100 protein-coding genes, 1 pseudogene and 1 riboswitch (1 of these 102 cut by a window edge) are annotated in these 114,164 nt (G+C 65.5%); of the genes and pseudogenes, 52 read left to right on the top strand and 49 right to left on the bottom strand.

Features of this window, described 5'->3' with window-relative positions; translation table 11 throughout:
- Nucleotides 1–171 precede the first annotated feature (171 nt).
- Together PU724_RS08005 and PU724_RS08000 are read right to left on the bottom strand one after the other, a co-directional pair.
- On the bottom strand, nt 172–681 hold the full coding sequence (locus PU724_RS08005) for a flavin reductase (RefSeq protein ID WP_292351450.1): 510 nt from the start codon (nt 679–681) through the stop codon (nt 172–174).
- Between the two features lie 10 nt (nt 682–691).
- Nucleotides 692–2,236 carry a 4-hydroxyphenylacetate 3-hydroxylase N-terminal domain-containing protein gene (locus PU724_RS08000; RefSeq protein ID WP_354421272.1) on the bottom strand — a complete coding sequence of 515 codons (1,545 nt, stop codon included), beginning with the start codon at nt 2,234–2,236 and terminating at the stop codon, nt 692–694.
- Between the two features lie 94 nt (nt 2,237–2,330).
- Between PU724_RS08000 and PU724_RS07995 the strand changes: the two genes are divergently transcribed.
- Nucleotides 2,331–3,200, top strand: coding sequence for a helix-turn-helix domain-containing protein (locus tag PU724_RS07995; protein ID WP_354421224.1), 870 nt, complete (start codon nt 2,331–2,333; stop codon nt 3,198–3,200).
- Between the two features lie 75 nt (nt 3,201–3,275).
- Here the strand turns inward: PU724_RS07995 and PU724_RS07990 are convergent, their stop codons facing one another.
- The 4 genes from PU724_RS07990 to PU724_RS07975 are packed head-to-tail and all read right to left on the bottom strand — an operon-like array spanning nt 3,276 to nt 7,366.
- A complete protein-coding gene (locus PU724_RS07990) occupies nt 3,276–4,634 on the bottom strand; it encodes an aminotransferase class III-fold pyridoxal phosphate-dependent enzyme (protein ID WP_354421222.1) in 1,359 nt (452 codons plus the stop codon).
- Nucleotides 4,627–5,322: an HAD family hydrolase gene (locus PU724_RS07985; protein WP_354421221.1), complete on the bottom strand. Its 696-nt coding sequence runs from the start codon at nt 5,320–5,322 to the stop codon at nt 4,627–4,629. The genes PU724_RS07990 and PU724_RS07985 overlap by 8 nt, the downstream gene beginning before the upstream one ends.
- Entirely contained in the window at nt 5,319–6,605 is a 1,287-nt protein-coding gene (locus PU724_RS07980) for a Tm-1-like ATP-binding domain-containing protein (protein WP_127286347.1), read from the bottom strand. The genes PU724_RS07985 and PU724_RS07980 overlap by 4 nt, the downstream gene beginning before the upstream one ends.
- A complete protein-coding gene (locus PU724_RS07975; protein ID WP_127286348.1) occupies nt 6,602–7,366 on the bottom strand; it encodes an IclR family transcriptional regulator in 765 nt (254 codons plus the stop codon). The genes PU724_RS07980 and PU724_RS07975 overlap by 4 nt, the downstream gene beginning before the upstream one ends.
- Before the next feature lie 176 nt (nt 7,367–7,542).
- Here PU724_RS07975 and PU724_RS07970 point away from each other — a divergent pair, with 176 nt between their 5' ends.
- The 3 genes from PU724_RS07970 to PU724_RS07960 are packed head-to-tail and all read left to right on the top strand — an operon-like array spanning nt 7,543 to nt 11,726.
- A complete protein-coding gene (locus tag PU724_RS07970; RefSeq protein WP_127286349.1) occupies nt 7,543–8,988 on the top strand; it encodes an APC family permease in 1,446 nt (481 codons plus the stop codon).
- Between the two features lie 57 nt (nt 8,989–9,045).
- The gene (locus tag PU724_RS07965; RefSeq protein WP_127286350.1) at nt 9,046–10,239 is read left to right on the top strand and encodes a cytochrome P450; all 1,194 of its coding nucleotides are present in this window, start codon (nt 9,046–9,048) and stop codon (nt 10,237–10,239) included.
- Nucleotides 10,236–11,726: an aldehyde dehydrogenase gene (locus tag PU724_RS07960; protein ID WP_354421218.1), complete on the top strand. Its 1,491-nt coding sequence runs from the start codon at nt 10,236–10,238 to the stop codon at nt 11,724–11,726. The genes PU724_RS07965 and PU724_RS07960 overlap by 4 nt, the downstream gene beginning before the upstream one ends.
- 7 nt (nt 11,727–11,733) lie before the next feature.
- Here PU724_RS07960 and PU724_RS07955 read toward each other — a convergent pair whose 3' ends face one another.
- On the bottom strand, nt 11,734–12,300 hold the full coding sequence (locus tag PU724_RS07955; protein WP_127284981.1) for a TetR/AcrR family transcriptional regulator: 567 nt from the start codon (nt 12,298–12,300) through the stop codon (nt 11,734–11,736).
- Between the two features lie 103 nt (nt 12,301–12,403).
- Between PU724_RS07955 and PU724_RS07950 the strand changes: the two genes are divergently transcribed.
- Nucleotides 12,404–13,219 (top strand): oxidoreductase, encoded by an 816-nt coding sequence (locus tag PU724_RS07950; RefSeq protein WP_127284982.1) that lies wholly within the window; start codon nt 12,404–12,406, stop codon nt 13,217–13,219.
- A 66-nt stretch (nt 13,220–13,285) separates the two neighbouring features.
- Nucleotides 13,286–14,287 carry an NADP-dependent oxidoreductase gene (locus PU724_RS07945; RefSeq protein WP_354421215.1) on the top strand — a complete coding sequence of 334 codons (1,002 nt, stop codon included), beginning with the start codon at nt 13,286–13,288 and terminating at the stop codon, nt 14,285–14,287.
- Nucleotides 14,288–14,309: 22 nt separating this feature from the next.
- Here the strand turns inward: PU724_RS07945 and PU724_RS07940 are convergent, their stop codons facing one another.
- Nucleotides 14,310–15,200, bottom strand: coding sequence for a LysR family transcriptional regulator (locus tag PU724_RS07940; protein WP_354421213.1), 891 nt, complete (start codon nt 15,198–15,200; stop codon nt 14,310–14,312).
- A 207-nt stretch (nt 15,201–15,407) separates the two neighbouring features.
- On the opposite strand from PU724_RS07940, the gene PU724_RS07935 reads away from it, so the two are divergent.
- Together PU724_RS07935 and PU724_RS07930 are read left to right on the top strand one after the other, a co-directional pair.
- A complete protein-coding gene (locus PU724_RS07935) occupies nt 15,408–16,334 on the top strand; it encodes a DMT family transporter (RefSeq protein WP_128272702.1) in 927 nt (308 codons plus the stop codon).
- A gap of 68 nt (nt 16,335–16,402) precedes the next feature.
- Nucleotides 16,403–17,128 (top strand): haloacid dehalogenase type II, encoded by a 726-nt coding sequence (locus PU724_RS07930; RefSeq protein ID WP_354421211.1) that lies wholly within the window; start codon nt 16,403–16,405, stop codon nt 17,126–17,128.
- Between the two features lie 123 nt (nt 17,129–17,251).
- On the opposite strand, the gene PU724_RS07925 is transcribed toward PU724_RS07930, so the two are convergent.
- The 3 genes from PU724_RS07925 to PU724_RS07915 form a co-directional block, all read right to left on the bottom strand.
- Nucleotides 17,252–18,400, bottom strand: a complete 1,149-nt coding sequence (locus PU724_RS07925; RefSeq protein ID WP_354421209.1) for an amidohydrolase — start codon at nt 18,398–18,400, stop codon at nt 17,252–17,254.
- A gap of 96 nt (nt 18,401–18,496) precedes the next feature.
- Nucleotides 18,497–18,952, bottom strand: a complete 456-nt coding sequence (locus PU724_RS07920) for a hypothetical protein (protein WP_354421207.1) — start codon at nt 18,950–18,952, stop codon at nt 18,497–18,499.
- 66 nt (nt 18,953–19,018) lie between these two features.
- Entirely contained in the window at nt 19,019–19,171 is a 153-nt protein-coding gene (locus tag PU724_RS07915; protein ID WP_354421205.1) for a hypothetical protein, read from the bottom strand.
- Between the two features lie 55 nt (nt 19,172–19,226).
- On the opposite strand from PU724_RS07915, the gene PU724_RS07910 reads away from it, so the two are divergent.
- From PU724_RS07910 to PU724_RS07895, 4 genes are read left to right on the top strand one after another with little or no spacing between them, the layout of a single operon-like run.
- Nucleotides 19,227–20,087: an FAD binding domain-containing protein gene (locus tag PU724_RS07910; RefSeq protein WP_354421203.1), complete on the top strand. Its 861-nt coding sequence runs from the start codon at nt 19,227–19,229 to the stop codon at nt 20,085–20,087.
- Complete coding sequence (locus PU724_RS07905; RefSeq protein WP_127394218.1) at nt 20,087–20,563, top strand: (2Fe-2S)-binding protein; 477 nt, start codon at nt 20,087–20,089, stop codon at nt 20,561–20,563. The genes PU724_RS07910 and PU724_RS07905 overlap by 1 nt, the downstream gene beginning before the upstream one ends.
- A 1-nt stretch (nt 20,564) precedes the next feature.
- Nucleotides 20,565–22,829: a xanthine dehydrogenase family protein molybdopterin-binding subunit gene (locus tag PU724_RS07900; protein ID WP_354421201.1), complete on the top strand. Its 2,265-nt coding sequence runs from the start codon at nt 20,565–20,567 to the stop codon at nt 22,827–22,829.
- A 24-nt stretch (nt 22,830–22,853) separates the two neighbouring features.
- Entirely contained in the window at nt 22,854–23,099 is a 246-nt protein-coding gene (locus PU724_RS07895) for a MoaD/ThiS family protein (RefSeq protein WP_354421199.1), read from the top strand.
- Between the two features lie 199 nt (nt 23,100–23,298).
- Here PU724_RS07895 and PU724_RS07890 read toward each other — a convergent pair whose 3' ends face one another.
- On the bottom strand, nt 23,299–23,490 hold the full coding sequence (locus PU724_RS07890) for a LysE family translocator (RefSeq protein ID WP_354421197.1): 192 nt from the start codon (nt 23,488–23,490) through the stop codon (nt 23,299–23,301).
- Between the two features lie 137 nt (nt 23,491–23,627).
- Between PU724_RS07890 and PU724_RS07885 the strand changes: the two genes are divergently transcribed.
- Nucleotides 23,628–23,945 (top strand): hypothetical protein, encoded by a 318-nt coding sequence (locus tag PU724_RS07885; RefSeq protein ID WP_354421195.1) that lies wholly within the window; start codon nt 23,628–23,630, stop codon nt 23,943–23,945.
- A gap of 40 nt (nt 23,946–23,985) precedes the next feature.
- Here PU724_RS07885 and PU724_RS07880 read toward each other — a convergent pair whose 3' ends face one another.
- Nucleotides 23,986–24,141: a hypothetical protein gene (locus PU724_RS07880; RefSeq protein ID WP_354421193.1), complete on the bottom strand. Its 156-nt coding sequence runs from the start codon at nt 24,139–24,141 to the stop codon at nt 23,986–23,988.
- 463 nt (nt 24,142–24,604) lie between these two features.
- A complete protein-coding gene (locus PU724_RS07875) occupies nt 24,605–25,303 on the bottom strand; it encodes a type 1 glutamine amidotransferase domain-containing protein (RefSeq protein WP_354421192.1) in 699 nt (232 codons plus the stop codon).
- Between the two features lie 167 nt (nt 25,304–25,470).
- Between PU724_RS07875 and PU724_RS07870 the strand changes: the two genes are divergently transcribed.
- A complete protein-coding gene (locus PU724_RS07870) occupies nt 25,471–26,382 on the top strand; it encodes a LysR family transcriptional regulator (RefSeq protein ID WP_354421190.1) in 912 nt (303 codons plus the stop codon).
- A gap of 121 nt (nt 26,383–26,503) precedes the next feature.
- Here the strand turns inward: PU724_RS07870 and PU724_RS07865 are convergent, their stop codons facing one another.
- Nucleotides 26,504–26,920: a DOPA 4,5-dioxygenase family protein gene (locus tag PU724_RS07865; protein WP_127309681.1), complete on the bottom strand. Its 417-nt coding sequence runs from the start codon at nt 26,918–26,920 to the stop codon at nt 26,504–26,506.
- Nucleotides 26,921–27,184: 264 nt separating this feature from the next.
- On the opposite strand from PU724_RS07865, the gene PU724_RS07860 reads away from it, so the two are divergent.
- A complete protein-coding gene (locus tag PU724_RS07860; protein WP_354421270.1) occupies nt 27,185–28,240 on the top strand; it encodes an aminopeptidase in 1,056 nt (351 codons plus the stop codon).
- Here PU724_RS07860 and PU724_RS07855 read toward each other — a convergent pair.
- Both PU724_RS07855 and PU724_RS07850 read right to left on the bottom strand, forming a co-directional pair.
- Nucleotides 28,227–28,874, bottom strand: a complete 648-nt coding sequence (locus tag PU724_RS07855; RefSeq protein ID WP_354421188.1) for a class I SAM-dependent methyltransferase — start codon at nt 28,872–28,874, stop codon at nt 28,227–28,229. The genes PU724_RS07860 and PU724_RS07855 overlap by 14 nt on opposite strands.
- A gap of 94 nt (nt 28,875–28,968) precedes the next feature.
- Nucleotides 28,969–31,002 carry an ABC transporter ATP-binding protein/permease gene (locus tag PU724_RS07850; protein WP_426213072.1) on the bottom strand — a complete coding sequence of 678 codons (2,034 nt, stop codon included), beginning with the start codon at nt 31,000–31,002 and terminating at the stop codon, nt 28,969–28,971.
- Nucleotides 31,003–31,241: 239 nt separating this feature from the next.
- Between PU724_RS07850 and PU724_RS07845 the strand changes: the two genes are divergently transcribed.
- Entirely contained in the window at nt 31,242–32,096 is an 855-nt protein-coding gene (locus PU724_RS07845) for an alpha-1,2-fucosyltransferase (RefSeq protein WP_354421185.1), read from the top strand.
- 220 nt (nt 32,097–32,316) lie between these two features.
- Here the strand turns inward: PU724_RS07845 and PU724_RS07840 are convergent, their stop codons facing one another.
- Nucleotides 32,317–32,628, bottom strand: a complete 312-nt coding sequence (locus PU724_RS07840; protein WP_354421183.1) for a hypothetical protein — start codon at nt 32,626–32,628, stop codon at nt 32,317–32,319.
- A 2-nt stretch (nt 32,629–32,630) separates the two neighbouring features.
- On the opposite strand from PU724_RS07840, the gene PU724_RS07835 reads away from it, so the two are divergent.
- The gene (locus PU724_RS07835) at nt 32,631–33,020 is read left to right on the top strand and encodes a hypothetical protein (protein WP_426213071.1); all 390 of its coding nucleotides are present in this window, start codon (nt 32,631–32,633) and stop codon (nt 33,018–33,020) included.
- A 24-nt stretch (nt 33,021–33,044) separates the two neighbouring features.
- Here the strand turns inward: PU724_RS07835 and PU724_RS07830 are convergent, their stop codons facing one another.
- Complete coding sequence (locus PU724_RS07830; RefSeq protein WP_354421179.1) at nt 33,045–34,265, bottom strand: cytochrome P450; 1,221 nt, start codon at nt 34,263–34,265, stop codon at nt 33,045–33,047.
- Between the two features lies 1 nt (nt 34,266).
- Entirely contained in the window at nt 34,267–34,941 is a 675-nt protein-coding gene (locus PU724_RS07825; RefSeq protein WP_354421177.1) for a hypothetical protein, read from the bottom strand.
- Nucleotides 34,942–35,045: 104 nt separating this feature from the next.
- Between PU724_RS07825 and PU724_RS07820 the strand changes: the two genes are divergently transcribed.
- Nucleotides 35,046–36,044 carry a hypothetical protein gene (locus PU724_RS07820; RefSeq protein WP_354421175.1) on the top strand — a complete coding sequence of 333 codons (999 nt, stop codon included), beginning with the start codon at nt 35,046–35,048 and terminating at the stop codon, nt 36,042–36,044.
- 114 nt (nt 36,045–36,158) lie between these two features.
- Here PU724_RS07820 and PU724_RS07815 read toward each other — a convergent pair whose 3' ends face one another.
- Together PU724_RS07815 and PU724_RS07810 are read right to left on the bottom strand one after the other, a co-directional pair.
- The gene (locus PU724_RS07815) at nt 36,159–39,563 is read right to left on the bottom strand and encodes an acyl-[ACP]--phospholipid O-acyltransferase (RefSeq protein ID WP_354421173.1); all 3,405 of its coding nucleotides are present in this window, start codon (nt 39,561–39,563) and stop codon (nt 36,159–36,161) included.
- Nucleotides 39,564–40,093: 530 nt separating this feature from the next.
- A complete protein-coding gene (locus tag PU724_RS07810) occupies nt 40,094–40,840 on the bottom strand; it encodes an IclR family transcriptional regulator (protein ID WP_292246427.1) in 747 nt (248 codons plus the stop codon).
- Between the two features lie 177 nt (nt 40,841–41,017).
- Between PU724_RS07810 and PU724_RS07805 the strand changes: the two genes are divergently transcribed.
- The 8 genes from PU724_RS07805 to PU724_RS07770 all read left to right on the top strand — a co-directional run bounded on the left by PU724_RS07805 (nt 41,018) and on the right by PU724_RS07770 (nt 51,508).
- Nucleotides 41,018–42,388: a transaminase gene (locus tag PU724_RS07805; protein ID WP_426213070.1), complete on the top strand. Its 1,371-nt coding sequence runs from the start codon at nt 41,018–41,020 to the stop codon at nt 42,386–42,388.
- A 3-nt stretch (nt 42,389–42,391) separates the two neighbouring features.
- Nucleotides 42,392–43,186: an SDR family oxidoreductase gene (locus PU724_RS07800; RefSeq protein ID WP_292101962.1), complete on the top strand. Its 795-nt coding sequence runs from the start codon at nt 42,392–42,394 to the stop codon at nt 43,184–43,186.
- Nucleotides 43,183–43,956, top strand: a complete 774-nt coding sequence (locus PU724_RS07795; protein WP_292101961.1) for an SDR family NAD(P)-dependent oxidoreductase — start codon at nt 43,183–43,185, stop codon at nt 43,954–43,956. The genes PU724_RS07800 and PU724_RS07795 overlap by 4 nt, the downstream gene beginning before the upstream one ends.
- 132 nt (nt 43,957–44,088) lie before the next feature.
- A complete protein-coding gene (locus tag PU724_RS07790) occupies nt 44,089–45,486 on the top strand; it encodes an SWIM zinc finger family protein (protein ID WP_292101960.1) in 1,398 nt (465 codons plus the stop codon).
- Entirely contained in the window at nt 45,483–46,928 is a 1,446-nt protein-coding gene (locus PU724_RS07785) for a DUF5691 domain-containing protein (protein WP_354421170.1), read from the top strand. The genes PU724_RS07790 and PU724_RS07785 overlap by 4 nt, the downstream gene beginning before the upstream one ends.
- A 19-nt stretch (nt 46,929–46,947) precedes the next feature.
- Nucleotides 46,948–48,027 (top strand): ATP-binding protein, encoded by a 1,080-nt coding sequence (locus PU724_RS07780; protein ID WP_292168916.1) that lies wholly within the window; start codon nt 46,948–46,950, stop codon nt 48,025–48,027.
- A gap of 3 nt (nt 48,028–48,030) precedes the next feature.
- Nucleotides 48,031–50,286, top strand: a complete 2,256-nt coding sequence (locus tag PU724_RS07775; RefSeq protein WP_354421168.1) for a DUF5682 family protein — start codon at nt 48,031–48,033, stop codon at nt 50,284–50,286.
- Nucleotides 50,279–51,508, top strand: a complete 1,230-nt coding sequence (locus PU724_RS07770; protein WP_354421166.1) for a VWA domain-containing protein — start codon at nt 50,279–50,281, stop codon at nt 51,506–51,508. Before PU724_RS07775 ends, PU724_RS07770 begins: the two co-directional genes overlap by 8 nt.
- A 24-nt stretch (nt 51,509–51,532) precedes the next feature.
- Here the strand turns inward: PU724_RS07770 and PU724_RS07765 are convergent, their stop codons facing one another.
- Complete coding sequence (locus PU724_RS07765; protein WP_354421164.1) at nt 51,533–52,258, bottom strand: MgtC/SapB family protein; 726 nt, start codon at nt 52,256–52,258, stop codon at nt 51,533–51,535.
- A 203-nt stretch (nt 52,259–52,461) separates the two neighbouring features.
- Between PU724_RS07765 and PU724_RS07760 the strand changes: the two genes are divergently transcribed.
- From PU724_RS07760 to PU724_RS07710, 11 genes are all read left to right on the top strand, one after another.
- Complete coding sequence (locus PU724_RS07760) at nt 52,462–53,436, top strand: sugar-binding transcriptional regulator (RefSeq protein WP_127284683.1); 975 nt, start codon at nt 52,462–52,464, stop codon at nt 53,434–53,436.
- A 45-nt stretch (nt 53,437–53,481) separates the two neighbouring features.
- On the top strand, nt 53,482–54,927 hold the full coding sequence (locus PU724_RS07755; RefSeq protein WP_127284684.1) for an ABC transporter substrate-binding protein: 1,446 nt from the start codon (nt 53,482–53,484) through the stop codon (nt 54,925–54,927).
- A gap of 153 nt (nt 54,928–55,080) precedes the next feature.
- The gene (locus tag PU724_RS07750; protein ID WP_126056079.1) at nt 55,081–56,001 is read left to right on the top strand and encodes a carbohydrate ABC transporter permease; all 921 of its coding nucleotides are present in this window, start codon (nt 55,081–55,083) and stop codon (nt 55,999–56,001) included.
- 9 nt (nt 56,002–56,010) lie between these two features.
- Entirely contained in the window at nt 56,011–56,868 is an 858-nt protein-coding gene (locus tag PU724_RS07745) for a carbohydrate ABC transporter permease (RefSeq protein ID WP_127284685.1), read from the top strand.
- 5 nt (nt 56,869–56,873) lie between these two features.
- Entirely contained in the window at nt 56,874–57,992 is a 1,119-nt protein-coding gene (locus PU724_RS07740; RefSeq protein WP_354421161.1) for an ABC transporter ATP-binding protein, read from the top strand.
- Nucleotides 57,989–59,113 (top strand): ABC transporter ATP-binding protein, encoded by a 1,125-nt coding sequence (locus tag PU724_RS07735; protein ID WP_354421159.1) that lies wholly within the window; start codon nt 57,989–57,991, stop codon nt 59,111–59,113. The genes PU724_RS07740 and PU724_RS07735 overlap by 4 nt, the downstream gene beginning before the upstream one ends.
- Nucleotides 59,113–60,666: an FGGY-family carbohydrate kinase gene (locus PU724_RS07730; RefSeq protein ID WP_128273586.1), complete on the top strand. Its 1,554-nt coding sequence runs from the start codon at nt 59,113–59,115 to the stop codon at nt 60,664–60,666. The genes PU724_RS07735 and PU724_RS07730 overlap by 1 nt, the downstream gene beginning before the upstream one ends.
- A 10-nt stretch (nt 60,667–60,676) precedes the next feature.
- Nucleotides 60,677–61,717, top strand: a complete 1,041-nt coding sequence (locus PU724_RS07725) for a 2-hydroxyacid dehydrogenase (RefSeq protein WP_135909028.1) — start codon at nt 60,677–60,679, stop codon at nt 61,715–61,717.
- A gap of 31 nt (nt 61,718–61,748) precedes the next feature.
- Nucleotides 61,749–63,266, top strand: coding sequence for a glycerol-3-phosphate dehydrogenase (locus PU724_RS07720; RefSeq protein WP_354421156.1), 1,518 nt, complete (start codon nt 61,749–61,751; stop codon nt 63,264–63,266).
- Complete coding sequence (locus PU724_RS07715; RefSeq protein WP_354421154.1) at nt 63,266–64,339, top strand: class II aldolase/adducin family protein; 1,074 nt, start codon at nt 63,266–63,268, stop codon at nt 64,337–64,339. The genes PU724_RS07720 and PU724_RS07715 overlap by 1 nt, the downstream gene beginning before the upstream one ends.
- A gap of 80 nt (nt 64,340–64,419) precedes the next feature.
- Nucleotides 64,420–65,355, top strand: coding sequence for a sugar phosphate isomerase/epimerase family protein (locus tag PU724_RS07710; protein WP_354421152.1), 936 nt, complete (start codon nt 64,420–64,422; stop codon nt 65,353–65,355).
- 51 nt (nt 65,356–65,406) lie between these two features.
- Here the strand turns inward: PU724_RS07710 and fba are convergent, their stop codons facing one another.
- A complete protein-coding gene (fba, locus tag PU724_RS07705) occupies nt 65,407–66,471 on the bottom strand; it encodes a class II fructose-bisphosphate aldolase (protein WP_127310708.1) in 1,065 nt (354 codons plus the stop codon).
- 267 nt (nt 66,472–66,738) lie between these two features.
- On the opposite strand from fba, the gene PU724_RS07700 reads away from it, so the two are divergent.
- Genes PU724_RS07700 through derI form a run of 3 tightly spaced genes read left to right on the top strand, consistent with a single transcriptional unit; the run spans nt 66,739 to nt 68,750 of the window.
- A complete protein-coding gene (locus PU724_RS07700) occupies nt 66,739–67,509 on the top strand; it encodes a DeoR/GlpR family DNA-binding transcription regulator (RefSeq protein ID WP_354421150.1) in 771 nt (256 codons plus the stop codon).
- Nucleotides 67,510–67,522: 13 nt separating this feature from the next.
- Nucleotides 67,523–68,281, top strand: coding sequence for a triose-phosphate isomerase (locus tag PU724_RS07695; RefSeq protein ID WP_354421148.1), 759 nt, complete (start codon nt 67,523–67,525; stop codon nt 68,279–68,281).
- A gap of 28 nt (nt 68,282–68,309) precedes the next feature.
- On the top strand, nt 68,310–68,750 hold the full coding sequence (gene derI / locus PU724_RS07690; protein WP_127310711.1) for a D-erythrulose-4-phosphate isomerase: 441 nt from the start codon (nt 68,310–68,312) through the stop codon (nt 68,748–68,750).
- Here the strand turns inward: derI and dhaL are convergent.
- The 5 genes from dhaL to mtnK form a co-directional block, all read right to left on the bottom strand.
- Complete coding sequence (gene dhaL / locus PU724_RS07685) at nt 68,747–69,385, bottom strand: dihydroxyacetone kinase subunit DhaL (RefSeq protein ID WP_354421147.1); 639 nt, start codon at nt 69,383–69,385, stop codon at nt 68,747–68,749. The genes derI and dhaL overlap by 4 nt on opposite strands.
- A gap of 10 nt (nt 69,386–69,395) precedes the next feature.
- A complete protein-coding gene (locus PU724_RS07680) occupies nt 69,396–70,409 on the bottom strand; it encodes a dihydroxyacetone kinase subunit DhaK (protein WP_354421145.1) in 1,014 nt (337 codons plus the stop codon).
- A gap of 69 nt (nt 70,410–70,478) precedes the next feature.
- Nucleotides 70,479–70,952 (bottom strand): 6,7-dimethyl-8-ribityllumazine synthase, encoded by a 474-nt coding sequence (locus tag PU724_RS07675; protein WP_127310714.1) that lies wholly within the window; start codon nt 70,950–70,952, stop codon nt 70,479–70,481.
- 78 nt (nt 70,953–71,030) lie between these two features.
- Nucleotides 71,031–71,173, bottom strand: a riboswitch (FMN riboswitch).
- A 77-nt stretch (nt 71,174–71,250) separates the two neighbouring features.
- Nucleotides 71,251–72,345: an S-methyl-5-thioribose-1-phosphate isomerase gene (gene mtnA, locus PU724_RS07670; RefSeq protein WP_354421142.1), complete on the bottom strand. Its 1,095-nt coding sequence runs from the start codon at nt 72,343–72,345 to the stop codon at nt 71,251–71,253.
- Complete coding sequence (gene mtnK, locus PU724_RS07665; RefSeq protein ID WP_127310717.1) at nt 72,342–73,616, bottom strand: S-methyl-5-thioribose kinase; 1,275 nt, start codon at nt 73,614–73,616, stop codon at nt 72,342–72,344. Before mtnK ends, mtnA begins: the two co-directional genes overlap by 4 nt.
- Before the next feature lie 136 nt (nt 73,617–73,752).
- Here mtnK and PU724_RS07660 point away from each other — a divergent pair, with 136 nt between their 5' ends.
- From PU724_RS07660 to PU724_RS07650, 3 genes are all read left to right on the top strand, one after another.
- Nucleotides 73,753–75,264 carry a sugar ABC transporter ATP-binding protein gene (locus tag PU724_RS07660; RefSeq protein WP_354421141.1) on the top strand — a complete coding sequence of 504 codons (1,512 nt, stop codon included), beginning with the start codon at nt 73,753–73,755 and terminating at the stop codon, nt 75,262–75,264.
- Nucleotides 75,265–75,330: 66 nt separating this feature from the next.
- A complete protein-coding gene (locus PU724_RS07655) occupies nt 75,331–76,326 on the top strand; it encodes an ABC transporter permease (RefSeq protein ID WP_354421139.1) in 996 nt (331 codons plus the stop codon).
- A gap of 47 nt (nt 76,327–76,373) precedes the next feature.
- Entirely contained in the window at nt 76,374–77,426 is a 1,053-nt protein-coding gene (locus PU724_RS07650) for a substrate-binding domain-containing protein (protein WP_354421137.1), read from the top strand.
- A gap of 387 nt (nt 77,427–77,813) precedes the next feature.
- Here PU724_RS07650 and PU724_RS07645 read toward each other — a convergent pair.
- The 3 genes and pseudogenes from PU724_RS07645 to PU724_RS07635 form a co-directional block, all read right to left on the bottom strand.
- A pseudogene (locus PU724_RS07645) lies at nt 77,814–78,883 on the bottom strand (D-alanine--D-alanine ligase family protein).
- 173 nt (nt 78,884–79,056) lie between these two features.
- Entirely contained in the window at nt 79,057–81,111 is a 2,055-nt protein-coding gene (locus tag PU724_RS07640; protein ID WP_354421135.1) for a bifunctional aldolase/short-chain dehydrogenase, read from the bottom strand.
- A 91-nt stretch (nt 81,112–81,202) separates the two neighbouring features.
- On the bottom strand, nt 81,203–82,168 hold the full coding sequence (locus PU724_RS07635; RefSeq protein WP_354421134.1) for a sugar-binding transcriptional regulator: 966 nt from the start codon (nt 82,166–82,168) through the stop codon (nt 81,203–81,205).
- Between the two features lie 188 nt (nt 82,169–82,356).
- Between PU724_RS07635 and PU724_RS07630 the strand changes: the two genes are divergently transcribed.
- The 4 genes from PU724_RS07630 to PU724_RS07615 all read left to right on the top strand — a co-directional run bounded on the left by PU724_RS07630 (nt 82,357) and on the right by PU724_RS07615 (nt 89,561).
- Nucleotides 82,357–83,997 carry an acyl-CoA synthetase gene (locus tag PU724_RS07630; protein ID WP_354421132.1) on the top strand — a complete coding sequence of 547 codons (1,641 nt, stop codon included), beginning with the start codon at nt 82,357–82,359 and terminating at the stop codon, nt 83,995–83,997.
- A gap of 370 nt (nt 83,998–84,367) precedes the next feature.
- A complete protein-coding gene (locus PU724_RS07625; RefSeq protein ID WP_127311839.1) occupies nt 84,368–84,973 on the top strand; it encodes a TetR/AcrR family transcriptional regulator in 606 nt (201 codons plus the stop codon).
- Between the two features lie 58 nt (nt 84,974–85,031).
- The gene (locus PU724_RS07620) at nt 85,032–86,180 is read left to right on the top strand and encodes an efflux RND transporter periplasmic adaptor subunit (protein WP_354421130.1); all 1,149 of its coding nucleotides are present in this window, start codon (nt 85,032–85,034) and stop codon (nt 86,178–86,180) included.
- A gap of 234 nt (nt 86,181–86,414) precedes the next feature.
- On the top strand, nt 86,415–89,561 hold the full coding sequence (locus PU724_RS07615; RefSeq protein ID WP_354421128.1) for an efflux RND transporter permease subunit: 3,147 nt from the start codon (nt 86,415–86,417) through the stop codon (nt 89,559–89,561).
- Nucleotides 89,562–89,853: 292 nt separating this feature from the next.
- Here PU724_RS07615 and PU724_RS07610 read toward each other — a convergent pair whose 3' ends face one another.
- The 16 genes from PU724_RS07610 to PU724_RS07535 all read right to left on the bottom strand — a co-directional run bounded on the left by PU724_RS07610 (nt 89,854) and on the right by PU724_RS07535 (nt 107,438).
- Nucleotides 89,854–91,563, bottom strand: coding sequence for a trimethylamine N-oxide permease (locus PU724_RS07610; RefSeq protein WP_354421126.1), 1,710 nt, complete (start codon nt 91,561–91,563; stop codon nt 89,854–89,856).
- A gap of 249 nt (nt 91,564–91,812) precedes the next feature.
- Nucleotides 91,813–94,182 (bottom strand): trimethylamine N-oxide demethylase, encoded by a 2,370-nt coding sequence (locus PU724_RS07605; protein ID WP_354421124.1) that lies wholly within the window; start codon nt 94,180–94,182, stop codon nt 91,813–91,815.
- Nucleotides 94,183–94,451: 269 nt separating this feature from the next.
- Nucleotides 94,452–95,075 (bottom strand): sarcosine oxidase subunit gamma, encoded by a 624-nt coding sequence (locus PU724_RS07600; protein WP_354421123.1) that lies wholly within the window; start codon nt 95,073–95,075, stop codon nt 94,452–94,454.
- Nucleotides 95,068–98,052, bottom strand: coding sequence for a sarcosine oxidase subunit alpha (locus PU724_RS07595; RefSeq protein WP_354421267.1), 2,985 nt, complete (start codon nt 98,050–98,052; stop codon nt 95,068–95,070). The genes PU724_RS07600 and PU724_RS07595 overlap by 8 nt, the downstream gene beginning before the upstream one ends.
- A complete protein-coding gene (locus PU724_RS07590; protein WP_354421121.1) occupies nt 98,052–98,327 on the bottom strand; it encodes a sarcosine oxidase subunit delta in 276 nt (91 codons plus the stop codon). The genes PU724_RS07595 and PU724_RS07590 overlap by 1 nt, the downstream gene beginning before the upstream one ends.
- A gap of 16 nt (nt 98,328–98,343) precedes the next feature.
- Nucleotides 98,344–99,597, bottom strand: a complete 1,254-nt coding sequence (locus PU724_RS07585; protein ID WP_354421119.1) for a sarcosine oxidase subunit beta family protein — start codon at nt 99,595–99,597, stop codon at nt 98,344–98,346.
- A 94-nt stretch (nt 99,598–99,691) separates the two neighbouring features.
- On the bottom strand, nt 99,692–100,999 hold the full coding sequence (gene glnT, locus PU724_RS07580) for a type III glutamate--ammonia ligase (protein WP_354421117.1): 1,308 nt from the start codon (nt 100,997–100,999) through the stop codon (nt 99,692–99,694).
- Between the two features lie 62 nt (nt 101,000–101,061).
- Nucleotides 101,062–102,390, bottom strand: a complete 1,329-nt coding sequence (locus tag PU724_RS07575; RefSeq protein WP_126056046.1) for an FMN-binding glutamate synthase family protein — start codon at nt 102,388–102,390, stop codon at nt 101,062–101,064.
- A gap of 6 nt (nt 102,391–102,396) precedes the next feature.
- Nucleotides 102,397–103,128, bottom strand: coding sequence for a GltB/FmdC/FwdC-like GXGXG domain-containing protein (locus PU724_RS07570; RefSeq protein ID WP_126056045.1), 732 nt, complete (start codon nt 103,126–103,128; stop codon nt 102,397–102,399).
- Between the two features lie 4 nt (nt 103,129–103,132).
- On the bottom strand, nt 103,133–104,029 hold the full coding sequence (locus PU724_RS07565; protein WP_127393063.1) for a class II glutamine amidotransferase: 897 nt from the start codon (nt 104,027–104,029) through the stop codon (nt 103,133–103,135).
- Between the two features lie 84 nt (nt 104,030–104,113).
- Complete coding sequence (locus PU724_RS07560) at nt 104,114–104,443, bottom strand: hypothetical protein (RefSeq protein WP_127393062.1); 330 nt, start codon at nt 104,441–104,443, stop codon at nt 104,114–104,116.
- Nucleotides 104,440–105,129: a hypothetical protein gene (locus PU724_RS07555; RefSeq protein WP_127393061.1), complete on the bottom strand. Its 690-nt coding sequence runs from the start codon at nt 105,127–105,129 to the stop codon at nt 104,440–104,442. Before PU724_RS07555 ends, PU724_RS07560 begins: the two co-directional genes overlap by 4 nt.
- A 46-nt stretch (nt 105,130–105,175) precedes the next feature.
- Entirely contained in the window at nt 105,176–106,576 is a 1,401-nt protein-coding gene (locus PU724_RS07550) for an APC family permease (protein ID WP_127282579.1), read from the bottom strand.
- 14 nt (nt 106,577–106,590) lie between these two features.
- Nucleotides 106,591–106,752, bottom strand: a complete 162-nt coding sequence (locus PU724_RS07545) for a hypothetical protein (protein ID WP_127282580.1) — start codon at nt 106,750–106,752, stop codon at nt 106,591–106,593.
- Nucleotides 106,753–106,767: 15 nt separating this feature from the next.
- Complete coding sequence (locus PU724_RS07540; RefSeq protein WP_127282581.1) at nt 106,768–107,145, bottom strand: hypothetical protein; 378 nt, start codon at nt 107,143–107,145, stop codon at nt 106,768–106,770.
- A gap of 5 nt (nt 107,146–107,150) precedes the next feature.
- Nucleotides 107,151–107,438: a hypothetical protein gene (locus PU724_RS07535; protein WP_127282582.1), complete on the bottom strand. Its 288-nt coding sequence runs from the start codon at nt 107,436–107,438 to the stop codon at nt 107,151–107,153.
- Nucleotides 107,439–107,724: 286 nt separating this feature from the next.
- On the opposite strand from PU724_RS07535, the gene PU724_RS07530 reads away from it, so the two are divergent.
- The 4 genes from PU724_RS07530 (at nt 107,725) to PU724_RS07515 (ending at nt 111,568) form a co-directional block, all read left to right on the top strand.
- Nucleotides 107,725–108,858, top strand: a complete 1,134-nt coding sequence (locus PU724_RS07530) for an aminomethyl transferase family protein (RefSeq protein ID WP_127392722.1) — start codon at nt 107,725–107,727, stop codon at nt 108,856–108,858.
- 101 nt (nt 108,859–108,959) lie between these two features.
- Nucleotides 108,960–109,556, top strand: coding sequence for a dimethylamine monooxygenase subunit DmmA family protein (locus tag PU724_RS07525; RefSeq protein ID WP_354421112.1), 597 nt, complete (start codon nt 108,960–108,962; stop codon nt 109,554–109,556).
- The gene (locus PU724_RS07520; RefSeq protein WP_354421110.1) at nt 109,553–110,518 is read left to right on the top strand and encodes a PDR/VanB family oxidoreductase; all 966 of its coding nucleotides are present in this window, start codon (nt 109,553–109,555) and stop codon (nt 110,516–110,518) included. The genes PU724_RS07525 and PU724_RS07520 overlap by 4 nt, the downstream gene beginning before the upstream one ends.
- Before the next feature lie 9 nt (nt 110,519–110,527).
- Nucleotides 110,528–111,568 (top strand): heme-dependent oxidative N-demethylase family protein, encoded by a 1,041-nt coding sequence (locus PU724_RS07515; RefSeq protein WP_127311185.1) that lies wholly within the window; start codon nt 110,528–110,530, stop codon nt 111,566–111,568.
- A 358-nt stretch (nt 111,569–111,926) separates the two neighbouring features.
- Here the strand turns inward: PU724_RS07515 and PU724_RS07510 are convergent, their stop codons facing one another.
- The gene (locus tag PU724_RS07510; RefSeq protein WP_127282587.1) at nt 111,927–112,649 is read right to left on the bottom strand and encodes a helix-turn-helix domain-containing protein; all 723 of its coding nucleotides are present in this window, start codon (nt 112,647–112,649) and stop codon (nt 111,927–111,929) included.
- Between the two features lie 259 nt (nt 112,650–112,908).
- On the opposite strand from PU724_RS07510, the gene PU724_RS07505 reads away from it, so the two are divergent.
- Nucleotides 112,909–114,164, top strand: partial view of an NAD(P)-binding domain-containing protein gene (locus PU724_RS07505; protein WP_128273406.1) — the 5' portion only. 103 nt of this gene lie beyond the right edge of the window; only the first 1,256 of its 1,359 coding nucleotides appear in the window; its start codon is at nt 112,909–112,911; its stop codon lies beyond the right edge, outside the window.

The following is a 114,164-nucleotide window of genomic DNA, read 5'->3' as shown; positions in this document are numbered from 1 at the left end:
CCTTGTGGGAGAAGGTGGCCGAGCGAAGCTCGGACGGATGAGGGGTGTTCCAGCTTGGCGACACGTTCAAAATAGCCACGCCTCATTCCGTCGCGCATCCCTCATCCGTCTCGGCGCTGCGCGCCGATCCACCTTCTCCCACAAGGGGAGAAGGGAAGGCACCGCCGCTCCTCACCCTCCGAAACTGCCGACAGCGCTCGGCTGCATGTAGTTGCGGCCGACATAGAGCAGCGCCGCTTCGTCGCTGCCGTGGCGGATGTCGACGACGCGGCCGAACATCACATTGTGCGTGCCGACCTTGTTCACCGCGCCGATCTCGCAATCGAAGCTGACGATGGCGTCGAGCAGCGCCGGCATGCCGGACGGCATGGTCTGCCAGCGCGCGGCTTGATAGCGCTCGGCCATGCCGCGGATCGCGCCGGCGAACTTTCCCGCCAGATGCATGTGCGACTGGGTGAGAACGTTGACGCAAAAGCGCTGGTTGGCGAGGAACAGGCCGGTCTGCGCCGAGCGCTCGTTCATGCACACCAGCAGCGTTGGCGGATCGTCCGAAACGCTGCACATGGCCGTGGCGGTGAATCCGCCGCGCCCCGCCGGGCCATCCGTGGTGACGATGTTGACCGGCGCGCAGACCCGCGCCATGGCGTCACGGAATTCCAGCCTCGAGACCTGCGCCTCCATCGCCGGTCCCCTAGTTTACCGCGGCCGAAAGCGGCGGCAGCCAGGTATCGCCGGTCCAGCCCTTTTCGTCATAGTCGGCCATGCATTGGTCGACCAGTTCCTCCATCTGCTTCAGCCGGCCGCCGCGCTCGGCGCCCTTCAGCACCTGCAGCCGCACCTCTTCCGGCGCGCCGGCATAGTTGAGCTCGTAGAGCGCGTGGCGGCCGCCGAATTCGGTGCCGGTCGCGTCCCACAACAGCTTCATGATCTTGATGCGCTCGACATGGCCCATGTCGTTGGAGCCGCGCACATATTGCGCCAGGTAGCGGTCGATCTCCGGATTGTCGAAATCCCTGGCCGAGGACGGCAGGTAGATCAGCCCCGAGGCGATCACCCGGCGCACCGTGTCGATGACGCGAGGATAGGCCTCCGACATGAAGGTGCGGTAGGAAAGCGCCGCCTCCAGATTGGGCAGCACCGCGCCGCTGGCCCAGGGGATCGGGTTGTGCGCCATCGCGTTGGAAAAACTCCAGAACATGTGGCGCAGCGCGATCACCTCGCCGAGTGCTGCCTGGTTGCCGCGGAAGGCATCGCCGCCTGTAGCGCGCAGCGCCTTGGCGAGCAGGCCGCAGAGGAAGTCGAGCTTGACGGCGAAGCGCGTGCAGCCCTGGAAGCAGTAGCCGTGCATGAAGCCAGACGCCGGATGGAAGGATAGGATCTTCTGCGCGTCGCGCAGCACCAGCACGTCCTCCCAGGGGATGAAGACGTTGTCCAGCACCAGGATCGCGTCGTTCTCGTCGAAGCGCGACGACAAGGGATAGTCGAAGGGCTGGCCGACCGTATTGGCGGTCTGCTCGTAGGAGACGCGGCAGAACATCTTTATGCCCGGCGCGTTCATCGGCACGATGAACATCACCGACAGCGACGGGTCCTCGGTGACCGTCGCCGAGCTTTGCGCCAGGAAATTGTAGTGGGTCAGCGCCGACGACGTCGCCACCACCTTGGCGCCCGACACCCAGATGCCGGCATCGTTCTCCTTGGTGATGTGCACGAACACGTCCTTCACGGCCTCGGCCGGCTTGTGGCGGTCGATCGGCGGGTTGACGATGGCGTGGTTCATGAACAGGACCGCTTCCTGGGCGCGTTTGTGCCAGGCCAGCGCATTGTCCTTGAATGGGCCGTACCACTCGGCATTGGCGCCGAGCGTGTTCATCAGCGCCGCCTTGTAATCGGGCGTGCGCCCCATCCAGCCATAGGACATGCGTGACCAGTCGGCGATCGCGGTCTGCTGCTGGGCAAGGTCGGCGGCAGAGTGGGCGACGCGGAAATATTTGTGCGTATAGCCGCCCGAGCCGGTATCGGTCGGCGCGGTCAGCGCCGCCTGCCGGTTGGGGTCGTGCAAGGCGTCGTAAAGCCGGGCCAGCGAACGCGCCGAATTGCGCATCGCCGGATGGCTGGTGACATCGGCGACCCGCTCGCCATTGATATACACCTGGCGCCCGTCGCGCAGGCTCGCGAGATATTCGGCGCCTGTGAACGGCCGTTTCGTGTCGGCCCGGAAATCTTCCGATCGCATCATGATCCTCCCTTTGATTGGTGGAGAGTAGCCGCAAGCCGCGCGATGGTTTATGGACGAAAGCGATAAATCACTTGGACTTTTTCGGGCCGCCATGAGCCAGACCGCCATTCCCGAATTCTTCGTCTACGGCGAGCCGGCGCGGGCGCTCGACGTCGGTTTCCTGCATGTCGAGACGGTGCAGGCGCGCGCTTCCGTGCATCGCGGCCAGGTTCTGGCGCACAAACATCCGCAAATGGCGCAGATCACCTTCTGGACGGGTGGCAGCGGCACCTATCGGATCGAGGACAAGACCTGGAGTTTTTCCGCTCCCACCGTGAGCTTCATGCCGAGCGGCGTGGTGCATGGCTTCGACATCGAACCAGGCACCGATGCCATCGTCGTCTCGGTCGCCGATGCCGCACTTGCGGTGCTCGCCGAGCAGTCCGCCCTGCCGCTCGACCAGCCGGTTTTCGTCACAGGGCGCGGCGAGGGCGCGCTGTGGGAGAGGTTGGGTAATACGGTCAGGATGATCCAGGCGGAATATGCCGACAGGCTGCCCGGCGTGGAAAGAATCCTCCCGCCGCTGATCGCGGTGGCGCTGTCGGGCATCGCTCGCCTCGATGCGCAATCGCATGCCATCGCGGTGCCGGCGGCGGTGGCGCTCGGCGGGCGGCTCAGGCGGCTGATCGACCGGCACTTCCGCGAGGACTGGCCGGTGGAGCGCTATGTCGAGGAACTCGGCACCACCCGCCACCTGCTCGACAAGGCCGCGCGCCAGGTGCTGGGCGCGGGCGTGCGCCAGGCGATCGGCGACCGGCGCCTCGTCGAAGCCAAGCGCCTGCTGCTCTTCACCATCCGCACGGTCGAGGACATCGCCTATGAGACCGGCTTCAATGATCCGGCCTACTTTTCTCGCTTCTTTCGACAGGCGGTTGGCTTGTCGCCGGCGGCGTGGCGGAAGGAGAGGGTGGGCAGGCAGTAGGCAATAGGCAGTAGGCAGTAGGCAGTAGGCAGTAGGGGTTGGGCTCCCTAATCCCTAATCCCTACTGCCTGTTCCCTAGGCCGCGTCAGCGGCCGCCAGCGCCGCATCCAGCGCCTCGCCGATCTTCGCCACATCGGCGGCCGAGATGACCAGCGGCGGCGACAGGATGATGGTGTTGCCGGAGACGCGCAGCATGACGCCGGCCTGGTAGGCGGCTTCGGCCACCACGGCCAATGTCTTCTTGTCGGCCGGCTTCTTGGCGGCGCGGTCCGAGACCAGCTCCAGCGCCGCCATCAGGCCCTGGTAGCGGACGTCGCCGACCAGCTGATGCTTCGCCTTCAGCGCCTCCAGAACCTTGCCGAGCTCGACGCCGCGCACCGCCGCGTTCTCGTTGACGGCGAGCCGTTTTGTCTCGGCGAGCGCCGCCAGCCCGGCCGCGCAGCCAACCGGGTGGCCGGAATAGGTGTAGCCATGGCCAATGGCGCCGAAGCTCGTCTTGTCGGCCTCGAACACGTCGGCGACCTTGGCGCCGATCAGCGCAGCACCGAGCGGGAAGTAGCCGGACGTGATCGCCTTGGCGATGGTCATGAAGTCGGGTTTCGTGCCGGAGAGCCGCGAGCCGGACCACGCACCGGTGCGGCCCAACCCGGTCACCACCTCGTCGGCGATCAGAAGGATGTCGTGGCGGTCGCAGATCGCGCGCACCAGCGGCATGAAGCTTTCATGCGGAACGATGACGCCGCCGGCGCCGAGCACCGGCTCCATGATGAAGGCGGCGATGGTGTCGGCGCCCTGGAAGGCGATCTCGTCCTCGATCGCCCGCGCGCAGAGCTTCGCCAGCTTCGCCGGGTCGGTCTCGTCGAACGGGTTCCGGTAGGTCCACGGCGCCGGCGTGTGGAAGACGCCGGGCAAGAGCGGCTCGTAGTTGCGGCGGAAATTGGCGTTGCCGTTGACCGAGGCGCCACCGAAATGCGTGCCGTGATAGCCCTTCTTCAGCGCCAGGAATTTCGTCCGGTCGCCTTGGCCTCTTATCTTCCAGTATTGGCGCGCGAGCCGCAGCGCCGTCTCGACCGAGTCCGATCCGCCCGAGGTGAAGAAGGCGCGCACCATGCCCTCCGGCGCGAACCAGTCGGTGAGCTCGTAGGCGAGCTCGATCGACGGTCCGGTCGAGGTGCCGCGAAAGCCGGAATAGTAGGGGAGCGCATCGAGCTGTGCGGCCATCGCTTGCTTGATCGGGTCGCAGCTGTAGCCAAGGTTGACGTTCCACAGACCACCGACCGCATCGAGCACGGTGCGGCCGTCGGCATCGGTCACCGAGACGCCGTCCCCCTTCATGATGATCTTCGGCGGCGTCGCCCGCATCTCGGCCGGATGCGCCATCGGATGCCAGATCGGCTTGGCGTTGTTCTCGGTGAGGAAGTTGATGTCACGCATCGGTGGGAACTCCGGTTTCCGATTGGGGGAGGGCAAGGCCGAAATGGCCAAGCGCCTCGGCATAGCTCTGCGCCGGCCGGGCGACGTCGAAATGCACGGTCAGCATGCCGGCGGCGATGGCGCCGTCGATGTTGCGCTGCTGGTCGTCGACGAACACGCACGCGCCGAGTGGCAGCTCCAGCGCCTCGCCGACCATCGCATAGGCGCGGCGGTCTGGCTTGAGGACGTGCGTGTAGGTGGCGTCGACGATCGTCTCGAACAGCGACAGCAGCGGCAGCCGCTGGCGGAAGCTCGTGCCGTAGAACAGGTCGAGCTCGTTGGAGAGGATGGCCAGCCTGACGCCGGCCGCATGCGCCGTCCGGATCGCCTGTTCGGCCTCCGGCCGCACCACCGCTTGCGGGTCGGCGCCGCGCGCCCGCTGCACGAAGGTCGACATGTCGCGCCAGTCCTCGCCGACCAGCTGGCCGACCTCGCGCGTGCGCGTCCTCCAGTAGTCGCGCTCGCTGATCTCGTCCGCCTGCATGGCCCGCCACAAAGGATCGGAGGCCGGGTCGAACGGGCCGCGCCAGGCAAGCGTGCCCGCCGCCAGACCCAGCGCGCGCTCAGTCAGCGCATGCGTCTCGAACAGCGTGCGGGTGACGACGCCGCCGAAGTCGAGCACCAGCGCCTTTGGCGAAGGACGGCTCATGCGGCGTGCCCACGGCCGGGCGGAACGATGCCCTCGGCGACCCAGCGGTCGAAGATCTCCAGCGCCTTGGCGCAGAACGCGGCGTCATTGATGTGTTCGGCGATCTCGTGCAGCTCGGCATTGGCAGGGACGCTGGCACGCATCTCCTCGACAAAGGCCGACAGCGCCTCTGGCTCATGCAGCGGCTCGCCTTCCTGGTCCCATTGCTGGATGCCGCCGGCGGGCAGGATGAAGGCGGTCGGGCCGGTCGCCGCGGCGAGCTTCTCGCCGATGGCGCGCGCGATCTCCTTGCGGGTCGAGGCGTCCGAGGTCACCGAGGCGAGCAACCGGTTGTGCGCATGGTAGGGCCGCTCGATGAAACGCGACGGCACCGTTTGCCAGGTCGGGAAATCCACCATGTCGATGGCGCCGGGCGCGACGATCTGCGGGATACCTTGCCGGCCCGCATTCTCCAGCCGGTCGGTGCCGGAATTCACCACCGAGCCGGTGAGCTGGTTGGCGAGTTCCTGCAGGCTGAAATCCATCACCGCGACAAAACCCTTTTGCGCCGCGATTGCCTCCAGCGCCCGTCCGCCCATGCCGGTGGTGTGGAAGACGATCACCTCGTAGCCGCGCTTTTCCAGCTCCGGCTTCAGCCTCACCATATAGTGCAGGCAGCTTTTGCCGAGCGAACTCATGCCGATCCGCGGCTTTGCCGCGTCCGGCTTGACGACGGCCTGCGCGGCACCCACCACCGCGCCGCAGGCCTGCGACAGCACCGCCTTGCAGGCGCTGTTGAGGCCATAGAGCCCGCCGGCCCAAAGGATCATCATCAGGTCTGTGGCGATCCGCTCGGGCGGCAGGAGATGCGAATAGGCGATCGTCGAGACGACGAATTTCGGCACGCCGAGCGGCAGCGCCAGCGCCACGTCGAGCGCAAGGTCGGTGCCCATCGAGCCGCCGAGCGCGATGACGCCGTCGATCTCGCTTTTGTCGTGGAGCGCGCGCGCCAGCCGCGAGGCGCCGAGCGCCATCAGCGTCATCGCCGAGTTCTCGTCGCCGCTGGCGATGATCGCCTCGATCGTCGTGTCGGCGGCTCTGGCCACCGCTTGCCTGTCATAGGCCGGCCGGTAGGGCGGGTCGCCGAGCACGCTGACATCCATCATCACCGCGACACCGCCGACGGCCTCGATGCGCTCGCGCATGAACAGAAGCTCGTCGGCCTTGGTGTCGCCGGTGCCGATAACCAGGATACGGCGTGTCTCGTCCACAGTCGGTTCTCCCTGCAATGTCGTTGTTGTCATGCCCGCTTGCGGCCCGGCAGCCTGCCGAAAAGCCGCTCGCTGATCCCGCGCGCCGCCGCGGCGACGCTGGCGCCGTGGCGCTCGATGTCGCCTTTCTGGATCCGCACCCGGGGTGCCGCGACAGCGATGGCGCCGATGGCCAGGCCGTCGGCGCCGAGGATCGGTGCCGCGACGCTGAGCACGCCTTCCTCATAGCCTTGCGAGCCGGTCGAATGGCCGCGCGCGCGTGCGGCGGCGATATGTTCGGCGAGCGTTTCGGCGTCGCCGATCGTGTAGGGCGTGAAGGCCGGCAGCGGTCCCGCGAGGACGCCGGCGCGGACTTGCTCCTCGGTGAACGCCAGGAAGGCAATTCCCGACGCCGTCGCATGCAAAGGCAGCACCTCGCCAAGCTGCACGCTGACGCGGTTGGCCTTGGCCGATTCGATGACATGGACCGAGATCAAGCCGCGCTTCGAATATTCCGACAGATGCACGGTCTCGCCGGTCTCGGCCGCCAGCTGCTCGACCACCGGCATCGCCATGCGCAGGAACGGAAACTGCGCCTCGCGCAACAGCGCCAGCCGCGCGATGCCGGCCCCCAGGCGATAGAGCCGCGTGGTCTCGTCCTGCTCCACCAGCCCGTGCTCGATGAGCGAGACCAGCAGCCGGCGCGTCGTAGCCTTGTCGAAGCCGGCGCGCCTGGCGAGATCGGCAAGCGCCGCCTCGGGCGCGCCGCGACCGAGCTTTTCCAGCAGCGAAACGGCTTTGCCTACCGTGCCCATGCAGGTCTGATCCTCCATCAGATACTTAACGTGCGAATTAACTTGACAGCAAGTCGATTCCTTTGCAAGTCTATATTCGAAATGTCGTTGCAAATAGTGAAACGATCAAGGCCCGGCAGAAGGCCACGGCATTTCAGGGACACTTGGTTTCCGCGAGCGCGGATCTGGAGGGAAAGATGACGACAATTGAAGCCGGCGAAGCGAACCGGCTAAGGAAGAACAGCCTTGGCGTAGGAGCCATCACCTTCATGGTGATCTCGGCCGCGGCGCCGCTCACGGCTGTGGCGGGTGGAACGCCGCTCGGCATGCTGATGGGCAACGGCGCCGGCTTTGCCGGCACCTATCTCATCGTCACCGTCCTGCTGCTCCTGTTCGCTGTCGGTTACGTCGCCATGTCGCGCCATGTCGGCAATGCGGGCGCCTTCTATGCCTATGCGGCGCGCGGTCTCGGCGGCCTCGCAGGCGGTGCGACGGCGCTGATCGCCATCCTCTCCTACAACGCCATGCAGATCGGCGTCATGGGCCTGCTCGGTGCCGCGACCGCCGGCCTGTTCGCCGGCTGGGGCATCGCTCTGCCCTGGTGGGTGTGGAGCTTCATCGCCATCGCCATCGTCGCCGTGCTCGGCTACCGGCAGGTCGACCTGTCGGCCAAGATCCTGACCGTGCTGGTGCTTGCCGAATATGTCGTGGTGCTGATCCTCGACCTGACGATCCTCAAGACCGGCGGCGACAGCGGCCTGTCGGCCGCACCGTTCAGCTGGAGCCAGATCACCAGCGGCGCGCCGGCGATCGCCATCCTGTTCTGCTTTGCCGCCTTCATCGGCTTCGAGGCGACCACCATCTACGCCGAGGAGGCGCGCGACCCCAAGGTCACCATTCCGCGTGCCACCTATTTCTCCGTCATCCTGATCGGCCTCTTCTACATGGTCACCGCCTGGCTGATGGCGGTCGGCGCCGGCGTCGACAAGCTGCTGCCGGACTTGCAGGGCCTGCAGGATCCGACCACCTTCCTGTTCGGCCTCTCCGACCGCTATTCCGGGACGGCGCTCACCCACGCCATGAGCATCCTGTTCGTGTCGAGCCTGTTCGCCGGGGTGCTGGCGTTCCACAACGCGGTCGCCCGCTACATCTATGTCGCCGGCCGTGAGAAGCTGCTGCCGCAGACCATCGGAGTGACCCATTCGGCGCACCAGAGCCCGCATGTCGCCTCTGTCATCCAGACCGTGCTTGCCGCTGTTGTCGTCGGGCTCTTCGCGGTGCTCGGCCTTGACCCGGTGCTGGCGCTGTTTTCGTGGCTGACCAATGTCGCGACGCTCGGCGTCATCGTGATGATGGCGGTGGCCTCGCTGGCCGTGGTGATGTACTTCCGCGCCAATCCGTCCGCTCAGGAAAACACGCTGAAGACCACCGTGCTGCCGGGGCTGACCTTCATCGCCTTCGTCGTCATCATCTACCTGATCGTCATCAATTTCGGCAGCCTGTCGGGCGCTGGCGGCTTCCTCGGCGTGTTCCTGCCGCTGCTGGTGCTGATCGCCGCCGTCGTCGGCCTGTTGCTGGCGAGCGCATTGAAGGGCCGCGATCCGGTCGCCTTCGACAATCTCGGTGTGCCGCTGAAGGATTGAGAAAGTCAAGGGGCGGCGCCTGGCGCCGCCCTTTCCATCGCAAAGGGAGTGACGGCATTGAGCTTTGCCGACGAGATCACCGTCGAGGCGCTGGAAGCCGATCCTTACCCGATCTACGCCGAGCTCAGGCGCAGCGCCCCGGTCGCCTATGTGCCGGCGGTCAACCTCTGGTTCGTCACTCGCTGGAAGGATGTCGAGACAGTCACCAAGTCGCCCGACATCTTCTCGGCGGTGGTCGGCACGTCGCCGGTCGAACGCTCCTTCGGCAAGCCGACCATCCTGACCACCGACGGCGAGACGCACAAAGACCTTCGCCAGGGCGTCGATCCAAAATATCGGCCGCGCACCGTCGCCTCCTATGCCGGCGACCTCGTGCGCTCGATCGCCGGGCCCTTTCTCGACCAGATCGCCGAACAGGGCACGGCGGAACTGATGGCAGACTATTTCGAGCCGGTGTCAACGCTCAGCCTGGCGCGTTCGCTCGGCCTCGACGACATCGATATGCCGACCCTGCGGCGCTGGTTCTATGGCCTCGCCCAGGGCGCCATCAATTTCGAGAACGACCCGAAGCGGCAGGAGGTCGCCGATGCGATCAGCGCCGAGGTCGGCGCCGCCATCCTGCCGACGCTTGAGCGGCTCGCCCGCGAGCCCGACGACTCGGCGCTTTCGCACATGCTGCATGACGGCATGCCGGATGGGAAAACCCGTCCAATCGATTTCCTGATGCCGAGCATCAAGGTCATCCTGCTCGGCGGCATGCAGGAGCCCGGCCATGGCGCCGGCTCGATCCTTGCCGGCCTGCTCGCCCATCCCGAACAACTGCGGCAAGTGCTCGACGACCCCGACACCTTCGTGCCGAAGGCGGTCGACGAGGGCCTGCGCTGGGTGGCGCCGATCGGCACCCAGACGCGCCAGACGACACGCGCGGTGGAGATCGGCGGCGCCGTGGTCCCCGCCGGCGCGCCGGTCGCGGCGCTGGTCTCCTCGGCCAGCCGCGACGAAAGCCGCTTCACCGACCCCGATCGTTTCGACATCCATCGCGACGAAGGCAACCACGCCGCCTTCGGCTTCGGCCATCATTTCTGTTCCGGCCGCTTTTTCGCGCGCGAGCAGATGTGCCTGGCGCTACGGTTGTTGCTCGAGCGCTTCCCGGACCTGAAACTGGTGCCCGGGAAGGAACCGGTGTTCCGCGGCTGGGAGTTCCGCGCGCCTACCACCCTCAATGTCGCCTTCGGAGCCGCTGCCCAATGATCAGCCAGACCACCATCGACACGCTGCGCAAGGCCGAGGTCGGCGCGCGAAATCTGTTCATCGATGGCGTCCAGACGGCAGCCGCGACCGGCGCCACCTTGCCGGTGATCTCGCCGATCGACGGACGTCCCTTCGCCAGCATCGCCGACGGCAATGCCGCCGATGTCGATCGCGCGGTGCTCGCTGCCCGCAAGGCCTTCGAGAAGGGGTCCTGGTCGCGCGCGGCTCCCGCCTTTCGCAAGAAGGTGCTGACGAGGCTCGCCGAACTGGTCGAGAAGCACGCCGACGAACTCGCCGTGCTCGGCGTGCGCGACAACGGCACCGAGATCGGCATGGCCTACAAGGCCGAGCCGCTGTCGGCGGCCGGCACCATCCGCTACTACGCCGAGGCGATCGACAAGATCTATGGCGAGATCGCGCCGACTGCCGACAATGTGCTGGGCCTGATCCACAAGGAACCGCTCGGCGTCGTCGGCGTCATCGTGCCGTGGAATTTCCCGCTGATGATTGGCGCCTGGAAGATCGCGCCGGCGCTCGCCGCCGGCAACTCGATCGTCGTCAAGCCGCCGGAAATCGCCTCGCTGACGCTGCTGCGGCTGGCCGAGCTTGCTGCCGAGGCCGGGTTGCCGGAAGGCGTTTTCAATGTCGTCACCGGCCGCGGCGCGGTGGCCGGCGAGGCGCTCGGCCTGCACATGGATGTCGATGCCATCGCCTTCACCGGTTCCGGTCCGGTCGGCCGCCGCTTGCTCGACTATTCGGCGCGCTCCAACCTGAAGCGCGTCTTCCTCGAGCTCGGCGGCAAGTCGCCCAACATCGTCTTTGCCGACGCGCCGGACCTGAAGCAGGCAGCGACCGTGTCGGCCAACGGCATCTTCCGCAATTCCGGCCAGGTCTGCGTCGCCGGTTCCCGCCTGCTCGTCCAGGCGTCGATCTACGATCGCTTCATGGATGAGCTCCTCAAGGCAACCGCCAGGCTGAAGGTCGGCGATCCGCTCGATCTCGGCAGCGACATCGGCGCGGTGTCGAGCGCCGAGCAACTCGACAAGAACCTCGGTTTCGTCACCAAGGCGGCGGAGGAGGGCGCCCGCCTCATCACCGGCGGCGAGCGCATCCTGGCCGAGACCGGCGGCAGCTACATGGCGCCGACCATCTTCGAGAACGTGACGCGGGACATGCAAATCGCCCGCGAGGAAGTGTTCGGGCCCGTGCTCGGCGTCATGCGCTTCGACACCGAGGAGGAGGCGGTGAGCCTTGCCAACTCCACCGTCTACGGGCTGGCTTCCGCCGTGTGGACATCGAACCTGTCGACCGCGCACCGCATGGTGCGCGCCATCAATGCCGGCGTCGTCCATGTCAACACCTATGGCGGCGCCGACATCACCGTGCCGCTCGGCGGCGTCAAGCAGTCCGGCTTCGGCCGCGACAAGTCGCTGCACGCCGTCGAGAAATACACCGACCTGAAGACCGCCTGGATCGCGCTCGGCTGACGGCGGTCTAACTCTGCTGGATCAGTGTCCGCGCCGCATCCGCTCCCGCCGAAAGGATGCGATCCGACAACTCCGTGCCTTCGACCGCGCGGGCCAGTTGCAGCGCGCCGATGAGCGTCGCAAAGACGCCCAGCGCCACGCCTTCCGGATCCTTGCCCGGCGGCAAGGTGGCGGACACCTGGCTCACCAGTGACAGGAAGCGCTCGGTATAGACCTGGCGGGTTTCAGGCGGCTGGCGCGCGATCTCCGGCAGCAGCGCGGCGGACGCGCAGCCCTTGTCCGGATTGTCCCGATGCGCGGCCGACAGATATGCCCCTATGGCCATTTCGGGACCGCCCGAAGCCAACAACTCCTGCATTTGCTGCGACTGGGTATCGAGGGCCGCCGCCACGCTTTCGCGGACAAGTTCCGCCTTCGACTGAAAGTGCGGATAGAAGGCGCCGTTCGTCAGTCCGGCGTCGCTCATGATGGTCGCCAGTCCGGACGCGGCGATGCCGTCGCTTCGAAAGCGTTCGGCGGCGACTTCCATGATCCGGCCGCGTGAGGCGTCCTTCCGGCCCTTTTCATAGCGCATGGCTGCACGTCCTTTCGGCTATTGCATTATGATCATAATGTGATATTATACCCGTAATTTAATGGGCTGGAAAGAGCCGGCCTTGGTAATCTTGGAGTATGACATGAGCGCGAATTCCGGAAAGACCGCTATCGTGACCGGAGCCTCGTCGGGCATCGGCTGGGCCAGCGCCGAGGCCTTGGCCCAGGCGGGGTTCACCGTTTTCGGGACGAGCCGCCGCGCGGCCGGCAACGGCCCGGAAGGGGTGACCATGCTGGCCTGCGACGTGACCGACGGCGATGCCGTCGCGGCGCTCGTATCGACGGTGCTCTCGCGCACCGGCCGGATCGACGTGCTGGTCAACAATGCCGGCGTCGGCATGCTTGGCGGCGCCGAGGAATTCTCGATCGCGCAGGTACAGAGCTTGTTCGACGTCAATCTGTTTGGCGTCGTGCGTATGACCAACGCGGTATTGCCGTCGATGCGGCGGCATGGCGAAGGGCGCATCATCAACATCGGCTCGATATTGGGTCTCGTGCCGGCGCCGTATTCGGCCCACTATTCGGCGGCCAAGCACGCGATCGAGGGCTATTCGGAATCGCTCGATCACGAGGTTCGTGCCTTCAACATTCGCGTCTCCGTCATCGAGCCGGCATTCGTGCGCACCGTCTTCGACCAGAACGGGATCGAGCCGGATTCCCCGTTGCAGGAATATGATCGGGCGCGCGCCGGGGTCGACGCCCTGCTTCGCGATGTGATGCCGAAGGCCGACCGGCCGGAGGTGGTGGCGGATGTGATCGTCAAGGCCGCGACCGATGCCCGTCCGCGGCGGCGCTACACCGCCGGCAAGGCCGCGCGGCAGGTCAGCATGCTGCGCCGCTTTGTCCCCGCCGAGATGTTCGACAAGAGCTTGCGCAAGCAGTTCCGCTTGCCGGTCTGAACAGGCGCAGGGCAGGGGGATGCTCACCGTGCGGCACACCAAAACCACTTTCAGGAAGTTACTGCCATGAAGGCATTCGTTGTCGACAAATATAACAAGAAGGGCATCCTGCGGCTGGCCGAGATGCCGGAGCCGAAGCTCGGGGACAGCGATGTCCTGGTCGAGATCCATGCGGCGGCGGTGAACCTTCTCGATTCCAAGGTCAGGACCGGAGAGTTCAAGCTCATCCTGCCCTATAGCCGGCCCTTCATCCTCGGCCACGACGTGGCCGGCAAGGTCATCCGCGTGGGATCGAAAGTTCGCAGGTTCAAACCCGGCGACGAGGTCTATGCGCGGCCGCGCGATGGGCGGATCGGGGCATTCGCCGAGTTCATCGCCATCGATGAAGCCGACGTCGCCCTGAAGCCCAGCAATCTCAGCATGGAGGAGGCGGCCTCGATCCCCCTGGTCGGTCTGACCGCCTGGCAGGTGCTCGTTGAAAGGGCAAAGCTGAGCAAAGGACAGAAGGTCTTCATCCAGGCCGGCTCCGGCGGCGTCGGCATATTCGCGATCCAGCTGGCAAAGCATCTCGGCGCGACCGTTGCGACGACGGCGAGCGCAACAAGCGCTGCCCTGGTCAAGGGCCTCGGCGCCGATGTCGTCGTCGACTACCGGAAAGACGAATTCGAAAAAATCCTGTCGGGCTACGATATCGTCGTGAACAGCCAGGACGCCCAAACGCTCGAAAAGTCGCTCACTGTGCTCAAACCCGGCGGCAAGCTCATCTCGATCTCCGGCCCGCCGGATCCCGAATTCGCCAGGGAAAAGGGGTTGAACCTGGTGCTGAGGACGCTCCTGCGCCTTCTAAGCCGCGCCATTCGGTCCAAAGCCAGGCGCCGTGGCGTGAGCTTCTCGTTCCTGTTCATGTGGGCGCAGGGCCACCAGTTGGGCAAGATCACCGCCCTCATCGAATCCGGCGCGATCCGCCCGGTTGTCGATCGGGTATTTCCCTTCGAAGCGACCAACGAGGCCCTGGCCTACGTCGAAACGGGACGCGCCAAGGGCAAGGTCGTCATCAAGGTCAGATAGCGGCAGTTGGAGCGCGATGCGCTCAGACGGCGATTTGAAGCGTCCCGTAGCGCTTTACTTCGGCCTCGATCTCCCTGACCAGCGTCTCCAGCGCGGGGTTTCGGGGGCTGCGCGCGCGCCTGACAATATAAGCCAGGTCTGGAGGCTTGGGGAATTTGTGGTCGACTATCTCCATATCGGGCTGCAGGTGCCGCTGACTCAAGAGTGCGACGCCGAGCCCCGCGGTCACGCCTGCAATGATCCCGGCTGCGCTGGAGCATTCGAACACGGTCTCGAACACCGTGCCCTCGTCCTGCCCGACGTCCATGCCCCAGCGCCGGAAGAAGCAGGCTTCATCGAAGGACAGGAATGGGACCGGCTTCCCGTTCGACAGAACCAGGTCGCGCGATTTCACCCAATGCAGCGTCTCGCGAAACAGGAGGATATCGGCGGGCCGGACCTCGTGCTGGAACACCTGGATGATGGCGGCATCAAGAGCTCCTTGGCTGAGCTGCTCCTGCAGGACGAGGCTCATGCGCACATGCGTGCGGACGCTCACCTCCGGGTAGAGCCGGCGAAACCGGCCAAGAATGCGCGAAAGGTCCGTGCAGGTCGTATCCTCGGTCATTCCCAGCGCAATCTTGCCCTGCAACGTGCTTTTCGACAGGCTCAGGACCGCCTCGTCATGGATGCCCAGAATGCGCCGCGCATAACCAAGCAAATCCAGTCCGGCCGTGGTAAACATCGGCGCGTTTGCCTTCCGAGCGAGGATTTCGCAATCGAGGCTCGCTTCCAGTCTCCTGATCTTGTGGCTGACCGCCGACTGCGACAAGCCGAGGATCTCGGCAGCGCGCGTGACGCCGCCGTGCTTCTCGATCGCGACCAGTGCGCGCAAGGCGTCGACATCCAGGCGGCGGCTCATCACTCCAGCCATGACAATCCTCAATCGAAACCAATGCGATACGCCGATTTCTGATCCGCCGACGCTTTTCAGGCAAGCCAGTATGCGGATTTCGCGGCTATTTCATGATCGTATCGAAATTTGTCATGTGCAAACGTGCGTGCTTGTCGCCAATAGTCAGCGCCATAATTGGCCGTGATCCGCTTGTCGGAGCTACGGGCGCCTGACCAAAGAGATCCCATGACGCTCCTGCACAGCAAAGCCCATCGCCTCGTGTGGCCAATGATGGCGACGGCCCTGGTGGTAAGCTGGAGTTCTGGCTTCGTCGGCATCCGCTACGCCAGCGAGAATGCCGATGTCATGCTGGTCCTGTTCTGGCGGACCCTGATGTCGGGATTGATTCTTTTGCCATTTGCTCTGCTGATCGGGCCGCGCATAGGCGCACGTGCCCTGGTCGAGCAGATGGTTTTCGGCGTGGCGATGATGTTCCTCTATCTGGGCGGATTCGCGCTTGCCATCGGTCAGCGCGTGCCGACCGGCCTTGTCGCGCTGATTTCCGATCTTGTCCCTCTCGCCATCGCAGCCTTGTCGCAGCCGGTTCTGGGGCAGCGATTGACCGGGCGACAATGGATCGGAACGGCTCTCGGAGTGACAGGCGTGCTCGTCGTCTCGCTGGACAGCCTGAGCCTCGGGACGGCCCCGGCCTGGGCCTATGTGTTGACAGTCGCTTCCATGATGGTTCTGGCGCTGGCAACGGTGGTGCAGAAGCGGATGGGGACGATCAATATGCCCATCCATCAGAGCCTGTGCATTCAATGCCTGACGGCGGCGATCCTTTTCGCCGCCTGCGCCGAATGGAATGGCGGGCTGATGCCGCCCCTCGATGCCCGATTCGGGTTTGGCATCGCCTGGCTGGTGCTGTTTTCGACCTTCTTTTGCTACAGCACCTATTATGTGAGCCTGCGCCTCTACACGGCCTCGCAGGTCAGCAGTGTGATCTATCTCAGCCCACCGGTGACGATGCTCTGGGGCTGGTCGATGTTCGGCGAGCCGCTTTCGACGGCGATGTTCGTTGGCCTTGCGGTGACACTGTTTGGTGTCTGGTTCACGTCGTCGCGCAGCGCAGCGTGGAAGGACCTGGAGCTCGGTCAGCAGCATATCGGATGATCAGTCGATGACGGCTCGTGCGATCACGCCAGCGTCGATCCAATCATGGACATCAAGGAGGTGAACCTATGAAGCTCACGGATTTCAAAGCCCTGACCTTCGATTGCTACGGCACGCTTATAGACTGGGAATCCGGCATGATCGACGGCCTGAAGCCGTTGACCGAACGGGCTGGCCGCGGCTTGAGCCGGAACGAGATTCTGGAGGCGCACGCCCGGCACGAATCCAGTCAGCAGAAATGGACACCGGGGAAACGCTACCGCGACCTCCTGCCGATCGTTTACAAGCGACTTGCGGAGGAATGGGGTGTCATCGTCACCCGCGAGGAATGTGTGGCGTATGGCGAAAGCGTGAAGGATTGGCCGGCTTTTGCCGACTCCGCCGAAGCCCTGCGGTATCTCAAGAAGCACTACAAGCTGGTCATCCTCTCCAACGTCGACAACGAGAGCTTTTCGTTTAGCAACGAGAAGCTCGGCGTGGATTTCGATGCGATCTATACGGCGGAAGATATCGGCTCCTACAAGCCTTCCGACCGGAACTTCGACTATATGCTCGAAAAGCTCGGGAGAATCGGGCTTGAGAAGCGACAGATCCTGCACACGGCGGAAAGCATGTTCCACGATCACGCTCCCGCCAACCGCTTCGGCCTGACATCGTGCTGGATCTATCGCCGGCATGCGGATCAGGGCTTCGGTGCCACGATGAACCCGGGCGACGTACCGACGGTGGATTTCCGCTTCGACAGCATGGCCGATCTGGTGAAGGCGCATGCTGAAGAATTGCGGCGTGGCTGATAGCTGAGCCGCCGGGCCGCTATTGCGTGACACCGCGCCCGCAGAAGCGGTCGTTCGACAATGTCCAATTTTGACCAAGGCCGTCGTTCGTTATGACCCGCAAAGGCCACGCCGCCAGCCTCTTCACCCCAGCAAATTGCGCGCCGTGCGCATGAAGATCTTCGATCCGATCGGGATCAGGTCGTCCGGAAAATCATAGTCCGGATTGTGCAGGGCCGGGTAGCGCTCGCCGGCGCCGAGGAAAAACATCGCCGACTTGGCGCTGTGGCCGAACAGGCCGAAATCCTCCGAGGCGCGCATCGGCAGGGCTTCTTCGCCATGGACGACGCTCTCTTCGTCGAGGGCGCGGCGCAGATGCTCCACCGCGTCCGGTGCGTTGACGCTGGCGACGAAAATCTCGTGGTAGTCGGAGCTTACGGCAAGGCCATGCCGGCCGGCGATTTCCGCGGCCAGCGCTTCCGCCGCGGCGCAGAGATCAGCCATGCGCTCGTCGCGCCGGGTGCGCAGCGTCGCCCAGACCTGCGCATGGGCGGGCGCGATGCCGAACACGGCTTCGCCCATCGCGGCATGGGTGACGGTCACCATGGAGAAATCGTCGTCGGCGAAGCTGCCGCGCCCGAGCGCCGGCAGCGCCGGCATCAGCTCGCTGATCGCCAGCATCGGCGAGACGCCGGTCTCCGGCATCGAGGAATGCGCGGTCTTGCCCTCCAGCGCGATGCGCATGCCGCGCGAGGCGCAGTTGACCACGCCGGACTTGAGCCGCACCTCGCCGAACGGCACGCCGGGCAGATTGTGCAGCGAGAAGGCGAAGTCCGGCGCGATCTCGCCGAAGCGCGGGTCGGCGACGACGCCGGCAGCACCATTGCCGGTTTCTTCCGCCGGCTGGAACATCAGCACGACACGGCCGCTTGCCGGCCGCTCGCGCCCGAGCTGACGGCCGAGCGCGGCCAGGATCGCGGTGTGTCCGTCATGGCCGCACATATGCGACTTGCCCGGCACCTGCGAGGCATGCGGCACGCCGGAGAGTTCCTCGATCGGCAGCGCGTCGAGTTCGGAGCGGAACAGCACGGTCGGGCCGGCCCGGCCGCTGTCGTAGACCGCCGCGACGCCGTGCCCGCCCAGTCCGGTCAGCACCTTGTCCGGCCCCGTATCGGCGAGGAAGGAAACGACTTCCTTTGCCGTTTTCTCCTCCTCGTTCGAAATCTCCGGCTGCCGGTGCAGCTTGCGCCGCCACGCGGTCAGCTCGACAATATCCCGATTGGTCAGGGTCATGCTTCTTGGCCTCCGATGACGACTTGCTAGCGACAAATGGCCGTGCCTGCCACGGCCATGGTCCGGGCTTGGGCGGGCCAGGCCTGGCCACCGGCCTTACTTCACCCGGTTGGGGCACAGCGCCTTGAACTGCTCCAGCGTATAGTCGTAGCCGGAAGCGCCGGAGCCATCGAGCACCACATTGTCATCAATCGATGTGATCAGATAGTCCGTCGTCACATCGGTGCCCTCGTTGCGGCCCTGGAACAGCATGTTGGCGCCATAGAAGGTGGTGAACTTGCCGGTCTTGCAGTTGGCGGTGATCTCGAAGTGCAGGGGCGACTTCATTTCCGCGTCGATGCAATCCTTGGAGAAATCGTGGCCATATTCACGGCAGAAGACGCCCGCCTTCCGCCTGTTGTGTTTGGCCAGGATGCTGGCATGCGTGGAGCCGATGCCCGTCTTTTTCACGATGGTGAGTTCCATTCCCACCCTGGCGCCGTAGGCTATCGTACTCGCCTGCGCCGCTGTCGCCAGGATCAAGGCGGGCAGGGCAGCCAACAGATGTCGCATGCAAACTCCTCCCTTTGACCGAGAGGTTTCACGCCGGCGATCGTCGGGTCAAGCCCCTGCAGCGGGTCATCGTTTCGCGGCGACGCCGAGCCGCTCTATCTTGTCGTCTGGCGCAATTTCCGGGCCGCTGACGGCCCGTCCGGACTGGCTTAAGCCTGTTTGGGACTGCATTTTGCGCCGCCTGGCCCAATCGCCGCCAATGCGGAAGAGGATGGCCATTATGAGGAGACCCTTTATAACGGTCGCTGAGATTTGCCATATCCAAGGGGAGACGATGCGTTACATACGTCCGCTTTCAATCGAAGATGCCGTCGGCCAGTTGGCCGGATCGGCCGGCACCGCCGCCATCCTCGCCGGCGGCAGCGATCTGCTGGTGAGGATGAAGGGCGGCTTCGTCGAACCCGACCTGATCGTCGACATCAAGGCCATCGAGGGCCTGAGCGAGATCCGCGAAACCGCCGACGGCTTCAGCATCGGCGCCGCGGTGCCCTGCGCCGTGCTGGGCGAGAGCGCTTCGCTCAAGAAGGCATGGCCGGGCGTCGTCGAGGCGGCAAACCTCATCGGCTCCAAGCAGGTGCAGGGACGCTGCACCATCGTCGGCAACCTCTGCAACGCCTCGCCGGCCGCCGACAGCGTACCGGCGCTGGTGGCTGCCGGCGCCAAGGCATTGGTGGCCGGACCTTCGGGCAAGCGCACGATTGCCGTCGAGGCGGTGCCGACCGGGCCGGGTCGGACCTCGCTCGCCAAGGGCGAGATCATCGAGGCGATCCTGCTCGACAAGCGGGCGCCGCGCTCGGGCGATGCCTATCTGCGCTTCATTCCGCGCACCGAGATGGACATCGCCGTGGTCAGCGCCGGCGTCAACCTGACGCTCGACGAGCAGGGCGTCGTCAAATCGGCCCGCGTCGCGCTGGGCGCCGCCGCACCCACGGTGCTTTTGGTCGAGGAGGCCGCCGAGGCGCTCATCGGCAGGAAGCTTGACGAAGCGGCGCTCGAGCGGCTGGCCAAGGTCTGCGCGGGCGCCTGCCGGCCGATCGACGATAAGCGGGGCACCATCGAGTTCAGACGGAAAGTTGCGGGCGTGCTGGCCAGGAGAGCCGCCACGACCGCCTATGCGCGTGCGGGAGGCAAGTGATGGCTGGTGTAGCGGTTTCAACGACAATCAACGGCGATCACGTCGAGTATCTTTGCCAGCCGGACGAGACGCTGCTCGACGTGCTGCGCGACCGGCTCGGGCTGACCGGCGCCAAGGAAGGCTGCGGCACCGGTGACTGCGGCGCCTGCTCGATCATCCTCGACGACCGGCTGGTCTGCTCCTGCCTGGTGCTTGGCGCCGAGGCCGAAGGCCGGCGCATCGAGACCGTCGAGGGCATGGCGCATGGCGAAAAACTGCATCCGCTGCAGCAGAAATTCCTCGAGCACGCCGCACTGCAATGCGGCATCTGCACGCCGGGTTTCCTGATCGCGGCGAAAGACCTGTTGGCCAAGAATCCTGACCCGACCGAGGAGGAAATCCGCTTCGGCCTTGCGGGGAACCTCTGCCGCTGCACCGGCTATGACAAGATCGTGCGCGCCGTCCAGGACGCGGCAAACGTGATGAAGGGAGCCTGAGATGAATTTCGATCCGCGCTATTCCGGACGCAATTTCTCCTCCGTCGGCACGCGCCCCATCCGCCCCGACGGCGTCGACAAGGTGACCGGCCGCGCCCGCTACGGCGCCGACTTCAACATGGCCGGCCAGCTCGTCGGGCGTGTTCTGCGCAGCCCGCATGCCCACGCGGTCATTAGGAAGATCGACACCTCGAAGGCGGAGAAGCTCGCCGGCGTCAAGGCGGTGATCACCGCGAAAGACCTGCCCGACCTCACCGACGGCGATGCCGGCATGTACGACATCCTCGACAACTGCATGGCGCGCGCCAAGGCGCTCTATGACGGCCATGCGGTGGCCGCCGTCGCCGCGGTCGATGCCCGCACCGCCAGGCAGGCGCTGAAGCTGATCGCGGTCGACTACGAGGTGCTGCCGCATGTCACCGATGTCGACGAGGCGATGAAGCACACCGCGCCGCTGATCAACGACACGACCTTCACCGAGGGCCTCGAGGAAAAGCCGGTCAAGCCGTCCAACGTCACCAAGCGCAGCCAGTTTGGCCATGGCGACGTGCATCAGGGCTTTGGCCAGGCCGACTTCATCGTCGAGCGCTCCTTCAAGACGGAGCAGACGCACCAGGGCTATATCGAGCCGCATGCCTGCGTGGCGAGCGTGTCGTCCGACGGCACCGCCGACCTCTGGGTCTGCACGCAAGGCCATTTCGTCTATCGCCAGCACTGCGCGCAACTGCTTGGCATGGAAGCCTCGAAGCTGCGCGTCACCTCCTCCGAGATCGGCGGCGGCTTCGGCGGCAAGACCCATGTCTGGGCCGAGCCGGTGGCGCTTGCCTTGTCCAGAAAGGCCGGACGGCCGGTGAAGCTGGTGATGACCCGCGACGAGGTGTTCCGCGCCTCCGGCCCGACCAGCGCCACCTCGATCGACGTCAAGATCGGCGCCCGCAAGGACGGCACCATCACCGCCGCCGAAGCGACGCTGCGCTACACGAGCGGCCCCTATGCCGGCACGTGGGCCGAGATCGGCGCCATGACCGCCTTCGCCTGCTACAGGCTCGAGAACGTCAAGACCGTCGGCTACGAGGTGCTGGTCAACCGGCCGAAGACAGCGGCCTATCGCGCGCCTTCCGCTCCGATGGCGGCCTTCGCGGTGGAAAGCGCCGTCGACGAGCTCGCCAAGGAGGTCGGCATCGACCCGGTCGAGTTCCGCATCAGGAACGCCGCCCAGGAAGGCACGCGCTCGTCCTACGGCCCGGTCTACGGCCCGATCGGCATCGGGCCTACCCTTGAGGCAGCGAAGAACCATCCGCACATGAAGGCGCCGCTCAAGGAAAACCAGGGCAGGGGCATGGCCTGCGGCTTCTGGTTCAACTTCGGCGGCCAGACCTGCACCGACCTCAACATCGGCATGGACGGCTCGGTCTCGCTCGCCGTCGGCACGGTCGACGTCGGCGGCTCCCGCGCCTCGCTGTCGCTGGTGGCGGCGGAGGAGCTCGGCATCGACTATAGCCAGGTCAAGGCGATCGTCGCCGACACCTCCAGCCTCGGTTACAACGACATGACCGACGGCAGCCGCGGCACTTTCTCGTCGTCGATGGCGACCATCTCGGCCGCCCGCAATGCGATCAAAATCCTGCGCGAGCGCGCCGCGCAGATGTGGGACATCTCGGTCGACGACGTCGCCTGGGAACAGGGCCATGCGGTCGCCAAGGGCGACAAGCACGGCAATCTCGGAAAACTGTCGCTGAAGGAGATCGCGGCCAGGTCGGGCACGACCGGCGGGCCGATCGCCGGCCACAGCGAGCTCGTCGCCGACGGCGCCGGCGTCTCCTTCGCCACCCATATCTGCGACATCGAGGTCGACCCCGAGACCGGCTTCACCAAAGTCATCCGCTACACGGTGGTGCAGGATGCCGGCAAGGCGGTGCACCCGACCTATGTCGAGGGCCAGTACCAGGGGGGTGCCGCGCAAGGCATCGGCTGGGCGCTCAACGAGGAGTATATCTACGGCAAGGACGGGCGGCTGCAGAACGCCGGCTTCCTCGACTACCGCATCCCGGTCTGCTCCGACCTGCCGATGATCGACACGCAGATCCTCGAGATCCCCAACCCCAACCACCCCTATGGCGTGCGCGGCGTCGGCGAGACCTCGATCGTGCCGCCGCTGGCGGCGATCGCCAACGCGGTGTCGAACGCCGCCGGCGTGCGCATGACCCACATCCCGATGTCGCCGCCGCGCATCCTGGCGGCGATCGAGGCGGAACGGGAAGGCTAGAGCCGAGATGAGGACCTTGCTCTAATGGTCGAAGTCACCCTTTGGGGCGCGCTCGGCCAGCTCGCCGGGGGCAAGAGCAAGGTCGAGGTCGAGGCCAAGGACATCAGGGAGCTGTTCCGCAAGCTGGCGGAACAGTATCCCGGCATCGAGCCCTGGATCGACCGCGGGATTGCTGTGGCGATCGACGGGACGATCTATAGGGATACGTGGAGCAAGGAGCTGCCACCGGGGGCGGAGATTTTTCTGCTGCCGCGGCTGGCGGGGGGGTGAGTGGGGACAGGACGCGACGTATGTCGAATCGCAGCTTGTGCCCCGTTGTAGTCATTCGACTTTGTACCGCATCGGCCACCTAGGGCCGCAGTCCGTTTCGCGAGCACGCGGACGATCTGCGTGAGTGAGTGCATGCCGAGGCATCTGCAGCGTGGAGGCGCACGCCTTTCCCATCGATGAGTAGACTCCGACCGTCGACTTAAATACCGCGCCTACCCCTGGCGCGAAACGCCTTGTAGGCGAGATAGATCAGATAGGCCGCGCCGATGATTTTCAGCGCGTTGAAGGCACCTTGCGAGGTCTGGAAGATGGCGGCCATGCCGATGGCGACCGCGACGGTGTGGACGATCAGCCCGGTGCAGAGGCCAAGCGTGACGAACACGCCCACCATGCGGCCATAAGCGCCGACTGGATCAGCGCGATCAGATCGTCGGGACCGGGCACCCAGGCGAGCAGAGTGGCGGCCGCGGCAAAGGCAACGATCGCGTCGAGTGGCAGTATCGCTCGGCGCTTCCCGTTTCGGATGCGGTGTTTTGCACCATCCGCGCGGCTTCTGCAAAGGCCGAAGCGGTTCGGCGGGTGGCGATCCTATATTTGAAAAACCCGGATGACCGCCAATCAAGGCTCAGCTACAAACCGGCCATGACCGTTCAAATTTCCCATGTCGTAGGGGCGATCATTCTCGGTGTGATCGGCATCCTCGCCTACCGGTGGCTCGGCCTTGTCGCGATTGTCATTGTCGGTGGCGTCGGTTTCCCAGCTTTGATGGCGGTGGTCTATTACCAGGCCGATCTGGAAACCCGTAAGGGCCGGGGCTGGAATTGGCTGAAAGACATGGGCTTCTAGCTGCAGCGTCGCTTCAGCGGCGCGGCGTGCCAGGCGAATTCTAATCGCGGTGCCTGGCGAAGCGCCGTCTGCGGTTGCTGACGATCGCCGGCCTCCAGCCAAGGCCGCGGCAGGTGATCCAAAGCAGAACGGCCTGGCCGGAGAGGCCGACGACGATCGAAGCAACGGCAATGCCCGAGACGATATCGGAATCCATGTTTGCGAGCCCCCGCCCGGCATGATTTACCAGCGGGAAGTATTGGCCTCACTCGCACGTGAGTCACTTACCCAATAATATGGACTAGGCCGAAAGCGGTATGTTGCGACGGGCGAAGCAATTCCTGCCAGCGCAGCGGTCGCCGATGGCGACAGAGGGCGCGTTAAGGAGCGCCGTGCCTATCACCTTCGTCATCCTGGGGCGGAGCAAGGAGCGAAGCGACGCGCGCAGACCCTGGGATCCATGCCGTGACCTGCGAGCGTCGCGACGGCGCGGAATTCTGCCAGGGCGCATTCTTCGGCAGGCGGCACAGCATGGATCCTCGGGTCAAGCCCGAGGATGACGAAGCGTGGCGGAGCCGGAGCACCAGGCGCTGAGAGCGCCGGCGGACAGCGCACCCCTTCGGGTCAAGCCCGAGGATGACGAAGCGTGGCGTGAGCCTGCGGCAGATCACGATGCCCGCTCAGGCGGCCCTGGTCTTCACCAGGCTCACGGCAGCCATGAGCGCCTCCGCCGCCTCGACCGACGACCCCGGATTCTGACCGGTGACGAGCCGGCCGTCGACCACCGTGTGCACGCCCCAATCCTTGACCCTGGAGAAGACCGCGCCGAGCTGGATGAGCTCGTCCTCGACGAGGAAAGGCACGATGTTGGTGAGACCCACAGCCGCTTCCTCGGCATTGGTGAAGCCGGTGACATAGCGGCCCTGAACGAACGGGGTGCCGTCGGGATTGGTCACGTGACGCAGGACGCCCGGCGCATGGCAAACGAGGCCGACCGGCTTGCCGGCGGCAGCGAAGGATTCAATCAGCCTGATCGAATTCGGATCTTCGGCCAGATCCCACAGCGGCCCGTGTCCGCCCGGGTAGAAGACCGTGTCGAAATCCTTCTGGTCGATGCTGTCCAGGCGCACCGTTTCCCCAAGCTGCGCCTTGGCAAGCTCGTCGGCGCTGAAGCGCCGCGTGAGGTCGGTCTGGAACATCGGCTCGTCGCTCTTCGGGTCGAGAGGCGGCTGGCCGCCCTTCGGCGAGGCGAGCGTGATCTCGGCGCCGGCGTCCTTGAAGACGTAATACGGCCCTGCCAGCTCTTCGAGCCAGAAGCCGGTCTTCTTGCCGGTGTCGCCCAGAGCGTCGTGGGAGGTGAGTACGATGATGACTTTCATTGTCGCATGCTTTCGTCAGATGATGCCGCGCCGCGAGGCGTCGCCGCCGGTTGATGGGGAGCTCGATCAGCCGCATCGGCTTATCGACGAGCCGATAGTGGCACTTGCCCACATATTTCAGAAATTTACTTCTTCGATTTCAGATATTTATCTGAGATTATATCTCGATGAGATACGACCTGAACCTGCTCCCGGTTTTCCTGGCCCTGATGGAGGAGCGCAGCGTGACACGGGCGGCAGCGCGGCTGGGCATCACGCAGCCGGCGCTGTCCAATTCGTTGAACCGCCTGCGCGACACCTTGCGGGATCCGCTGTTCATCCGGGAACGCTACGGCATAAAGCCGACGCAGCTCGCCGAGGAGATCGCGCCGACGATCGAGGCGGCGCTGGCGCAACTGGACGATCTCATCCTGAACCAGCAGGAGTTCCAGCCGGCAAACACCGAACGGCTGTTCACCCTTGCCCCCAACAGCTACGTGGAGATCGTGCTGATGCCGGCGCTGGTGGCGAGGGCGCGCGAACGAGCGCCGGGGATCAAGCTGCGGATGACGGCATTCGGCAACGATCTGGCCGAGACCGGCGTCATTTCCGGCACCACGGCCATGGTGCTCGGCCGGATCGTCGATCCGCCGGACAACCTTGTCGTCCAGCACCTCATGGACGATGGGCTGGCCTGCGTGGTGCGCAAGGACCATCCCGGCGTCCGGGACCGGATTTCCCGAGAACAGTACGAAATGCTCAAGCATGTGAACGTGCTGCCGCCGGGCCGGCTGCGCGCGGGTGTCTTCCAGGCATTGGGGCAGCAAAACCTCAAGCGCGAGGTTGCGGTATCCGTCACGCATTTCCTTGCCGTGCCGGAGATGCTTGCCGTCACCGACTATTGCGCAACGCTGCCGAAGCTTATCTGCCGCAGTCTCGAGCGCGATCCGCGGCTGAAGGTGCTGCCGACGCCGGTCGACCTCGGCACCTTTCCGGTGGAGATGGCCTGGCACGTTCGCTACCGCCACGACCCCGCCCACAGGTGGTTGCGCTCGCTGATCGGCGAGCTGGCAAAGGAAATGACGGCGCAAGCCCCCTGAGAGCGCCTTCCTGGTCGGCGCGTGTTGCTCGGCCTGTCCCCCACAAGGTGGGGAGGTGGCCGCGTAGCGGTCGGAGAGGGCGCTGCCATGGGCGACTGCCCTGCTGCCGAGACCGCCGCCGCTACGCCTCCAGCGTCGGCTCCGTATTCACCTCCAGCGCCTCTTCCGCCTCGTCCTCTTCGCCAAGCACCTCTTCGTGTACCCCCAGCGCCTTCCCGATCCAGACCGGGTCGACCGTATGGTCGCGCTTGGGGTTGGTGGTGTTGGGGTGGATGAGGATGCTCAGGCCGCCGTGGTTCAGCATCAGCCACGGCACCAGCGTCGCGAAAACCTCGTTGGCGAACGAGACCTGGTACATGGCCTGCTGATGCGGGCCGACCGGCTCGTCGCGCCAGTTGCCCAGGCGCACGCGGAAGCGTTCTGCGATGCGCAGGCGCAGCCATTCGGCATGCTGCCGCTCAGGCTGGCCGGCGTAGTAGATATGGGCGTGATAGCTGGCGATCTCCGCAAGCTGCCTCGGACTGGTTTTCTCGTTCACCGCGATCCTCCGCTTCGATTGGTGACGCGCCCGGCAGGACTCTCCCAGGCCCTCCAGGCAGCCTCGCGCGCTTGGCGGACCTAAGTCAATTCACAGGCGGATGGCCGCCTTTGCCAATCCTGCCAAAGTCGAAAGTCCGGCCCGCCGACATCTTGACGAAAATCGGTGCGCCTGATGAGACATGGTGCAATCGGTTCCAGGGGGAGATGGGCAAGCGGTGGGCTGGCTGTGAAGCGCGTTTTTCGTTTGCTTGCCGCTGTTGTCATGGCGTCCGGGCTGACCGGCTGCACCAGCATTTCCTACTACGCGCAGTCGCTGCAGGGTCATGTCGAGATCATGGCGGCGCGGAAAGATGTCGGAACGCTCGTCCGCGACCCGTCGACGCCCGAGGCCTTGCGCGCCAGGCTGACGTCGGCGAGCGCCATCAGGCGGTTTGCGACGGATGAGCTGGCGCTGCCCGACAACAGCAGCTACCGCAGCTATGTCGACATCCATCGCGACGCCGTGACCTGGGCCGTTTTCGCCGCGCCGCAATTCTCGCTTGCGCCGCGCACATGGTGCTTTCCGGTTTTCGGCTGCGTTCCGTACCGGGGTTACTTTGCCCGCAAAGCCGCGACGGAAAGCGCGCTCGAACTGCACAGGCAGGGGCTGGACGTCTTCGTCACCGGCATCACCGCCTATTCCACGCTCGGCTGGTCGAGCGACCCGCTGCTCAGCACCATGCTCGGTCAGGACGACACCTATCTCGCCAGCCTGATCTTTCATGAACTGGCGCACCAGCGCCTCTATGTCGATGGCGACTCAGCCTTCAACGAGGCCTTCGCGGTCGCCGTCGAAACCAGCGGCGTCAGGAAATGGCTGCGCGCCGCTGGCGATCGCGCCGGATTGCGCCGCTACGAAGCCGATCGCAGGCGCAGGGCCGATTTTCTCGCACTGCTGGCGAAAACCCGCGACGAGCTGGGGCAGGTCTATGAAAGCTCCCGCAGCCCGGAGCAGATGGCGGCCGCCAAGGCTGCCGCGATCGACAGGCTGCGCATGCGCTATCGGCAGCTGCGCGACAGAAGCTGGGCGGGATATCGGGGCTACGACGCCTGGTTCTCGGCCCCGATCAACAACGCAAAGCTCGCCGCGACCGCCGTCTACGGCGAACAGGTTCCGGCCTTTCTTCGCCTGTTCGACCTGTGCGCCGGCGACTATCCGAGGTTCTACGCTTCCGTTCGACGCATCGCCGATCTGCCGCAAGCTTCCCGTGCCGAAGCGCTCAAGACTGCCGCTATCTGTGATCGACCAGGCACGAGGACCGCAACTACAGCTTTCTGAAGAAGCCGGACAGGATGTTCGGACCGGCTTCGCCGGGCCGCAGCCTGATCCCGTCCTCGAACGAGTTCAGCGTCACGCACTCGAAGCCGTGGTGCGCGAGCAGCGCCACCAGCGAGTCGCGGTCGAAATGGTGCAGGTGCTCGTCGGGCAGGCGCATGCGCCAGGTCTGGAACCACGCATCGCCCCCGGCGCCGAGCTCGCGCCAGCGGCAATAGGGCACGGCGATGGCCAGGTGGCGGGCCTCCAGGCGGCCGAGGAAACTGAGATCCGGGATATGCTCGAGCACGTCGAACATGGCGACGAGATCCCACGAGCCGGCGAGCGCCTCATCCCAGTCGACGAAGCGAACGCCCTGCGGCAGCGGAAACTGGGCGATGTCGCAGCCGGCGCAGTCGGCGACGCCGGTGATTTTGGCGGCTTCGACGAATGTGCCGGTGCCGTAGCCGATCTCCAGCACCGACCGGGGAATCTCACCGGTGACGCCCAGCACCCAGCCAAGCCGCTGATAGCCGAGCTTGATGGTCCGGTCGCTCAAATCCTCGTAATAGGAGATGTATTGCTTGTCGTACTCGATCGGGGTGAAGTCGATCTGGTGGATCACGCCGAACCCGTCCAGCTCGTAGTTGTCCAGCATTCGCGTGCGCCCTCCGGGAGTGCCAATTCCTTACATTGCGGAGCTAAACGCAAGGTAACCGGCCGCGCCGGCCAAGGAATCGAACCAGCGGGCCTCACTCCACCTCACGCCGCGCTCCGCCCTTCGTACCGCTCCCCCACAGGGCGCGCTGGAACACATTGCGCTTGCCCTTGCGCGGGACGAGCTCGATGTCGCTGACCAGCTTGGCGCCGCCCTTGCGCCGCTCCAGCGTGATCTTGCGGCTGTGGAAGGCCTCGAGCTCGGCGCGATGCGCCACGCTGATGATGGTCACCTTCGGCAGCTCGTGGACGATGGTCTCCATCATCTTCTCCTGGCTCTTCTCGTCGAGCGCCGAGGTCGCCTCGTCGAGCACGATGATGTCGGGGCTGTGCAGCAGGAGGCGCGCGAAGGCGAGGCGCTGCTTTTCGCCGCCCGACAGCGTCTGGTCCCACGGCGCCTCTTCCTCGAGCCTGGCCGCGAGATAGGCGAGGCCGACCTTGTCGAGGGCGTTGTTGATCTCCTCGGCCGTCCAGTTGTCGGCGGCGGCGGGATAGGCGACGGCGCGGCGCAGCGTGCCGGTGGGGATGTAGGGCCGCTGCGGCAGCATGAACAGCCGCCTGCCGGGGTGGAAATTGACGCTGCCGCCGCCCCATGGCCAGAGGCCGGCGACGGCGCGCACCAGCGTCGACTTGCCCGAACCGGATTCGCCGGCCACCAGCACACGCTCGCCGGGTTCGATCGCGACTCCGGTTTCCTTGACCACGGCGGTGCCGTCGTCGAGCGTCACCGAGAGATTGTCGAGGCTGAGCATGGCGCCGTCCTCGGTCTCGCCGCGGCTTATGCGTCCGAGCGCGTCGCTCTGCTCGGCGCGCTCCAGCCCGTCGAGCGACATCATCAGCGAGGCGATGCGCCGCGCCGAGGCGTTCCAGTCGGCAAGCCGCGGGTAGTTGTCGACCAGCCAGCCGAACGCGCCCTGCACGATGCCGAAGGCGGAGGCCGCCTGCATCACCTCGCCAAGCGACATGCCGCCGGCGAGGAATTTCGGCGCGCAGAGCAGGATCGGCACCACCGGCGCGAACAGCAACGACCCTTGCGAAACGAGTGCTGTGCGCATGTGCTGGCCGGTCAGCAGCGCCCATTGCCTCAGCACATGGCCGAAATTCCTGTCGATGCCGCTGCGCTCCTCGTCCTCGCCGCCGAGCAGCGCGATGCTCTCGCCGTTCTCGCGCACGCGCGTCAGCGTGTAGCGCAGCTCGGCCTCGGCCTGGTTCTTCGTCTCGGAAATGCGCACGAAGTTGCGGCCGATGACCACCATCGAGGTCGAGGTGATCGCGGCGTAGATCACCGCGGTGATCACCAGGAAGCCCGGAATGGTGACGCTCTCGCCGCCGATCGGCAGGGTCAGCGCTCCGCCGATAGTCCACAGCACGATGATGAAGGTCGAGGCCGACAGGAATGCGTTGAGGACGCCGGCGATGAAATCGACGGGCGATTCGGTGGCGATGCGCAAATCCTCGGTCATGCGCGCTTCGGGGTTCTGGTGGTCGCCGCCGACCAGGTTGAGCTGATAGTAGCGGCCGCTGGCCAGCCAGCGCGCGATGACCGCGGTGGTCAGCCAGGAACGCCAGCGGCGCTGGATCGTCATGCGCATATAGACCTGCGTGACGACCAGGCTGCCGCTGCACAGCACCAGCGGCACGAACACGGCGCTGAGGAAATAGACGCTGCGGGCGTTGCGCTGCTCGAGCGCGTCGAAGATCGAGCGGTTCCAGACATTGATGCCGTACTGGAAGCCGATATTGATGCAGATCAGCAAAAGCACGCCGATGGTGAACGGCCAAGCGAGCCTGTCGCCGCGCCGGCTCCAGTAGCCGCGCGCGCTGATCCAGAAACGCTTCAGCAGATATTTCCTGCGTGCCTGCTCGGCGGCTTCGGGCGCCAGCTGCGGATCGGGTTCGGCAGCCTCCGGCGGTGGCGCCGCCTCGCCATTGACCTCAGGCGCGGCTTCGACGACCAAAGCCTTGTCTTCATTCGATTTCTCCGGGCGCGATTTCGCTTTGCCCGGCGTTCGGGCAGTACGCGATTTGGCGCCGCGGACCGGTTTCGATTTGGATCTAGCTTCTGACATCAGGCCGACAACGGCCTAAAAATCAAAAGGTTTCATGACGTTCGCCACGCCATCCCGCCGCCGGCGCGCCTTGGTTCCGGTGCTGGCGGCACTCCGTCGTGATTGCCGGGGTAGCCGCGACAAGTGGAAACACGGAGCCGGAAGCTTGCCTATCGGACAAACCTCACGCGATTATTCCGGCCAACAATGCCGGCACCGGATCGACAGGCTCGATCCGGTGCCGGCCTGAAGGGGGTTCGATGCGGCGTGTACCGATCGTCATGCGACCGCTTGGCGGTATGGGCAACAGGATGTTCCAGTACATGTTCAGCCATGTGCTGGCCAGGCGCATTCCCGGCGGCTATGTCTGCAATGCCGACCTGCCGGAGTGGTCCGTCGCCACGGTGCGGCCGCCTCTCCTGTGGCGGTACCGGGCGCTTCGGCTCGAAGGCTCGCATCGCTACGATCTCGACGCGATCGCCGCCGCGTTCCGCCAGCAACGGGCGCGCAGCGTCCTGTTCAAGGGCTTCGCGCAGAGGTTGGGCTATTACGATCGCGCCGAGGTTTCCAGGATTTTCGACGGGCGCGCAGCCGAGGCGCCGACCTATGGCGACGACTTCCTCGTCATCCATGTGCGGGCCGGCGACATCCTCGACGGCTTCCACAAGAACTACTGCCCGATGCCGTTCGCCTTCTTCGAAACCTTGATCCGCGACAGCGGCCGCAAGCCGGTCTTCGTCGGCCAGACCCATGACGACAACGACTATTGCCGGCGCCTGCGCCAGCGCTTTACCGATGCCGTCTTCGCGCCGCAGGCATCGCCATTGACCGATTTCGAGACGCTGCGCCGGGCAAGCCATGTCGTCGCGTCGGTAGGCACCTTTTCCTGGCTGGCCTGCTGGCTGTCGTCGGCGCGCACGATCCATCTGCCGGTGGCCGGCATCCTGGATCCGGCGATCAGGCCGGATATCGACCTGCTTCCGCCGGGCGACGCGCGCTACCGCTTCCATCAACTGGACATCGGCGACTGGACGGCGTCCGCCGAGCAGCTCGCGGCCTTCTATGGCGATGCGATCGCGTTTCGGCAGGTCGAACTTGGGCACATTGCGCGATGAAAGAGTTGCGATGAGATTTCCGCTTTCCATCGACAGGCCTGTGATCTGCGCGATCATGAAGCTGGAGCAGCCCTATGTGATCGAGTGGATCGCGTGGCACAAGCTGCACGGTTTCGATCTGATGATCGCCGACAATTGTCTCGCCGGACCGCAGACGGCAGTGCTTTCGGCATTGCGCGACGCCGGCTGGATCGAGCTAGTGGACTGGCGGCACGATCGCTCACAGCCGCAGCGGCGCGCCTATTCGCACCTTTATTGGCGGGCGCTGCTGCAGGGCTATCGCTATCTCGGTTTCCTCGACGCCGACGAATTTCTCGAGCCGCTCGACGGACCGCCCTGGAGCGGCGCCGAGCTCGTCCGCTCGCTGCTCAGACGGCGCGGCGTGCGCAGCGTCGCCTTCCGCTGGGCGAATTTCGGCAGCGACGGCAAAGAGGCCTATGAGGACGAGCTGGTCACCGTCCGGTTTCCGAGACGGGCCGGCACGACGCCTCGACGGCGCGCTGGAAGAAGGCGTTTGCACGCGTGTCGTCATGCTTGCCGAAGGCCATGCGAAGCCCGACGCTGTTCATGGCGCACCCGCACGGCTTCCCGATCGGGCAGCGCAGGACGCTGGTCGACGGCATCACCCTCGACAGGCATCAAGCCGCCATGCCGATGGAATGGAAGCTCGGCTGGATCCGCCACTATGCGGTCAAGTCGCGGCAGGAATTGCTGAGCAAGCACGCCCGTGGCGGAGGCTTCACGCCGGCGAGCGAGGCGCCCTCCCTGGAAGAATATATCGCGTCGCGGGATCAAAATGACATTCTCGATCCGCTCGACGAGGCGGCGATCGAGGCCCTGCGGGCCAAGGTCGCGGAGATCGTCCGGTCGCTCGATCCGGCGATCCTCGAGCAGACGCGGCCGCTGTTCGAACAGCACAAATAGGCATCGGCGGCGCGTGGCGAGCCCCTAGGCAAGCACAAGCGGCGCGGTGCTCATCCCGTGGAACGACAGCGACGGGCGGCGCGTGGCGCCGGCGGCATCGAGCCGCCAGCCAGGGGCGCGGGTGAACAGCGCCTCGATCATCGCCGCGATCTCGATGCGGGCGACATGCTGGCCGAGGCAGACATGCAGGCCGGTGCCGAAGGTCAATGACAAGGTCGGCGAGCGCGTGAGGTCCAGTCGGTCACCGTCCGCGAACACCGCATCGTCGCGGTTGCCGCTGCCGAGCACCGCCACCACCGCCTCGCCGTTCGCGATCCCAACGTTGCCGAGGTCGATGTCTTCGGCCGCGATGCGCGCCACCGCGTATTGCACGGAGGCGCCGTAGCGCAGGAGCTCGGCGGCGGCGCTGCTCCAGTCGACAGCCCGGCGCTCGAGCAGGTCGCGCTGTTCTGGAAAACGGTGCAGCGCGACCACCGCGTTGCCGAAAGCGTCGACGACGGTCTCCTGTCCGGCAAACAGCATGAACACGACGTTGGCCACCATGTCCTCGCGCGACCAGCGGCCTTCGGTGACTTCCCGCGCCATGCGGGCGACCATTCCGTCCGGCCGGAAGGCCTGTTGCGCCAGCCGTTCCTCGACAAAGGCCCGGCACTCGCCATAGGCCGCGGCGCTGGCAGCCGGCGGCTGGTCTGTTCGCAGGTCGAACGCGCCGGCCATGCGGCTGGTCACCGATTTCAGCGCCCATGGATCCTCGATCTCGATGCCCATGATTTCCTGCAGGAGCCAGAAGGAGACCGGCACGGCGAGCCCGGCGACGGCATCGATGCGGCCGTCCGCCATCGCCCGGTCGACTAGCTCGCGGCTTAGCGCGCGCAGGCCCTGTGTCAGCGTCTCGACGGCGGATCTGGAGAGGCAGCCTGCAACCGGCCGGCGCAGCTCACCATGATGCGGCGGATCGGCGAGCATCACAGACCGGCTGAGCAGCGCCATCGGCGCCTGGTCGACAAGCTTGCGACGGACCTCCTCATACCTGCCGGGCGGCGCCTGCAGCAGGGCCGGATGCTTGAGGACGCGGGACACCAGTTCATGGCTGAAGACGTAATGCGCGTCGGCAAGTTCCGGATAGGGCGCGGCGCCGCGCGCGATGCCGCCCAGAGCGCGCATCTCCGCAAAATGCGCGAACGGATCTTCGCCGAGCGCGAACGGATCGAAGAACGGAGCCGTCATGCCGTGGCCGGCCCGCATGTCATTTCTTCAGGTCCTTGGCCGAGATGACCCGGAACCCACCGGACGCGGCGTCCTGCGGGAAGAAATCCGGCATGACGTAGAGGAACTCGCAGTCGTAGACGCGGTAGTGCAGCCGCAGCAGCGGATCGCGGATGATCTCCTCGAGCGGCGGCCTTATGCCGGTCTCGTTCCAGCGGTCTATGGTGGCGCGAAACCGCGGGTCGGACCTGACCTTGTCGTCGTCGTCCTCGTCGCCGGATGAGCCGGCATAGGCCGAGCAGCGGCCGTCGCCGATCAGCCAGCGCGCGCCGAGGCGGCGGCCGTGGTGCTCCATCTCCTTCAGCAGCCGGATTGCCGTGTTGCCGCCGCGGTGGCTGGGGCGGACGCAGAGATTGTAGGCATAAAGCGAGTGCACCGGCTCGCTGCGCGGCAGCGATGCAAAGGCATCGAAATTCGTGGGAAAATCGGCGCGCACCAGCGGGTCCTGGCTGGTTTCGGTGAAGCAGAGCGTGCCGGCCAGCGCGTCGCCGTCGATCGCGCCCAGCATGGTGTGGCCAAGCGCCAGCCGGCGGCGGATGGTCGCCTCGCTGGCTCGCAGCGGACCGGCCCAGGCGGCAGCCTCAAGCTCCATCAGCAGCGGCATGTCGTCCGCGTCCAGCTTCCGGATTGGAAGCGCATTGCTCTCGACGTTCATCTCTCGGCCACCCGACTTGCCCACGCGCTATAGGGCGTGCCGCAGCTTTTTGCTAGTCAGCAAGGCTGCCGTTTGCAATTGTGCAGGCCGGGGGACGCGATCACTTGATATTCTACGTCACGCATAGAAAGCACGCCTATACTCATGCGGTCGTGCTTCTCTATCACCGCCCAGACCTGCAAGCATCGTTCCGGCTGGTTCGCTATGAGGATGCCGGGTTGCTGCGCGGCGTTCGCGCGGGCGTGGTGGTCTGGTCGGACATGGACCGGCTGAGCGCCGAGGAGTTGCAGCGGGCAGCCGAGCTGAGCGCCGAGCTGGCGCAGCAAACGGGCTTGACGCAGCTCAACCATCCGACGGCCAGCCTGCAGCGCTTGGATCTGTTGCGCGTGCTGCGCGGCGACGACGGCAACTTTTTTCGCGCATTCAGGCCGGACGAGCTCGATGACACGATGCGCTATCCCGTCTTCATCCGCGACGAGGTGGGCGCGCTGTACGAGGAGCCGCCGCTTCTGCACGACCGGCCGGCGCTGGACGCGGCACTCGCAAGGCCGGACGGGCGCAAGCTGGTGCGGCCGATCGTGGTGGAGATGACCGGCACGCCAGGGCCTGACGGATACTACCGGAAATTCGCCGCCTACCGGGTCGGCGATACGATCTACGCCCAGCATATTGCGATGTCGAAATCGTGGTTCGTCAAGAATGCGGCCGATCGGCTCTTGCCGGCCCACATCGACGAGATCAGGGCCTACATTACCGAGAACCCGCATGCCGGGCGGGTGATGCAGGTCTTCGAAAAGGCCCGCATGCAGTACGGGCGCATCGACTACACGCTTGCCGAGGGCAAGCTCGTGGTGTTCGAGATCAACAGCAATCCGACCGTGCTGAGTGACCCGCCGACGCCGTTCGCCACCTACGACCCGCAGCCTTTCGCCGACCGCCACGCCGACGCGCTGCTCGCGCTGCCGCAGGCGGCAGCGCCGGACTCGCTGCCCGCGATCGACGCCGCCAACCGGGCGACGCTGGCCAAATTGCGGCGCCGCTACGAGTTCAAGCGGCTGAAGCTCGTGCTGCAGAAGATCTTTGGGCGAGGTGGGGCAAAATAGTCTGAAGCGCGACGCCTTGCCCAGCGACCCGCTCGAGCGAAACAACCGCAAAGCCGGGGCCGGCGGAAGTCTTGGCGGGCCGGCGCACTGCGCCGGCCCGTTCGCCTTTCGCCATCAGGCGGCCTTGACCTTCAGCTCTTCCTCGCCGCGCACCAGCTTGGTCACGCCGGCGAAGTCGAGCTTGCCGGAACCGAGCACCGGCACCTTCGGCACCACGCGCACCTCGGCCGGCACCATCAGGTCCATGGCGCCGTTGGCCTTGGCGAAGGCCAGGAATTCGGCCCGGGTGGCGTTCGCGGCCTCGGTGATGAGGATCAGCTTTTCGCCCTTGCGGGCATCCGGCACGCTGGCAACCGCCGACAGCGACCCTTTCCACAATTCGCCGGCCAGCGCCTCGACAGCGGCCAGCGAGATCATCTCGCCGCCGATCTTGGCGAAGCGCTTGGCGCGGCCGCGGATGGTGATGAAGCCGGCCTCGTCGACGGTGACGACGTCGCCGGTGTCATGCCAGCCGTCTGCCAGCGGCTCGAGCACGCCCGGCTTCTCGGCCCGCAGATAGCCCGACATGACATTGGGGCCGCGCACGTAGAGCCGCCCGCCGTCATCGACGCCGGGCACCGGATCCAGCCGATACTCCATGCCGGGCATGATTTTGCCGACGCTGCCGGACCGGTTGTACATCGGCGTGTTGATCGAGATCACCGGAGCCGCCTCGGTCACGCCGTAGCCTTCGAGGATACGCAGGCCGAACTTCTCCATATAGGTCATGCGCGTCGCCGCCTTGACCGGCTCGGCGCCGGCAAAGCAGTAGCGCACCGAGCGGAAGTCGTAAGGATGCGCCGTGCGCGCATAGCCGGAGAGGAACGTGTCGGTGCCGAAGATGATCGTCGCATTCGACGCGTAGACCAGTTCCGGCACGATGCGGTAGTGCAGCGGCGAGGGGTAGAAATAGACCGGCACGCCCGAGATCAGCGGCAGCACCGTGCCCGCCGTCATGCCGAAGGAATGGAAGATCGGCAGCACGTTGAACACCTTGTCGCCCGAGTGGAAATCGATCCGCGAGGCAGCCTGGGCGGCGTTGGCCAGGATGTTGCGGTGGGTGAGCACCACGCCCTTCGGCGTGCCTTCCGAACCCGAGGTGAACAGGATCACCGCGGCGTCGTCGGGCTTGCGGGCGACGCGCGGCGTGCTCTTGCGCAGCAAGCCGAGCAGCTTGTCCTTCAGGCCGATGCCGGCCCGCAGCTCGTCGAGCCAGACGATCTCCACCGAGCGGCCGATTTCCTCGACCACGGCGCCGAGCTTTGCCTGTTCGACAAACGCGCGCGAGGTCAGCACGGTTTTCACCTCGGCGGCCTTGCAGGCGGAGAGGATGTTCGCCGCACCGGCGGTGAAGTTGATCATCGCCGGCACCTTGCCGGCCGACATGACGCCGAGCAGCGTCGCGCATGCGCCGTTGGCGTTTGGCAGCATGATGCCGATCGTCTGCTGGCCGGCATAGAGGTGCTCGAACTTCTCGCCGAGCACGGCGGCGGCCGTCAGCAGCTTGCCATAGCTCAGCGAGCCGGTGACCGGGTCCTGCACGGCGAGCTCTTTCATGCCGCGCTCGTTCGCCGTCAGGATGATCTTCTCCAGCACGGTCTTGTCGATGTCCTCGGTGCGGAAGACGAGATCCGACATCACCTGATAGAGGGCGGCGCCCGCCGCGGTGCGGCGCTGGCGGCCCTTGAGTTCCTGCGGAACGTCGAGCTTCACCGGCTCCAGGATGGTCACCTTGACCTTCGGGAACAGCCGGCGGCGCACGTGCTGCGACGTTAGCCGCGAGAAGTAGCTCTTCTCCAGCCCGTCGATGCGCACCGGCACCACCATCGAGCCGGTCTTGTCGGCGACCATGGCGGCGCCGTCATAGACCTTCATCAGGCCTCCGGTGACGGTGATGCGGCCTTCCGGGAAGATGACCAGCGGATCGCCGCCCTGCACGATCTTGATCAGCGTGCGGGTCGACATCGGCTTCGCCGGATTGAGCGGCAGGGCGCGGGCGAGCTTCAGGAACGGCTTCATCCACCACGCCTGCGCGATGGTGTGGTCGATGGCGAAGACCGGCTCCTCGTCGGTCAGCGTCAGGGCCAGCGGACCGTCGAGGAAGCTGACATGGTTGAGCGCCAGGATCGGCGCCGGGCCGGCGGCCTTGAGGTTGTCCAGCCCCTCGACCTCCAGATGATGGAAGGCGCGGAACAGGATGGAGACGAAATCGCGGAAAGGATTCGTCGGCAGGTATTTCAGCATCAGCCAGGCGGCGACGGCATTGACCACGGCAAGGCCGGCCAGCACGCCGGCGATCGAGACGCCGGCGCCCTGGATGGCGGCGACGAGGCCGCCGCCAATGGTCATGAAGCCGGCGCTGACGACATTCACCGCGGCGACGATACGGGCACGCCGGTCCTCCGGCGCCCAGGCCTGCACGGCCGCGAAGGTCGGCACGACCAGGAAGGCGCCGGCGATCGCCAGGCCGGCGAGGTCGATGGCGACGCGAATGGTGTTCTGGCCGGCGAAGAAGGCGCCAAGCGTCTCGGCCTGGACCGGGCTGTGCAGGCCCCACACGCTCCAGGCGAGGTCCAGCCCGAACACGGCCATCAGCGCGGTGCCGACCGGTGCCGGCAGCAGCACCATGCGGCCCTGCGACATCCATGCCGCGATGGCCGAGCCGACGGCAACGGCGACCGCGAAGACGGCCAGATAGGCGGTCACCGCGATCTCGGTGCCGCCGAGCGAATTCTTGACCAGGGGGGGCAGGATGGAAAGGACGATGGCCCCGACCAGCCAGAACCACGACGCCATCAGCGCCGCCCGCCAGATGCGCTGGTTGGTGCGCAATTCACTGACCAGCCGCCAGGTGGAGCGCAGGATGTTCTTGTCGATCGCGAGATCGGGTGCGGCCGATCCGGTCGCCGGGATGTAGCGGCTGACGAGCCAGCAGCCGACGGCAAGCGCCATCATGATCGGGCCGAACACCGCAACGCCGATGCCGTCGGCCGAGACGATGCCGCCGGCGATGGTGCCGCCGAGGATGGCGGCGAAGGTGGCCGACTCGATCCAGGCGTTGGCGCGCGGCAGGTCCTTGCGCTCGAGGTGATCGGGCAGGATGCCGTATTTGATCGGGCCGAACAGCGCCGAGATGACGCCAAACAGGAACAGCGCCGTCAGCAGAACCGGAATGGAAGAGAGCGCGATGCCGATGACCGCGAGCAGTGCGGCGCCGATCTCGACGAACTTCAGCCTGCGCGCCACGAAAGCCTTGTCGAAGCGGTCGGCGATCTCGCCGCCAAGCGCGGACAAGAGCAGGAAGGGGGCCATGAAGATGGCGCCGGCCAAGGTCACCAGTGACGCCGCCTGGTCGGCGGCAAGGGTGAAGAGGATGAGGAACACCAGCGTGTTCTTCAGGAAATTGTCGTTGAAGGCGGACAGGAACTGCGTCCAGAAGAGAGGCGCGAAGCGCCGCGACATCATTAGATGGGTGTTCATGGCAAGTTCCAATGGGCAAGGCCATCGAGCAATCCGAGATGGATCGGTCAGCGGTTGCTTGCGCGGTTCGAGCCTCGTTTTAAGCGGGAAGCCGGTTAAACTTCGTTACTGCGGTTGATATCCATCATCAGCTTTTCGGTCTTGGCGCCTTGCAGCCTGTTGATGAACCGGCCCGTTCACTCGGCGTCACGCAGCGTCTTGGTGATGGCGATGGACGTCTTCCAGGCACTCGAATGGTTGGAAACATAGCTGTTGGTGGCCATCGATATGATCCTTTCGTTTCAGGGTTAAGCCGGGTCGGCGCTGGCTGGTTTCAGGGCCGGATACAATCAGCAGGCTTCGTCATCCTCTTCGCCGCTCATTTTTCATGAACGATGTTCATAAACGCAACATAGCACATTGTGAACGGCGTTCAAGAGAAAAGTGAACACCGTTCAAAGTTTCAAATGAAGGCGAGAAAAGGGGGGCTTCGCCTGGTTCGGCGATCGCACCCGCGAGTATGGCGACTTCAGCCTCGCCGACGCGGGATGTCACGCCTCGCCGGTCAGCCGTGCCGCAATCAGGCGCGCCGCCTTGACCGCCGCAGCACCCTGGTTGGCCGCGACCGCATCGTCGACGCGGGATACGGGGGACGCCACCGCCAGCGCGCCGATCGGTTGGCCGTCGGCGCCGAGGATCGCGGCGCCGATGCTGTGCACGCCTTCCTCATAGCCCTGCGAACTGCGCGAATAGCCGCTTGCGGCGGCAAAAGCGATGGCTTTGGCCAGCGTGTCCGGTCCTGTCACCGTATGCGCGGTGAAGGCCTGCAAGGGCTTCTCCAGATAGGCGCTGACCACTTGCAGCCGCGAGGCGGCGAGGAAGGCGATCCCGGAGGCCGTGCCGTGCAGTGGCAGGATCTGGCCGACGTCGACATTGACGCGGTTGGCCTTCGCCGACAGTTCGACATGCACGGTGAGCAGCACGCCGGCGCTGAACTCCGACAGATGCACGGTCTCGCCGGTTTCGAGCGACAGCTCCCGCGCCGCCGGCGCCGCCACGCGCACGAAAGGGAAATGCGCGTCGCGGATGCGGGCCAGCCGCGACAGGCCGGCGCCCAGCCGGTAGCGGCGGCTTTGCGGCTCCTGCTCGATCAGCCGATGGTTGGCGAGCGCCATCAGCAGGCGCCGGGCTGTCGCCTTATCGAGGCCGGCCTTGCGGGCGAGGTCGGACAGCCCGATCTCCGGCTCGTCGAGCGTGAACAGCTCCAGCAGCGAGACCGCCTTGCCCACCGTGCTCATGATGCATTCTCCAAGATAGTTCTCATGTGAATTAACTTGACAGCAGCCGACGTAGCCTGCAGTTTGTCTATAACATGCAAAACGATGGTTCAAATAGTGAACCGACAAGAAAATCATCTGTGCCCAACTGACGGCACACAAGGGAGGCTTCGCCCCGTGACGGCTGCCAAAAACGCTTTGCATTCAAAGACAACCGGCGACCTGCTCGACCGCGAGCAGCAGCGCTTCCTCGAAACCCATCCGCGCTCGGCGGCAGCGTGGGAAGAGGGCAAGAGGCACTTCCTCTATGGCGGTCCCTCGCACTGGATGCGACGCTGGGCCGGCGGCTTCCCGGTCTATGCGGCGTCGGCCAGCGGCGCCCATATCCGTGACATCGACGGTCACGAATATGTCGACTTCGCCCTGGGCGACACCGGCGGCATGTGCGGCCATGCGCCGGAAGCGGTCACCCGCGCCGCGCTTCGCCAGTTGCAGAACGGCACCACGATGATGCTGCCGACCGAGGACAGCCTCTGGGTCGGCGCAGAGCTTACGCGCCGCTTCGGCCTGCCTTACTGGACGCTGACCACCTCGGCCACCGACGCCAATCGCGGCGCCATCCGCATCGCCCGCATGATCACCGGCCGCGACAAGGTGCTGGTCTTCTCCGGCTGCTATCACGGCGGCGTCGAGGAGGCGCATGTCGAGATCCGCGACGGCCGCGTCGGTATGCGCAACATGATCCATCCCAATGGCGTCGACCATTCCGCCGTCTCAAGGGTGGTCGAGTTCAACGACATCGCGGCGCTGGAGGAGGCGCTCTCGGCCGGCGACGTCGCCTGCGTGCTGACCGAGCCGCTGATGACCAATTTCGGCATGATCCCGGTCGCCGACGGTTTTCACGCCGCTCTTCGCGAAATCACGCGCCGCACCGGCACGGTGCTGATCATCGACGAGACCCACACCATCTCCAGCGGGCCGGGCGGCTGCACCGCGCAGCATGGTTTGGAGCCGGACATGCTGGTCGCCGGCAAGGCAATCGCCGGCGGCATCCCGGCCGGCGTCTTCGGCGTCTCGCAGGCGATCGCCGAGCGCCTGTGGGCGATCGTGCCAATGGTCAATCCGCGCGTGCGCCAGTCGGCGCATCTCGGCATCGGTGGCACGCTGGCCGGCAACGCGCTGACCGTCGCCACCATGCGCGCGGTGCTGGAGGAGGTGCTGACGCCGGCCAATTTCGAAAAGATGATCGCCAACGCTTCGCGGCTGGCCGAGGCGGCGCGGGGCATCATCAGCGCCAACAAATTGCCCTGGCATGTGACGCAGATCGGCGCCCGCGCCGAGATCATGTTCATGCCCGCGCCGCCGCGCAACGGCGCCGACGTCATTGCCGGCCGGCGCGGCGATCTCGAGACGCTGCTGCATGCCTTCTACATGAACGAGGGCATATTGGTGACGCCGTTCCACACCATGTTCCTGATGTGCCCGGCGACGTCGGCTGCCGACGTCGACCGCCACACGGATGTCTTTACCCGCTTCGTCGATCTGGTTCGCAGCGCGGGCGTCGTCTAAGCGATGGCAAATCCATTCGACCTCAAGGGCCGGGTGGCGCTGGTGACCGGCGGCGGGCGCGGTATCGGTGCCGCCATCGTCACGCGCTTCGCCGAGGCTGGCGCTTCGGTGGTCATCGCCAACCGCACGCTCGACGTTGCCGAAACCCTCGCGGCCGATCTCTCGGCGCGTGGCCTCTCCGTCCGCGCCGTTACGCTTGCCGGCCTCGACCGCGCCGCCTTGCACGGGCTCGTCGGCGACGTCATCCGCGAAGCCGGCCGCCTCGACATCGTCGTCCACAATGCCGGCGGCTGCCCCTGGGCCTCGATCGAGGACCTCGACAAGGACAAGCTCGAAGAGGCATTGGCGCTCAACCTCAAACCCTGCTTCTGGCTGGCGCAGGCGGCGGCGCCGGCGATGCGCGCCAACGGTTTCGGCCGCATTCTCGTCACATCCTCGGTGTCGGCGCGCGTGGCCATGGCCGGCGGCGCGCACTATTCGGCGGCCAAGGCCGGCGTCAACGCCTTCATCCGGGGCGCCGCCTTCGAATTCGCGCGCGACGGCATCACCGTCAATGGCGTCGAGCCGGGCTTCATCGCCAAGGGCAGGGGCACGATGAGCGCGCCGGAAGTCGCCGACAGGCTCGGCCGGTTCATCCCCGCCGGCCGTCTCGGCGAGGCCGACGACATCGCCTACGCCATGCTCTACCTCGCCTCCGGGCAGGCGAAGTACTTGACCGGCCAGACCATCGTCGTCGACGGCGGCTCGACCTTGCCGGAGACCGGCTATGCCGTCGAGCGGCATTGGGGGTTGGCATGAGCCGGCGCCTCGAAGGCCGCAAGGCGCTGATCACCGGTGCCGCCACCGGCATGGGCCGCGCCACCGCCGAGCTGTTCGGCCGTCACGGCGCCGAGGTCATCGCCTTCGGCCATGGCGACAAGGTGCTGGACGAGGCCGCGAGGGCAAGCGGTGGCATCGCCGTGCGCGGCAACATCACGGTTGCTGGTGACATTGCCCGCGCCATCGACGCCTGCGAGGGTCGCCTCGACATCGTCATCAACGCCGCGGGCGTGATGATCCTCGACGAGCCGGAGACGCTGAGCGACGAGACCTGGGCCAAGAGTTTCGCTGTCAACGTCACCGGCTCGATGATGGTCTGCCGCGCGGCGCTGCCGCTGCTGAAGCAGCGCGGCGGCGCGATCGTCAACATCGCTTCCGTCGGCGCCTTCAACGCCAGCGGCCAGAACGCCGCCTATTCGGCAAGCAAGGCGGCGCTGGTCTCCTATACGCGCTCGCTCGCCTACGCGCATGGCCCCGACGGCATCCGCGCCAATGCCGTGGCGCCCGGCTGGGTTCGCACGCCGATGAGCGTCTACGAGATGGAAGTGGCGGCGGCGACCAACGGCTCGACGCCGGAAGAGGAGTTCGCCGCGCTGACCGGCCGCATCGCGCTGCGCCGCGTCGCCGAGCCCGAAGAGATCGCCTCCTGCTGCCTGTTCCTCGCTTCGGACGAAGCGTCCTTCGTCACCGGCGCGGTGCTGGTCGCCGACGGCGGCGGCCGCGCGCCGACGCACAACAGGGCGGTGTGACGTGATCTGAAATTTCCCGTTCACCACGTTGGTCGCGGGCAGAACTTTGCGGCAGTTGGAGCTACACCAGCGCGCCGCAAACGGCTATCTATCGTCGCGGTATCATGCTTCGGGGTCATGAGAGGCGCGGGCTTGCAACTGGACCTAAAAACCATTGAAGCGCTTGCCCCTGACCAGGCCTCGCTCAGCGCCGCCTCCAAGCTGACCAAGCGCTCGAACTGGCCGCGCCTGGAGACGAATGAGCAACTGGGGCTCATCTGGGGCGAATGCCAGGGCTCGGGATCGAATCCCTATCGTGTCGCATTCGACACCGGCGACCATGGCTACAAATGCACCTGTCCGTCGCGAAAATTCCCGTGCAAGCACATATTGGGGCTGATGTGGATCGGCGCCACCGCGCCCGCCAGCTTCGATCGCGTCGATCAGACACCGGAATGGGTGAATGACTGGCTCGGACGCCGCCGCAAGACCGGGCAGCAGCCAGCACAATCGGCGGCCAGCGCCGAAGGCAAAAGCATCGACGAGGCATCGCGGCCGGACGAGAGCGCCCCGGTCGAGGATGCCGCGGCCGCCGAACGCCGCGAGGCGGCACAGCGCAAGCGGGCAGAGGATACGCGAAGCGCGGTCTCGGCGGCGTTGGACGAGCTCGATCAATGGATAGCCGACCAGCTCCGGCTCGGCCTTGCCGGGTTCGTCGATGCCTGCAGCGAGCGCTGCCGCCGTATTGCAGCCAGGCTGGTCGACCTCAAGGCGACCGCGCTTGCCGGCCGCATCGACGAGTTGCCGGCGCGGCTGATGGCGCTGCGCGGCCAGGAGAAGCCGGATGCCGCGATCCGCGAGCTCGGCAAGCTGGTGCTGCTCGCCAAGGCCTGGCGCGCCACGCCCGATGATGCCGAGCTGAAACGACTTGTGTCGACATCTGAGACGCGCGAGCAGGTCCTCGGCAACCCCGATGCCGTCCAGCTCGAGAGCGACTGGGAGGTGCTGGGCGAAAAGATCGAGACCCGACGCGACGGCCTCGTCAGCCACGCAACCTGGCTGCTCGATCTGAAGAGCCCGGCGCCGCGCTTTGCCGTTCTGCTCGACTTCTTCCCGGCCTCGGCCGGGCGGCGCTCCGGCGCCTTCGCGCCGGGCGACCGCTTCAAGGCCAGGCTGGTATTCTATCCATCGCGCACTCCGCTGCGGGCGCTGGTCGCGGAGCGGCTCGGCGATGCGGCGCCCGGTGCTTGGCCAGCTTTCGCCTCGAACGCCGGCGATCCGCTTGCCGCCTATGCCACCTTCCAGGACGGTTCGCCATGGTTGTCGGATTACCCGGTCATCCTGCCGGCCGGAGCGATCGCGCTGGACGAAAAGGACGGCGCGTGGTGGCAGGCGGCGAACGATCCGCACGGCATTGCCCTGCCTGTCGAGGGCTCGGTCAACCAGACCTTGCTGGGCCTCGATCTCGCAGCCACGGCGGCGCTCTGGAACGGCGCCAGGCTGGAGCTGCTGGCGTCGCAGAGCAATATGGGGAGGCTCGATCTGTCGTGAACGAGCCCGAGCAGGCAGGGCTGGCGAGATTGCGCGACGGCTGGATTTCCGGCGGCGCCGCTTTCGAACTTGCCCCTGCAGAATGGAAGGAAGTGGCGGCAGCGGCCAACCCGGACGAGCAGGAGCGGCGGCTGTTGGCGATTGCCGCGCAGGCGCTCGATGTCGCGCTTCGCCCGGCAGCGCCGAAAACCTTGAAGCGGCGCCCGCCGTTGCCGGCGCTGGCCATGCCGATGATCCCGGAACGGCTGCGGCCGTTGCTGCGCGCCGCATTGAAATATGCGGCCGACGCGAGGCTCAAGGCCCGCGTGGCCACGCTCGTCGCCAGCCGAGGCTTCGTGCTGCATCCGATGGATTGGATGCCCCCCGCGCCGGATCAGGAAAGTCCCGAGGTATATGCCCCCTGGGTCGACTGGCAGGCAGGCGCGGATGGCGAGAAACAGTCCCGGCGCGAGCAGCTGACAGCGGAGACCTGGGATGACTTCTATCCAGCGGCGCGCCGTACCGCGCTGGTCGATTTGCGGCGCACCACGCCTGCTCTGGCGCGGACGCTGATCGAGACCAAGGGGGCAAGCGAGCCGGCGGAGGTCAGGCTTGCGCTGGTCGAACTCATGCGCTTCGGCCTGGGTGCCGACGACGTTCCGTTCCTGAAGAGCCTGTCCGCCGATCGCTCTGGCAAGGTGCGTGAAATGGCCGGCCGGCTGCTGGCAAGGCTGGGGGAGCATGGCAATCCGGCTGATGGCGGGTCGGAAGATCCGACAGCCGAGCTCGCCGCCTTCATCGAGGAAGGCAAATCCGGCTTCATTCGCCGCCGCACCACCTACGCACCGATGAAACTCAAATCGCCTGCGCAACAGGCCCGTCGCGCCGACTTGTTCGCTTCCTGCTACTTCGGCGATCTTGTTGCTCGCTTCGGCAAGACAGAGCCTGATTTCATCAGCGCATGGCAGTTCGGCGTCGATGACAATGCCGATCGTTTTCTCGTTCTAATGGTCTCGGTGTCCGGCAGCGATGCGGCGGTGGCCTGTTTGGCGGATAGGCTTGTCGCCGAAGGCGGCAAGCTTCCGCTTCTCGCCCTCCAGCTCATGTTGCGTTTGGACAGCGGCAGGAAGCGTCTCCTGATCAGTCAGATCCTGAATGACGCGCAAAATCTGCACGCGCTGAACTTGGTCGAAGGCGCTGAAGCAGGCTGGCTGGAATGGGGCGGCTTCGCCAAAGGCAAGACGCTTTCGGCGCTGCGCTCCGCCGTCTCGGGTGACAACGACGTCATGAAACGAAGCGCCGAGCAGTATCTCGAGGCCATAGGTTTTCTCGCCACGGCGGCGACGGCGGACAAACTGATCGGCGACGTCGTCGCCGCCGGCCTGCCGCCCGCATCCCCATCGCTCGGCCTGCTGCGGCTCAACGCGGCGCTGGCCGATAATCCTTCCCAATCCGACAGATGATCAACCCGGAGATGATCGTATGAACGCAGCCATCCGCCTTCCGGCCGAACAGGTCTATGCCGCCGAACTGCAGGCGCTCGCGCTGGGCGACGACCGCCAGAAGCCAGCCGGCTGGAGCCTGTCGCCCAAGGCTGTGCTGACCTACCTGATGGGCGGCAAGGCAAGCGACGGCACGCCGATCACGCCAAAATATGTCGGCCGCCGCCAATTGATGGAAACCGCGATCGCGACGCTTGCCACCGACAGGGCGCTGCTGCTGCTCGGCGTGCCGGGCACGGCGAAATCCTGGGTCTCGGAACATCTCGCCGGCGCCATCATGGGAAACTCGACGCTGATCGTGCAGTGCACTGCCGGCACCGACGAGAACCAGATCCGCTATGGCTGGAACTATGCCCAGCTGCTGGCCAAGGGCCCGAGCCAGGAGGCGCTGGTGCCGACGCCGCTCTACCGCGCCATGCAGGAGGGCAAGCTCTGCCGGCTGGAAGAGCTGACGCGCATGGGTTCCGACGTACAGGACACGCTGATCACCGTGCTGTCGGAAAAGATGATGCCGGTGCCGGAATTGAACACCTCGATCTACGCCCAGCGCGGCTTCAACATCATCGCCACCGCCAACAATCGCGACAAGGGCGTCAACGAGCTCTCATCGGCGCTGAAGCGTCGCTTCAACGTCGTGGTGCTGCCTCTGCCCGAGGACATGGCGGAAGAGGTCTCGATCGTCTCCCGGCGCGTCGGCGAGATGGCCGGCGGGCTGGACCTGCCGGTGCCGAAAAATGTCGGCGAGGAGATCGCGCGGGTGCTCACCATCTTCCGCGAGTTGCGCTCCGGCGCGACCGCCGACGGCAAGGTGACGCTGAAGACGCCGTCGGGCTCGCTCTCCACCGCCGAGGCGATCGCCACGATGGTCAGCGGCCTCAGCCAGGCGGCTTGGTTCGACGGCGGCAAGCTTCACGCCGAAGGCCTGGCGCCAAGCCTGGTCGGCGCGATCGTCAAGGATCCGGTGCAGGACAAGGTGGTGCTGGAGGAATATCTGGAGACGGTGCTGAAGAAGCGGCCGGACTATGCCGGTTACTACGCGGCGCTCAACGCGGCCATCTGAGCCATGACTGAGGACGGCATCAGCTATTTCGGCATACGCCACCACGGTCCGGGCTCCGCCGAGAGCCTGGTCAAGGCGTTGCAGGAATTGCAGCCGGCCGCGGTGCTGATCGAGGGGCCGGTCGATGCCTCGCCGCTGCTGCCGCTGCTCGCCAGTCCCGAAATGAAGCCGCCGGTGGCACTGCTCTGCTATCCCGAGGACGATCCGGCCGCGACCAGCTTCTGGCCCTTCGCCGAATTCTCGCCCGAATATCAGGCGGCGCTGTGGGCCGTCGCAAACAAGGCGGCGCTGCGCTTCATCGACCTGCCGTCCGCGGCGCGGTTGGCCGAGAGGGCGCCCGAAGGATCGACCGACGCCGAACCCGCTGAAGCGGAACCCGTCGAAGAGCAAGGCGAGGAAGCGACGCGCATCCAGGATCCGATCGGCACACTGGCGCGCGCCGCCGGCTACGAGGACGGCGAAAGCTGGTGGTCCGACATCATCGAGCAGAATCCCGCGCCGGGGCCGATCTTCGCGGCTATCGCCGACGCGATGACGACGCTGCGCGACGGCGAGGGGGCGATCGGCAAGTTCGAGGCGATGCGCGAGGCGCACATGCGGCTGGAAATCGCCGCCGCGCGAAAAGAGTTCGATGGGCCGCTGGCGGTCGTCTGTGGCGCCTGGCATGTGCCGGCCCTGCGGGCTGCCCATACGCAAAAGAGCGACCAGGGGCTGCTTAAGGGAATGGCCCGCCGCAAGACCATGATGACCTTCGCGCCATGGACGGGGCCGCGCCTGGCGCTCGGCTATGGCTACGGCGCCGGCGTCGTCGCGCCCGGCTGGTGCAAGCATCTGTGGCAGACGCGCGGGCAGGGCGACTCTTCCATCCTGTGGCTGGCGCGGATCGCATCGGTTCTCAGGGCGAAAGGCCACATGATTTCGACCGCATCGCTGATCGAGGCTGAGCGGCTGGCGCGGACGCTCGCCGCTATCCGCGAACGGCCGAAGCCGGGTTTCGAGGAACTGCGCGACGCTTCGATTTCGGCCCTGTTCAACGGCGAGGCCCTGCTGTGGAAGATGGTCGAGGCCGAACTGCTGCTCGGCGCCGATGTCGGCGAGATTCCGCCTGACACGCCGCTGGCACCGCTGATCGACGACCTGCAGCGCAACCAGAAAGCGGCGCGGCTCAAGCCCGAGGCCTTGGAGCGGGAGCTCTCCATCGACCTGCGCAGCGAGAGCGGGCTGTTTCGGTCAACGCTGCTGCACCGGCTGAACGTGCTTGGCGTGAGCTGGGGCAAGCTGACCGACACCGGGCGCAGCCGCGGCACCTTCCGCGAGCGGTGGGTGCTGGCCTGGCAGCCGGAATATGCCGTTCGCCTGGTCGAGAACCTGGTCTATGGCCCGACCATTGAAAAGGCCGCCAACGGCCGCCTGGTCCAGATGATCGGTGTCGCCGCGACGCTCGACACCCTTGCCACGCTGGTCCAGAGCGCCATCACGGCGGCACTGAGCGAAGCCTCCGCCGCTGGCCTCGTCGCGCTGGAGGAAAAGGCGGCGCACAGCAGCGAGTGCCTGGAACTGCTGGCCTCGGTGCCGCTCGCCGACATCATCCGCTATGGCGAGGCACGCAAGACCGAGACCGAACGTCTTGCTGGCCTCTTGGAACGGCTGATCGTCGAGGGCTCGATCGCGCTGCCCTACGCCGCGCGCGATCTTGATGCGCAGGCGGCCGCGGCGCTGATGGGCGCGCTGCGCAAGGCCGACGAGGCGATCAGGCTGGTGGAGCCGGGCGCGGATGTCGTGGATGCCTGGCGCAACGGCCTCGCGGCCGTGCTCGAGTCGTCGCGATCGACGGCGCTCGTCGCCGGTTCCGCGGCGCATCTGCTCTACGAGGCCGGGCGGCTTTCCGCCGAGGGCGCTGCCGACCTTTTGGCAAAGCGCCTGTCGCCGGGGACGCCGGTCATCGAAGCGGCCGCCTTCTTCGAGGGTTTCTTCAGCGGCGCTGGTCAAAGACTGATCTATGACGAGGGTCTGCGCGGCGCCGTCGATGCATGGCTTGCCTCACTCGACGAAGAGGCCTTCGTCGCCCATCTGCCCTTGCTGCGCCGGGTCTTCTCCAACCTCGACAGCATGGAGCGCCGGCGTTTGATCGAGGCCGTGCTCGGCCGCAGGGCCAGCCTGCCCACCGGGCTGACGCCAGCGCCCGATGGCGGCGAAGCCTGGCGCCGGCATTTTGGTCTCCTCGGCAGGCTGCTCGCGGGGGAGCCCAGCCATGGATGATGACGCGATCGTGCCGGACCCAAGCGAAGATCAGCGCGAGCGCCGCTGGCGGCTGGCGATCGGCGCCGACGATGAAACGTCGTCGGCACTGTCGGCGGAAGACCGGCGGCTTTCGGCGGCGCTCGATGCGCTTTATGGCGACGGCAGCGGCGAGACGGCCGGCGATCCGCGCAAGCGGCGCGGCGGGCTCGGCCGCTCGGCGCCGCGCGTCGCGCAATGGATGGGGGATATCCGCTCGTTCTTCCCCGAGCAGGTCGTCCAGGTCGTGCAGAAGGACGCCTTCGAGCGGCTGAACCTGAAACAAATGCTGATGGAGCCGGAGTTCCTGAAGGCGATCGAGGCGGACGTCAATCTCGTCGCCGACCTGGTTTCGCTGCGTTCGGCGATGCCGGACAAGACCAAGGACATCGCCCGCGCGATCATCTCCGACGTTGTCGCCAAGCTGATGCAGCGCCTCGAGCAGAAGACCGCCGAGGCGATACGCGGCGCGCTCGACCGGTCGCGGCGCACCAACCGGCCGCGGCAGCGCGACATCGACTGGCCGCGCACCATTGCGGCAAACCTCCGCCACTACCAGCCGGACCACAAGACCGTCGTGCCTGAAAGACTCGTCGGCTTCATGCGGCGCCAGCGCCGGCTGGTCGACCTCGACGAGGTGACGCTCTGCGTCGACCAGTCGGGCTCGATGGCAAGCTCGGTCATCTACGCCTCGATCTTCGCCGCGGTGATGGCCTCGTTGCCGGTGGTGCGCACCAAGCTCGTCTGCTTCGACACCGCGATCGTCGACCTGACGGAGGAACTCAGCGATCCGGTCGAAGTGCTGTTCGGCGTCCAGCTCGGCGGCGGCACCGACATCAACCAGGCCGTCGCCTATTGCGCCGAGCGGATCGAGCGGCCGACCAAGGCGCATTTCATCTTGATCACCGACCTCTACGAGGGCGGCAACGGTCAGGAGCTTCTGCAGCGGTTGGCTGCGCTGGTCCGGTCGGGCGTCAATGTCGTCGTGCTGCTGGCGCTGACCGATCAGGGCCGTCCCGGCTATGATCCCGCAATGGCGGGATCGGTCGCATCGCTGGGAATTCCGGTTTTCGCCTGCACGCCGGACCATTTCCCGGACATGATGGCGGCGGCGCTGCGTCGGGAAGACATCGGCGCCTGGGCGGCAGGGGCGGACATCAAGCTGATCCGGGCCGACACCGAAGCAGCCAAGACAGCCGAGTAAGCCTGCCGCCGCCTTCAACGATGATCAGCCTGCTTTCTCGCTGATCAGCTCGAAGCGCTCGACTTCGCAGTGCTGGCCGACCGCGGCCAGGATTTCCATCGACGGTTCGACCGCATCGGGCTGCTTCCATCCGAGATTGAAGGTGTGGACGAAGCGGTCACGGCTGGCGTCATGTTCCATGCCGACAAAGCGCGCGTCATAGCCGAATGGACGAACCATTTCGCGCAGATCCGGCGGCGAGCCTTTCGGCCACGAGACCGCCAGGATTGCATGGTGGTCGCGCGGGATCCTGAGATCGACCCATTTCAGCGCCTGCAGCGTCACCAGCGTCAGCACCGTCGCGATCGCGCCAAGGCCGAACTGGCCGCCGCCGAAGGCCAGCCCGATCATGGTCATGATCCACATCGTGGCGGCGGTGGTGACGCCGGTCACGAGATCGCCGCGCCGCAGGATGGCGCCGCCGCCGATGAAACCGACACCGGTGAGCACGCCCAGCGGAAAACGCAGCACGTCCATGCGCACGAAAGAGTCTGTGCCCTTGCCGGCGACGTCGAGCAGCATGTTGGCCTGGATCATGGCGATGGCGGCGGCAAGTCCGACCAGGATCGTCGTGCGAAGCCCGGCGGTATGGCCGCGTGCCTCCCTGTTCAGACCGATCAGGAACCCCGCCAGCAGCGTGAGCAGAAGCCTCGCCAGCAGGTCTGGCCAGCCCGGATGAAGCGGCATGTCGCAGCAAAGCGGCTCGAACATCGTTCCACGAGGCGCGGGCGAGCCGCGCTCCTTGTTCCCAACGACTTCAACCTCGCTGGCGGGCTGAAGGTTCCTTGGCGAGCCAGGAGCACTGGCGCCGTCTGTCGCACCCCGCGCACGATTTTGAGACACGCGCCGCTTGACTCCGGCGAAGCCTTGTGAAAAATTTTGCAGCAACTGATAAAAATATCAAAAGGGCGGAAATGGTTGGGTTCGGCAATGGCCTCCTGCGCGACGACGAGACCAGCATGGCCGCCCGCGCCGCCTGGCTTCACTATGCCGGCGGCCTGACCCAGGCCGAGGTCGCCAAGCGGCTCGGGCTCACCAGCCTCAAGGCGCATCGCCTCATCACCAAGGCCAACCAGGAAGGGCTGGTTAAGGTCTATATCGACGGCGAGATCTCCGAATGCGTGGCGCTCGAGGATGAGCTGTCCGGCCGCTACGGTCTCGACTATTGCGAGGTGGTGCCGGACTTCGATCCGGAAGACCTGCCGCTCAAGGCGCTTGGCATTGCCGGCGCGCAATTCCTCAAGCGCGAGATCGAGCGCGGCGAGGACAAGCTGATCGGCGTCGGCCACGGCCGCACGCTCGCCGCTTGCGTGGAGTACCTGCCGCGCATCTCGGCCGACGGCATCCGCTTCGTCTCGCTGCTCGGCGGCCTGACGCGCAAGTTCTCGGCCAACCCGCACGACGTGATCCATCGCCTCGCCGAGCGCACCGGCGCCGAAGCCTATGTCATGCCGGTGCCGATGTTCGCCAACACGGTCGAGGATCGTGCCGTGCTGCTCGGCCAGAAGGGCATCAGCGAGGTCTTCGATCTGGCGAAATCCGCCGACCTGCTGCTGGCCGGCATCGGCACCGCCGAGCAGGAGGCCTCGCTGGTCGCCACCGGCATGATCGACAAGGCCGAGATGGAGGAGACCCGCCGCAACGGCGCCGTCGGCGAACTGCTCGGCCATTTCTTCGACGAGGCCGGCAAGCCGGTGGCGACCACGGTTTCCAGCCGCGCCCTGGCGCTTGCCCGCGAGGACATCGCCAACCGCAGGATCGTCGCCGTCGCCGGCGGCAAGGTAAAGGTTCGCGCCATCAAGTCAGTGCTGGAGGGCCGTTATCTCAAGGGCCTGATAACCGACGAGCGTACGGCGCGATCGCTCGTGGAACAGACGCCGGTCGGGTAGCCGGCACCGCTTTGGTTGAAACTACCCTGTGGAGGAGAAGAGGACATGCATGAGAAAGAAAAAGACCTGATCGACGCGTTCCTGCGTGGACAAGTCGACCGCCGTGGACTGATCAGGGGGCTGGGCGCCATGGGCCTCGCCGCAAGCACCGCCGGTGTCCTGCTCAATATGGGCCAGACCCGCGCGCTCGCCGCCGATTTCGACTGGCAGGCGCACAAGGGCAAGACCATCAAGCTCTTGCTCAACAAGCACCCCTATGCCGACGCGATGATCGCCGACCTCGACAACTTCAAGCAGCTGACCGGCATGAACGTCGTCTATGACGTGTTCCCGGAGGACGTCTATTTCGACAAGGTCACCGCCGCGCTCTCGGCGAGCTCCTCCGAATACGACGCCTTCATGACCGGCGCCTACATGACCTGGACCTATGGCCCGGCCGGCTGGATCACCGACCTCAACGAATGGATCAAGGACCCGGCCAAGACCAATCCGAAATATGCCTGGGACGACTTCCTGCCCGGCGTCAAGAACTCCTGCGCCTGGAACGGCAAGCCGGGCGGCGCGCTGGGTTCGGAAGACGCCAAGCAGTGGTGCATTCCATGGGGCTTCGAGCAGAACAACATCACCTACAACAAGGCGATGTTCGACAAGGCCGGCGTCAAGGTTCCCGGCAGCATGGACGAGATGGTCGCCGCGGCCGCCAAGCTCACCAAGGATGTCGGTGGCGGCGTCTACGGCATCGGCGTGCGCGGCTCGCGCTCCTGGGCGACGATCCATCCGGGCTTCCTGTCGGCCTACGCCAATTTCGACCAGAAGGACCTCAACGTGTCGGCCGACGGCAAGCTGTCCGCCGCCATGAACACCGCCGAATCCAAGGCCTTCCACAAGCAATGGGTGCAGATGATCCAGGAGAGCGGCCCGAAGGACTGGTCGACCTACACCTGGTACCAGGTCGGCACCGATCTCGGCGCCGGCGCCTCGGCGATGATCTTCGACGCCGACATCCTCGGCTACTTCATGAATGGCGGCACCAACAAGATGGCCGGCCAGCTTGCCTTCGCCGGCTTCAAGGCCAATCCGGCCGCCAAGGCGCCGACACCCAACATCTGGATCTGGTCGCTGTCGATGTCCAACTTCTCCAAGGACAAGGACGCCACCTGGTACTTCATGCAGTGGGCTTCCGGGCTCGATCACTGCCTGTTCGGCGCCACCAAGATGGACTTCGTCAATCCGGTCCGGCAGTCGGTCTGGAAGGACGAGGTGTTCCGTGAGAAGCTGAACAAGAGCTATCCGGGCTATGTCGAGATGTTCGACGCCTCGGCACCCGGCGCCAGCATCAAGTTCACGGCGCAACCGCTGTTCTTCGACCTCACCACTGAATGGGCCGCGACGCTGCAGAAGATGGTGGCCAAGGAAGTGCCGATCGACGAGGGCCTCGACAAGCTGGCCGAGAGCATCAACGGCCAGCTCAAGGAGGCCGGCCTCGGCTGATATCGGGCAGCGGCTGGCGCGCAAGCCCGGGCCAGCCGCGACCCTCAACGACACTCGCGAGGCGAAGCGGTATGCTTCGCCAACGCCCGACCGGCCGCCTTGCTCCCTTGGGCGGCCGGCAGGGCGGAGCAACCGGGATAACGGAAGAGCGCGATGACCGCGGCGACGACAGTCCACAGACCCTCCGGCTTCAGGATCAGCAAGCGGGTTCTGCCCTATCTCCTCAGCCTGCCGGCGCTCCTGGTCTGCATCGGCATCCTGATCCCGTTCCTGACCTCGGTGGTCTATTCCTTCCAGCGCTACCGGCTGAGCCAGCCATGGGCCAGGCAGTTCAACTGGGGCGACAACTACATTTCCTTCTTCACCGACCCGAAGTTCTGGAACACGCTCGAGGTGTCGCTGCTCTATGCCGGCATCACCGTGGTGCTCGAACTGCTGCTCGGCCTCGGCATCGCCATGCTCCTGCAGAAGCGCTCGACGCTGAACAACTTCATCTCGATCATGCTGTTGATGCCGCTGATGACGGCGCCGGCGCTCGCCGCCTTGATGTGGAAGCTGATGACCAATCCCGGCTTCGGCGTGCTGAGCTATCTTGCCAGCCTCATCGGCCTGCAGGACTTCCGCTGGGCGTCCTCGCCGTCGACCGCGCTGCTCACCGTCGTGCTGGTCGACATCTGGGTCTACACGCCCTTCATCATGATCCTGCTGCTTGCCGGTCTGCGCAGCCTGCCGACGCAACCCTTCGAGGCGGCCGCGCTCGATGGCGTGCCGAGGAGCTTCGTCTTCTTCCGCATCACCTTACCGATGCTGACGCCCTATATCCTGACCGCGACGCTGTTTCGCCTGCTCGATTCCATCCAGCAGTTCGACATCATCTACGCGATGACCCAGGGAGGGCCCGGCGACACGCTGACCGTGTTCCAGGTCGAGGCCTATCTCAACTTCTTCCAGTCGACCAATGTCGGGCGCTCGGCGGCGCTGATGATCATCCTGTGGGCGATCACCTATTTCCTCTCCAACATCTTCATCAAGAACTGGCTCCGGCTGCGCGAACGCGCCCGCGGCCAGGCATAGGAGGCAGGGATGGAACACACCTCGCTTCTCGAACGCATCCTGCGCGGCGCAGCGCTCACGCTGGTGGTGATCTTCTTCATGTTCCCGATCGCCTGGATCTTCATGATGTCGTTCCAGACCAACGAGACCATCCTGCGCATCCCGCCGCAGCTGATCTTCGAGCCGACGCTCGCCAACTACACGGCGCTGATCACCGGCAAGCTGGTGACGGCGGCCGGCACGCTCGACATCGCCTTCATGCGCAACCTGTGGAACTCGGTGTTCCTGTCGGTGACCTCGGTTGCGGTTTCGCTGCTGCTCGGCGTGCCCGCCGCCTATGCCTTCGCTCGCCACAAGTTCCGCGGCTCGGAGGACATCGCCTTCACGCTCTTGTCGTTCCGCTTCGCGCCGGCGCTGCTGGTGCTGCTGCCGCTCACCCTCTATTTCCAGAAGCTTGGCCTCGCCAACACCTATATCGGCCTGATCTGGGTCTACCAGCTGATCTGCCTGCCGCTGATCCTGTGGATCGTGCGCGGCTATTTCGAGGACATCCCCGCCGACATCGAATACGCCTACCGCATCGGCGGCCATTCCTGGTTCGCCACCTTCCGCAAGATCGCGCTGCCGCTTGCCGGGCCGGGCATCGCCGCCGCCGGCCTGCTCGCCTTCATCTTCGCCTGGAACAATTTCGTCTTCGCGCTGGTGCTCGCCTCCGCCGACAAGCAGCCGGTGACGGTCGGCGCGCTCGCCTTCATCACCTCGTCCGGCATTCAGTATGGCCAGATCTCGGCCGCGATCGTGCTGTCGATCACGCCGACGCTGGCGCTGGCGCTGTACGCGCAGCGCTATCTCGTCGAAGGCCTGTCGCTCGGCGCCGTGAAAGGGTAGTTCCGATGGCCAGCCTCGAACTCAAAAATGTCGTCAAGCGCTACAAGAGCCAGACGGTCCTCGACAATCTGTCGCTGAGCGTCGCCGACGGCGAAACGCTGGTGCTGTTCGGCCCGTCCGGCGCCGGCAAGACGGTGCTGCTGCGCATGGTTGCCGGCGTCATCGATCCCGACGAGGGCAAGATCCTGATCGGCGGCGAGGACATGACCGATGTCGACGCCGAGTTCCGCGGCGTCGGCATGGCGTTCCAGAACTTCGCGCTGTTCCCGCATATGAGCGCCTTCGACAACATCGCGACGCCGCTGGAGGCCAGGCACTCCTCGCAAGGCGCGATCAAGGCCGGCGTCGAGAGCGTCGCCAAGCTGCTCAAGATCGACCATGTGCTGAGCCACAAGCCGCGCGCGCTCTCCAACGGCCAGAAGCAGCGCACCGCCCTTGCCCGCGCCCTGGTCGGTTCGCCGCCGATTCTCCTGCTCGACGATCCCTTGCGCAACGTCGATGCCAAACTGCGCTTCGAGATGCGGCTCGAACTGCCGCGCCTTCTGCACGATCGGGGTGCTACCGTCGTCTACGTCACCCAGGACTACAAGGAGGCGATGGCGCTCGGCAACCGCATCGCGGTGATGTCGCAAGGCGTCATCCGCCAGCTCGGCACGCCCGAGCAGATCTATCGCGAGCCGGCCAATGTCGAGATCGCCAGGCTGTTCGGCGACCCGACCATCAATTTGCTCGACGTCAAGCCGGCGCGCGACGCCAAGGGCATCTATGTCGGCCTGTCGAACGTGCAGGTCCATCTCGCAGGCGCCTATGAGGCGGCGGTCGGGCGCGACTGCGTCATCGGCCTGCGGCCCGAGGCGCTGAGTTTCGTCGGCGAGGCCACGCCCGGCGCCGTTCCTGTGACCGTCGAGGCCGAGACGCCGCTCAACGAAAAGATCGTCACCTTGGTGCGCACCGTGCGCGGCCGTGAAATCCTGGTTTCGCGCCCGGCTGGAACGCCGGGCCAGACCGAGGGCAAGGCGCATATCGCCGTCGACGGCAAAAGCGCGCTGCTGTTCGATCATGCGAGCGGCGAGCGCATCGGCGCCAACAAGGTCGTCACTTTGCGCAGCGGAGAAGCGGCATGAGCGCCAGCGCCCTTACCATTTCCGGCGTCGACAAGTTCTACGGCCCGATCGACCGCGGCGTGCATGCGGTGAAGCAGCTGACGATGGAGATCGCCAGGGGCGAGATCGTGGCGCTGCTCGGCTCGTCGGGCTGCGGCAAGACCTCGACGCTGCGCATGATCGCCGGCTTCGAGGAGGTTTCGCGTGGCGAGATCGCCGTCGCCGGCCGCAAGGTGCACACGCTGGCGCCGGTCAAGCGCAACGTGGCGATGGCCTTCGAGGGCTATTCGCTCTATCCGCCGCTCACGGTGCGCGAGAACATGGCCTTCGCGCTCAAGGCGGCGCGGCTCTCGAAGACCGACGTCGACGCCAAGGTCGCCAGCATCGCCAAGCTGCTCGAGATCGAGGACATCCTCGAGCGCTATCCGAGCTCGATCTCCGGCGGCCAGCAGCAGCGCGCCAGCCTCGGCCGCGCCTTGATCCGCGAGGCGGACCTGCATCTGCTCGACGAGCCGATGGGGCAGCTCGAGCCGCAATTGCGCGCCGTGCTGCGTGGCCGCATCAAGCACTTCATCAAGGAGCGCGGCCTGACCGCGATCCTCGTCACCCACGATCAGACCGAGGCCAACGCGCTCGCCGACCGCATCGCGGTGATGGAAGGCGGCGTGCTGCAGCAGTTCGACACGCCCGACATGATCAAGCGGCGGCCGGCGAACCTGTTCACCGGCACCTTCGTCGGCGAGCCGCCGATGAATGTCTTCGAAGCCTTTGTCGGCACGACTGCCGGCAAGATCAGCCTGAAGCTCCCCGACGGACTCTCGCTCGACTACGACAAGGATGCTTTCAGCGGCCCGGTGCGCGACCAGCTGCTCGCCCGCGAGCGTGTCGTCATCGGCGTCAGACCCTACGCGGTGCGCCGCTCGAAGGACGGCGTGCCGGCCACCGTCTCGGCCAATCAATGGCTCGGCGACCAGACCCACATCGCCGCCGATTTTGCCGGCGGATCGCTGGTGCTGGTCGAGCACGACCGCACCCGCCTCGAGCTCGGGGCGCCGATCAACGTCAGCATCGATCCGAAGAACCTGCACGTCTTCGACCAGGCCGACGGCAAGGCGATTTCGCACGGGATGGAGCTTGCCTGATGCGGGATGTGCTGATCGGCATCGACGCCGGCACGTCTGTCATCAAGTCCGTCGCCTTCGACAGGGCGGGCCGGCAGATCGCGGCCACTGCGCTGGTGAACCGCTACGAGACGCTGCCGGGCGGTGGCGCCGAGCAGGACCTGGCGCGCACCTGGGCCGATACGGCGACCACCTTGCGCCAGTTGGCCGACAAGGTGCCGGACCTCGCCAACAGGGTGATCGCCATCGCCGTGACCGGACAGGGCGACGGCACCTGGCTGATCGACAAGGCCGGCGAGCCGGTGGCCAAGGGCTGGTTGTGGCTCGACGCGCGCGCCGCCAACATCGTCGAGGAGATCCGCGCCCGGCCGGAGGATCGGCTGCGCTTCGAAAAGACCGGCAGCGGGCTTGCCGCCTGCCAGCAGGGATCGCAGTTCGTCTTCATGAAGCGAAACATGCCGGCAATGCTCGAGAGAGCCGCAACGGCGTTCCACTGCAAGGATTGGCTCTATTTCAAGCTGACCGGCGCGCGCGCCACCGACCCTTCGGAAGGGACCTTCACCTTCGGCGATTTCCGCACCCGCGACTACAGCGACGAGGTGCTCGACGTGCTCGGCGTCGCCGACCTCAGGCACCTTCTGCCGCCGATCGTCGACGGCACCAGGCACAGCGCCGGCCTGTCAAAGGCCGCGGCCGACGCGACCGGGCTCACCGCCGGCACGCCGGTCGTGCTGACCTATGTCGACGTGGTCTGTACGGCGCTCGGCGCCGGCCTGTTCGACCGCAAGCACAAGCCCGGCTGCACCATCATCGGCTCCACCGGCATGCATATGCGACTTGCCGAGACACCGGACGAGGTGCAGCTCAACGAGGCGAAGACCGGCTACACCATGACCATGCCGGCGCCAGGCGTCTTCGCCCAACTGCAGTCGAACATGGCGGCGACGCTCAACATCGACTGGGTGCTCGGCCTCGCTTCCGGCATCCTCGCCTCGCAAGGCATTTCGCGCTCGAACGGCGAGATGATCGCGCTGGTTGACGGTTGGATTTCGTCGTCCAAGCCGGCCTCGCTGATCTACCAGCCCTATGTGTCCGAGGCCGGCGAGCGCGGCCCGTTCGTCGATGCCAATGCGAGGGCCGGCTTCGTCGGCATCTCCTCCCGCCACGGCTATGCCGACATGGTGCGCGCCGTCTTCGAAGGGCTCGCCTTCGCTTCGCGCGATTGCTACGCCGCTATGGGCCCGCTGCCGCGGGAAATCCGCCTTACCGGCGGCGCGGCGCGCAGCCCGGCGCTGCGCAAGATCCTTGGCGCCGCCGTCGGCGCCTCCACCCGCACCAGCGAACGCGAGGAGGCGGGTGCCGCCGGTGCCGCCATGATCGCAGCGGTCTGCGTCGGCCTCTACCGGTCAATGGACGATTGCGTCGCCGAATGGGTCACCCCCCTGCTTGGCGAGGCCGAGCCGAGCGACCCGGAACTCGCCGCCATCTACGACAGGATGGCGCCATCCTACACATTGGCGCACGAGGCGCTGCGTCCGGTCTGGCGGTCGATGGCCGCGACTAAGGCAGATTGAGAAGTCGAGCATGCACAGGAAAATTGCGATCATCGGCGACCGTTTCATGCTTCCGGAGGTCTTTCGGACTGAGATCGAGAAGGCCTGCGGCAACAGCCTCGACATCCGCACGCTGGAAACCGCGTGGCCCGACGAGCCGATGGAGTTCGGCAACACCGCGCTCGGCCTCGACAAGGTCAAGGAGTATTTCGGCCATCCGGACGAGGTGGTCGATTTTGTCGGCGATGCCGAGATCCTGGTCACCCAGCTCGCTCCGCTCTCGGATGGAATGATGCGGCGCCTTCCGGCGCTGAAACTGGTCGCTGTGTCGCGCGGCGGACCGATCAACATCGACATGGCCGCCGCCAAGGCTCACGACATCCGCGTCGTCAACGTTCCAGGCCGCAATGCGAGCGCGGTGGCCGAATTCACCATCGGCGCCATCCTCGCCGAGACGCGGCTGATCCGCGTCGGCCACGAGGCCTTGCGCAAGGGCGAATGGCGCGGCGATCTCTATCGCGCCGACCGCACCGGCCGCGAGCTCAGCGAGATGACCGTCGGTGTCGTCGGCTACGGCAATATCGGCACCAAAGTGGTGCGCCTGCTGCGTGCCTTCGGCTGCCGCGTCCTGGTCTGCGATCCCTACGTGCAGCTGAGCGCGGACGACCGCAATGCCGGCGTCGAGCTGGTCGCGCTCGACGAACTCCTGTCGCGCTCCGACGTGGTCACCCTGCATTCCCGGGTCACAGCGGAAACCCGCGGCCTGATCAACAAGGACACCATCGCCGGCATGAAGCCCGGCGTGATCTTCATCAACACCGCGCGCGGGCCGCTGGTCGACTATGACGCGCTTTACGAGGCGCTGGTCTCCAGCCATATCGCCAGCGCCATGCTGGAAACCTTCGCGATCGAGCCTGTGCCTTCGGACTGGCCGCTGCTGCAGTTGCCGAATGTGACGCTGACCCCGCACATCGCCGGCGCGTCGGTGCGCACCGTCACTTACGCAGCAGAGCAGGCGGCCGAGGAAGTGCGCCGCTACATCGCCGGCCTGCCGCCGGTCAATCCGTGCTGACCGCCATGAAGCGTTGTGAGGGTTCGGCGAGATGAGCGGCGACGGCGACATTGTCGACCTTTTCGTCATCGGCGGCGGCGTCAACGGCGCCGGCATCGCGCGCGACGCCGCCGGCCGTGGCCTGTCCGTCATCCTGTGCGAGAAGGACGATCTCGCCGAAGGCACCAGCTCGCGTTCGGGCAAGCTGGTTCATGGCGGCCTGCGCTATCTCGAATATTACGAGTTCCGCCTGGTGCGCGAGGCGTTGATCGAGCGCGAGGTGCTCCTGGAATCCGCGCCCCACATCATCTGGCCGATGCGCTTCGTGCTGCCGCACAGCCCCGATGATCGCCCGGCCTGGCTGGTGCGCATCGGCCTCTTCCTCTACGATCATCTCGGCGGCCGCAAGCGGTTGCCGCCCACCCGTACGCTGAACTTGCGCACGGCGCCGGAGGGCGCGCCGATCAAGGACGCTTTCAGACGCGGCTTCGAATATTCCGACTGCTGGGTCGACGATGCCCGCCTCGTCGTCATCAACGCGCTGGACGCGGCGGAGCGCGGGGCGAAGGTTTTCACCCGCACCGCTTGCACCGCCGCCCGCCGCGACAAAGGCCTTTGGTCGGTCGAGATGCGCGACGGCAGGACCGGCGTGAGGACCGCGGTGCGGGCGCGCGCGCTGATCAACGCCGCCGGTCCCTGGGTCAACGATGTCGTCAACCGCGTCGCCGGGCAGAACTCCAAGCGCAATGTCCGCCTGGTCAAGGGCAGCCACATCGTCGTGCCGAAATTCTGGGAAGGGCGGCAGGCTTATCTCGTCCAGAACAACGACAAGCGCGTCATCTTCATCAATCCCTATCAGAACGACCTGGCGCTGATCGGCACCACCGACATTCCCTATGAAGGGCGGCCGGAAGACGTGGCGGCGGAGGAGAGCGAGATCGACTACCTGATCAAGGTCGTCAATCGCTACTTCAAGCGCGGGCTGACGCGCGGCGACGTCGTCTATTCCTTCTCCGGCGTCAGGCCGCTCTACGACGACAATGCCGACAATCCGAGCGCGGTGACCCGCGACTACATCTTCGAGCTCGATGCGCCGGCAGATCAAGCGCCGCTGCTCTCCGTCTTCGGAGGCAAGATCACCACCTTCCGCAAGCTCGCCGAGCACGCGCTCGATCGCATCCAGCCGTTCTTTCCGAAGATGGGCAAGGCGTGGACGTCCGGTGCGCATCTGCCGGGCGGCGACATCGCAAATGCCGATTTCGAGCAGTTCCTCGGCGATCTCGGCCGCGACTACCCCTGGATGCCGGCGTCGCTGCTCAAGCACTATGGCCGGCTCTACGGCACGCGCACGCGTTCACTCGTCGGCAATGCCGGATCGCTCGACCAGCTCGGGCGGCGCTTCGGCAAGGATTTCTTCGAGCGCGAGGCGAGCTACCTGTTCGAGCATGAATGGGCGTCGACCGCTGCCGACATACTTGACCGTCGCACCAAGCACGGCCTGCATCTCTCGGCCGCCGAGAGAGGGGCCTTCGAGGACTGGTGCGCCAACCGATTGGCAAAGGCCGGCTGATGGCAGCTCGCATTGATCACGATGCCGCCGAATTGCAGGCGTTGCGTGTCCTGTCGGCCAGTGTTGGCGCCGATCCTCTGCTGGTCCAGGGCGCCGGTGGCAACACCTCGCTCAAGCAAGCCGGTGTGCTGTGGATCAAGGCGTCCGGCACCTGGCTGATGAATGCGGCGACAGCCGACATCATGGTGCCGGTGGCGCTGGCGCCCTTGCTCGATGCCGTCGCGCGCAAGGACCCGGCGGCCGAGAAGGCCGCCGCGTTCACGCTTGCCGAGCTCAACCCGCACCAGTTGCGGCCGTCCATCGAGACGACGGTGCATGCATTGCTGCCGCAAAAGGTCGTCGTCCATGTCCACTGCGTCGAGACCATCGCCATCGCCGTGCAGACCAATGCCGAGGCCGTGCTGGAGGAGCGCCTGCGCGGCCTCGACTGGGCCTACGTGCCCTATCGCCGCCCGGGCCTGCCGCTGGCGCAGGGCATTGCCGAACGGCTGAAGCCGCGCACCGACGTCCTCGTCCTCGGCAATCATGGGCTGGTCGTGGCCGCCGACACCGTCGCCGAAGCAAACCTGCTGCTGCGGCGCGTTACCGGCCTGCTTGCCCGCGCGCCGCGCAAAGCGCCGGCGCCCGACCTCGACGCGCTGCTCAGGCTCGCCATGGGCAGCGATTACCGCCTTCCGGTCGCGGTCGAGGCCCATGCCGCCGCCACCGATCTCGCCAGTTGCCGGATCGCCGCATCGGGCAGCCTTTACCCGGACCACGTCATCTTCCTCGGCATCGGCTCGGTGATCGCCGGTCCGAACGAGAATGCCGCTGCCGTGGTGGCGCGGATAACGGCCGCCGGGCAGCCGGCGCCGGCCTCCATCCTCTTCCCCGGCAAGGGCATATTGATGCGCCGGGATGCCAATGCCGGCGCCGAGGCGATGGCACGCAGCCTCGCCGATGTCGCCATCCGCGTCGATCCGACGGCGCGCGTCAACTATCTCAGCATCGAGGAGAATGCCGAGCTCCTGAACTGGGACGCCGAGAAATACCGCCAGGAGCTCAACCGGCGCGCCGGTAGCGTGCTGCAATGATTGCGCTTCATGCCGGCAGTTCGGGTGCGTGCGCCATCGGTCGTCACGCTGTCGGGCAGGCCTGAACAGGAGACTGGAATTTGGCCTTCACACTCTCCCTCAACACCAATCCGCTGGTCAACCGCTTTGCCGATCCGGACGACCTGATCGACGCCATCGCCTATGACATCGGCATAAGGGACGTCCAGCTCACACATGAATTCGTCAATCCCGGCTGGCCGGCGGCGACGATCGCCAAGTTCGTCCGGCTGTTCAAGGCAGCACTTGGCCGCACCGGCGTGCGCATCACGTCCGGCATGACCGGCCCCTATGGTCGGCTCAACCATTTCGGCCATCCCGATGCCGACGTGCGCCGCTACTATGTCGACTGGTTCAAGACCTTCGCCGCCATCTCGGCCGAGCTCGGCGCCAGCGGCATCGGCACGCAATTCGCGATCTTCACCCACAGGGACTACGACGATCCCGAGCGCCGCGCCCGGCTGCTCGACATCGCGATGGAATGCTGGCGCGAGGTCGCCGATCATGCCAAGGCGGCTGGCCTCACCTACCTGTTCTGGGAGCCGATGTCGGTCGGCCGTGAATTCGGCCATACCATCGACAGTTGCCGCGCGCTGCACCGGGAGATCGAGGCTGCCGGCCTGGCCATCCCGCTGCAGATGATGGTCGACATCGACCATGGCGATGTCACCTCCAGCAACCCCGCCGACATCGACCCCTACGCCTGGGCAGAGGCCTTCCCGAAAGAGTCGCCGATCATCCACATCAAGCAGTCGTCGATGAACAAGGGTGGCCACTGGCCCTTCACCGCCGCCTACAACAGGGATGGCCGCATTACTCCGGAGAAATTCCTGGAGACGGTGCGGCGCGGCGGCGGCACCGACAACGAGATCTGCCTGGAGCTGTCATTCCGCGAGCGCGAGCCGGTCGATCACCAAGTCGTCGCCATGATCCGTGAATCGGTCGACTACTGGGCGCCGTTCATCGACGCCGGCAGGGCTCATCTGCGGGCAAAATAAAGGGCGGGGCCGCTGCGGCTCCCGCCCTTTGAACTTTCGGTCAGATAGACCTCAGCCGAACTTCGGATCGAGGCTGCCCGCCTTGTAGCGCTTGGCCATGTCCGACAGCGGGATCGGCTTGATCTTCGGCGCGTTGCCGGCGGTGCCGAACTGCTCGAAGCGTTCCTTGCAGAGCTTCTTCATCGCGGCCATTGCCGGCGTCAGGTACTTGCGCGGGTCGAACTCGCTCGGGTTCTCGGTCAGCACCTTGCGGATGGCGCCGGTCAGCGCCATGCGGTTGTCGGTGTCGATGTTGATCTTGCGCACGCCGTGCTTGATGCCGCGCTGGATCTCCTCGACCGGAACGCCCCAGGTTGGCTTCATCTGGCCACCGTACTTGTTGATGATCTCCTGCAGATCCTCTGGCACCGACGACGAGCCGTGCATGACCAGGTGCATGTTCGGCAGGCGACGGTGGATCTCCTCGATCACGTTCATCGCCAGCACCGCGCCGTCCGGCTTGCGCGAGAATTTGTAGGCGCCGTGGCTGGTGCCCATGGCAACCGCCAGCGCGTCGACATGCGTGTCCTTGACGAACTCCACCGCCTGTTCCGGATCGGTCAGAAGCTGGTCGTGGCTGATCGCGCCCTCGACGCCGTGGCCGTCTTCCTGCTCGCCGCCGCCGCTTTCCAGCGAGCCGAGCACGCCGATCTCGCCTTCGACCGAGACGCCACCCCAATGCGCCATGTCGACGACGCGGCGCGTGATGCCTGAATTGTAGGCGTAGTCGGCCGGCGACTTGCCGTCTTCCTTCAGCGAGCCGTCCATCATCACCGAGGTGAAGCCGTACTGGATCGCGGTGACGCAGGTGGCTTCGTTGTTGCCGTGGTCGAGATGCATGCAGACCGGGATGTCGGGGTGGATTTCGACCAGCGCGTCGATCAGCTTGGCAAGCACCACGTCATTGGCGTAGGCGCGCGCGCCGCGGCTGGCCTGCAGGATGACCGGCGACTTGGTCTCCTCGGCCGCCTCCATGATGGCGAGGCCCTGTTCCATGTTGTTCATGTTGAAGGCCGGCACGCCATAGCCGTGTTCGGCGGCATGGTCGAGCAATTGTCTCAGTGTGATGCGAGCCACCCAATAGTCTCCCGTAACTGGTTTCGAATTCGGTTGCTGGCTGTTCGACCGTCGTCCAGCCCGCCGATGCTTCTGGCCGGAATCCCGGCGGACCGCAACCGTCCGGCGCGTCGCAGGGAGCAATTCTTGTTACAGGTCGGCAATCTCCGGCAAAGGAAAATCCCACGTCATTGTCACATTATCACAGATATTGTGATATAAATGCGACGTCCGTTGTTATATATGGAAGAGCGAGCAAAGCGCCCGGACGCTCGGAGGAACCGCGGAATGAAGACCGACAGCCGCCGGCAAGGCGTCATGGATTTCCTGATGGAGGCGGGCACCGCCTCCGTCGAGGATCTCGCCGCGCGCTTCGGCGTCTCGAAGATGACCGTTCATCGCGACCTCGACGAGCTGGAGGAGAGCGGCTTCCTGCGCAAGGTGCGAGGCGGCGCCTCGATCCAGCCGAGCGGCCTGTTCGAGAGCGATTTCCGCTACCGGCAAAAGCAGGCGGTCGGTGAGAAGCAGCGCCTTGCCGCCGTCGCCGTCGCCATGATCGAGCCGGGGCAGACGGTGATCATCGACGACGGCTCGACGGCGGGCGGCATTGCCGGGCACCTCGCCGATCTTCGCCCGCTGACCGTGATCTCCAACAATCTGGCCGTCATCCAGGATCTCGCCGGTGTTGGCGGCATCACGCTGATCGCGCTTGGCGGCCAGTACAGCAAGAAGTTCCACGGCTTCTTCGGCCTGCTCGCCGAGGAGAGGCTGAAATCGCTGCGCGCCGACGTCGCCTTCCTCTCGTCCTCGGCCATCCACGGCAGCTCGGCCTTCCACCAGGACCAAGAGGTGGTGCAGACCAAGCGCCTGATGATGGCGGCGGCGGGGCGCAAATATCTGCTGGTCGATCACGGCAAGTTCGGCCGCACGGCGCTGCATTTTCTCACCGACCTCAAGGCGTTCGACGCGGTCTTCACCGGCAGTGAACTCGGCCAGCCCGTGCGTGACGAGCTGGAAGCCACAGGGGTTTCACTGACGGTTGTCGACGGCAAGGAATAGGGGAGCGGTACGCGTGGTCTACTGGGTCGGTACAAGCTGGAAGATGAACAAGACGCTCGCCGAGGCGCTCGCTTTCGCCAGAGCGCTGGCCGGCTTCGCGCCGGGGTTCGACCAGCGCATCCAGCCCTTCGTCATTCCGCCCTTCACGGCGGTGCGCGAGGTCAAGCAGGCGCTAGCCCCGACGCGCATCAAGGTTGGCGCCCAGAACATGCACTGGGCCGATGCCGGCGCCTGGACCGGTGAGATCTCGCCGCTGATGCTTGGGGATTGCGGCCTCGACCTGGTCGAGCTCGGCCACAGCGAACGGCGCGAGCATTTCGGCGAGACCGACCACACGGTCGGCCTCAAGACGGCGGCGGCGGCCAAGCACGGCCTGATCCCGCTGATCTGCGTCGGCGAAACGCTGGCCGAGCGCGAGAGCGGCAAGGCCGATGCGGTGCTGACCGCGCAGGTCGAGGGCGCGTTGCAATTCCTCGATGGCGAGGCGAGGGGCGCAAAGATCCTGTTCGCCTATGAGCCGGTCTGGGCGATCGGCGACAAGGGCATTCCGGCCAGCTCCGACTATGCCGACAGGCAGCAGGCGCTGATCAAGACGGTTGCCGGCGGCCTGCTGCCTGCCGTGCCGCCGGTGCTCTATGGCGGCAGCGTCAACCCCGGCAATGCCGCCGAGCTGATGGGCCAGCCAAACATCGACGGCCTCTTCATCGGCCGCTCCGCCTGGCAGGCGGAGGGCTACATCGACATCCTCCAGCGCGCCTCAGCCGCGATCTGACATCATCCGACCAGGAAAGGACACGACCATGAGAATAGCCATCGGAGCCGACAGCGCCGGCAAGCCGTTGCTCGACGTCATCGCCGCCCACCTCGCCACCAAATCCGGCCTCACCGTCAGCGACCTCAGCCAGGCCGGCTTCTATGCCGACCTGTCGCAGAAACTCGCCCAGACCATCGTCGACGGCGAGAACGATCGCGGCATCCTGTTCTGCGGCACCGGCATCGGCGTCTCGATCTCGGCCAACAAGGTGCCGGGCATCCGCGCCGCACTCACCCACGACACCTATTCGGCCGAGCGCGCGGCGAAATCCAACAACGCCCAGATCATCACCATGGGCGCCCGCGTCATCGGTCCGGAACTAGCCAAGGCGATCGTCGACACCTGGCTCGCCTCCGAATTCGACGAACAGGGCCCGTCGGCCGGCAATGTTCAGGCGATCAACCGTTTGGATGCAGCAAAGGCCTAATTGAGACTGCTTCGCATCGCGCCGATGACGGTGACGGCCGAGGCAGCACCCGGGTCGATATGGCCGAGCGAACGCTCGCCAAGCCGCGAGGATCGGCCCTTGGCCGCGATCATGTCCTTGGTCGCTTCGGCGCCGCGTTCGGCGGCGGTCAGCGCGGCCTGCAGGCTCTCGGCCAGGCTCTTGCCGGCGGCATGCGCGGCGGCGGCCGCCTCGGCCGCCGGCTGCCAGGCGTCGATCATCGTCTTTTCGCCGATTTCGGCCTTGCCGCGATCCTTGATGCCTTGCGCCATCGCCTGGACCATGGCGATCACATCGTCTGCCGCCAGCGTCGCCTTGCCTTTGACGGCGGCGGCGGCGCGCATCAAGGCGGTCGCGTAAAGAGGTCCCGACGAGGCGCCGACGGCGTTGAGAAAGGATCTCGCCGCAGTGTTGAGCAGCGCCGTCGGCTCGATCGCCACAAGGTCGAGCGCGGCGAGCGCATCGCGCGCGGCATTGAAGCCGAGCGCCATGGCGATGCCGTGGTCGGCGTCGCCGATGACGCCGTCGAGCTGGCAAAGCCTGTCCTTGTCGGCCTCGATCGCCGCGGCGATGGCGTCGAACATTCTCTTCAGCTCTGCCGTTCCGATGGCGGTCATGGACAGTCCCTCAGCCGGCGCGGAACATGGCGCAGTCGCAAGGATGGTCGAGCAGGGTCTGCAACTCGCCGTCGAGATGCTCCAGTGTCAGCGAGGCGCCAGCCATTTCGAGCGAGGTGCAGTAATTGCCGACCCAGGTCGCATGCACCGAGACGCCGATGTCGTCGAGCCGCTGCTTGACGCGCCGGTTCATGATGTAGAGCTCCATCAACGGCGTCGAGCCGAGCGAGTTGACCAGCACCGCGACCTTGTCGCCGCGCGACGGCGCCATCTCGGCAATGATCCTGTCCAGCATCTCGTCGGTGATCTCGTCGGCGGTCCTGAGCTTGCCGCGCGCGATGCCGGGCTCGCCATGGATGCCCATGCCGATCTCCATCTCATCGGCGCCGATCTCGAAGTTCGGCCGCCGCGTCTGCGGCAGCGAGCAGGGCGATAGCGCCACGCCCATGGTGAAGGTGTGGTCGTTGGCCTTCCTGGCGATGCGCTCGACCTCGTCGAAGGAGAGCATGCGCTCGCAGGCTGCGCCCGCCGCCTTGAAGATGAAGAAATTGCCGGCGACGCCGCGCCGCTTCTGCCGCTGGTCGCGCGGCGCCGAGGCGACGTCGTCGGTGGTCAGCACCGTGCGCACCTCGATGTCGTCCATCGCCGCCATCTCGGCCGCCATGTCGAAATTCATCACGTCGCCGGCATAGTTGCCGTACATGAACAGGACGCCCGCGCCGCCGCTCACCGCCTTGGCGCATTCGAGGATCGGGTCCGGCGGCGGCGAGGCAAAGACATTGCCGATCGCCGCGGCATCCGCCAGCCCCTTGCCGACGAAGCCGAGAAAGGTCGGCTCGTGGCCCGAGCCGCCGCCGATGACCAGCCCGACCTTGCCTGGCCGTGGCCCGTCGCGGGCGATGATCGAGCGCGGGCTGCCGTCCACGCTCTTGAGGTGGCGAGGATGCGCGGCCAGTATTCCTTCCAGCATCTCGTCGACGGAACGGTTGCCGTCGTTGATGATCTTCTTGGTCTGCACCGGCATCCTCCCGATCTCGGTTTTTTCGCGATATTAGAGGCTGTTACCGGGATTGCCACCCCCGGCAACCGCGCCTCACGCCGCGATCTTTTCCCGCGCCGCACTTATCTCAACGCAGGCCTTGGCCGCTTCCTTGCCCTTGACCTGGAAGTGCTCGAAGAAGAAGCGGTGATGCTCGGCGCTGTCGTGATAATTGTGCGGCGTCAGCACCGCCGAAAGCACCGGCACGCCGGTCGCGAGCTGCACGGTCATCATCCCGTCGAGGACGGCGCCGGCGACGAAATCGTGCCGGTAGATGCCGCCATTGACGACGAAGGCTGTGCCGAGGATCGCGGCATAGCGGCCGGTCTCGGCGAGGGTCTTGGCATGCAATGGGATCTCGTAGGCGCCGGGCACGTCGAAGACGTCGACGGTGAAGCGGCCGCCGCCGAGAACGGCGAGCTCCGCCTCGAACGCGGTCACGCACTGGTCGACGATGTCGGCGTGCCAGCGCGCCCGTATGACGGCAACGCGGCGGATTTCATAGTCTTTTGGGGAATGCTGATTCATGGGTCCATCCTTCCGTTTCGAACCAGAATCAGGACGCACGATACGAAAACCCGGCCCGCGCGAGCGGCCCGTCCTTCCGTTCGTTCTCTTTCATCCGGACTGTGACCGTCGGCTCCGGAATCACACCGGATCTGCTGACCTTCCCTTCCGGGAAGCGCTCGCGGGCTTGAGCCGAGGCTCTTACCGCCGGTGGGGACTTTCACCCCGCCCTGAGAACTTTAACGGTGAAGCTATGGAGGGGGAGGGCGGCGCTGTCAATTAGCGCCGTCGCCGCAACTGCCAATCTCCCTCCTTGTGGCTAACCACGCTCCGGGAACATCGCCTTCAGACCTTCGCGCGAGGCCTTGGCGACGCCGCGCTCGGTGATCAGACCGGTGACAAGCCGCGCCGGGGTCACGTCGAAGGCCGGGTTTGCCGCCGGCGTCGCTTCCGGGGAGACGCGCACCTGGGCGATCTCGCCCTTGGCGTTCTTGCCCCACACCAGCGACACCTCGTCGCCGGAGCGCTCCTCGATCGGGATTTCGGCGAGCCCGTCGCCCACCGTCCAGTCGATGGTCGGCGAGGGCAGCGCGACATAGAAGGGCACATCATTGTCGGAGGCGGCCAGCGCCTTGAGATAGGTACCGATCTTGTTGCAGACGTCGCCGTCGGCGGTTGTGCGGTCGGTGCCGACGATGACCATGTCGATCCGGCCACGCTGCATCAGATGGCCGCCGGCATTGTCGACGATCAGCGTGTGCGGCACCCCGTGCCCGGCCATTTCCCAGGCGGTCAGCTGGGCGCCCTGGTTGCGCGGCCTGGTCTCGTCGACATAGACGTGGACCGGAATGCCGGCTTCGGTCGCCAGATAGATCGGCGCGGTGGCGGTGCCGTAGTCGACGGTCGCCAGCCAGCCGGCATTGCAGTGGGTCAGGATGTTGACTGTCTCGCCCGGAGCTTTTCGCGCCGCGATTTGCTTGATGATGGCAAGCCCGTTCTCGCCGATGGCGCGGTTCAGCCCGACATCCTCGTCGGCGATCTCCGCTGCGCGCTTGTAAGCGGCCTCGGCGCGCTCGGGCGGCGGCAGCGGCTTGAGAAAGCGCCGCATCTCGTCCAGCGCCCAGCGCAAATTGATCGCCGTCGGCCGCGTCGCGTGCAATGTCTCCCAGACGGCGTCGAGCGCCGCATCCGACGGGTCGCCTTCCATCTGGATGGCTACGCCATAGGCGGCAGTGACGCCGATCAGCGGCGCGCCGCGCACCCACATGTCTCGGATCGCAGTGGCGATGCCGGCAACGGTGCCGATCTTCTCGATGCGGAACTCATGCGGCAGCCAGCGCTGGTCGATGATCTCGACCGAGCGGCCGTCGCCGCTCAGCCAGATGGTGCGGTAGTGGCGCTCGCCGACGTTCAAAGGCTGCTCTCCTGTTCGATCCGCGCGGCCAGATTGTTGACCTCGTCGATGCCATGGATCTGGCGCCGGTTGACGGCGATGTGGCGGCCGAACTTCAGCGCCTTCGCCTCGCATGTGGCGCGCAGATTCTCATCGGCAATGGCCTCGAAGTCGGCATTGTGGGCGAGGCCGAGGATACGCCGGTGCACCTCGATGCCGGCAAAGCCGAGCAGGTCGGTCCAGATCGAATGGAGCATATGGTCGAGCGCCTGCTCGGCGCCGAGCCGATCGCCCTGATCCTCGAACAGGCTTCTGTGGTAGAGCATGCCGGTGCGCTCGGTCCGCCACAGATGCGAGAACTCGGCGCGGAACACAGCCCAGGTCTCGGCGGTGACCCCAAGCAGATAGGCGCGCATGGCGTCGCGTTTTTCCGTCTGCTCATGGCCGCGCTGCGAGAAGAACGACATCCAGAAATTGGCGAGCAGCATGCCGACGTCGAAGGCGATCGGTCCGTAGAAGGCGAACTCCGGATCGATCATCCGGGTTTCGGTATCGGTCACCATGATCGAGCCGGAATGCAGGTCGCCATGCAAGAGCGTCTCGGCATTGGCGGCGAAAAGATGCTTCAGCCGCTGCGCCTCGACCTTGAGATCGCGGTCGGCGCGCAGCTCGGCGACCAGGCCGTCTAGCTGCGGCGACGTATGCCGGTTCAGCTTGGCGTCGAAATAGGGATCGGTGAACACCAGGTCCTCGGTGATGCCGCAGAGCTCGACATTGTCGGCGAACAGCGCCAGATCGGCTTTGCGGTCCCTGGTCGGCATATGCAGGTCGGAGCCGCGGAACAGGGTGCGGGCCATGAACAGGCCGATGTCGCGGGCGATGTTCGGCAGTTGCCGGCCTTCGATCAGCGCACGCCGCAGGATGATGTGCGGCGGCGCCAGGTATTCCATGACGATCAGCGCCTGGGCCTCGTCGAAATGGTGGATTGCGGGCACCGAGCCGGGCGCTCGGCGCTCCTGCCTGGTCAGCGCGTGATACTCGAAGAAGGAGCGCTTCAGCGGCAGCGGCCAGCTGTCGCCGACCAGCCGCACATAGGGCAGGGCCTGCTTGACGACGACCGCGCCTTCGGCGCCCTCGACGATGAACACCAGGTTGAGATTGCCGTCGCCGACCTCACGCACCTTCCAGCGCCGGGCATCCTTGCCGATCTGCGCGGTGACGGCCTCGTTGGCGCCGAGGCGCGCCGGCAGCGTTTCGACCGATAGTGCTTCGAACGGCAGTTTCTGCGTCATCATCATCCTCTCGCTTATGCGCTCCGAACATAACGGAGGCATGGCGGCGGGGCCAAGCTAGGAAGCAAGCTGGCAATTGTCAATCGTGTTGACAATTGCCGATATAGCCCATAGCGTCTGTGTCAGGGAGGAATGAATGGGCACTGGTGCCGTGTTCCGCGTGGACGGCCTGAGGAAGTCCTTTGGCCATATCGAGGTGCTTGGCGGCATCTCGCTCGACTTGCATGCGGGCGAAGTCACCGTGCTGATGGGCGCCAACGGCGCCGGCAAATCCACCCTGGTCAAGATCGTCAGCGGCGTTTACGAGCGCGGCGGCGGCATGATGCATCTCGCCGGCGAGGACTTCGCGCCGAACACGCCGGCCGAGGCGATCCGCGCCGGCGTCGTCACCCTGCATCAGAACATCAATGACGGTGTCGTCGCCGACCTCGACGTCGCCACCAACCTGACACTCGACAGGCTGACCGGCAGCGGCGCGCCGACTTTCTTCAATCCGGGCCGGGTGCGCCGCGAGGCCAGGGCCGTCGCCGATCGCATGGGGCTCGCCATCGACCTCAAGGCCCGCGTCAGCGACCTGTCGCTGGCAGACCGCCAGATGGTGGCGATCGCGCGGGCCATGGCGCACCGGCCGAAGGTGCTGATCCTCGACGAGCCGACCTCGTCGCTGTCCAGCGCCGAAGCCGACCGGCTGTTCCAGCTGATCGACCGGCTGCGCGAGCAGAGCGTGGCGATCCTCTACATCTCGCACCGCATGTCCGACATCCGCCGCCTTGCCGACCGCATCGTCTCGATGCGCGACGGCGTGGTGAGCGGCGTGTTCGACAACAAGCCGCTCGACTATGAGGGCGCCGTCAACGCCATGCTCGGCCGCAAGATCCATCTCGACCGGGTGGTCGCGAGAAGCTCGGCGCGTGCCGTCTTCACCGCGGAAGGCCTGCGGATCGCGCAAGGGTCGAAGCCGATCTCGATGACGCTCGGCGCCGGCGAGGTGGTGGCGATCACCGGCTTGGTCGGCGTCGGCAAGACGGCCTTGGCCGAAACGCTGTTCGGCGTGCGCAGGCCGCTCGCCGGCGTCATGATCATGGACGGCAAACCCTATGCGCCGGCCTCGGCCGGCGAGGCGATCGCCGCCGGCGTCTTCCTCGTCGCCAAGGACCGCGCCACCAGCGGCATCGTCGGTGGCTTCAACATCGAGCGCAACATCAGCCTGCCCTTCCTCAAGCGCCTGTCAGGCTTCGGCATCATGAAGCGCCGCGCCGAACGCGGCATCGCACGCCGGCAGATCGACGAGCTCGCCATCGTCTGCCGTTCGGAGAAGGACGAGCTTTCCGCACTTTCGGGCGGCAACCAGCAGAAGGTGATGGTCGGCCGCTGGATGTCGCAGGATGCAAGACTGTTCATCCTCGACGAGCCGTTTCAGGGCGTCGACATCTCGGCCAGGCGCGACATCGCCGCCAAGCTGCGAGCCAGCGCCGACGGCCGCGCCACGCTGCTCTTCGTCACCGAGCTCGACGAGGCGCTGGAGACGGCCGACCGCATCCTGGTCATGTCGGAGCAGACGATCGTCGGCGAACACAGGAACGAAGACATCGATCTCGAGCGGCTGCTTGCCGAAGTGGCGGGCGGCCCGCTGCACAGCGCGGCGTGAGATCATGGACAGGAATGGAGCAGGCATGCGTTGGACTGACACGGCAACGGCGCCGGAGAGCGCTGCATGACGGCGCGTGACCACGCCATCCGCTACGGCTTCATCGTCCTTCTGTTCGGCCTGATCGCCTATTTCGCGGTCGCCGCCGACGGCTTCGTCTCGCCGCAAAGCGCAGTCTTCATCTTCCAATCCGTCGCCATCACAGGCGTGCTGGCGCTCGGCGTCACCGCCACCTTGGTGGTCGGCGGCTTCGACCTGTCGATCGGCTCGGTCGCCACCAGCGCCATGATGGCGGCCGCCTATGTCATGGTGGTGCTGGAACAGAACGCCGTCGTCGCGGTCGTCGTCTGCCTGCTGATCGGCGCTGTCGTCGGCCTGATCAATGGCTGGCTGATCGTCTATATGCGGGTGCCCGACCTGCTCGCCACGCTCGGCATGATGTTCCTGCTCGTCGGCCTGCAGCGCATCCCGACCGAAGGCCGCTCGATCGCCACCGGCATGACCATGCCCGACGGCTCGGTCGCCAACGGCAAGTTCGGCGAAGCCTTCCTGGCGCTCGGCCGCCATCGCTTCGATTTCTTCGTGCCAAACCTCGTTCCGGTGTCGGTCGTGGTGCTGATCCTGCTGGCGCTGCTGATCTGGTTCTTCCTCGAATACACCCGCTTCGGCCGCATGATGTATGCCGTCGGCAGCAATGAGCGCGCCGCCGAACTCGCCGGTGCGCCGGTCAAGGCCTACAAGATCTGGGCCTACGTCATTTCGGGCGTCTTTGCCTCGATCGGCGGCATCCTGCTCGCCGCCCGGCTCGGTCGCGGCGACATCGCCTCCGGCAACAATCTGCTGCTCGATGCGGTCGCGGCCGCGCTCATCGGCTACGCGGTGCTCGGCGCGGCCAAGCCCAACGCCTTCGGCACCGCCGTCGGCGCGGTCTTCGTCGGCGTGCTGCTGCAGGGCCTGACGATGATGAACGCGCCTTACTACACCCAGGATTTCGTCAAGGGCGGGGTTCTCGTCGTCGCCCTTGTCTTCACCTTCGCCCTTTCCGGCAGGGGCGGGAGATAGGTTCGACCGGGGCATATTTTCGAGTTCAACAAAGTGGAGGAAACAAAGTGAGCATCACAAGAAGATTTTTGGGGAAGGCGGCGCTCGGGTTCGCTGGCGCCGCGCTGCTGATGCAGGGGACCGCGATGGCCGCGGACAAGCCTGCGCCCTTCGACAAGCCGGGCGTCAAGATCGCGCTGGTGCGCTATCTCTCGACCGGCGACTTCTTCCAGGCCTATCTCTCCGGCGTCGAGGCGCAGGCCAAGGCGCTCGGCGTCGACCTGCGCGTGCTCGACAGCCGCCAGGACGCCGCCCTCCAGGCCGACATGGTCGACCAGGCCATCGCGCTCGGCGTGCAGGGCATCATCATCCAGCACGGACTGACGGAATCGATGAAGGATGCCGCCCAGCGCGCGGTCGACGCCGGCATCAAGGTCGTCGCCTTCGACGTCAATGTCGAGAACCCGAAGATCCCGCAGATCGAGCAGTCCGACCGCGACCTTGCCCGCCTCGCGCTGGAGCAGGCGGTCACCGACAATGGCGACAGCTGGAAGGCCGGCTATGTCTACGTCGCCGGCATCGCGCCGCTCGACCGCCGCAACGAGACCTGGGTCGACGTCAAGAAGAAGCATGCCGGCATCGACGAGGTCGCCATGTTCGGCACGCTCGACAACCCGATTGCCAACTCGGTCGCCAACCAGGCGCGTTCGGTGCTGTCGGCGCATCCCGACATCAAGGTGATGTTCGCCCCCTATGACGAATTCGCCAAGGGCGTGAAGATCGCCGTCGACGAGGCCGGCATGAACAAGGCCATCAAGATCTATTCGGCCGACATCTCGACCTCGGATATTTCGGCGATGCGCGAGCCTGACAGCGCCTGGGCCGCCACCGCCGCCACCAACCCGGCCGTCGTCGGCCAGGTCTCGGTGCGGGCGCTGGCGCAGCTGCTTGCCGGCGAGGATCCCGGCCACAACGTCATCGTGCCGCCGACGCTGATCACCCAGAAGGAGCTCATCGACAAGGACATCAAGAACATGGAGGACCTGTCGGCCAAGCTGCCGCAGTTCGCCCATGCCGATGTCGCGATGCCCGCCTGGATGCCCAACCCGAACGCCAAGTAGTTCTGGTCTAGGCGCGTCGCCTCTGATGGTATTGATGCGATGCGCTTCCGACCCCCAACTGCTGCACGCTCTTGGCGACATTAGCAACGTTGGCGCTGCCCCTCATCCGCCTGCCGGCACCTTCTCCCCGTATAGTGACGGGGAGAAGAGGCTGGCCGCGACGCTGGCGCATATTCTGCAACGCTGGAGGTTGGCGAAACCATCCGCGACAGCTGTCTTTCTCCCCGTCACTATACGGGGAGAAATGCCCGGCAGGGCAATGAGGGGCAGCGCCAACCGACGAAATAACGCCGACCGTCTCGCTTGAGACCGTTCTAGCCAACGTGACGTCTTTCGTGCTCGGAAGTGAGTGGCATCCAGGGCCGCTCTCCTGCTTGCAGCCCGCTCTCAGCCCACTCTTCCGGCCCGCGCCAGCCCGTGCGCCACCAGCCGGTCGATGACCTCCGGGTAGCTGACGCCGCTAGCCGCCATCGCCTTGGCGTACATGCTGATATCGGTGAAGCCGGGTATGGTGTTGAGCTCGTTGATCAGGAACGTCATGTCCGGCATCAGGAAGAAGTCGACACGCGCCATGCCGTCGCAACCGACGGCCCTGAAGGCCCTTGCCGCCATGTCGCGCATCGCCTGCTCGACTTCCCGCGGCAGTTCGGCCGGCACGATCAATGCCGCGCCGTTCTCGTCGATATACTTGGCATTGTAGTTGTAGAAGCCGTGGCTTTCCGCCGGCACGATCTCGCCCGGCCGCGAGACGAAGAGCTTGCCCGCGGAGTCTTCCAGCACGCTGAATTCGATCTCGCGGCCACGGACGAATTCCTCCGCCAAGAGCTTGCGATCGTGCTGGAAGGCTTCCGCAAGCGCTCGATCGAATTCCTGGCTGGCATTGACCTTTGCGACGCCGACAGACGAGCCCTGCCGCGCCGGTTTGACGAAGAGCGGCAGGCCGAGCTGGTCTACCAGCACGGCAGCGATGGCACCGAACCTTCCTCAATGGTCACCGACCGCGCAACCGGCAGGCCGGCCGCCTTCAGCAGCCGCTTGGCGATATCCTTGTCGAGCGCCGTGGCCGAACCCAGTATGCCGCAGCCGGCGAGCGGCACCTGCGCCACTTCCGCCAGCCCCTGCACCGCGCCGTCCTCGCCATGCAGCCCGTGCAGGACGGGAAACAGGATGTCGATATCTGGCAGCGCGTAGGGCGCGCCCTCGGCCGGGAGCGCCAGCATGCGCCCGTGTCCGCCCGGCACCAGGCAAACCTCCGTGCCGCCCGAAGGCGTCGCCAGCGCGCCACCCTCGAAACGGCTGAGCAGCCATTTTCCTTCGCGGGTGACGAAGATGGGAAGGGCATCGTACTTCGCCGGCTCCAGCGCCCGCATGACATTGGTCGCCGAGAGCACCGAAACTTCATGCTCGGCCGAACGCCCGCCAAAGAGGACGGCAATACGCAGTCTGTTCGCGGTCACGGCTGTCTCCACCTTGCGAAGCCGTTCAAGGCATAGATTGAAGCGGAATTTCGGCAACCGCTTCAGACCGGCGACAGTTTCCAGCTCGTGGCGGCGAGGTCGCTGATTGTCGAAGTCGCCGCCGGCCCTCTGAACCCCTGCATGACGGCAGGGGTTCATGGCAGGGGTTGTCGCTAGCGCAGCGCCGCCGCGATGTTGCCGCCGTCGACGGTCGTCACGTCGGCGGTGGTGCGGTCGGCCAGCGCCTGGTGCAGGAAGGCCTGCGCCACGTCCTCGGCCGTTACTTCCTGGCCGAGCAGATTGCCGGACATGTATTCCTTTTCCGACACGCCGCGCGCGCCCGAGCGGCTGGCGATCATGGCGTCGGTCAGAAGACCCGAGCGGATGCGGTCGGCGTTGACCGCGTTCGAGCGGATGCCCTGCGCGCCGTAGTCCAGCGCATATTGCCTGGACAAGAACAGCGTCGCCGCCTTCGGGATGCCATAGGCGCCGAACTTCGGCCCCGGGTTGATCGCCTGCTTGGACGTGTTGAACAGGAGCACGCCGCCGGTGCCCTGTTCCAGCATGATGCGCACGGCATTCTGCGCCGCCGACTGGTGGGCGAAGAAATTGAGCTCGAAGCTCTTGCGCAGCGTGGTGTCATCGAGCTCGCCGATGCGGCCTTCCCAGGCCGCGCCCGCATTGGAGACCAGGATGTCGAGGCCGCCATAGACCGCGACCGCCCGGTCGAATGCGGCGCGCAGTTCGACGGGATTGGTGATGTCGGCGCCGACGCCGATCGAGCCGTTTCCGGCCTTCTTCGCCGCTTCCGCGGCCTTGGCCGCATCGAGGTCGACGATGACGGCATGCGCGCCATTGTCGGCGAACAGCTTCGCCGTCGCCGCGCCGATCGCGCCAGCGCCGCCGGTCACCAGCACCACCTGGCCGGTCAGCGGCTTCGGCTTGTTGGAGGCGAGCTTGGCCTGTTCCAGCGACCAGTATTCGAGCGGGAAGAGATCGGCCTTGGACAGCGGGTGGAAATGGCCGACGGCCTCGGCCCCGCGCACCGCCTCGATCCACATCTCGCCGACATCGGAGGCGATTTTTGCGTCCTTCAGCGTGCGGCCGTGGCCAAACATGCCGAGGCCCGGCACCAGCGTCAGGCGCGGCATCGGATCGAGCATGGTGCGCTTGACGTCGTCCAGTGCGTCATTGGTCTCGAAATAGGCGCGGTAATCCTTGGCGAAGGTCTCGACATGGTTGCGGATGACGGCTTTGTAGTCGCCGATCTTGTCGGCGTCCGGCGCCGGCACGGCCATCGGCCCGGTCTTGATGCGGATCGAGAGATCCGGCGTCGAGACACCGCGCCCGGCATAGTCGGCGATGCTGGCCGAGTTGATGAAATCGACGATCGCATCCGAAGCGCGGAAGTCGCTGATCATGCGATCGAAGCGGCCCTCGCCGCGCGCCACCGCGACGGCGCCGCGCAGCGCGGGCGCGATATCGGCCGGTCTGGCGAGCTTCGCCGGCAGCGCCGCCTTGGCCGTCTTCGGCTTGCCGTTTTTGGCGACATAGTCCTCGGCGACCGTCACATGGTGGATCATCCGGTCGTAGGCCTGCCTGGCGTCGTCGCCGAAGGTGAAGATGCCGTGCTTGTCGAGGATCAGGCCCTCGACGCTTGGATCGGCATCGAAGACGTCGCCCGCCGCCTTCGCCAGGTCGAAGCCTGGCATGATGTAGGGCACATAGCCCATCTTCTCGCCGAACACTTTCCTAACCAGCGCCTTGCTGTCTTCCTGGTCGACAATGGCGAGGACGGCGGTCGAATGCGTGTGGTCGACGAATTTGTGCGGCAGGAACGCGTGCAACAGCGTTTCGACCGACGGATTGGGCGAGGCGGGATCGATGAGGTTGGCGCGCTGCAGCGCCACCATGTCTTCGTCGGAGAGCCTCTCCAGCGCGCGCGCCTTGAGCAACGCGCCCATCTTCACCGCCGGCAGGCCTTGCGGCTCGATGACGGCCATGTCCCAGCCGCTGCCCTTGACGCAGAGCACGTCCCACTCGTCGCCGACAAGATCGGTGGCCTTGATCTTGCACGACGTGTTGCCGCCGCCATGCAGCACCAGCCGCGGCTCGCCGCCGAGCAGCCGGGTCGTGTAGACGCGCAGCGCGAGGTCGCGGCCGACGCCCTTCTTGGCATAGTCGGCAACCATCTTTTCCGCGTCGCCGTCATTCCACAGGTTCTTCATTTCGCTTCGTCCGCTTTCATGTCTTTGATTGCTGTGAACAGGAATGCCGCGACGCTTTGATGACAAGACGCCGGCGGCGAGGGTTGTTTGTCTAGGAGGCCTTCTTGGTCACCGCTCCGGCATGGTCCAGCAGCCGCTGCGCGACGCGCGCGCCGACAACCAGATGCGTGCAGAGCCCGCCGGCGAGCGCGGCAAGCAGCGGCTCGAACTTGCTGTCCTCCTGCACCACCATCAGCCGCTTTTCGATGGCGCCGAGCGAGCCGAGTTCGGCCGAGATGACCCGGCGGTTGTAGCTGCAATCGAGCGCCTCGCCGGCGGTATCGATGATCTGTCCCGCGATCACGCCGGCGGCGCCGGCGTTGCGAAGCACTTCCATTTCGCTCACCGTCAGCGCGCCGCATTTGACGACATGGCTGTCGGCGTCGACGGTGCCGACGGAAAACAGCGCGAGGTTGCAATCGCTGATGCCTGCCAGTTGCTCGCGGATCACCGGCTCGGCGCGCAGGGCCCGCGCCAGCTCTTCCGTCGACAGCACCAGCGGCGCGTAGAAGTTCAGCCCCTTGGCGTTGAGCCGCCGGGCGATTTCCATCGTGCACTGATCGGGCCGGTAGGAATAGGGCGCGCCGAGATTGCCGCAGAGCTGTACCACCGTCACGTCCTGCAGGTCTGCGAAGGACATGATGTCGGCGATGGTGTAGACGGTGCGGCCCCAGGCGACGCCGATGCGGTCGCCCTTCTTGACCAGCTCGAGAAAGACGCTGGCCGCGAGCACCGCGATGTCGGTCGACGGATCGACGACATAGGCGTTTTCGGGCGCGATCCAGACGGCGTCGAGCTTCAGCGCGTCTTCCAGTCGGCGCGCCAAGACGTCGTCGGTGAAAAGCTGGGTCGAGGTCGAGATGTTGACGATGCCGGTCTCGCGCGCCTTGCGCAGATACATGGCGACCGAAGCGCGCGAAATCTTGAGCTGGTTCGCCACTTCGTCCTGGCGCAGGCCATGGGCGTAGTAGAGCCAGGCGGCCTTGTGGATAAGCTGTTCTGCCGGTCGGATCGCCATGCCATCTCCTCGGCTGACATTATTCACGGCTCTCGACAAAAGTCAAACCGAGCGGAGGTATGCATTTCCGTTTCACCGGCTGAATCTGGATCACCATTGTGCCAAATGCCCCCTGTCGTGGCATCGTTGGTGGTGACGCGGAGCGGAGCCTGTGATTAGAAGTCGATAAACATATTGGGGAGGATGGGATGGGCAATCCCTACGAACAGGATCTCGACAGGAATGCCGCCAACCACCAGCCGCTGACGCCGCTGACCTATCTGGAGCGGGCGGCAAAAACCTATCCCGACCATGTCGCCATCATCCATGGCAACCAGCGCATCACCTATCGCGATTTCTGGCGTCGCTCGCTGCGGCTCGCCTCGGCGCTGGCCAAGCGCGGCATCGGCAAGGGCGATACGGTGACGGTGATGCTGTCGAACACGCCGCCGATGCTGGAGGCGCATTTCGGCGTGCCGATGACCAAGGCGGTGCTGCATTCGCTGAACACAAGGCTCGACGCCGCCGTCATCGCTTTCCAGCTCGACCACGCCGATACAAAGGTGCTGATCGTCGACCGTGAATTCTCCGGCGCGGTCAGGGAGGCGTTGGCATTGGCCAAGGCCAAGCCCTTGGTCATCGACTATGACGATCCCGACTATGCCGCCGATGCCCCCTATCCGAAGGGCGAGCGGATCGGCACATCAGACTATGAGGAGTTCGTCGCAGGCGGCGATGAGGCTTTCGCCTGGTCGATGCCTGACGACGAGTGGGACGCCATCTCGCTCAACTACACCTCCGGCACCACCGGCAACCCCAAAGGCGTCGTCTATCACCATCGCGGCGCGGCGCTGATGGCCTATACCAACACCATTCATGCCGGCATGGCCAAGCACGCGGTCTATCTGTGGACGCTGCCGATGTTCCACTGCAACGGCTGGTGCTTTCCCTGGACGCTGGCCGTGCAGGCCGGCACCCATGTCTGCCTGCGCTGGGTGCGGGCAAAGCCGATGTATGACGCGATCGCCGATCATGGCGTCACCCATCTCTGCGGTGCGCCGATCGTCATGTCGGTCCTGATCAACGCCAAGGCCGAGGACAAGCGTGAGCTCGCGCAAACCGTCACCTTCAACACGGCGGCCGCGCCGCCGCCGGAGGCAGTGCTGTCAGGCATGGCCGATGCCGGCTTTGCGGTCACCCATCTCTACGGCCTGACCGAGACATACGGGCCGGCGGTCGTCAACGAATGGCACAATGAGTGGGACGAGCTGGAGAAGGGACCGCGCACGGCGAAGAAGGCGCGCCAGGGCGTGCGCTATGCTTCGCTCGAGGGCCTGACCGTGATGGATCCCGAGACGATGACGGAAACGCCGGCGGACGGCGAGACCATCGGCGAGGTCATGTTCCGCGGCAACATCGTCATGAAGGGCTATCTGAAGAACAGGAAGGCGACTGACGAGGCCTTCGCCGGCGGCTGGTTCCACTCAGGCGATCTCGGCGTCATGCATCCGGACGGCTACATCCAGCTCAAGGATCGCTCCAAGGACATCATCATTTCCGGCGGTGAGAACATCTCCTCGATCGAGGTCGAGGATGCTCTCTACAAGCATGCAGCCGTCGCCTCCTGCGGCGTCGTTGCGAAGTCCGATGACAAATGGGGCGAGGTGCCTGTCGCCTATGTAGAGCTGAAGCCAGGCAAGAGCGCGACCGAGGCCGAGATCATCGACCACTGCCGCACTTTGCTCGCCCGCTTCAAGGTGCCGAAGGCAGTGGTGTTTGCGGAAATCCCGAAGACCTCGACCGGGAAGATCCAGAAATTCCGGCTGAGGGAAATGGCGAAGGGCCTCTGACTTCGTCATCCTAGGGTGGAGCAGTCGCGGAGCGACGTCGGGGAAACCCTGGGATCCATGCCGTGACCTTGCGGCCGTGCTCCGGCGGACGAGAATAGCCTGCACGAATCGCTGCGCTGGCAAGCTAACTGCTTGATCCGACTTTATTCTTTGGTCGACGTCACAGCATGGATCCTAGGGTCTGCGCTGCGTCGCTTCGCTCCTTCCTTCACCCTAGGATGACGAACTCATTCGTCGGTTTCACGCTTCCTCGCTGTCACCATCTGTCACCAATTGTACGCGTACGTCGATTCCGCGTTGACATGCCGCTCGTTTCGATTTACGACTGACGAAAATTGAAATTCGTCACTCGTTATTTGACAGAGAGCTAATGTCCGAAGCCGCCCACATCGTGGCCGACCCCGCCCGCCAGGAAAACGTGACGCGCATCCTCGATTGCGCCGAGCGTCTGTTCCGGCATTACGGTTACGGCAAGACCAACGTCGCCGACATCGCCCGCGAGCTCGGCATGTCGCCGGCCAATATCTATCGCTTCTTCGCCTCCAAGGTCGAAATCCACCAGGCCGTCTGCGGCCGCATGCTCGGCGCCAGCTACAAGATGGCCTACGAGATTTCGCGTCTGCCGCTCAGCGCCGAGGAGCGGCTGCGCCGCTACGTGCATGCCCAGTACAAGATGACCATGGAAGTCATGCTCGACGACCAGAAGGTGCATGAGATGGTCATCGTCGCGCTCGAGCGCGACTGGGCCGTCATCGACAAGCATGTCGACAGCATCCACGATCTGTTCGCCGAGGTGATCCGCCAGGGCATCGAAGCCGGCGAGTTCAGGGACCAGGATCCGGTGATCGCGTCGCGCTGCTTCGGCGCCGCCACCGTCATACTGTGCCACCCGCAGATGGTGGCGCAGTGCCTTGCCAAGACCAACCGGGCGATGCCCGACGATCTCATCGATTACGCGATCAAAGCCTTGAAATAGCCGCCGCCCGCCGGGCGCGCCGGTGTCGAAAAGTTGATCTCCAGTCAGGAGTGCTAAGGTGTCTTTGTCCAATTCCATCATCCGCAGGCTGCCGGTCGCCGGCCTGATCGTCGCCGCTCTCGGGCTTGCCGGCTGCAGCCAGGAGAAGGCCGAAATCAAGGAAATCATCCGGCCGGTCAAGGTGGTCGAGATCGGTGAGGCCCAGACCACCCGCGAGCTCGACTATTCCGGCTCGGTGCGCGCCCGCACCGAGATGAACCTCGGCTTCCGCGTCGCCGGCAAGGTTACCGAGCGCCTCGTCGATATCGGCCAGCATGTGAATTCGGGCGATGTGCTCGCCCGTATCGATGCCTCCGACTACGATTTGTCGGTCAGGAGCGCGGCGGCGAGCCTCGACGCCGCCGAGCGGCAGGTCGAAACGGTGGATCTGGCAAAGAAGCGCGCCGAGCAGCTCTACGCCAAGAGCTTCGCGTCGAAGTCGCAGCTCGATCAGGCGACGCTGACCTATGCTCAGGCCGTGGCGACGCGCGACGCTGCCCGCTCGACGCTTGCCCAGGCGAAGAACCAGGTCGGCTATACCGATCTCAAGGCGAGCGAGGACGGTATCGTTACCGCCATCAGCGCCGATATCGGCCAGGTGGTCGGCGCCGGAACGCCGGTGATGACCGTTGCCGTCGACGGCGAGAAGGAAGTGCTGATCGCCGTTCCCGAGATGGACATCGCCGAGTTTCGGCCGGGTAAGGAGGTCAAGGCCGGCTTCTGGTCCGACGATGCGCTGACGCTGGCCGGCAAGGTGCGTGAGGTTTCCGGCAGCGCCGATCCGCAGTCGCGCACCTTCGCTGTCCGCGTCTCGCTGCCCAACGATCCGCGCGTGCTGCTCGGCATGACCGCCAACATCGAAGCCTCGGTGGCGAGCCGGAAGCAGATGGTGTCGATCCCGCTCAGCGCGCTCGCCGAGAAGGACGGCCGGAAGATTGTCTGGACCGTCGACCGCACCAGCGAGACGGTTCATCCGCGCCCGGTCAAGGTCGGCGACTTCACGGTCGACGGCGTCAATGTCGCCGACGGGTTGAAGCAGGGCGACGTCGTGGTTGCCGCCGGCACGCAGTTCATGACCGAGAACCTCAAGGTCAAGCTCTCCGGCGACGCGGCGCAGCAGTCGGCGTCGGCCGAAGGCAAAGCCGACATCACCAGCAGCCTGCGCTGAAGCCGGGCGAATGAAAATGCCGCTCGCTGGAGCGAGCGGACCATGGTTTCCGGGCGGCGAGCGCCCGGCTGTCGAGACGTCAGGTTGATGTAACCCCCACATCGATCCTCGCGTCCCACCGCGACGAGTGTCTCTCCGCCTCGGAAAGCCTCGCCGCCCGGAAGCCAGCATCGGAAATATCGTGAGCACGCGCAGATGCGTGCCTTGCCGATCAATCGGAATGGACTGACGCCGATGACCACCGACAGCACTGAGAAGCGGCCCTTCAATCTTTCGCGCTGGGCGATCGGCCACCCCAGCATCGCGCGCTTCCTGTTCGGCCTGATCATCCTTGCCGGCGCGCTCGGCCTGATGCGCATGGGCCAGAAGGAAGATCCTGACTTCACCTTCCGCGTCATGGTCGTCCAGGCCGTCTGGCCGGGCGCCTCGATCCAGGAGATGGAGGACCAGGTCGTCAACAAGATCGAGCGCAAGCTGCAGGAAACGCCGCATCTCGATTTCGTGCGCTCCTATACGCGAGCCGGCAGCGCCATCATCACCCTGCAGGTGAAAGGCGACACCAATGCCGAGCAGGTGAAGGACGCGTTCTACCAGGTGCGCAAGAAGGTCGGCGACATCGCCAGCGACCTGCCGCAGGGGCTGCTCGGTCCGTATTTCAACGACGAGTTCGGCGACACCTTCATCACGCTGCATTCGATCAGCGGCAACGGCTACAGCTATCCGGAGCTGAAGAAGTTCGCCATCCAGGCGCGCGATATGCTGTTGACGACGCCGGGCGTCGAGAAGGCCGTCATCATCGGCGACCAGCCGGAGAAGATCTATATCGACGTCTCTTCGAAGGCGCTGGCCGAGCGCGGACTGACGCTGACCGACCTGCAGAACGCGATCAAGGGCCAGAACAATGTCGACCCGGCGGGCTCGGTCGACACCGGACAGCGCTCGGTGCGCATCTCGGTCGAGGGCGACGTCACCAGGGCCGCCGACATCAGGGAACTGCGCCTGCGCGCCGGCGGCCAGGTGACGCGGCTCGGCGACATCGCCACAGTCTCTTCGGGGCTGGAGGATCCGTTCCAGCGCAAGTACCGCTTCAACGGCCATGAGAGCGTCCAGCTCGGCGTCGTCATGGCCAAGGGCTTCAACGTCACCGACGTCGGCAAGGATGTCGAAGCGACCTACCAGCGCTTCGAGGAAGGCCTGCCCTACGGCGTCGCCGTCGACCAGATCTCCGACCAGCCGGAGGTCGTCCGCGATGCCGTCAAGGAGTTCATGGAGGCGCTCGGCGAGGCGCTGCTGATCGTGCTGGCCGTCTCGCTGCTGTCGATCGGCTGGCGTTCCGGCCTGGTCATCGCCATCGCCATTCCGCTGGTGCTCGCCGCCACCTTCGCCATCATGTACGAGCTCGGCATCGACCTGCAGCGCATTTCGCTCGGCGCGCTGATCATCGCGCTCGGCCTGCTCGTCGACGATGCGATGATCGTCGTCGAGATGATGGAACGCAAGCTGGAGGAGGGGCTGGTCAAGATCGAGGCGGCGAGCTTCGCCTATTCCTCGACCGCCTTCCCGATGCTGACCGGGACGCTGATCACCACCGCGGGCTTCATCCCCGTCGGCTTCGCCGCCTCGACCGCCGGCGAATATGTGCGCACCCTGTTCTATGTCGTCGGCATCGCGCTGGTCGTGTCCTGGTTCGTCGCGGTCTATTTCACGCCGTGGCTCGGCCACATGATCCTGAAGCAGCGCAAGCATGCCGGCAGCCATCACGATGTCTTCGACACGCGCTTCTACCGCCGCCTGCGCGTCACCGTCGGCTGGGCCGTGCGCCATCGCATCATCGTGCTGGTGATGACGCTGGTCACCTTCGCCACCAGCCTGTGGGCGTTCCAGTTCATTCCGCAGAACTTCTTCCCGCAGTCCTCCCGGCCCGAAATCCTCGTCGACCTCTGGCTGCCGGAAGGCACCTCGATCAAGGAGGTCGAGACGCAGGCCAAGGCGCTCGAAGGCAAGATGATGGACGATCCGGACAAGCGCTTCATCGCCACCTATATCGGCGAGGGCGCGCCGCGCTTCTTCCTGCCGCTCGACCAGCAGCTCAGGAATCCGAACTTCGCCCAGCTCCTGGTGATGGCCAAGGACGAACCGGCGCGCGAGCGGCTGATCGTCAAGCTGCGCACCATCCTGGCCGAGGATTTCCCATCCATCCGGTCCAAGGTCGACCGCCTGTTCCTCGGTCCGCCGACCGGCTGGCCGGTGCAGATGCGCGTCATGGGCCCGGACCGCCAGGAGGTGCGCCGCATCGCCGACGAGGTGAAGGCGAAGTTCCACGCCAACCCGCTGCTCGGCGCCGTGCATGACGACTGGCTGGAGCCGGTGCCGGCGATGAAGCTGGTCATCGACCAGGATCGCGCCCGCGCGCTCGGCGTCACCTCGCAGCGCATCCGCCAGATGCTGCAGGCCACCATGTCCGGCGCGCCGCTCGACGACTTCCGCGACGGCGAGGAGACGGTCTCGATCGTCGCCCGCGAGCCGGAGGCGAGCCGCAAGCTGCTGTCCTCGGTCGATTCCGTCTACATCCCGACCGATTTCGGCGGTTTCGTGCCGCTGTCGCAGGTGGCCAAGGTCGTTCCGGTGCTGGAGCAAGGCATCGAGTGGCGGCGCGACCGCCTGCCGACCATCACGGTGCGCGGCACCCTGCCGGACGGCGTGCAGTCGAACGACGTCGTCACCAAGATGTACAACGACATGAAAGACCTGCGTGCCGGCCTGGCGCCCGGCTACAAGGTCGAGATCCAGGGCGGCGCCGAGGATTCGGCCGAAAGCCAGGCCTCGATCGCCGCCAAGGCGCCGATCATGCTGGCCATCATCGTCGTGCTGCTGATGATCCAGCTGCAGCATTTCGGCAAGGCGATGCTGGTGCTGGCCACCGGCCCGCTCGGCATCATCGGCGCCGCCGCAGCCCTGCTGATCAGCGGCGCGCCCTTCGGCTTCGTCGCCATCCTCGGCGTGATCGCGCTGCTTGGCATCATCATGCGCAACTCGATCATCCTGGTCGACCAGATCGATCAGGACATCGCCGCCGGCATAGAGCGATCCGAGGCGATCATCGGCGCCGCCGTGCGCCGCTTCCGGCCGATCATGCTGACGGCGCTCACCGCCGTGCTGGCGCTGATCCCGATCTCGCGCGCCGTGTTCTGGGGGCCGCTGGCCTACGCCATGATGGGCGGCATCCTCGTCGCCACCGTGCTCACCATCCTGGTGCTGCCGGCAGGCTACGCGCTGTTCTTCGGCCGCGAGCGCAGGAAGGCCGGGGTCGAGGACAAGGGGCCCGAGTCCGAACTGACGCAGAACAACGAAAAGCCGGAGCTGGCGCTGGCCGCGGAATAAGGTGGTGGCAACCTCGGATCGTCCGCCATTGCCACGGGTCGATGGCGGACGATCTGCATCGCGGCTCGGCGCGCTAGAGCAATTCCAGGAAAAGTGTGAAGCGAATTGCAGCGGCGCGGCATCTTCAGGCGCGAGTATGAGAGGATCGACGCTGCGCGAGAATCACGGCCTGAAGCGGCCGCCGAACCGGTTCTTCGAGGAGACGATCCGCAAGGCCGGCTGACGAGAGGCCGTTGGACAAAAGAGATCGGGCGCGCCGAGGCGCGCCCGATCCTGTTCTCAGTTCGCTGCGTCAGATGACGAACAGCCAGTTGGCGATCAGCATCACCGCCACGCCGGCGATCAGCGTCAGATAGGGCAGGGCGCCCGCCTTCTTGACCTTGAGGTCGGCCGACGTCATGCCGAGATCGGCCAGCATTTGGTCGGGGAACTTGCCGCCGTCCTGGATGTAGTGACGGAAGCAGAACACCGGGATGATCAGCGCCGCAGTGATCAGGCCAGCCCACAGCGCCATCGGGTTCCACACCTTGGCGCCGGCGCCCATGAAGACGGCGTTGACATAGGCGAAGATCGCCCCGATGCCGAGCAGCCAGGTCGGCGCCCGCCACGGCCTCGCGATATGGCCGTTGTCGATGCGGTGGATCCAGCCGGCATTGAGGTTGAGGAAGTTGAAGATGATGTAGCCGCAGTTCGACACGGCGAGGATGAAGAAGAAGCTCGTCGCGTCGGCCGAGGCGATGGCCAGCACGATCAGGTTGAAGACGAGGTCGGTCCACATCGCCCGGGTCGGCGCGCCATGCTCGTTGACATGGCTGAGATAGCGCGGCAGCCAGCCGTCGACCGAGCCCTGGTAGAGCGTGCGCGAGGAGCCGGCCATCGCCGTCATGATGCAGAGCACCAGCGCCAGGATCATCAGCATGACCAGCAGGCTGTGGATGATCTTGCCGCCGCCGACCATGCCGGCCAGCGCATCGGCGACGCCGGAGCCGTCCACGATCGGCGTCGCCAGCATGCCGTTGAGGCCGAGCACGCCCTGGAAGGTGAACGGCACCAGGATGAACAGCAGCATGCAGAGCAGGCCGGAATAGAAGATCGCCTTGAACGTGTCGGTGCCGGGGTTCTTGAACTCGGACGTGTAGCAGACGGCGGTCTCGAAGCCGTAGGTCGACCAGGCGGCGATGAACATGCCGCCCAGCACCAGTGTCCAGCCGGCGATGTTCCAGGCCCCCGGTTCGGGCGCGTAGGCGGCCGCCAGCGGCACCAGCGGCGAGAAGTTCGCCCAGTTGATCTGGCCGGTGAAGATCGGCACCACGCCGACGATCAGCATCGGGATGATGACCAAAAGGCCGATATATTTCTGCACACTGGCCGTGCCGAGGATGCCGCGATGCTGGATCGAGAAGATCATCAGCATCAGCACCGCGCCGATGAAGAAGGTGGCGTTGAAGGTGAAGGACACCGGACCCAGCGTATGGCCCCACAGCGACCAGGTGCGGATCGCCGGCGTCGCGGCGGCGGCCACCGCCGCGATGGCATCGGCGGGCGCCGTGCCGGCATGGGCGGCGATATAGGCGACCACTTCCGGCGAGGTCTCGCTGAAGACCGGGATCGGCGCCAGCGCGTTGAGGATATAGGCGGCGGCGATCGAGCAGCCGAGCGACAGCACCGGCGACCAGGCGAACCAGTTGCACCACACCGACAGCGGCGCGATGAATTTCGAGTAACGCAGCCAGGCGGTGGCGCCGTAGATCGAGGCGCCGCCGGACTTGTTCGGGAACAGACCGGCGATTTCGGCATAGGTGAACGACTGCAGGAAGCCCATGATCATGGACACCGTCCAGATCACGAAAGCCAGGGTTCCGGTCGTGCCGGCAATCCCGCCGATGGAGAACAGGACGAGGGCGGGAACGCCGCTTGCCACCCAGAAGGCGCCACGCCAGTCGATATGCCTGAGCAGCTTGCCTTCTGCAGGCTGCTCAAGGACCGTGCTCATTGTGCTCATATGTATGAATTCCCCTTTTTGCTGTTCCCCGCCGGTGTGCCTCGGCTGCGCGAAGCTTCCCCCCGGCCTCATTTCGAACGGCTGTAGTGTTTCCACTCAGTCGCATTTTTTTCTTAACAGTGAAGATTGATCCGACGCGCTTTCACGTCAAGCGTTTTGTGGCGCCGTGCACATCACGCTTGCGAAACATGGCACGGACGCCACTGCGGCCGCCATCAAGACGGTCGGATGAGGCCTTGGAGGCCGCCGTCAGGAGCGCGGTTTCGTCTTTTGCGGGTCGTAATGCGCGAAGGCCACGACTCGCGCCGGCAGCCGCTTGGCATGGCCGTCGAGCTTGCCGACCTCGACCTCCGTGCCGATGTCGGCATGGGTGACGTCGAGCCGCGCCAGGGCGATGGTCTTGCCGAGCAGCGGAGAGCGCATGCCGGAGGTGACGACGCCGATCTGGGCGCGGCCGACATGGACGCAGTCGCCGTGGCCGACAGGGATGTTCGCATCGATGTCGAGGCCGACCAGTTTCGTCTGCGGATGTTCCTTGCGCCTTATCAGCGCGTCGCGGCCGATGAAGTCGTCGGTCTTGGTCTTCAGCGGCACGGTGAAGCCGATGCCGGCCTCGAACGGATCGGTCTGGTCGGAGAACTCGTAGCCGGCGAAGATCAGCCCGGCCTCGATGCGCACCATGTCGAGCGCCTGCAGGCCCATCGGCTTCAGCCCATGCGGCTGGCCGGCCTCCCAGATGGCGTCGAACACCTTTTCGGCGTCGCGCGGATGGCACCAGATCTCGTAGCCGAGCTCGCCCGTATAGCCGGTGCGCGAGACGACCACCGGAACGCCGTTGCCGCCGCCGATGCGGGCGACCGCGAAGCGGAACCATTCGAGCTCGCCGATCGAGGGCTGCAGCGGCGAGGTCCAGACGACCTCCTTCAAGATGTCGCGGCTCTTCGGGCCCTGCACGGCGATGTTGTGCATCTGGTCGGTGGACGAGCGCACCAGCACGTTGAGGCCGAGTTCCCTGGCCGTCTCGCGCAGCCATTCGCCGGACAGGTCGTCGCCGCCGACCCAGCGGAAATTGTCCTTGCCGAGCCTCAGCAGCGTGCCGTCGTCGATCATGCCGCCATGCTCGTAGCACATCGCCGAATAGACGACCTGGCCGACGCCGAGCTTCTTGACGTCGCGGGTCAGCGTGTATTGCAGCAGCGCTTCGGAATCCGGTCCTGTCACCTCGAACTTGCGCAGCGGCGACAGGTCCATGATCACCGCCGCCTGCCGGCAGGCCCAGTATTCGGCGATGGCGCCCTCTTTGGCGAAGGAGTTGGCCAGCCAGTAGCCCCTGTACTCGGCGAAGTCGCGCGTGTGCTTGGCAAAGCTCGAATGAAAAGCTGTCTCTCGGGTCATCTTCGGTTCCGAATCGGGCGTCATGCGTCTGGCGATCGCACGCGAGAATTTGTGCTGGCGGGAATAGGTGCGCACATGGATGTCGGTGAGATTCCAGCCATTGGCGGGCGTGGTGTCGTCGGGGCAGGCGGAGGAGACGCAGACGATGTCGGTCAGTGCGCGCAACAGCACATAGTCGCCCGGCCGCGACCATGGCTCGTCCGACACCATCACGCCATGCGCGTCGATTGCCGTGTTGAAGAAGAAGTTGATCGCCATCCAGCCGGCGCGGGGCGTGACGCCCTTGTCCCAAAGCGCCTTGTTGAAATTCTCCGAGCAGTTGGTGTGCCCGGGATAACCGATGTCGTCGTAATATTTGGCGGCACAGGCGAGCGCGAAGGCGTCGTGCCGCCCGCAAGTGTCCTGCACCACCTCGACCAGCGGCTCCATGTCCTGGTCGTAATATTTCGAATGCAGGCCGGGCATCGGATAGGCGGCGCCCATCAGCGTGCGCGTCGTCGTCACGTCGAGCGGCAGGTCGCGGCCCTTGTCCAGCTTGCGCGCCGAAAAACACTGGAAGTCGGTGCACTGGCGGCCGTCGACATCGATGATCTGCAGATAGTCGCCGGCCTTGACGAAATAGGCTTCGGCAGTCGCCGAATGGACCCTGAGATCGAGCACCGGATCGGCGAGCGGATCGGCAAGCCCGGACTTCGCCTTCAGCCGGATCGTCGCGCGGCGCACGATGACGGTGAGCGGCGTCGCGGTGTCGTGGCCGTCGACGAGCATCGGTCCGCCGGGCGCAGCGATCAGCAGCGAGCCATCGCGCTGCACGGCAAAACTTTGCTCGGTGCCGGCGGGCGTCGCGCCGCCGAAGACGCGCACGGCCTTCGGTTGCTCAAGCTGAACTTGGCGGCGTTGCAGGCCGAGACGCAGCGCCGACAAGCTGTCCTCGCCATCCGCCAGCAGCGCCTTGATGCCGGCGGCGTTGCTGTTCGCGGCCTCGCCGAAAATGCCGGGATCGGTGACACTGTCCTTGCCCCAGGCCAACAGCTCGCAGGCCTGTCCGCCTTCGATATTGCGCACGCTGACCGTATCGCCGGCCTCGACGTCGATCAGCACCGCGCCATTGCCCTGCACGGTGTAGCGCTCCATGCCGGGCGGCAGCGCGATCTGGCCTGGCCTGAGGATCAGGCTCGGTCGGGGCGGCCCGGAGACGACGGCGGGGTAGGGCGACTGGCTCATCTCGACCCTATGTTTCGAGCAACAAGTTTGCCTGTGTGTGAAATTAGTTTAGCAGCAAGAATAGCAGCGGGGTTGGATTTGGCAAGGTGGAGATGGCGCCGGCTCCTCCTTCTCCCCTTGTGGGAGAAGGTGTCGCCGAAGGCGACGGATGAGGGGTGCGCGAAGGAACGCCAGCGTCTCACTTCGTCGCGCACCCCTCATCCGTCTCGGCGCTAACGCGCCGATCCACCTTCTCTCACAGGGGGAGAAGGAGAGGGCGCGCACATGCGCTACGCCAGTTCCTCGGAATGGCCGATCGTAACGCCATACTCCGCGGCCGAATCGAGAATCGTGTGCCAGAGACTTTCGGCGAAGGTCGAAAACACCAGCAGGTTGAACACCGCCTGTCCGCCGCGATCACCGCCCCGCCACAGCGTGACGCTCGTGTGATCCATCGAGGTCGCAGCCGCCATGCCCACCGCAAACACATCGGGATGCAGATCGATCGACGACAGCTTGGCGAGCATCGCGCGCGCTCTCTGCCCGGATACGCTGATCAACGCCCGCGCATGCGACTGGTCCGAAAGCGATGCCGATCCGGCAAAGACCGAGGCAAGCGCCTCAATCCCGTGCCTGCCGCCTTTCGACAGCACGAAAAACTGATCCGGTCCGGACCAGATCAGCGTCGCGTCGGCGGTGCCGACCGCCTTCGGCGTTTCCGGCGGGGCGACACCGAAGCGGGCCTTCGCGGCCGCGGCCATCTCGGCCGCCTTGCCGCGGCGCGCCATCACCTGGACGAGGTCGAAATTGCGGATCTCGGTCAGCGACACGCCGGCTTCACCCCGCGCGCCATACGGCCCGGTGACGAGGGTGCGGTCGAGCGGGCTGCGGATATCCCAGGAAAACTCAGCCACGCTGGCGCCCTCCTTCCGGATCGTAGAAGACGGGATTGCAGAGCTCGACATCGTACTCCTCGCCACGCAGCGGGTCGTGCGCGCGCACGATCTCGCCGATGCGCTCGCGGCCGCGTTCGACCAGCCCGAGCCCGATCCACTGGTCGAGTGTCGGCGAGAAGCAGACCGAGGTGACATAGCCCTGGTCGTTGCCGGGGCCGGGGATCTCGCCCTTCGGAATGACATGCGCGCCGGAGCGCAGCCGCCGCGCCTTGTCGGTGGGCTTGACGCCGACGACCACCTGCCGGTCCGGCGCAACCAGCGCCTCGCGGCCGGCCATGACGCGGCCGATAAAATCCTTCTTGGTCGACATCATCTTGCCGAGGCCGAGATCGGCGGCGGTCGTGGTGCCGTTGAGCTCCGGCCCGGCGACATGGCCTTTCTCGACGCGCATCACGCCGAGCGCCTCGGTGCCGTACGGCGTCACGCCGAACGGTTTTCCCGCGACCATCAGATTGCGCACCAGCGCCTCGCCGTAACGCGCCGGCACCGAGATCTCGAACGCCATCTCGCCGGAGAAGGAAATGCGGAACAGCCTGGCCTTGATGCCGCCGCGCAAGGCGACTTCGCGCGCGCCCATGAACGGAAAGCCTTCGTTCGACAGGTCCTCGGCGGGATCGACAATTTCGCGAAGCAGGTCACGGGTCTTCGGCCCGGCGATGGAGAACTGCGCCCACTGGTCGGAGACCGAAGTCAGCTGCACGTCGAGTTCGGGGAACAGCACCTGGCGGCAGAATTCGAGATGCTGCATCACCAGCCCGGCTTTGGCGGTCGTGGTGGTGAGGAAATAGTGATCCTCGGCCAGCCGCGAGGTCGTGCCGTCGTCGTAGACGATGCCGTCTTCGCGCAGCATCAGCCCGTAGCGCGCCTTGCCGACGGCGAGGTTTGAGAACGAGTTGATGTAGACGCGGTCGAGGAAGACGCCGGCGTCGGGACCGTGCACGTCGATCTTGCCCAGCGTCGAGACATCGCAGAAGCCTACTCCGCCGCGCACCGCCTTGACCTCGCGGGTCACCGATTCCAGCCAGTCCTTTTCGCCCGCGCGGGGATACCACTGCGCCCGTTTCCATAAACCGGTGTCGACGAACACCGCGCCCTGTTCCGCCGCCCAGTGATGTGACGGCGTCAGCCGCGTCGCATGGAAGGTCTCGTCGCGGTGGTGGCCGGCGAAGGCGCCGATGGCGACCGGCACATAAGGCGGCCGGTAGATCGTCGTGCCGGTTTCCGGGATCGATTTGCCGCTCACCGCCGCCATGATGGCGAGGCCGGCAATGTTCGAGGTCTTGCCCTGGTCGGTCGCCATGCCGAGCGTGGTATAGCGCTTGAGGTGCTCGACCGATTCGAAACCTTCGCGCTGCGCCAGTTCGACGTCGGAAGCGGTGACGTCGTGCTGCTGGTCGACGAAGGCCTTGCCCTTGCCGGGGACATGCCAGAGCGGGGTGAGCGAGAAGGCCTCGTCGTCGGCGACCGGCGCTGAACCTGCGGTGCCGCCGCGCCCGCTATCGCTTGCGGCAGCGGCGCCGGCCTCAAACCCTTCGCGCAGGCAAGCGCCCAACCCGAAGGCGCCGTTGGCGGTGCCTACGGCGACCATGCCGGGCGGCGCGCCATCCGGCACGAAGGCGGCGATATCGTCGCGCCATTTCGGCCGGCCGCGATGATAGGAGGTCAGCCCGACCGAAGGATTCCAGCCGCCGGAAACGGCAAGCCCGTCGGCGTCGACCTCGGCGCGCGCGCCGCCGGTCAGCGAGACGGCGATCTTGCGCACACCGTCCTTGCCGCCGTCGACGCCGGTAACTGAGCCGTTGAGCACCGGGAAGCCGTTCTTCGAAGCAAGCGTGCGATGCTGCGGCGAGACATCCGGCCGCGCATCGATCACCGCCGCGACCTGCAGCCCGGCGCCAATCGCCGTCTGGACCGTGCGCCAGCCGTCCTCGTTGTTGGTGAACAGCGCGACGCGTTTTGCGGGCGTTGCCGCGTAGCGGCCGACATAGCTGCGCATGGCGGAAGCCATCATCACGCCGGGCGTGTCGTTGCCGGCAAAGACGATCGGCCGCTCGATGGCGCCTGCCGCGACAATGCTGCGCTTCGCCACGATCCGCCACAGCCGCTGCCGCACCTGGTGCTCCGGCGGAAACGGCAGGTGGTCGTTGACGCGCTCGATCGCGCCATAGGTGCCGCCGTCATAGACGCCGAACAGCGTCGTGCGCGTCATGATGCGGACATCGGGAAGGGCGGCGAGTTCGGCCAGCGTGCGCGCAATCCATTCGGCGGCCGGCAGCCCGTCGATCGTGCCGCCGTCAGCAAGCAAGCGGCCGCCCGGGACAAAATCCTCTTCGCACAGGATGACGCGCGCCCCGCTGCGGCCTGCCGCCAAAGCCGCCGCCAGTCCCGCCGGACCGGAGCCGGCGATCAGCACGTCGCAATGTGCCCAGGCCTTGTCGTAGTGGTCGGGATCAGCAATGCCAGCGGCGCGGCCGAGACCGGCGGCGCGGCGGATCGCCGGCTCGTAGACCGCTTCCCAGAACTTCGCCGGCCACATGAAGGTCTTGTAGTAGAAGCCGGCGACGAAGATCGGCGCGAACAGCTGGTTCACCGACAGGAAATCGTGGCGCAGCGACGGCCAGCGGTTCTGGCTGGCGGCCTCGAGACCGTCATACAGTTCCGCTGTCGTAGCTTTGGTGTTCGGCTCGCGCCTTGCGCCGCTGCGCAATTCGACCAGCGCGTTCGGCTCTTCCGATCCCGCCGTCAGGATGCCGCGCGGGCGGTGGTACTTGAACGAGCGCCCGACCAGCTTGACGCCATTGGCGACCAGCGCCGAGGCCAGCGTGTCGCCCTGGAAGCCAAGCAGCGTCTTGCCGTCGAAGCGGAAGCTCAGCGGCACCGAGCGGTCGATGAGGCCGCCGTCTGCCAGCCGGTGTGTTTGCGCGTCGCCCACCATCACGCGTCAACCTTTGCCGCACCGGCGCCAGCAGCGGGCACGACAGCCGAAATCTCGTGCGTCAGCGTGTTGCGGGTGACCTTCAGCCAGGCCCTGCAGCCGCCGCCATGATACCAGTGCTCGCTCATCGGGCCGGCGATGTTGTCGCGCAGGTAGACATAGTCGTAGACGGCGTCTTCGCCCGCGTCCGCCGCCGGCCGTTGCGGCTTGGCGTCGCCGAGATAGGTGAACTCGCCGAGTTCGCGTTCGCCGCAGAAGGGACAGACAATACGCATGATTTCCTGGCCGCCTTCAGTGCAGGTTCGGTTGGGCGCCCTGGCCCTTTTCGTCGATCATCGCGCCGCGCTGGAAGCGATCGAGGCGGAAGCGCGAGGCTTCTTTGTGCGCTTCGTCGCGGGCGATGAGATGGGCAAAGACCAAGCCGGAGCCGGGCGTCGCCTTGAAGCCGCCATAGCACCAGCCGGCATTGAGATAGAGGCCATCGACAGGGCTCTTGTCGATGATCGGCGTGCCGTCCATCGACATGTCCATGATGCCGCCCCACTGGCGCAGCAGCCTGACGCGGCCGATCATCGGGATCAGCGCCATGCCGCCCTCGCAGACATCCTCCATGACCGGAAGGTTGCCGCGCTGGGCGTAGGAATTGTAGCCGTCGATGTCGCCGCCGAAGACCAGGCCGCCCTTGTCCGACTGGCTGACATAGAAATGCCCTGCGCCGAAGGTCATGACATTGGGCAGCAGCGGCTTGATCGCCTCGGAGACGAAGGCCTGCAGCACGTGGCTTTCGATCGGCAGGCGCAGGCCCGCCATCGCCGCGACCCGCGATGAGGAGCCGGCGACCGCCATGCCGACCTTGCCGGCGCCGATGCGGCCGCGCGAGGTCTCGACGCCGGTCACCTTGCCGTTGCTGTCGCGCGTGAAGCCGGTGACCTCGCAGTTCTGGATGATGTCGACGCCAAGCGCGCTGGCCGCATGCGCATAGCCCCACACGACGGCGTCGTGTCGCGCCGTACCGCCGCGCCGCTGCAGCAACCCGCCCTGCACGGGGAAGCGCGCATTGTCGAAGTTCAGGAACGGCATCATTTTCCTGACCGCCGCGAGGTCGAGCAATTCGGCGTCGATACCGTTGATGCGCATGGTGTTGCCGCGCCGCGCATAGGCGTCGCGCTGGGCGTCGGAATGGTAGAGGTTGATGACGCCGCGCTGGCTGACCATCGAATTGTAGTTGAGGTCTTGCTCCATCCGCTCCCACAGCTTCATCGACAGCTCGTAGAAGCCGGTATTGCCGGGCAGGCCGTAGTTGGAGCGGATGATCGTGGTGTTGCGGCCGGCATTGCCGGAGCCGATCCAGCCCTTTTCGAGGACGGCGACGTTGCGGATGCCGAACTCGCTGGCGAGGAACCACGCCGTCGCCAGCCCATGGCCGCCGCCGCCGATGATCACCACATCGTAGCGGTCCTTCGGGCTGGCGTCGCGCCAGGTGCGCTGCCAGTTCTTGTGGCCGGAGAGGGCGGCGCGGGCGAGCGAGAAGATCGAATATTTCATAAGGTCATTCCGAGATCGCTCGCGTCGCGCTGGTGGTCTTCCTCAACGCATCGGATTCGTCCGAAAACCGCTTCGCACTTTTCGGTCCGATGCTTCAGATATCCAGCGTGTGGTCGCGCTCCCACTGCGTGAAGTGCGAAGCATAGGAATTCCATTCCTGCTGCTTCAGCTTTAGGTAAGCCGACGAGAATTCCTCACCCAGCGCCGTCTTCAGCGATTTGTCATTGTCGAACTCGCGCAGCGCGTCGAGCAGGTTGAGCGGCAATTTCGGCGCGTCCGTCACGGTATGGCCGAACTGGTACATGTCGATGTCGTAGCGTTTGCCCGGGTCGGCCTTCGAGCGGATGCCATCGAGACCGGCAGCGATGATGACGGCCTGCAGCAGATACGGGTTGGCTGCACCGTCGGGCAGGCGCAGTTCGAAACGGCCCGGGCCTGGCACGCGCACCATGTGGGTGCGGTTGTTGCCGGTCCAGGTCACCGTGTTCGGTGCCCAGGTCGCGCCAGAAATCGTGCGCGGCGCATTGATGCGCTTGTAGGAATTGACCGTCGGGTTGGTGATAGCCGCAAGCGCCGAGGCATGCTTCATGATGCCGCCTAGGAAATTCTTGCCCTTGGCCGAGAGGCCGAGCTCCATCGCATTGTCGGCGAAGACATTGGTCTTGCCGGTCTCGTCCCACACCGAGATATGCGCATGGCAGCCATTGCCGGTCAGGCCCTGGAAGGGCTTGGGCATGAAAGTCGCGCGCAGGCTGTGCTTTTCGGCAATCGACTTCACCATGAATTTGAAGAACGAGTGCTTGTCGGCGGTCGCCAGCGCATGGTCGAAGGTCCAGTTCATCTCGAACTGGCCGTTGGCGTCCTCATGGTCGTTCTGGTACGGGCCCCAGCCCAGCGCCAGCATGTGGTCGCAGATCTCGGCGATGACGTCGTAGCGCCGCATCACCGCCTGCTGGTCGTAGCATGGTTTTGAGGCGGTATCGTATTCGTCGGAGATCGCCTTGCCGTCCGGCGAGATCAGGAAGAACTCGGCCTCGACGCCGGTCTTGACATGCATGCCGTCGCGGGCAGCCTCTTCGATCACCCGCTTCAGCGTGTTGCGCGGCGCCTGGCCGACCTCCTTGTCGTCCATGACGCAATTGGCGGCGACCCAGGCGACCTCCGGCTTCCACGGCAACTGGATGACCGAGGCTGGATCCGGCACCGCCAGCATGTCCGGATGCGCCGGGGTGAGATCGAGCCAGGTGGCGAAGCCGGCAAATCCCGCGCCGTCCTTCTGCATGTCGGCGATCGCCTGTGCCGGCACCAGCTTCGCGCGCTGGCCGCTAAACAGGTCGGTGTAGGAGATCATGAAATATTTGACGTTTTTCGCCCTTGCGAATTCTGCAAGATCAGTAGTCACACCAGTTCCCCATTTTTTGTCGGCCATGGCCCAAGGCATTTGGGTCTTGGCCCTTCAATTGATTAGAAGCCGTTCTTCCCCGGTATCCAGTTGGTGCCGGCAAGCGGCACGCCCGCCATGGCGGCCGCCTCGATGGTGAGCGCGACGAGATCCTCGGGCTCGAGGTTGTGCAGGCTGTTCTTGCCGCAGGCGCGCGCGATCGTCTGCGCCTCCAGCGTCATCACTTTCAGGTAATTCGCCAGCCGCCGTCCTGCCGCGATCGGGTCGACCCGCTTCATCAGCTCGGGGTCCTGGGTGGTGATGCCGGCCGGGTCGCGGCCTTCATGCCAGTCGTCATAGGCGCCGGCAGTGGAGCCGAGCGCATTGTACTCCGCCTCCCACCGGGGATCGTTGTCGCCCAGCGCAACCAGCGCCGCCGTGCCGATCGACACCGCGTCGACGCCGAGCGCCAGCGCCTTGGCGACGTCGGCGCCGTTGCGGATGCCGCCGGAAACGATCAGCTGCACCTTGCGGTGCATGCCGAGGTCCTGCAGCGCCTGCACCGCCGGCCTGATGCAGGCAAGCGTCGGCTGGCCGACATTTTCGATGAACACTTCCTGCGTCGCGGCGGTGCCGCCCTGCATGCCGTCGACCACGACGACGTCGGCGCCGGCCTTCACCGCGAGCGCGGTGTCGTAGTAGGGGCGGGCGCCACCGACCTTGACGTAGATCGGCTTTTCCCAGTCGGTGATCTCGCGCAGTTCGAGGATCTTGATCTCGAGGTCGTCGGGCCCGGTCCAGTCGGGATGGCGCGACGCCGAGCGCTGGTCGATGCCCTTGGGCAGCGTGCGCATCTCGGCGACGCGGTCGGAGATTTTCTGGCCGAGGAGCATGCCGCCGCCGCCGGGCTTGGCGCCCTGGCCGACGACCACTTCGATCGCGTCGGCGCGGCGCAGGTCGCGCGGGTTCATGCCGTAGCGTGACGGCAGATACTGGTAGACCAACTGCTTGGAATGGCCGCGCTCTTCCTCGGTCATGCCGCCGTCGCCGGTGGTGGTCGAGGTGCCGGACAGCGTCGCGCCGCGTCCCAGCGCCTCCTTGGCGGGGCCGGACAGCGAGCCGAAGCTCATGCCGGCGATGGTGATCGGGATCTTCAGCTCGATCGGCTTCTTGGCGTGGCGCGTGCCGAGCACCACGCTGGTGTCGCAGCGCTCGCGATAGCCTTCCAGCGGATAGCGCGAGATCGAGGCGCCGAGGAACAAGAGGTCGTCGAAATGCGGCAGCTTGCGCTTGGCGCCGGCGCCGCGGATGTCATAGATGCCGGTCGCCGCGGCGCGGCGGATTTCGGAGAGCGTGTAATCGTCGAAGGTCGCGGATTTGCGCGGCGTCGTCGGCGGGTTGCGATAGGTCATCTTGCCTCAATACGCGTCGGCGTTGTCGATATTGAAATTGTAGAGCTTGCGAGCCGAGCCGTAGCGCTTGAACTCTGAAGCTTTGACGCCGGTCACGCCGGCGCGGTCGAGCAGGCCTTGCAGGAATTCCAGATGCTCGGGCCGCATCTCCTTGGCGATGCAGTCGGCGCCCAGGCTCTCGACCTTGCCACGCACGAACAGCCGCGCCTCGTAGATGGAATCGCCCAGCGCATCGCCGGCATCGCCCAGGACCACGAGGTTGCCGGACTGCGCCATGAAGGCCGACATGTGGCCGATATTGCCGTGCACGACGATGTCGATGCCCTTCATCGAGATGCCGCAGCGCGACGACGCGTTGCCTTCGATGACCAGCAGACCGCCGCGGCCGGTGGCGCCGGCATACTGGCTGGCGTCGCCTTTGATCACGATCGAGCCCGACATCATGTTCTCGCCGACGCCGGGGCCGGCCGAGCCATGCACGGTGATGGCGCCGCCGGCATTCATGCCGCCGCAATAGTAGCCGACGCTGCCGCGCACATCGATGGCGACCGGCTGGTCGACGCCGACGGCGACCGAATGGCTGCCCTTGGGGTTGAGCACCTCCCAGGCCGTCTCGTTGGAGCCCGGGGTCAGCTGATGCAGCGCCTGGTTCAGCTCGCGCAGCGACAGTGCGGCAAGGTCGAACACCCTGGCGTGGCTCTGGTCGCGCTGAGCGGTGGATACGTTGGTTGCCGGCATGAACTCAGTGCTCCCAGAAATAGACGGTTGCGGGCTCCGGTTCCCAGACCCTCGCATTGTCTATGCCGGGCAGTTTGGTGAGCGCGCGATATTCCGAACCGAAGGCGACATACTGGTCGGTCTCGGCCATGACGGCGGGCTTGCAGGCGATCGGATCGCGCACCACGCCAAAGCCGTTCTTGGTGCCGACGACGAAGGTGAAGAAGCCGTCGAGATCGGAGAGTGTGCCCTCCAGCGCCTCGCCGAGGTTCTTGCCATGCGCGATCTTGGAGGAGAGATAGGCGGCTGCCACCTCGGTGTCGTTTTCGGTCTCGAATTTCATGCCCTCGCGGACCAGCTCGCGCCGCACATTGTTGTGGTTGGACAGCGAGCCATTGTGCACCAGGCATTGGTCGGCTCCGGTCGAGAAGGGGTGCGCGCCCATCGTGGTGACCGCCGATTCCGTCGCCATGCGGGTGTGGCCGATGCCGTGCGTGCCGGTCATCGAGCGCACGTCGAAACGCTCGACGACGGCTTCCGGCAGGCCGACCTCCTTGTAGATCTCGACCGCTTCGCCGGCGCCCATGATGCGGATATCGGGCCGAAGCGATTGCAGTGCCTCACGCGCGGTGTCGACCTTGTCCGGAGCCGTCCTGATCACCGCATGCGTCGATTTGACCGCGACGCTCACCGGCGCGCCGATCGCCTTGGCGAGCTCCGCGTCGAGGCCGCGGAAGTCGTGTTCCGGTTTCGCCGACTGGATGGTGATCTTGGCCTCGTTGCCGGCCGGTGCGCCATAGATGGCGATGCCGGCACTGTCCGGACCCCGGTCGGTGAGGCAGATCAGCATCTCCGACAGCATCGCGCCCAGCTTGGGCTCCAGCGACCTGTCCTTGAGGAAAAGTCCGACGATTCCGCACATGTCAGCCTCCGACGTTTATGGCTCTCAAATGATGTACCGAATGAGGAATTAGAATTCAACCATATGAAAAAAATTTTCCTCTAGTTACGTGTGCGGCTCTACGCCGCCGGCCGCGCCGTCATCGCTTCGGCGGTCACTATGAGCCCATTGCGTGTAGCGGATGCGTGCCATCTTGTAGGCATCGAGAATCGACAGTGCATAAATCAGGAAGCCGCCGGCATGACGGCCGACGAAGCTGGCGTCCGGTGCCGCCACCTTGGTGGTCACCCAGCCAAGGATCACCATGAAGAACAGGAATTGCAGCCCGCGCGTCGGCACGCCGAGCATGACATGTCCGCTCCCCGGCAGCACGATCGCCGCACCGAGCACGAGATACGGATTCGCCGAGGCGGGGGAACTGGCTTTGTCGGTCATGCGGCCTGCCGTTTGCGCTCGTTAATGGCATCGCGAAGCGTCGAGGCCGATTGCAGCAGCCTTTCGATCAGCGCCGGATCCAGTTTCGTGTCGCCAAACGCAGCCTGCCGGAACACGCCGTAGCGCGCCCGCTCTGCCTCGGCCAGCAGCCAGACGATGCGCACGCCCTTCGGTGTGACCAGCAGCTCCTTGGCCCGGCCCTCGGCAAAGATGTCGAGATGGCCGGCGATCACGTCCTGCGGGAAGGCGACTCCCTTGCGGTCCGTGCGCAGTACCGCCTCGACGGGAAAGCCGGCGGTCTTCGGCAGCGTGTGGCCAAGGTGATCGAAATTGGAAAACGTGGTCGCCGAGCCCGGCCGCATCATCATGTCGAAAGTTCCCGGAACGTCGACAGGCTCGGTGACCGTGACGGTGAGCCAGCGCGCCGGCAGTTTTCGGGTCGCCAGCGTGTCGACGATGGTGCGGACCTGCACACGAAGCCCGTTCCAGGTGCCCGCCCAGATGGCGACACCAGCCGTGCCGTCGGAGATATCGACGGCGTCGGCAACAACGGTGCGAATGCCGGCGGTGTCGGCGGCAAGCGCCGCCTCGGCCCGGTTGCGGCTTTTGCGCGCGAGCCAGGCAAGGTGGACGACGACGGCAAGCGCAATCGCCCCGGCAAACAAGACTGACGTCAACTCAGACATCTCGACACGCCAGAGCCCGCCGTCAGCCGGCGGGCTTTCTTTCCACTCAATAGCCCTGCGGCTTCGGCCACGGCATGGTGAACTGGTCGCCGCGGCGCACGAATTTGTAACGGTAGAAGTGGAACCACAGCGAGATCAGGAAATAGAAGATGGTCATCGCGATCAGCTGCGAGCCGAAGCCGAGAAAGATGGCGAAGAAGGTGACCACGCACAGGCAGAACAGCACGATTGCCGGCAGCGGATGGAAGGGGTGCGTGTAGCCGCGGCGGATGGAACCCAGTGGCCACTTCTTGCGGAACATCATGATGTTGATGCTCATAAAGGTGTATTGCAGCACGCCCGACAGGATCGAGAAAGTGATCGCCTGGTTGAGGTCGGCGATGAAGGCGAAGGCGAGCGCGATCGGCAGCAGGAACAAGATCGAGCGGTAGGGCGTGCGGTATCTCGGATGCACCGCCGAGAACCAGCTCGGCAGGTAGCGGTCACGGCCGAGCGAGAACCATGCACGGGCGGCATCGTTGATGCAGCCATTGGCCGAGGCAAGTGCTGCCAGCAGCGTCGCGATGAACAGCAGGTTCTCGAGCAGCGGGCTGCCCGTCAGCTTGCCGGCGTCCCAAAGCGGATAATAGGTGATGCCGAGATACTCCCACGGCATCATCGAGGCGCAGACATACCAGGTCATGGCAGCGGCGATCAGAAGCGTGATCATGCCGGCCATGGTGCCGTAGGGCAGCGAGCGCGCCGGTGAGCGCACTTCTTCGGCCGCCTGCGTGGTGCCCTCGATGCCGAGATAGTACCAGATGCCGAACTGGAAGGCGGCGATGACGCCGATCCAGCCATAGGGCAGCGCATTGCTGGGCGTCACCAGTTCGTTGAGCTTCAGCACCGCGCCTTGCGTCCACGGGCTCACCGAGAAGAACAGGATGACGATCGAGATGTAGGCAATCGCGGTGATGACGAAGTTGACGTTGAGCGTCATCAGCACGCCGCGATAGTTCAGCCAGGCCAGCACCACGATGGTGGCGGCGATGAAGGAATTGTGCGTTAGGCCCTCGACGCCGGCCTTGGCGACGATCGTGTCGCCGAGCAGGATGGCGTCCGACACTTCCAGCATCGTGTAGGCGAAGACCAGGAACAGCGCGACGTTGAAGGCCATCAGCGGCCCGACGATGTGCTTGGCCTGCGCATACTGGCCGCCGGCGGCGGCGACGGTCGATGTCACCTCGGAATCGATCATGGCGACCGAGGTGTAGAGCAGCCCGACGAGCCAGCAGACGATCAGCGCCGCCAGCGCGCCGCCCTTGTCGGCGGCGAAATTCCAGCCGGTGAATTCGCCGACCAGCACGATGCCGACGCCGAGCGCCCAGACATGTGCGGGGCCGAGCACCCGGAGCAGCGAGACCCTGTCGCCGTGGATGGTGGTGGTGTTGTCAAGCGCGACCGTCATCGATCAGTCCCCACTCAGATCCGGTGCTTTTCGGAAACGGCTTCAAGCTCGCCTTCGCGCGAGGAGGTCAGCACCTCCTCGGAATAGGTCGTATCGACCTTGAACCAGTCGTAGAGCATCCACAGCGCGAGCACGATCGAGATGCCCCAGCAGGCGTAAGACAGCGGTATCCACATGATCGTGTCCCCGGGTTACTTGTCGTCGAACTTTTCGTTGATGACTTCGCGATATTCCCGGTCCGATGCGCGGAACAGGAACACGAAATAGCCGATCAGAACCGCCGCCATGATGATCAGCGTCGGCCAGTCGATCACATAGTGGAAGCGGTTCTGGATGATGTCGTGCGCGGTCTCGGGCGTGTAGCCGAGCTTCTCCCAGATCGACGCCATGGTCGCATTCTGGCCAAGCGCGTCCCAAGTCTTGGCGTCGAGCGGATCGATGGACTTCGCGGCTCCGGCGAGGCCGAGCTTCAACGGCAGCCAAAGCGCCACGAAAATGGCGACCACGACCACAGCGATATCGAGGATCTGGCCGGCCTTGCTCTGTTCCGGCGGCTTGTAGCGGGACATGCTGTCTACCCCTTGCGGTTGCGGAACGCGTCGGCGTTCTTGATGTCGAGCCCGTAGATGAAGTCCTTGTCTTCCTTGTAGTGGTTGACCATCGCCAGGATGGCGGCCGTGTTGAAGATCAGCACGGCGCCGGCGGCGACCGCGACGACCAGCTTGATGCCGGCGTGCGGAATGTATGGCCATGTCATGATGAGGACGAAGAGGATCGTCGCCCACAGGCAAATGATCAGGAGCGCGGATCCGCGCACGTCGGAACGGTACAGCGCTTCGATGCGCTGCTGCAGGTCGGACATCGGTTTTCCCCTTCTCTCGACGTCCGGTCCCGAATCGGCCGGGCGTCTCACTCTTTCAACAGAGTGAAATTTTTTTCATAAATTCCGACCGAATTCCGGAATTGTCAAGCCGCATTTCGGCGTTGTGAACCGTTCGTTCCATGTCAAGAAATTTGCCTGACAATGAAATTATTTGCTTCAAGGGGATTGCAGCGCTTCGTCGTTTGCGGTCAATATTCGATCAAAGCTCCGGCCATCGAGCCAAGGAGCAGGGAACAGCAATGACTTTCTGACGGAGGACGATCGGATGACGGCATCCTGGAGATTTTCGACCTTGGCGGACCGCCATCGCGCGCTCGGCTCGAAGCTCGAGGACTGGAGCGGCATGGGCACCGCCTGGACCTACGACAAGGATGCCGACGAGGAATATGTCGCCATCCGCACCAAGGCCGGCCTGATGGACGTCTCCGGCCTGAAGAAGGTTCACATCACCGGGCCGCACGCCGCGCACCTCATCGACCTCGCCACCACCCGCGACGTCGAGAAGATCTATCCCGGCAAGTCGGCCTATGCCTGCATGCTGAACGAGGCCGGCAAGTTCACCGACGACTGCATCATCTACCGCATCAGCCCCAACAGCTGGATGGTCGTGCACGGCTCCGGCACCGGCCATGAGGAGTTGCAGCGCGCAGCGGCGGGCCGCGACGTCTCGCTACGCTTCGACGACAATCTGCACGACCTCTCGCTGCAGGGCCCGACCGCCGTCGACTACCTGGCCAAGCACGTGCCGGGCATCCGCGACCTCAACTACTTCCATCACATGCAGACGCAGCTCTTCGGCTTTCCCGTCATGATCTCGCGCACCGGTTACACTGGCGAGCGCGGCTACGAGATCTTCTGCCGAGGCCAGGATGCCGGCACGATCTGGGACAGGATCCTCGACGAGGGGAAGGGCGTCGGCATCATCCCGTGCCGCTTCACCACGCTCGATATGCTGCGCGTCGAGAGCTACCTGCTGTTCTATCCCTATGACAATTCCCAAAAGTATCCGTTCGAGAGCGAAGGCCCCGGCGACACGCTGTGGGAACTCGGCCTCGACTTCACCGTCAGCCCCGGCAAGACCGGCTTCCGCGGCGCCGAGGAGCACTATCGCCTGAAGGGCAAGGAGCGCTTCAAGATCTACGGCGTCCTGCTCGACGGCAGGGAGCCGGCCGACGAGGGCGCGCCGGTCTATCGCGACGGCAAGAAGGTCGGCGTCGTCACCTGCGCCATGTATTCGCCGCTGGTCGAGAAGTCGATGGGCATCGCCCGCCTCGACGTCGACTGCGCCGTCAGGGACACCAGGCTCGAGATTCGCAACAGGAGCGGCTCGATCAGGGCGACGGCGCAGCCATTGCCGTTCGATGATCCCAAAAAGACCAAGCGCACCGCCAAGGGCTGAGGCATTATCAACGGGGAGGGGTTTCGAGGCACTAGAGCATGATCCCGAAAAGTGGGAACCGGTTTTCGGAAAAGATCATGCTCCAACTGATCTAAGGAAGAATGGCAGCCAAGACGATCATCAGCCGGCCCGTTTACGGAACCCTGTCTCCGCAGGCCGGCAAGCACCACCTTTTCGTAGCGGATGCCGAAGGCGCGCTCGCGATCATCGACATGGCCGGCAACGCGCCGGCCGGTTTCTTCGACGGCGCCGAGATCGTCTTCATTGCGGCTCCAGACGGCAAGCACATCGCCGCTCTCGAAGCGCTGAAGCCGGCACAGCTCCATCTGCCGCCGTCCTTCGCCAGCCTGCTGCCGCGATTGAGGCAGACGCTGACCAACGCCCATATGGGCCTGCGCCTCTATCTTAGCGGCACCGAAGGGCTGATCGGCCAGGCCATGCAGGTGGCGCTCGAGGCCGGCATCGACCACACCTCCATGCAGACCGAGCATCGCGGCTCGCTGGCGCGCCGCATGCAGTGCGTGCACTGCAAGGGCATCACCGAGAACGTGACGACGCAGCCGGCAACCTGCGCGCATTGCGGCCTGCTGCTTCTGGTGCGCGACCACTATTCGCGGCGCCTCGCCGCCTTCCAGGGCGTCTGCATCAATGCCGAGGATCGCTCAGAGATTCCTCCGATGGAGGAGGTCTTCCGATGAGCACCGGCACCACCAAGCTCGATGTCGTCGTCAGCGATGTCGTTCCCGTCAACGATCTGGTCACCCGCTTCCATTTCCGCCGCCGCGACGGCGAACTCCTGCCGACCTTCTCCGGCGGCGCCCATGTCGTGGTCGAGATGCGCGACGGCGACCGCACCAGGCTCAACCCCTATTCGCTGATGGGCTCGCCGCTCAATACCAGCGAATACACGATCTCGGTGCGCCGCGACGATGTCGGCCGCGGCGGCTCGCTGTTCATGCACAGGTCGGTCAAGCCCGGCCTGGAGATGGTGATCAGCTATCCGGTCAATCTGTTCTCGCTGGATCTCAGGGCGAGGAAGCACCTGATGCTGGCCGGCGGCATCGGCATCACGCCGTTCATGGCGCAGACGGCGCAACTGGCGGGGTCGGGAGGCAATTTCGAACTGCACTACACCTGCCGCACCGCTTCGCTCGGCACCTATGCCGATATACTGCAGCAGCGCTACGACCGCCGGGTGAAGCTGTACCATGACGATCGCGACGAGCGCATCGATCTCGACCGTCTGCTTTCGACGCAGCCGCTCGGTACGCATCTCTATGTCTGCGGCCCGGCCGGCATGATCAACTGGGTGCGCGACCGCGCCGCCGCTCTCGGCTGGCCGTCGGAGACCGTGCATTTCGAGCATTTCGCGGCGCCGCAGCCCGGCGCGCCTTTCGATGTGGCGCTGGCCGTCAGCGGCAAGACGATCCGCGTCGGCCCGCAGCAGAGCCTGCTCGAGGCGATCGAGGCCGCCGGCGTCGATCCGCCCTATCTCTGCCGCGGCGGCGTCTGCGGCCAGTGCGAGACCAATGTCATCTCTTCCGACGGCAAGTTCATCCACAACGACCACTGGCTGAGCGAGGAAGACCATCGTTCCGGCTGCAAGATCATGCCTTGCGTCTCGCGCTTCGAGGGCAAGTCGCTGGTCCTGGAAAGATAGGAGGCGAGCTTGGGCATCACCTTTCGCAAGGAAACCTTTCGGGACGACTACACGTTCAGGAACAGCCCGGAGCACATCAGGCGCTTCCCGTTCCCGTTCAACGAAGACAGCTACATGTATGCCGTCAACATCGAGCCGCATGTCGTCGGCCCGAAGGGCAGCGTGCTGGAAAACCTGATCGACGTCGACGAGCACTATGTCGCCGAGATGCAGGATCGCGCTTTGGTTCTGGCCGAGGATCCGCTGCGCTGCCAGTCGCTGCCGCACATGACGCTGGCCGGCTGGGACCTGCTCGAGCTGCTGATGGAGCAGCAGGCGCTCGGCTATCCCGAGCATTTCACGCTGACCCGCGACGGTGACCGCTGGCGCTGGATCAACCGGCCGCTCGGCATCGACGACACCTTCACCTTCGGCGACACCTCGACGCTGCCCTACGGCCCGATGGAATACATCACCCGCCAGAGCCAGGGCGATTTCTGCATCCTCGACCAGCGCGACGGCAATCTGTGGATGGATGCCGGCATGGTCACCACCCAGGCCGACTGGTCGCTCGATTTCGACATCGGCATGAATTTCTTCGAGTGGCACGCGCCGGTGCCGCTGGCGCACGAGAAGGGCATCTTCATCCGTGCGCTGAAATTCCTCACCAACATCCAGCAGGGCAAGCCGGCAAGACGGCTCAACTGGACGATGACCATCAATCCGCGCCTCGACACCAGCCCCGAGAATTATCACAAATGGGGTCCCGACCGGGCGACGGTCACGCCTGAGAATGTCGGCGACAAGGTGCATCTGCGCGTCGAGCTGCAGAGCTTCTGGCGGCTGCCGCGCTCCAACGGCATCGTCTTCCCGATCCGCTGCTACCTGATCAAGATGGACGAGCTGGTGACGCAGCCCAAATGGGCGCGGCGCCTGCACCGCGTCATCCGCGACCTGCCCGAGGAGCTCGCCACCTACAAGGGCCTCACCCGCTACCGTCCGACGCTGGTCGAGTGGCTGTCGAAGCTGGACGATGGCAGCCCGACGAGCCCGGGTTTCGGGCCGGATTAGAGCTTGTACTTCCGCAAGCGCCTTCTTCGTGAAATTCCTCGTCTCGCCAAAGGGCAACCCCTCAGCAGGAGAGAACGAAAGGAGCCGGGCGGGACAGTTTCGCACCCTTCCTCTACCCCGTCGATCGGGGGAGAGGTGTCTAGCGAAGCTCGACGGAGTGGGGGTCGACCTAGCTTCGGTCGTTAGTTCACATCTAGGCGATGGCTCCGATTGTTACCTGCCTGCCAAGATTTCAGGCCCGCTCGGTCGTGCCCACTTGTCGGCGGCTTCGCGTTTGGAACCGCCTTCCCCCACTCCGTCGCTGCTTCGCAGCGCCACCTCTCCCCCCTCCGGAGGGAGAGGAAGAGAGCCAAGCCAATCACCCAGCGCTGCTCTGCGGATAGCAGATGATCGACAGGTACCGCATCGGCAGCCGCGTCAGCTGTTCGGGCCCATGCGGCGCGTCGGCGTCGAAGAACAGGCTGTCGCCGGGCTTCATCGGGTAGAGGTTGTTGCCGTGCCGGTACACCACCTCGCCCTCCAGCATATAGAGGAATTCCATGCCCGCATGCTGGAAGGTCGGGAACACATCCGAATCCTCGGTCAGCGTGATCAGGTAGGGCTCGACGACGACGCCGCTGGTGTTGGAGCCGATATGGCCGAGCAGATTGTACTGATGGCCGGCGCGCGTGCCGCGGCGTTCGACATCGAGGCCTTCGCCGGCCTTGACGAAGACCGCGGCATGCTCCTCCTCGAAGCGGCGGAAGAAGGCGGTGACCGGCACGCCGAGCGCCCTCGACAGCGCCTGCAGCGTGGTCAGCGACGGCGAGGTGATGCCGTTCTCGATCTTCGACAGCATGCCGAGCGAAATGTCGGTGGCGACGGCGAGATCGGCGACCGTGATGCCGAGCTTCTTGCGGAATGCCCGCACCTCGCGCCCGATCGCCACTTCCAGCACCTTCTCGCGCGTGTCGCGAATGGCGTGCGGGTTCTGGGTCAGCGGCGTGCGGATCGTGCGCCCGTCGGCCGACACGGCCTTCGGCGAAGGCTTGCTCTTGGCGGCGCCGGCGCCGTGCTTGAGATCGGAAGCCTTCTTGGCCATGTCGCCCCCTGCATTCTACGGAATTATTTCACTCAAGGTGAACATATTCGTTGCCGGTACACGAGCGCAATCGTCGCAACAAGCCATCCACGGCCGATTTCTGCGTTTCCCGCTCACAGCCCGCCGGCGGTTTTTCACCGGAAGTTGCCGACGCGGAACGCGCTTTCGCCAGAAGGACCGTTGACAGCACGAGAGGTGCGATTACTGTTACTGACAGTGAAATTTGTTTCGCTGGGGAAATGAGAACGGGAGACCCGCCATGAACAGTCGCGTTGCCGTCATCGGAGCCGGGCCGTCCGGTCTGGCACAGCTTCGAGCCTTCAAGTCAGCCGCCGACAAGGGCGCCGAGATTCCGGAAGTCGTCTGCTTCGAGAAGCAGTCCGACTGGGGCGGGCTGTGGAACTACACCTGGCGCACCGGCCTCGACGAGCATGGCGACCCGGTGCACGGCTCGATGTACCGCTATCTCTGGTCGAACGGGCCGAAGGAGTGCCTCGAATTCGCCGACTACACATTCGAGGAGCATTTCGGCCGGCCGATCGCCTCCTATCCGCCGCGCGCCGTTTTGTGGGACTACATCAAGGGCCGCGTCGAAAAGTCAGGCGTGCGCAAGTGGGTGCGTTTCAACACGCCGGTGCGCATGGTCACCTATTCGGACGCAACGAAGAAATTCACCGTCACCGCGCATGACCGCAGCAACGACGTCACCTACTCGGAAGAGTTCGACAATGTCGTCGTCGCCTCCGGCCATTTCTCCGTGCCCAACGTGCCGTTCTTCGAAGGCTTCGCCACCTTCAACGGCCGCATCCTGCACAGCCACGACTTCCGCGACGCCATGGAATTCAAGGGCAAGGACATATTGATCATCGGCCGTTCCTATTCGGCTGAGGATATCGGTTCGCAGTGCTACAAATACGGCGCCAAATCGATCACCTCCAGCTACCGCTCGAAGCCGATGGGCTTCAAATGGCCGGAGAACTGGAAGGAGGTGCCGCTGCTGCAGAAGGTTGTCGGCAAGACAGCGCATTTCAAGGACGGCACCACCAAGGATGTCGATGCCATCATCCTGTGCACCGGCTATCTGCATTCCTTCCCCTTCCTCACCGACGACCTCAAGCTCAAGACCGCCAACCGCATGTGGCCGCTGGACCTCTACGAGGGCGTGGTGTGGGAGAGGAACCCGAAGCTGTTCTACATCGGCATGCAGGACCAGTTCTATACCTTCAACATGTTCGACGCGCAGGCCTGGTATGCGCGCGACGTCATCATGGGCCGCATCAAGCTGCCTTCGGCCGAGGCAATGGCCGAGCACGGCGCCAAGTGGCGCGCACGCGAGGAGACACTGGAAGACGCCGAGCAGATGATCTGGTTCCAGGGCGACTACACCAAGGAGCTGATGGACCAGACCGACTATCCGGGCTTCGACGTCGAGGCGGTCAACCACACCTTCATGGAGTGGGAGCATCACAAGGTGGAGGACATCATGGGCTTCCGCGACCACGCCTATCGCTCGCT

The organism is Mesorhizobium abyssinicae, assembly GCF_049887195.1.
GTDB lineage: Bacteria > Pseudomonadota > Alphaproteobacteria > Rhizobiales > Rhizobiaceae > Mesorhizobium > Mesorhizobium abyssinicae.
This window is presented reverse-complemented; position numbering and strand designations above follow the sequence as displayed.

Bases quoted from the DNA above. Each gene is read 5' to 3' on its own strand.
- PU724_RS07585 (WP_354421119.1), bottom strand. From the start codon at position 99,597: ATGAAATATTCGATCTTCTCGCTCGCCCGCGCCGCCCTCTCCGGCCAC.
- mtnK (WP_127310717.1), bottom strand. From the start codon at position 73,616: ATGACGCAGAAACTGCCGTTCGAAGCACTATCGGTCGAAACGCTGCCG.
- PU724_RS07800 (WP_292101962.1), top strand. From the start codon at position 42,392: ATGGCAAATCCATTCGACCTCAAGGGCCGGGTGGCGCTGGTGACCGGC.
- PU724_RS07860 (WP_354421270.1), top strand. From the start codon at position 27,185: ATGGCGTCCGGGCTGACCGGCTGCACCAGCATTTCCTACTACGCGCAG.
- PU724_RS07855 (WP_354421188.1), bottom strand. From the start codon at position 28,874: ATGCTGGACAACTACGAGCTGGACGGGTTCGGCGTGATCCACCAGATC.
- PU724_RS07740 (WP_354421161.1), top strand. From the start codon at position 56,874: ATGGCCAGCCTCGAACTCAAAAATGTCGTCAAGCGCTACAAGAGCCAG.
- PU724_RS07955 (WP_127284981.1), bottom strand. From the start codon at position 12,300: ATGCGCTATGAAAAGGGCCGGAAGGACGCCTCACGCGGCCGGATCATG.
- PU724_RS07640 (WP_354421135.1), bottom strand. From the start codon at position 81,111: ATGAAGAACCTGTGGAATGACGGCGACGCGGAAAAGATGGTTGCCGAC.
- PU724_RS07910 (WP_354421203.1), top strand. From the start codon at position 19,227: ATGCGTTACATACGTCCGCTTTCAATCGAAGATGCCGTCGGCCAGTTG.
- PU724_RS07930 (WP_354421211.1), top strand. From the start codon at position 16,403: ATGAAGCTCACGGATTTCAAAGCCCTGACCTTCGATTGCTACGGCACG.
- PU724_RS07660 (WP_354421141.1), top strand. From the start codon at position 73,753: ATGGGCACTGGTGCCGTGTTCCGCGTGGACGGCCTGAGGAAGTCCTTT.
- PU724_RS08005 (WP_292351450.1), bottom strand. From the start codon at position 681: ATGGAGGCGCAGGTCTCGAGGCTGGAATTCCGTGACGCCATGGCGCGG.
- PU724_RS07845 (WP_354421185.1), top strand. From the start codon at position 31,242: ATGCGGCGTGTACCGATCGTCATGCGACCGCTTGGCGGTATGGGCAAC.
- PU724_RS07850 (WP_426213072.1), bottom strand. From the start codon at position 31,002: ATGTCAGAAGCTAGATCCAAATCGAAACCGGTCCGCGGCGCCAAATCG.
- PU724_RS07825 (WP_354421177.1), bottom strand. From the start codon at position 34,941: ATGAACGTCGAGAGCAATGCGCTTCCAATCCGGAAGCTGGACGCGGAC.
- PU724_RS07745 (WP_127284685.1), top strand. From the start codon at position 56,011: ATGGAACACACCTCGCTTCTCGAACGCATCCTGCGCGGCGCAGCGCTC.
- PU724_RS07520 (WP_354421110.1), top strand. From the start codon at position 109,553: ATGAGCACCGGCACCACCAAGCTCGATGTCGTCGTCAGCGATGTCGTT.
- PU724_RS07920 (WP_354421207.1), bottom strand. From the start codon at position 18,952: ATGCGACATCTGTTGGCTGCCCTGCCCGCCTTGATCCTGGCGACAGCG.
- PU724_RS07555 (WP_127393061.1), bottom strand. From the start codon at position 105,129: ATGTCTGAGTTGACGTCAGTCTTGTTTGCCGGGGCGATTGCGCTTGCC.
- PU724_RS07890 (WP_354421197.1), bottom strand. From the start codon at position 23,490: ATGGTGGGCGTGTTCGTCACGCTTGGCCTCTGCACCGGGCTGATCGTC.
- PU724_RS07795 (WP_292101961.1), top strand. From the start codon at position 43,183: ATGAGCCGGCGCCTCGAAGGCCGCAAGGCGCTGATCACCGGTGCCGCC.
- PU724_RS07545 (WP_127282580.1), bottom strand. From the start codon at position 106,752: ATGTGGATACCGCTGTCTTACGCCTGCTGGGGCATCTCGATCGTGCTC.
- PU724_RS07625 (WP_127311839.1), top strand. From the start codon at position 84,368: ATGTCCGAAGCCGCCCACATCGTGGCCGACCCCGCCCGCCAGGAAAAC.
- PU724_RS07735 (WP_354421159.1), top strand. From the start codon at position 57,989: ATGAGCGCCAGCGCCCTTACCATTTCCGGCGTCGACAAGTTCTACGGC.
- dhaL (WP_354421147.1), bottom strand. From the start codon at position 69,385: ATGACCGCCATCGGAACGGCAGAGCTGAAGAGAATGTTCGACGCCATC.
- PU724_RS08000 (WP_354421272.1), bottom strand. From the start codon at position 2,236: ATGCGATCGGAAGATTTCCGGGCCGACACGAAACGGCCGTTCACAGGC.
- PU724_RS07760 (WP_127284683.1), top strand. From the start codon at position 52,462: ATGGTTGGGTTCGGCAATGGCCTCCTGCGCGACGACGAGACCAGCATG.
- PU724_RS07570 (WP_126056045.1), bottom strand. From the start codon at position 103,128: ATGCCGGCAACCAACGTATCCACCGCTCAGCGCGACCAGAGCCACGCC.
- PU724_RS07635 (WP_354421134.1), bottom strand. From the start codon at position 82,168: ATGGCGATCCGACCGGCAGAACAGCTTATCCACAAGGCCGCCTGGCTC.
- PU724_RS07895 (WP_354421199.1), top strand. From the start codon at position 22,854: ATGGTCGAAGTCACCCTTTGGGGCGCGCTCGGCCAGCTCGCCGGGGGC.
- PU724_RS07780 (WP_292168916.1), top strand. From the start codon at position 46,948: ATGAACGCAGCCATCCGCCTTCCGGCCGAACAGGTCTATGCCGCCGAA.
- PU724_RS07715 (WP_354421154.1), top strand. From the start codon at position 63,266: ATGGCAGCTCGCATTGATCACGATGCCGCCGAATTGCAGGCGTTGCGT.
- PU724_RS07875 (WP_354421192.1), bottom strand. From the start codon at position 25,303: ATGAAAGTCATCATCGTACTCACCTCCCACGACGCTCTGGGCGACACC.
- PU724_RS07655 (WP_354421139.1), top strand. From the start codon at position 75,331: ATGACGGCGCGTGACCACGCCATCCGCTACGGCTTCATCGTCCTTCTG.
- PU724_RS07960 (WP_354421218.1), top strand. From the start codon at position 10,236: ATGATCAGCCAGACCACCATCGACACGCTGCGCAAGGCCGAGGTCGGC.
- PU724_RS07540 (WP_127282581.1), bottom strand. From the start codon at position 107,145: ATGTCCCGCTACAAGCCGCCGGAACAGAGCAAGGCCGGCCAGATCCTC.
- PU724_RS07880 (WP_354421193.1), bottom strand. From the start codon at position 24,141: ATGGATTCCGATATCGTCTCGGGCATTGCCGTTGCTTCGATCGTCGTC.
- PU724_RS07900 (WP_354421201.1), top strand. From the start codon at position 20,565: ATGAATTTCGATCCGCGCTATTCCGGACGCAATTTCTCCTCCGTCGGC.
- PU724_RS07935 (WP_128272702.1), top strand. From the start codon at position 15,408: ATGACGCTCCTGCACAGCAAAGCCCATCGCCTCGTGTGGCCAATGATG.
- PU724_RS07870 (WP_354421190.1), top strand. From the start codon at position 25,471: ATGAGATACGACCTGAACCTGCTCCCGGTTTTCCTGGCCCTGATGGAG.
- PU724_RS07815 (WP_354421173.1), bottom strand. From the start codon at position 39,563: ATGAACACCCATCTAATGATGTCGCGGCGCTTCGCGCCTCTCTTCTGG.
- PU724_RS07510 (WP_127282587.1), bottom strand. From the start codon at position 112,649: ATGGCCAAGAAGGCTTCCGATCTCAAGCACGGCGCCGGCGCCGCCAAG.
- PU724_RS07990 (WP_354421222.1), bottom strand. From the start codon at position 4,634: ATGCGTGACATCAACTTCCTCACCGAGAACAACGCCAAGCCGATCTGG.
- PU724_RS07830 (WP_354421179.1), bottom strand. From the start codon at position 34,265: ATGCGGGCCGGCCACGGCATGACGGCTCCGTTCTTCGATCCGTTCGCG.
- PU724_RS07700 (WP_354421150.1), top strand. From the start codon at position 66,739: ATGAAGACCGACAGCCGCCGGCAAGGCGTCATGGATTTCCTGATGGAG.
- PU724_RS07750 (WP_126056079.1), top strand. From the start codon at position 55,081: ATGACCGCGGCGACGACAGTCCACAGACCCTCCGGCTTCAGGATCAGC.
- PU724_RS07950 (WP_127284982.1), top strand. From the start codon at position 12,404: ATGAGCGCGAATTCCGGAAAGACCGCTATCGTGACCGGAGCCTCGTCG.
- PU724_RS07970 (WP_127286349.1), top strand. From the start codon at position 7,543: ATGACGACAATTGAAGCCGGCGAAGCGAACCGGCTAAGGAAGAACAGC.
- PU724_RS07610 (WP_354421126.1), bottom strand. From the start codon at position 91,563: ATGAGCACAATGAGCACGGTCCTTGAGCAGCCTGCAGAAGGCAAGCTG.
- PU724_RS07770 (WP_354421166.1), top strand. From the start codon at position 50,279: ATGGATGATGACGCGATCGTGCCGGACCCAAGCGAAGATCAGCGCGAG.
- PU724_RS07775 (WP_354421168.1), top strand. From the start codon at position 48,031: ATGACTGAGGACGGCATCAGCTATTTCGGCATACGCCACCACGGTCCG.
- PU724_RS07565 (WP_127393063.1), bottom strand. From the start codon at position 104,029: ATGTGCGGAATCGTCGGACTTTTCCTCAAGGACAGGTCGCTGGAGCCC.
- PU724_RS07575 (WP_126056046.1), bottom strand. From the start codon at position 102,390: ATGACCTATCGCAACCCGCCGACGACGCCGCGCAAATCCGCGACCTTC.
- PU724_RS07765 (WP_354421164.1), bottom strand. From the start codon at position 52,258: ATGTTCGAGCCGCTTTGCTGCGACATGCCGCTTCATCCGGGCTGGCCA.
- PU724_RS07615 (WP_354421128.1), top strand. From the start codon at position 86,415: ATGACCACCGACAGCACTGAGAAGCGGCCCTTCAATCTTTCGCGCTGG.
- PU724_RS07840 (WP_354421183.1), bottom strand. From the start codon at position 32,628: ATGACGACACGCGTGCAAACGCCTTCTTCCAGCGCGCCGTCGAGGCGT.
- PU724_RS07560 (WP_127393062.1), bottom strand. From the start codon at position 104,443: ATGACCGACAAAGCCAGTTCCCCCGCCTCGGCGAATCCGTATCTCGTG.
- PU724_RS07925 (WP_354421209.1), bottom strand. From the start codon at position 18,400: ATGACCCTGACCAATCGGGATATTGTCGAGCTGACCGCGTGGCGGCGC.
- PU724_RS07755 (WP_127284684.1), top strand. From the start codon at position 53,482: ATGCATGAGAAAGAAAAAGACCTGATCGACGCGTTCCTGCGTGGACAA.
- PU724_RS07725 (WP_135909028.1), top strand. From the start codon at position 60,677: ATGCACAGGAAAATTGCGATCATCGGCGACCGTTTCATGCTTCCGGAG.
- PU724_RS07985 (WP_354421221.1), bottom strand. From the start codon at position 5,322: ATGAGCCGTCCTTCGCCAAAGGCGCTGGTGCTCGACTTCGGCGGCGTC.
- PU724_RS07945 (WP_354421215.1), top strand. From the start codon at position 13,286: ATGAAGGCATTCGTTGTCGACAAATATAACAAGAAGGGCATCCTGCGG.
- PU724_RS07915 (WP_354421205.1), bottom strand. From the start codon at position 19,171: ATGGCCATCCTCTTCCGCATTGGCGGCGATTGGGCCAGGCGGCGCAAA.
- PU724_RS07680 (WP_354421145.1), bottom strand. From the start codon at position 70,409: ATGCCGGTGCAGACCAAGAAGATCATCAACGACGGCAACCGTTCCGTC.
- PU724_RS07605 (WP_354421124.1), bottom strand. From the start codon at position 94,182: ATGAGCCAGTCGCCCTACCCCGCCGTCGTCTCCGGGCCGCCCCGACCG.
- PU724_RS07550 (WP_127282579.1), bottom strand. From the start codon at position 106,576: ATGACGGTCGCGCTTGACAACACCACCACCATCCACGGCGACAGGGTC.
- PU724_RS07630 (WP_354421132.1), top strand. From the start codon at position 82,357: ATGGGCAATCCCTACGAACAGGATCTCGACAGGAATGCCGCCAACCAC.
- PU724_RS07905 (WP_127394218.1), top strand. From the start codon at position 20,087: ATGGCTGGTGTAGCGGTTTCAACGACAATCAACGGCGATCACGTCGAG.
- PU724_RS07940 (WP_354421213.1), bottom strand. From the start codon at position 15,200: ATGGCTGGAGTGATGAGCCGCCGCCTGGATGTCGACGCCTTGCGCGCA.
- PU724_RS07525 (WP_354421112.1), top strand. From the start codon at position 108,960: ATGGCAGCCAAGACGATCATCAGCCGGCCCGTTTACGGAACCCTGTCT.
- PU724_RS07995 (WP_354421224.1), top strand. From the start codon at position 2,331: ATGAGCCAGACCGCCATTCCCGAATTCTTCGTCTACGGCGAGCCGGCG.
- derI (WP_127310711.1), top strand. From the start codon at position 68,310: ATGAGAATAGCCATCGGAGCCGACAGCGCCGGCAAGCCGTTGCTCGAC.
- PU724_RS07720 (WP_354421156.1), top strand. From the start codon at position 61,749: ATGAGCGGCGACGGCGACATTGTCGACCTTTTCGTCATCGGCGGCGGC.
- PU724_RS07810 (WP_292246427.1), bottom strand. From the start codon at position 40,840: ATGAGCACGGTGGGCAAGGCGGTCTCGCTGCTGGAGCTGTTCACGCTC.
- PU724_RS07975 (WP_127286348.1), bottom strand. From the start codon at position 7,366: ATGGGCACGGTAGGCAAAGCCGTTTCGCTGCTGGAAAAGCTCGGTCGC.
- PU724_RS07595 (WP_354421267.1), bottom strand. From the start codon at position 98,052: ATGGTGGGCGACGCGCAAACACACCGGCTGGCAGACGGCGGCCTCATC.
- PU724_RS07530 (WP_127392722.1), top strand. From the start codon at position 107,725: ATGACGGCATCCTGGAGATTTTCGACCTTGGCGGACCGCCATCGCGCG.
- PU724_RS07535 (WP_127282582.1), bottom strand. From the start codon at position 107,438: ATGTCCGACCTGCAGCAGCGCATCGAAGCGCTGTACCGTTCCGACGTG.
- PU724_RS07980 (WP_127286347.1), bottom strand. From the start codon at position 6,605: ATGACAACAACGACATTGCAGGGAGAACCGACTGTGGACGAGACACGC.
- PU724_RS07675 (WP_127310714.1), bottom strand. From the start codon at position 70,952: ATGAATCAGCATTCCCCAAAAGACTATGAAATCCGCCGCGTTGCCGTC.
- PU724_RS07590 (WP_354421121.1), bottom strand. From the start codon at position 98,327: ATGCGTATTGTCTGTCCCTTCTGCGGCGAACGCGAACTCGGCGAGTTC.
- PU724_RS07730 (WP_128273586.1), top strand. From the start codon at position 59,113: ATGCGGGATGTGCTGATCGGCATCGACGCCGGCACGTCTGTCATCAAG.